Annotated in this window: 88 protein-coding genes and 2 pseudogenes (1 of these 90 only partly in view); 28 read left to right on the top strand and 62 right to left on the bottom strand. The window is 55.7% G+C overall.

Annotated elements, in window-relative coordinates; all coding sequences use genetic code 11:
- The 5 genes from AC6T8Q_RS04255 to AC6T8Q_RS04235 all read right to left on the bottom strand — a co-directional run.
- Window positions 1-1,730, bottom strand: partial view of a DUF4340 domain-containing protein gene (locus AC6T8Q_RS04255; RefSeq protein WP_500677897.1) — the 5' portion only. 49 nt of this gene lie to the left of the window's left edge; the window shows 1,730 of its 1,779 coding nt (coding positions 1-1,730); its start codon is at window positions 1,728-1,730; its stop codon lies off the left edge, out of view.
- 95 nt (window positions 1,731-1,825) lie between these two features.
- Window positions 1,826-4,654: a Gldg family protein gene (locus tag AC6T8Q_RS04250; protein ID WP_500677896.1), complete on the bottom strand. Its 2,829-nt coding sequence runs from the start codon at window positions 4,652-4,654 to the stop codon at window positions 1,826-1,828.
- Window positions 4,655-4,718: 64 nt separating this feature from the next.
- Entirely contained in the window at window positions 4,719-5,486 is a 768-nt protein-coding gene (locus AC6T8Q_RS04245; protein ID WP_500677895.1) for an ABC transporter ATP-binding protein, read from the bottom strand.
- Between the two features lie 334 nt (window positions 5,487-5,820).
- Window positions 5,821-7,434 (bottom strand): L-aspartate oxidase, encoded by a 1,614-nt coding sequence (gene nadB, locus AC6T8Q_RS04240; protein ID WP_500677894.1) that lies wholly within the window; start codon window positions 7,432-7,434, stop codon window positions 5,821-5,823.
- A 42-nt stretch (window positions 7,435-7,476) separates the two neighbouring features.
- Entirely contained in the window at window positions 7,477-11,022 is a 3,546-nt protein-coding gene (locus tag AC6T8Q_RS04235) for a hypothetical protein (protein WP_500677893.1), read from the bottom strand.
- A 126-nt stretch (window positions 11,023-11,148) separates the two neighbouring features.
- Here AC6T8Q_RS04235 and lpxK point away from each other — a divergent pair, with 126 nt between their 5' ends.
- Complete coding sequence (gene lpxK, locus AC6T8Q_RS04230; RefSeq protein WP_500677892.1) at window positions 11,149-12,213, top strand: tetraacyldisaccharide 4'-kinase; 1,065 nt, start codon at window positions 11,149-11,151, stop codon at window positions 12,211-12,213.
- On the opposite strand, the gene AC6T8Q_RS04225 is transcribed toward lpxK, so the two are convergent.
- From AC6T8Q_RS04225 to glgP, 6 genes are all read right to left on the bottom strand, one after another.
- A complete protein-coding gene (locus AC6T8Q_RS04225) occupies window positions 12,210-15,731 on the bottom strand; it encodes a CotH kinase family protein (RefSeq protein ID WP_500677891.1) in 3,522 nt (1,173 codons plus the stop codon). The two genes, lpxK and AC6T8Q_RS04225, sit on opposite strands and share 4 nt — an antisense overlap.
- A gap of 155 nt (window positions 15,732-15,886) precedes the next feature.
- Entirely contained in the window at window positions 15,887-16,234 is a 348-nt protein-coding gene (locus AC6T8Q_RS04220; protein WP_500677890.1) for a BON domain-containing protein, read from the bottom strand.
- A gap of 144 nt (window positions 16,235-16,378) precedes the next feature.
- Window positions 16,379-17,035, bottom strand: coding sequence for an adenylyl-sulfate kinase (gene cysC, locus AC6T8Q_RS04215; protein WP_500677889.1), 657 nt, complete (start codon window positions 17,033-17,035; stop codon window positions 16,379-16,381).
- 22 nt (window positions 17,036-17,057) lie between these two features.
- The gene (locus AC6T8Q_RS04210) at window positions 17,058-18,149 is read right to left on the bottom strand and encodes an acyl-CoA dehydrogenase family protein (RefSeq protein ID WP_500677888.1); all 1,092 of its coding nucleotides are present in this window, start codon (window positions 18,147-18,149) and stop codon (window positions 17,058-17,060) included.
- Window positions 18,150-18,246: 97 nt separating this feature from the next.
- Window positions 18,247-18,489: a hypothetical protein gene (locus AC6T8Q_RS04205; protein WP_500677887.1), complete on the bottom strand. Its 243-nt coding sequence runs from the start codon at window positions 18,487-18,489 to the stop codon at window positions 18,247-18,249.
- Between the two features lie 101 nt (window positions 18,490-18,590).
- On the bottom strand, window positions 18,591-20,798 hold the full coding sequence (gene glgP / locus AC6T8Q_RS04200) for an alpha-glucan family phosphorylase (protein ID WP_500677886.1): 2,208 nt from the start codon (window positions 20,796-20,798) through the stop codon (window positions 18,591-18,593).
- 597 nt (window positions 20,799-21,395) lie between these two features.
- Here glgP and metF point away from each other — a divergent pair.
- From metF to AC6T8Q_RS04180, 4 genes are all read left to right on the top strand, one after another.
- Window positions 21,396-22,271 (top strand): methylenetetrahydrofolate reductase [NAD(P)H], encoded by an 876-nt coding sequence (gene metF, locus AC6T8Q_RS04195; RefSeq protein WP_500677885.1) that lies wholly within the window; start codon window positions 21,396-21,398, stop codon window positions 22,269-22,271.
- 50 nt (window positions 22,272-22,321) lie between these two features.
- A complete protein-coding gene (locus AC6T8Q_RS04190) occupies window positions 22,322-23,824 on the top strand; it encodes a serine/threonine-protein kinase (RefSeq protein WP_500677884.1) in 1,503 nt (500 codons plus the stop codon).
- Window positions 23,825-23,996: 172 nt separating this feature from the next.
- Window positions 23,997-24,185, top strand: coding sequence for a hypothetical protein (locus AC6T8Q_RS04185; RefSeq protein WP_500677883.1), 189 nt, complete (start codon window positions 23,997-23,999; stop codon window positions 24,183-24,185).
- Window positions 24,173-24,478, top strand: coding sequence for a hypothetical protein (locus AC6T8Q_RS04180; RefSeq protein ID WP_500677882.1), 306 nt, complete (start codon window positions 24,173-24,175; stop codon window positions 24,476-24,478). The genes AC6T8Q_RS04185 and AC6T8Q_RS04180 overlap by 13 nt, the downstream gene beginning before the upstream one ends.
- Before the next feature lie 6 nt (window positions 24,479-24,484).
- Here AC6T8Q_RS04180 and AC6T8Q_RS04175 read toward each other — a convergent pair whose 3' ends face one another.
- The gene (locus AC6T8Q_RS04175; RefSeq protein ID WP_496921564.1) at window positions 24,485-25,219 is read right to left on the bottom strand and encodes a hypothetical protein; all 735 of its coding nucleotides are present in this window, start codon (window positions 25,217-25,219) and stop codon (window positions 24,485-24,487) included.
- Window positions 25,220-25,394: 175 nt separating this feature from the next.
- Between AC6T8Q_RS04175 and AC6T8Q_RS04170 the strand changes: the two genes are divergently transcribed.
- Complete coding sequence (locus AC6T8Q_RS04170; RefSeq protein WP_500677881.1) at window positions 25,395-26,645, top strand: glycosyltransferase; 1,251 nt, start codon at window positions 25,395-25,397, stop codon at window positions 26,643-26,645.
- A 70-nt stretch (window positions 26,646-26,715) separates the two neighbouring features.
- Here AC6T8Q_RS04170 and AC6T8Q_RS04165 read toward each other — a convergent pair whose 3' ends face one another.
- Window positions 26,716-27,630 (bottom strand): tetratricopeptide repeat protein, encoded by a 915-nt coding sequence (locus AC6T8Q_RS04165; RefSeq protein WP_500677880.1) that lies wholly within the window; start codon window positions 27,628-27,630, stop codon window positions 26,716-26,718.
- Between the two features lie 183 nt (window positions 27,631-27,813).
- Between AC6T8Q_RS04165 and AC6T8Q_RS04160 the strand changes: the two genes are divergently transcribed.
- The gene (locus AC6T8Q_RS04160; RefSeq protein WP_500677879.1) at window positions 27,814-28,314 is read left to right on the top strand and encodes a hypothetical protein; all 501 of its coding nucleotides are present in this window, start codon (window positions 27,814-27,816) and stop codon (window positions 28,312-28,314) included.
- Between the two features lie 146 nt (window positions 28,315-28,460).
- Here the strand turns inward: AC6T8Q_RS04160 and AC6T8Q_RS04155 are convergent, their stop codons facing one another.
- The 9 genes from AC6T8Q_RS04155 to AC6T8Q_RS04115 form a co-directional block, all read right to left on the bottom strand.
- A complete protein-coding gene (locus AC6T8Q_RS04155; RefSeq protein WP_500677878.1) occupies window positions 28,461-28,739 on the bottom strand; it encodes a hypothetical protein in 279 nt (92 codons plus the stop codon).
- Between the two features lie 142 nt (window positions 28,740-28,881).
- Complete coding sequence (locus AC6T8Q_RS04150) at window positions 28,882-29,577, bottom strand: FHA domain-containing protein (RefSeq protein ID WP_500677877.1); 696 nt, start codon at window positions 29,575-29,577, stop codon at window positions 28,882-28,884.
- A 369-nt stretch (window positions 29,578-29,946) separates the two neighbouring features.
- On the bottom strand, window positions 29,947-30,675 hold the full coding sequence (locus AC6T8Q_RS04145) for a lipoyl protein ligase domain-containing protein (RefSeq protein ID WP_500677876.1): 729 nt from the start codon (window positions 30,673-30,675) through the stop codon (window positions 29,947-29,949).
- Between the two features lie 166 nt (window positions 30,676-30,841).
- Window positions 30,842-32,302 carry an aminomethyl-transferring glycine dehydrogenase subunit GcvPB gene (gene gcvPB / locus AC6T8Q_RS04140; RefSeq protein ID WP_500677875.1) on the bottom strand — a complete coding sequence of 487 codons (1,461 nt, stop codon included), beginning with the start codon at window positions 32,300-32,302 and terminating at the stop codon, window positions 30,842-30,844.
- 76 nt (window positions 32,303-32,378) lie between these two features.
- Window positions 32,379-33,758, bottom strand: a complete 1,380-nt coding sequence (gcvPA, locus tag AC6T8Q_RS04135) for an aminomethyl-transferring glycine dehydrogenase subunit GcvPA (RefSeq protein ID WP_500677874.1) — start codon at window positions 33,756-33,758, stop codon at window positions 32,379-32,381.
- A gap of 106 nt (window positions 33,759-33,864) precedes the next feature.
- Entirely contained in the window at window positions 33,865-34,275 is a 411-nt protein-coding gene (gene gcvH / locus AC6T8Q_RS04130) for a glycine cleavage system protein GcvH (protein WP_500677873.1), read from the bottom strand.
- Between the two features lie 45 nt (window positions 34,276-34,320).
- Window positions 34,321-35,442, bottom strand: coding sequence for a glycine cleavage system aminomethyltransferase GcvT (gene gcvT / locus AC6T8Q_RS04125; RefSeq protein WP_500677872.1), 1,122 nt, complete (start codon window positions 35,440-35,442; stop codon window positions 34,321-34,323).
- A gap of 123 nt (window positions 35,443-35,565) precedes the next feature.
- Complete coding sequence (gene rnr / locus AC6T8Q_RS04120; RefSeq protein WP_500677871.1) at window positions 35,566-37,851, bottom strand: ribonuclease R; 2,286 nt, start codon at window positions 37,849-37,851, stop codon at window positions 35,566-35,568.
- A gap of 130 nt (window positions 37,852-37,981) precedes the next feature.
- Window positions 37,982-39,025: a 3'-5' exoribonuclease YhaM family protein gene (locus AC6T8Q_RS04115; RefSeq protein ID WP_500677870.1), complete on the bottom strand. Its 1,044-nt coding sequence runs from the start codon at window positions 39,023-39,025 to the stop codon at window positions 37,982-37,984.
- A 141-nt stretch (window positions 39,026-39,166) separates the two neighbouring features.
- Here AC6T8Q_RS04115 and proS point away from each other — a divergent pair, with 141 nt between their 5' ends.
- The 4 genes from proS to AC6T8Q_RS04095 all read left to right on the top strand — a co-directional run bounded on the left by proS (window position 39,167) and on the right by AC6T8Q_RS04095 (window position 44,254).
- Complete coding sequence (gene proS / locus AC6T8Q_RS04110) at window positions 39,167-40,666, top strand: proline--tRNA ligase (RefSeq protein ID WP_500677869.1); 1,500 nt, start codon at window positions 39,167-39,169, stop codon at window positions 40,664-40,666.
- 52 nt (window positions 40,667-40,718) lie between these two features.
- Window positions 40,719-41,243 carry a DUF4416 family protein gene (locus tag AC6T8Q_RS04105; RefSeq protein WP_500677868.1) on the top strand — a complete coding sequence of 175 codons (525 nt, stop codon included), beginning with the start codon at window positions 40,719-40,721 and terminating at the stop codon, window positions 41,241-41,243.
- Between the two features lie 151 nt (window positions 41,244-41,394).
- Window positions 41,395-42,561 (top strand): DUF1573 domain-containing protein, encoded by a 1,167-nt coding sequence (locus AC6T8Q_RS04100; RefSeq protein ID WP_500677867.1) that lies wholly within the window; start codon window positions 41,395-41,397, stop codon window positions 42,559-42,561.
- Between the two features lie 196 nt (window positions 42,562-42,757).
- Window positions 42,758-44,254 carry a multiheme c-type cytochrome gene (locus tag AC6T8Q_RS04095; RefSeq protein ID WP_500677866.1) on the top strand — a complete coding sequence of 499 codons (1,497 nt, stop codon included), beginning with the start codon at window positions 42,758-42,760 and terminating at the stop codon, window positions 44,252-44,254.
- Between the two features lie 29 nt (window positions 44,255-44,283).
- On the opposite strand, the gene AC6T8Q_RS04090 is transcribed toward AC6T8Q_RS04095, so the two are convergent.
- The 10 genes and pseudogenes from AC6T8Q_RS04090 to AC6T8Q_RS04045 form a co-directional block, all read right to left on the bottom strand.
- Window positions 44,284-45,033, bottom strand: a complete 750-nt coding sequence (locus AC6T8Q_RS04090; RefSeq protein WP_500677865.1) for a YebC/PmpR family DNA-binding transcriptional regulator — start codon at window positions 45,031-45,033, stop codon at window positions 44,284-44,286.
- 168 nt (window positions 45,034-45,201) lie between these two features.
- A complete protein-coding gene (locus AC6T8Q_RS04085) occupies window positions 45,202-46,164 on the bottom strand; it encodes a hypothetical protein (RefSeq protein ID WP_500677864.1) in 963 nt (320 codons plus the stop codon).
- Window positions 46,165-46,237: 73 nt separating this feature from the next.
- The gene (gene rbfA / locus AC6T8Q_RS04080) at window positions 46,238-46,720 is read right to left on the bottom strand and encodes a 30S ribosome-binding factor RbfA (protein WP_500677863.1); all 483 of its coding nucleotides are present in this window, start codon (window positions 46,718-46,720) and stop codon (window positions 46,238-46,240) included.
- 8 nt (window positions 46,721-46,728) lie between these two features.
- Window positions 46,729-49,518: a translation initiation factor IF-2 gene (gene infB, locus AC6T8Q_RS04075; protein WP_500677862.1), complete on the bottom strand. Its 2,790-nt coding sequence runs from the start codon at window positions 49,516-49,518 to the stop codon at window positions 46,729-46,731.
- Between the two features lie 128 nt (window positions 49,519-49,646).
- Window positions 49,647-50,948 (bottom strand): transcription termination factor NusA, encoded by a 1,302-nt coding sequence (gene nusA, locus AC6T8Q_RS04070; RefSeq protein ID WP_500677861.1) that lies wholly within the window; start codon window positions 50,946-50,948, stop codon window positions 49,647-49,649.
- A 340-nt stretch (window positions 50,949-51,288) separates the two neighbouring features.
- Window positions 51,289-51,855 carry a CARDB domain-containing protein gene (locus tag AC6T8Q_RS04065; protein WP_500677860.1) on the bottom strand — a complete coding sequence of 189 codons (567 nt, stop codon included), beginning with the start codon at window positions 51,853-51,855 and terminating at the stop codon, window positions 51,289-51,291.
- A 186-nt stretch (window positions 51,856-52,041) separates the two neighbouring features.
- Entirely contained in the window at window positions 52,042-53,358 is a 1,317-nt protein-coding gene (locus tag AC6T8Q_RS04060; RefSeq protein ID WP_500677859.1) for a beta-ketoacyl-[acyl-carrier-protein] synthase family protein, read from the bottom strand.
- Between the two features lie 153 nt (window positions 53,359-53,511).
- Window positions 53,512-54,747 carry a hypothetical protein gene (locus tag AC6T8Q_RS04055; protein ID WP_500677858.1) on the bottom strand — a complete coding sequence of 412 codons (1,236 nt, stop codon included), beginning with the start codon at window positions 54,745-54,747 and terminating at the stop codon, window positions 53,512-53,514.
- 104 nt (window positions 54,748-54,851) lie between these two features.
- Window positions 54,852-55,622 (bottom strand): annotated as a pseudogene (locus AC6T8Q_RS04050) (SGNH hydrolase domain-containing protein); the annotation flags it as partial.
- A 17-nt stretch (window positions 55,623-55,639) separates the two neighbouring features.
- Window positions 55,640-56,854, bottom strand: coding sequence for an acyltransferase family protein (locus AC6T8Q_RS04045; RefSeq protein WP_500677857.1), 1,215 nt, complete (start codon window positions 56,852-56,854; stop codon window positions 55,640-55,642).
- 433 nt (window positions 56,855-57,287) lie between these two features.
- Here AC6T8Q_RS04045 and AC6T8Q_RS04040 point away from each other — a divergent pair.
- Window positions 57,288-57,455 (top strand): annotated as a pseudogene (locus AC6T8Q_RS04040) (type II secretion system protein); the annotation flags it as partial.
- 1 nt (window position 57,456) lies between these two features.
- On the opposite strand, the gene AC6T8Q_RS04035 reads toward AC6T8Q_RS04040, so the two are convergent.
- From AC6T8Q_RS04035 to AC6T8Q_RS04025, 3 genes are all read right to left on the bottom strand, one after another.
- Window positions 57,457-60,030 (bottom strand): choice-of-anchor Q domain-containing protein, encoded by a 2,574-nt coding sequence (locus tag AC6T8Q_RS04035; RefSeq protein ID WP_500677856.1) that lies wholly within the window; start codon window positions 60,028-60,030, stop codon window positions 57,457-57,459.
- A gap of 287 nt (window positions 60,031-60,317) precedes the next feature.
- Window positions 60,318-64,655, bottom strand: coding sequence for a beta strand repeat-containing protein (locus tag AC6T8Q_RS04030; RefSeq protein WP_500677855.1), 4,338 nt, complete (start codon window positions 64,653-64,655; stop codon window positions 60,318-60,320).
- 122 nt (window positions 64,656-64,777) lie between these two features.
- A complete protein-coding gene (locus AC6T8Q_RS04025) occupies window positions 64,778-68,290 on the bottom strand; it encodes a choice-of-anchor Q domain-containing protein (RefSeq protein WP_500677854.1) in 3,513 nt (1,170 codons plus the stop codon).
- Window positions 68,291-69,062: 772 nt separating this feature from the next.
- Between AC6T8Q_RS04025 and AC6T8Q_RS04020 the strand changes: the two genes are divergently transcribed.
- Entirely contained in the window at window positions 69,063-70,283 is a 1,221-nt protein-coding gene (locus AC6T8Q_RS04020; RefSeq protein ID WP_500677853.1) for a GNAT family N-acetyltransferase, read from the top strand.
- Here AC6T8Q_RS04020 and fabF read toward each other — a convergent pair.
- The 8 genes from fabF to AC6T8Q_RS03980 all read right to left on the bottom strand — a co-directional run bounded on the left by fabF (window position 70,272) and on the right by AC6T8Q_RS03980 (window position 78,917).
- On the bottom strand, window positions 70,272-71,513 hold the full coding sequence (fabF, locus tag AC6T8Q_RS04015) for a beta-ketoacyl-ACP synthase II (RefSeq protein ID WP_500677852.1): 1,242 nt from the start codon (window positions 71,511-71,513) through the stop codon (window positions 70,272-70,274). The genes AC6T8Q_RS04020 and fabF overlap by 12 nt on opposite strands.
- Before the next feature lie 140 nt (window positions 71,514-71,653).
- Window positions 71,654-71,887, bottom strand: coding sequence for an acyl carrier protein (locus AC6T8Q_RS04010; RefSeq protein WP_496921595.1), 234 nt, complete (start codon window positions 71,885-71,887; stop codon window positions 71,654-71,656).
- A 288-nt stretch (window positions 71,888-72,175) separates the two neighbouring features.
- Entirely contained in the window at window positions 72,176-72,967 is a 792-nt protein-coding gene (gene fabG / locus AC6T8Q_RS04005) for a 3-oxoacyl-[acyl-carrier-protein] reductase (protein WP_500677851.1), read from the bottom strand.
- A gap of 121 nt (window positions 72,968-73,088) precedes the next feature.
- Complete coding sequence (gene fabD / locus AC6T8Q_RS04000) at window positions 73,089-74,000, bottom strand: ACP S-malonyltransferase (protein ID WP_500677850.1); 912 nt, start codon at window positions 73,998-74,000, stop codon at window positions 73,089-73,091.
- Window positions 74,001-74,065: 65 nt separating this feature from the next.
- Window positions 74,066-74,245: a 50S ribosomal protein L32 gene (gene rpmF / locus AC6T8Q_RS03995; RefSeq protein WP_500677849.1), complete on the bottom strand. Its 180-nt coding sequence runs from the start codon at window positions 74,243-74,245 to the stop codon at window positions 74,066-74,068.
- 180 nt (window positions 74,246-74,425) lie between these two features.
- Window positions 74,426-77,560: a hypothetical protein gene (locus AC6T8Q_RS03990; protein ID WP_500677848.1), complete on the bottom strand. Its 3,135-nt coding sequence runs from the start codon at window positions 77,558-77,560 to the stop codon at window positions 74,426-74,428.
- Window positions 77,557-78,525 carry an ABC transporter ATP-binding protein gene (locus AC6T8Q_RS03985; RefSeq protein WP_500677847.1) on the bottom strand — a complete coding sequence of 323 codons (969 nt, stop codon included), beginning with the start codon at window positions 78,523-78,525 and terminating at the stop codon, window positions 77,557-77,559. Before AC6T8Q_RS03985 ends, AC6T8Q_RS03990 begins: the two co-directional genes overlap by 4 nt.
- On the bottom strand, window positions 78,522-78,917 hold the full coding sequence (locus AC6T8Q_RS03980; RefSeq protein ID WP_496921601.1) for a GntR family transcriptional regulator: 396 nt from the start codon (window positions 78,915-78,917) through the stop codon (window positions 78,522-78,524). Before AC6T8Q_RS03980 ends, AC6T8Q_RS03985 begins: the two co-directional genes overlap by 4 nt.
- Window positions 78,918-79,312: 395 nt before the next feature.
- Here AC6T8Q_RS03980 and AC6T8Q_RS03975 point away from each other — a divergent pair, with 395 nt between their 5' ends.
- Both AC6T8Q_RS03975 and AC6T8Q_RS03970 read left to right on the top strand, forming a co-directional pair.
- Window positions 79,313-80,284: a DUF1559 family PulG-like putative transporter gene (locus tag AC6T8Q_RS03975; RefSeq protein ID WP_500677846.1), complete on the top strand. Its 972-nt coding sequence runs from the start codon at window positions 79,313-79,315 to the stop codon at window positions 80,282-80,284.
- Window positions 80,285-80,613: 329 nt separating this feature from the next.
- Window positions 80,614-81,609 (top strand): DUF1559 family PulG-like putative transporter, encoded by a 996-nt coding sequence (locus tag AC6T8Q_RS03970; protein WP_500677845.1) that lies wholly within the window; start codon window positions 80,614-80,616, stop codon window positions 81,607-81,609.
- A 71-nt stretch (window positions 81,610-81,680) separates the two neighbouring features.
- Here AC6T8Q_RS03970 and ruvB read toward each other — a convergent pair whose 3' ends face one another.
- Window positions 81,681-82,763: a Holliday junction branch migration DNA helicase RuvB gene (ruvB, locus tag AC6T8Q_RS03965; RefSeq protein ID WP_500677844.1), complete on the bottom strand. Its 1,083-nt coding sequence runs from the start codon at window positions 82,761-82,763 to the stop codon at window positions 81,681-81,683.
- A 153-nt stretch (window positions 82,764-82,916) separates the two neighbouring features.
- Here ruvB and AC6T8Q_RS03960 point away from each other — a divergent pair, with 153 nt between their 5' ends.
- Complete coding sequence (locus AC6T8Q_RS03960) at window positions 82,917-84,026, top strand: PrsW family glutamic-type intramembrane protease (protein ID WP_500677843.1); 1,110 nt, start codon at window positions 82,917-82,919, stop codon at window positions 84,024-84,026.
- A gap of 75 nt (window positions 84,027-84,101) precedes the next feature.
- On the opposite strand, the gene AC6T8Q_RS03955 is transcribed toward AC6T8Q_RS03960, so the two are convergent.
- Window positions 84,102-84,965: an alpha/beta hydrolase gene (locus tag AC6T8Q_RS03955; RefSeq protein WP_500677842.1), complete on the bottom strand. Its 864-nt coding sequence runs from the start codon at window positions 84,963-84,965 to the stop codon at window positions 84,102-84,104.
- A 16-nt stretch (window positions 84,966-84,981) separates the two neighbouring features.
- The gene (locus tag AC6T8Q_RS03950; protein ID WP_500677841.1) at window positions 84,982-85,758 is read right to left on the bottom strand and encodes an alpha/beta hydrolase; all 777 of its coding nucleotides are present in this window, start codon (window positions 85,756-85,758) and stop codon (window positions 84,982-84,984) included.
- A 271-nt stretch (window positions 85,759-86,029) separates the two neighbouring features.
- On the opposite strand from AC6T8Q_RS03950, the gene AC6T8Q_RS03945 reads away from it, so the two are divergent.
- Window positions 86,030-86,602 (top strand): hypothetical protein, encoded by a 573-nt coding sequence (locus tag AC6T8Q_RS03945; RefSeq protein WP_500677840.1) that lies wholly within the window; start codon window positions 86,030-86,032, stop codon window positions 86,600-86,602.
- Between the two features lie 3 nt (window positions 86,603-86,605).
- Here AC6T8Q_RS03945 and ruvA read toward each other — a convergent pair whose 3' ends face one another.
- From ruvA to metK, 8 genes are all read right to left on the bottom strand, one after another.
- Entirely contained in the window at window positions 86,606-87,229 is a 624-nt protein-coding gene (gene ruvA, locus AC6T8Q_RS03940) for a Holliday junction branch migration protein RuvA (protein ID WP_500677839.1), read from the bottom strand.
- A gap of 79 nt (window positions 87,230-87,308) precedes the next feature.
- Window positions 87,309-87,806, bottom strand: a complete 498-nt coding sequence (gene ruvC / locus AC6T8Q_RS03935) for a crossover junction endodeoxyribonuclease RuvC (RefSeq protein ID WP_500677838.1) — start codon at window positions 87,804-87,806, stop codon at window positions 87,309-87,311.
- 4 nt (window positions 87,807-87,810) lie between these two features.
- Entirely contained in the window at window positions 87,811-88,080 is a 270-nt protein-coding gene (locus tag AC6T8Q_RS03930) for a ParE family toxin-like protein (protein ID WP_500677837.1), read from the bottom strand.
- Window positions 88,077-88,295 (bottom strand): hypothetical protein, encoded by a 219-nt coding sequence (locus AC6T8Q_RS03925; protein WP_500677836.1) that lies wholly within the window; start codon window positions 88,293-88,295, stop codon window positions 88,077-88,079. The genes AC6T8Q_RS03930 and AC6T8Q_RS03925 overlap by 4 nt, the downstream gene beginning before the upstream one ends.
- Before the next feature lie 43 nt (window positions 88,296-88,338).
- On the bottom strand, window positions 88,339-90,117 hold the full coding sequence (cysS, locus tag AC6T8Q_RS03920; protein ID WP_500677835.1) for a cysteine--tRNA ligase: 1,779 nt from the start codon (window positions 90,115-90,117) through the stop codon (window positions 88,339-88,341).
- A 1-nt stretch (window position 90,118) separates the two neighbouring features.
- Window positions 90,119-90,607 carry a 2-C-methyl-D-erythritol 2,4-cyclodiphosphate synthase gene (ispF, locus tag AC6T8Q_RS03915; protein WP_500677834.1) on the bottom strand — a complete coding sequence of 163 codons (489 nt, stop codon included), beginning with the start codon at window positions 90,605-90,607 and terminating at the stop codon, window positions 90,119-90,121.
- 99 nt (window positions 90,608-90,706) lie between these two features.
- Window positions 90,707-91,441, bottom strand: coding sequence for a hypothetical protein (locus AC6T8Q_RS03910; protein WP_500677833.1), 735 nt, complete (start codon window positions 91,439-91,441; stop codon window positions 90,707-90,709).
- A 121-nt stretch (window positions 91,442-91,562) separates the two neighbouring features.
- Complete coding sequence (gene metK, locus AC6T8Q_RS03905; protein WP_500677832.1) at window positions 91,563-92,747, bottom strand: methionine adenosyltransferase; 1,185 nt, start codon at window positions 92,745-92,747, stop codon at window positions 91,563-91,565.
- A gap of 331 nt (window positions 92,748-93,078) precedes the next feature.
- Here metK and AC6T8Q_RS03900 point away from each other — a divergent pair, with 331 nt between their 5' ends.
- The gene (locus AC6T8Q_RS03900; RefSeq protein ID WP_500677831.1) at window positions 93,079-94,491 is read left to right on the top strand and encodes a UTP--glucose-1-phosphate uridylyltransferase; all 1,413 of its coding nucleotides are present in this window, start codon (window positions 93,079-93,081) and stop codon (window positions 94,489-94,491) included.
- Window positions 94,492-94,534: 43 nt separating this feature from the next.
- Window positions 94,535-95,092, top strand: coding sequence for a class IV adenylate cyclase (gene cyaB / locus AC6T8Q_RS03895; RefSeq protein WP_500677830.1), 558 nt, complete (start codon window positions 94,535-94,537; stop codon window positions 95,090-95,092).
- 115 nt (window positions 95,093-95,207) lie between these two features.
- Here cyaB and AC6T8Q_RS03890 read toward each other — a convergent pair whose 3' ends face one another.
- Entirely contained in the window at window positions 95,208-96,335 is a 1,128-nt protein-coding gene (locus tag AC6T8Q_RS03890) for a tetratricopeptide repeat protein (RefSeq protein WP_500677829.1), read from the bottom strand.
- A 500-nt stretch (window positions 96,336-96,835) separates the two neighbouring features.
- Between AC6T8Q_RS03890 and lpxB the strand changes: the two genes are divergently transcribed.
- From lpxB to AC6T8Q_RS03870, 4 genes are all read left to right on the top strand, one after another.
- Window positions 96,836-98,059 carry a lipid-A-disaccharide synthase gene (gene lpxB, locus AC6T8Q_RS03885; RefSeq protein WP_500677828.1) on the top strand — a complete coding sequence of 408 codons (1,224 nt, stop codon included), beginning with the start codon at window positions 96,836-96,838 and terminating at the stop codon, window positions 98,057-98,059.
- An 11-nt stretch (window positions 98,060-98,070) separates the two neighbouring features.
- On the top strand, window positions 98,071-98,853 hold the full coding sequence (locus AC6T8Q_RS03880; protein WP_500677827.1) for a site-2 protease family protein: 783 nt from the start codon (window positions 98,071-98,073) through the stop codon (window positions 98,851-98,853).
- Between the two features lie 66 nt (window positions 98,854-98,919).
- Window positions 98,920-99,738 carry a CBS domain-containing protein gene (locus AC6T8Q_RS03875; protein WP_500677826.1) on the top strand — a complete coding sequence of 273 codons (819 nt, stop codon included), beginning with the start codon at window positions 98,920-98,922 and terminating at the stop codon, window positions 99,736-99,738.
- Window positions 99,739-100,157: 419 nt separating this feature from the next.
- Window positions 100,158-100,292, top strand: a complete 135-nt coding sequence (locus AC6T8Q_RS03870; RefSeq protein ID WP_500677913.1) for a hypothetical protein — start codon at window positions 100,158-100,160, stop codon at window positions 100,290-100,292.
- Window positions 100,293-100,534: 242 nt separating this feature from the next.
- On the opposite strand, the gene AC6T8Q_RS03865 is transcribed toward AC6T8Q_RS03870, so the two are convergent.
- Window positions 100,535-101,608 carry an Mrp/NBP35 family ATP-binding protein gene (locus tag AC6T8Q_RS03865; RefSeq protein ID WP_500677825.1) on the bottom strand — a complete coding sequence of 358 codons (1,074 nt, stop codon included), beginning with the start codon at window positions 101,606-101,608 and terminating at the stop codon, window positions 100,535-100,537.
- Window positions 101,609-102,115: 507 nt separating this feature from the next.
- Here AC6T8Q_RS03865 and AC6T8Q_RS03860 point away from each other — a divergent pair.
- From AC6T8Q_RS03860 to AC6T8Q_RS03850, 3 genes are all read left to right on the top strand, one after another.
- Window positions 102,116-103,348 (top strand): M20/M25/M40 family metallo-hydrolase, encoded by a 1,233-nt coding sequence (locus AC6T8Q_RS03860; protein WP_500677824.1) that lies wholly within the window; start codon window positions 102,116-102,118, stop codon window positions 103,346-103,348.
- Between the two features lie 167 nt (window positions 103,349-103,515).
- Window positions 103,516-104,676 (top strand): hypothetical protein, encoded by a 1,161-nt coding sequence (locus AC6T8Q_RS03855; protein WP_500677823.1) that lies wholly within the window; start codon window positions 103,516-103,518, stop codon window positions 104,674-104,676.
- Complete coding sequence (locus AC6T8Q_RS03850) at window positions 104,673-106,184, top strand: M14-type cytosolic carboxypeptidase (protein ID WP_500677822.1); 1,512 nt, start codon at window positions 104,673-104,675, stop codon at window positions 106,182-106,184. The genes AC6T8Q_RS03855 and AC6T8Q_RS03850 overlap by 4 nt, the downstream gene beginning before the upstream one ends.
- 67 nt (window positions 106,185-106,251) lie before the next feature.
- On the opposite strand, the gene AC6T8Q_RS03845 is transcribed toward AC6T8Q_RS03850, so the two are convergent.
- The 6 genes from AC6T8Q_RS03845 to AC6T8Q_RS03820 form a co-directional block, all read right to left on the bottom strand.
- The gene (locus tag AC6T8Q_RS03845) at window positions 106,252-106,581 is read right to left on the bottom strand and encodes a calmodulin-binding protein (RefSeq protein WP_500677821.1); all 330 of its coding nucleotides are present in this window, start codon (window positions 106,579-106,581) and stop codon (window positions 106,252-106,254) included.
- A 183-nt stretch (window positions 106,582-106,764) separates the two neighbouring features.
- Window positions 106,765-107,547 (bottom strand): MBL fold metallo-hydrolase, encoded by a 783-nt coding sequence (locus AC6T8Q_RS03840; RefSeq protein WP_500677820.1) that lies wholly within the window; start codon window positions 107,545-107,547, stop codon window positions 106,765-106,767.
- A 183-nt stretch (window positions 107,548-107,730) separates the two neighbouring features.
- Window positions 107,731-108,642 (bottom strand): NAD-dependent epimerase/dehydratase family protein, encoded by a 912-nt coding sequence (locus AC6T8Q_RS03835; RefSeq protein ID WP_500677819.1) that lies wholly within the window; start codon window positions 108,640-108,642, stop codon window positions 107,731-107,733.
- 30 nt (window positions 108,643-108,672) lie between these two features.
- On the bottom strand, window positions 108,673-109,125 hold the full coding sequence (gene ruvX, locus AC6T8Q_RS03830; protein WP_496921626.1) for a Holliday junction resolvase RuvX: 453 nt from the start codon (window positions 109,123-109,125) through the stop codon (window positions 108,673-108,675).
- Window positions 109,126-109,278: 153 nt separating this feature from the next.
- The gene (locus tag AC6T8Q_RS03825) at window positions 109,279-110,361 is read right to left on the bottom strand and encodes a mannose-1-phosphate guanylyltransferase (protein ID WP_500677818.1); all 1,083 of its coding nucleotides are present in this window, start codon (window positions 110,359-110,361) and stop codon (window positions 109,279-109,281) included.
- A 198-nt stretch (window positions 110,362-110,559) separates the two neighbouring features.
- Window positions 110,560-111,600: a thiamine phosphate synthase gene (locus tag AC6T8Q_RS03820; RefSeq protein WP_500677817.1), complete on the bottom strand. Its 1,041-nt coding sequence runs from the start codon at window positions 111,598-111,600 to the stop codon at window positions 110,560-110,562.
- Window positions 111,601-111,946: 346 nt separating this feature from the next.
- On the opposite strand from AC6T8Q_RS03820, the gene AC6T8Q_RS03815 reads away from it, so the two are divergent.
- A complete protein-coding gene (locus AC6T8Q_RS03815) occupies window positions 111,947-112,645 on the top strand; it encodes a tetratricopeptide repeat protein (RefSeq protein WP_500677816.1) in 699 nt (232 codons plus the stop codon).
- Between the two features lie 60 nt (window positions 112,646-112,705).
- Complete coding sequence (locus AC6T8Q_RS03810; RefSeq protein ID WP_496921631.1) at window positions 112,706-115,267, top strand: ATP-dependent Clp protease ATP-binding subunit; 2,562 nt, start codon at window positions 112,706-112,708, stop codon at window positions 115,265-115,267.
- Window positions 115,268-115,343 lie beyond the last annotated feature (76 nt).

Below are 115,343 nucleotides of genomic sequence, written 5' to 3'. Positions count from 1 at the left end.
CCCGTCGCGGCGGCTTCACCGGCGGGCTTCTCGCCCTTCTTGTGCAGAATCTTCTCGAGCCCTAAGTGAACCTGCTGATACACGTCGTTGGAAATGACGTAATACCAATCGCCAAAGCGTTCGTTCAGCTCGGCGACCTTTTCCTTACCCGCCTTGATCTTGGCGTTGTATTCGTCCATGCGGCGTTGGTTTTCTTGTTCGATTTCCTTGCGCGCGGCGATGATGTCTTCCAGCTCTTTTTGCTTGGCTTGCTCTTCGGCATCATCAGGCTTGGCTTCTTCGCCCTCAACGGCATCAGCCACAGCCTCGGGAGATTCGGCTTCACCAGTAGTTGACTCGCTGTTCTCCTTGGTTTCAGCTTCCGGCTTCTCCGCGTCCGCGGTTGCCTCGGCAGGTGCAGCTTCATCGGTGGTTTCAGCACTCTCGGCCGGAGTTTCTTCACTCGCCTCGGCGGGTGTTTCTTCTGCAGGGGCGTCGGCTGGCAGTGCCGGCAACTCTTCTAGCTCTGGCTTTTCGATCATGTTTTCATTGAAACGGGCCATCACAAACATATAGCGATTGACGCTATCGTTGGATTTCTTATCGGCGGTTTCAGGTTGACCTTCCACTTCCTCCGACGGCTTGTCGGTGCCTTGGCTATCGACCTGCAAATTGCCAAACCGCAGCACGTATTCCACACCATCCTTGAGCGAGCAAATCACTTCGCCTTCAGAAGACAGGATATCTTCCTGCTTGGTTTCTTCATTCGTCATGGGAGCAAAACCGCGATTCATCAAGTCTTCGGCGGCTTCGGCGTCTTTGGCAAAGTCGGAGCCCGCCTTAAGGTCGGCGCTCAAACCGGCTGGCTTGCGCTCGACGTCGACAATCTTCAAATCATCCAGACCGTCGCGCAAGGCGTTAAGAACTTCTTCGTTGAGTTCTTCGCCATCGGGGATTGGGAAATCGACATACTTCTTCGAGGCCTTGTCGAACTTTTTAAGCGATTTTGCGCTCCACTTAGCATCGACCTCGTCATAAGTGACAGCCATTTCGCCGCGGGGTTCCCAACGCGCTTGAATATTGGCAGTCAACGGATTGAAAACCAACTCAGCGGAGTAGTCCTTGATATCCACTTGCTTGACGTCGAAGGGATTAATCGTGAGTAAATCCCCTTCGATCCAATCTTCGAATTTGGTGGTTAGAGCCTTGGGATCCATGTTCACGACGTAGACCACGTCTTTATCAGCGTCACGGACATAGCGTTGCCCATCGGCATCTTTCACTTTCTTGCCGATGATCATGTCGGTCAGCACCGAATTGTCGATATCGTGCAGCGTGACCCGCGTACCGACTCCTTGGGCTTTCGAGTCGAGCTTGCCAGTTGGGTCCACCACGCCAAGTTTTTCATGCTCGGTGGGGCTCGTCGCGGCGATGCGCAGGATTTCACGATCGATCAACGATGTCGCTGCCTCAGCCATTTGCTTAGTCGCGTCGGCAGGATAACCCTCTTTGGAAGGGATTCGCCAGAGCCCGTTTTCTTCGGCAACTTCAAACTCGCGCGTCGATGCCGTATCCGAGTCGAACTTGACGATCTTCATCCGCTTGGCATCACCCGCGTCGAAATCGTTCAGGTGCTGTCCGATCAATTCGGTGGTATCAACAGTTTTATCCGTCGGCACGACGAAAAAAGCGGCGATGAGCGCAAGGGCCCCAGCGGCCATGAAGGTCAAAGTTTTCGCCATTTCACTCATAATCAAAATCCCATCACAAGCTTATGTAAGCAATTGGAGATGCCAGAGCATTCAGCAAATCTCCGTGAACTCTGTGCTCTCTGTGGCAATATTTCCTAACGCAACCGAGTCTTGGCAATGCCTTCTTGTTCGGCCCCACGTCGACGGAAGAACACGTACAACGCCAACAACAACGGCGGAATCGGCGGGATCAGAATCGCATAAAGTTTGTAGCGATCCTGCACACCGCGAATTTCCTGGTCCGTGGCGTAGCTGATTTGTTTAACCCGGCGGTTGCGGTTGGCTTCGATCGACTCCATTTGTGCTTTCAAGCGTTCCGTCTCGCGCAGACGCACGACCTCTCGTTGCTGTTCGCGAGCCGTGCGGCTGAGGCCAGGAATCTTGTCGACTTCGGCGAGTTTTTCTTCAAAACGCTTTTGAGCTTGCTCAATTTCCGCCTGAATCTCGGCCACAAATTCTTTCTGTTGTTCCAAAGCATCGTCGCGATACTTTTTGGTCGCTTCGTCAATCTTGGCCAGCGTGCGATGCTCGCGGGTCCGTTTGCGAATGCCGATAAAGCGATCGTCACCTGCCAGCGAGTCGATGATATTCAGAATGAACGTCACATTCTGCGTGGCGGTGAGCAATTCCCCGTCGCCGCTTTGTCGAATCGAGAAGAAGTCAGGAATGATCCAGTCGATGTCGTTGACAATCACCGCGCTGATCTTACGTTCCTTGATTTCGCTCGTATCGATGTCGTCCTCTTCGGCCTTGGGTTTGGCGGCGTCATCATCTTTTGCGTCAGCAGCCTTTTCCTCTGTGGCTGGTTTGGCTTCGTCGGCCGGATCCTTCTTTTCGTCCGCTTTCTCCTTGGGCGAAGTAACACCCGCCAGCAAAAGATCGTCGTCGGTGACCGTGCCGTTCACTTGAGCCCCCAGAATATAGGAAGTCTTGGTGAGCTGACGGCTAAAGATTTCATTGTTGGGCCGACCCCGCTGCAATGCGGCTGTGTCGACCGTTCCCGCATTGCCGCTGCCCGTGACGATCAATTGATCGAAATCGAGCTTCGAGCCTTCGGCTTTGGTGACCGAACCAGGATAAATCAGCAGCAACTGATTGAGACCCGAAGTGATGGGGTTCTCGATGTTGAAGGGTTCCTTCGCGCCATTGCCGGCATCGATAAAGACCCATTGGGGATCGACATAGGGCGTAAGGTTCTTCTCGGGCAGATAATCCTGCCAAATAACTTGCGTGGGGTCGATCGTCACACCTAGCACACGCCACAGTTGATTGATATCACCCTTAGGAATCGTGCCCCCGCCGCCGAACATCCCCATCATTCCCATGTTGGGTTGCATGCGTGGCTCGGCCGTTCCTGGCACGTCCTGCGGATAGAAGTAGGGGAAGGGATCTTCCAAAACCGCGATTGGTGTGCCTTCGCGCACCGCATCCACGAGGTGATCCATCTGCTCGGGCCCCAACATCGACGGTTGAATCGCTAGCAGGACGTCGTACTTACCTTTGAGCGGTTGAGTCAAATCGATGCCGCGATCGTCGACGTCGTATTGCTTCCGCAATTCGGTAATCAACGGCCACTCGCGCCCGCGGTCTGCCGACGGATTCAAGAAGGGAATGCCCGTGTCGATGATGCCCAACTTGAGCATTTTTTCTTGGGTGACGGTCGAAATCGAACGCACCAATTCATATTCAACGGGAATGCCTTTGTCGAAAAACGGAATCACCACTTTCCCCAGGCCGGAGGTGATCGCCGCACCCAGAAAGATCGATTCCTGAGTCCGTTCCCGGCCGTTGGTTACAATCACGTCGCGGGGCGTGATGCCGTAGGTTTGCTCGGCATGCACCGCTTCGGGGCCGTAGTTTTCGACCACATGCTCAGTAACGCGAATCTTGTTGTTGCTCAAAGCTTGCAATTCGGCCAGCGTGGAGAGCAAGTTGATTTTGTAGGGGGCGTATTCAGTGGGGACCTGTGGGCTCACATATGTGTCGATGTAAATCGTCTTCGCATCGGGATCATCACGCAGCTTTTCAAGGAGCGTCAACGTATCGTCCGAAAGCGAACTCAATTGAGCGCTACTGATATCGGCGCGTACCGAATTGCGATTGTTCGCGATTTGCGTCACCCCAATCGCCACGGCCAGCAGGGCAATCGCGCGGACGATGTAGTGACTGACCTGAGAATTGCCTTCTTCCTGCGAACTCCAGTGCCGGCGACCGATCAACACCATGCAAATATAAAGCATCACCACGGTGAGCATCACAAAGTACGTGATGCCGCCGAGGCTGATGACGCCGCGCTCGAAGTCGCGGAAACGCTCGAGCGCGCTCCATTGCCGCACGGTTTGGGCAACTGCCGGATTCTTGATGAACCAATCGGCCACACCGAACATCGCGAGCGGCATGTTGAACAAAGTGCCCAGGATAAAACCAACCGTCAAATTGTGCGTCAAAAACGAAGCTACCATGCCGATGGCAATCATCGCCAAGCCAATGAACCAGTAGCCGATATAGGTGCTAATAAACAAGCCGCCGTCGGGGTCGCCCAGTCCCCACTTGAACACCAAAAAGATTGAGAATGCCGAGAACAGCAGCGACACCGTGAAGATTGCCACACCGGCTAGATATTTACCGAGCACGACGTCCAAATCGCTCGCCGGTGAGGTGAGCAGCAATTCATCGGTCCCTTGCCGACGTTCTTCCGCCCAGATGCTCATCGTGATCGCCGGAATGAATACCAGCATGATGAATGGCAGCCAACGGCTCAGCTGATCGAGGTTCGCCAAGTTGCCCGAGAAGAACTCTGGCGGCCAGAACGTGGCCAGCGAGCTGAGCACGACGAACACGCAAATAAACGCATAGCCCGTGGGATTGGAAAAGTAGCTCACAAAATCGCGTTTGAAAATCGATTTAAGAACGTGCCATTGCATAACGGTCGGTTTCCTGTTCACTCACTTAAAAGCTGTTGGTTTGACAATTCATAAACGAGTGGTCTTATACGGCGCTCGTGAGAGCGTGGAATTTTTCGTCGAGGTTGCGCTCTTCGCGAGCTAAATCGTGCGGCGTGCCATCGAACACCAGGCGGCCTTCGTTGATGAAGACCACGCGATTGCACATCGCTTCGACTTCTTGCAGGATGTGCGTCGAAAGCAAAATCGTTTTGGTTTGGCCCAACTCGCGGATCATCTTGCGTACTTCGCGAATCTGATTGGGATCGAGGCCCGCAGTTGGTTCGTCGAGAATCAACACGTCGGGATCGTGCAGGATTGCCTGGGCCATGCCGACGCGCTGGCGATAACCTTTCGACAACTTGTCGATCGGTTTGCCGATCACAGCTTCGAGTCGGCAGGTCTTGATCACCGTCGCAATGCGTTGTTCCAGCAAGCTGGGGCTCATGCCGCGAATCTCACCAAAAAACGTGAGCAAACTGCGGGGCGTCATGTCGGGATAAAGCGGACCATTTTCCGGGAGATAACCCAAATGCTGGGCTCCCTTCAGCCGGTCGGTGGCCATGTTGTAGCCGGCAATCTTGGCAACCCCTTCCGAGGGTGCCAAATATCCGGTGAGCAGCTTCATGGTCGTGCTTTTGCCCGCACCGTTGGGTCCGAGGAACGCGGCGACTTCACCCTTGTTGATCGCGAATGTCACGTCGCGCGACGCGGCAAAGCTGCCATAGAATTTTGATAGGCCCAGGGCCTCGATCATCGGCTCGGCCGCCAGGGCCGCACCGGAGGAAGCGGGCGTTGCTAATGTATCTGTCATCGAGATCTCACGATTCGTGGTGACGCTTACAGTGTTAGGAAAGCAAATCGTAACGCGTGTTGTCTAAGGAAGGCATCAGCCGGACGAGTGTCCAGCGCCCAGGTTACAGGAATGAAACGTTCAGGTGGCTAGTCGAGCTAGGCCCGCCAACACCAAGTCTCATCAGGACAGGCACTTGCGGCACGAGCCGCGTTGGCCCGTAGGGAGTCCCGCCTCGCCGCAAGAAACGTAGAAGTTAACCCGTCAGCAGGCGATCTGTCCATACCGAACCCCTCTACCGACGCTACGGGCGGAGCAGACTGAGGGTTCGTCGCGCTCAGAAAAAAGCGAGAAATCAGGCCTTTGTACTTATGACGGCAAGATGACGCCGCCAAGCCGCGCCGCCAGATTCCGGAAAATCGCTCCGCAAATGCACACCCCGCGATTCCTCGCGTGCGAGCGCCGATTGGATCATCACCCGGGCCACGGTGAGCATGTTTTGGAGTTCCCACCCCTCCGGCTCAGCGAACTGCCGTGAAAGCGCGTAGTGACACCACTGATCGACTGTCTTGGCCGCCTCGGTCAGTTGCTTGCCGTCGCGAATTACGCCTACGGCCCGCCACATAAGACTTTTGAGCGAGTTGCGAATGTCCAAGAGATCTAGCGGTTCACCGCTTGGTTCGAGACTCAAATTTTCCAGTGGAAGTGCTTGATAGGAATCGGCCATTTCGAGTGCTGCCGTTGACGCGGCATTGCCGGCGCGGGCTCCATAGACCAAACCTTCGAGCAAACTGTTGGACGCCAATCGATTCGCGCCGTGTAGTCCGCTGCTGGTAACTTCGCCAGAAGCCAGCAACCCGGGAAGCGTCGTCTGGCCATTGCTGTCCACCGTCACGCCGCCGATCATGTAATGCGCGCCAGGCCGAACGGGAATGCGATCGCGCGTGATATCGATGCCGAATTCCGCGCAGCTTTTGGCGATGCCGGGGAACCGCTTGAGCGCATGCGCCGGGTCGAGCGGACTCAAATCCAGATAAACACACGGGTGGTGTGTCTCGCTCATGCGGTCGGCAATGGACTGACTCACAATGTCGCGGGGAGCTAATTCCGCGCGGGGGTCATAGCTCGGCATGAAGCGCTCGCCGTTCGCATCGACGAGGATGGCTCCTTCGCCACGGATCGCTTCTGTGATCAAAGTTCGACTGCTGCCTGCGATGTACAGCACGGTCGGATGGAACTGCATGAATTCCATATCGCGTAGTTCCGCACCCGCACGATAAGCAATCGCGTGACCATCACCCGTGGCGACGGGTGGGTTCGTGGTTTCACGGTAAATCTGCCCCACACCCCCTGTGCAAAGAATCGTTTGCTTAGCCCAGACAAACGTGCGGCCATGATCTTTATTCCAAACAAGCGCTCCGCGACAACGGCCTTCGTGTGTTAGCAAATCAATTGTGAAGGTATCGGGCCAGATTTGCGCTTTGAGGACATCGCGCGCGCGGGTGATCATCGCCCGCATGATTTCCTTACCAGTGGCGTCGCCCAGGGCATGCACGATACGGTGATGGCTATGCCCTCCTTCGCGGCCGAGCAACAGATCGCCATCCTCTTCTTGATCGAATACGGTGCCCCATTCTATGAGTTCGCGAATGTGCCCCGGCGCTTCACGGACCACCATTTCGACAATCTCGCGATCGCATAGATCGGCACCCGCTGTGAGCGTGTCGGCAACGTGATCTTCGAAGCGATCCTCGGGGGCCAGTACACCCGCAATGCCCCCTTGAGCATACGTGCTGTTGGATTCGCTCAAGCGATCTTTGGTAACGACCAACGTCGATAGCCGCGGATCGATGGCCATGGTGGCCCGCATCCCGGCAATCCCCCCGCCGATCACTAAAACATCGACGAAATGATGCGGAATCCGCTTGGGATTGAAAGCAACAAGATAGCGAGGAATAAGCGGTGTCATCGACTCATTGTGATCGAACGATGGTTTGAACGCCAGCAGGCGTCAGTCTTGCTTTTCCTCGGGGACGGTTGCCGTCCCTTTCATATAAGCCCGTACCTGATCGGCATATTCTATGGGTGTACGTCCCCGATAGGAGTCTTGCAGTTCACGCAACTTTTCTTTGATTGCCTGCGATTTAAAACCGGTCCGGCGATCGGGATTCAATCCCAAGCTGCGCAGGGCCTTATCGAGTTCCTGCTGCGTTTCTTCGTTGGGATTGGCCTCGGCTCCGGCCTTGAGGTTTTTCCAGCGTTCGACAAACTCGCGCAATTCTTCTTCGGTCCAACCAAGCTTGTCGAGCAGGTCTTTGTCGACCTCTTTTTTCTTGAGTTGATCATCCAAACGATCCAGCACCAAATCGGTTTGCTTTTTCGCGTAATCGAGATTCGCCGCGTCGCCTGGTTCCGTGTCGCTATTCGGGGGTGGAGCCATTTCGTTGCTACCTGTGCCGCCGCCGCTGGGGATTCCACCACCAGGGGCACCCGTCGTTTGTGAATTGTTCTGGCCCTCTTGAGGGTTTTGATTATTAGTGGGTTCACCTTCAGGAGGCTGCTCGCCATCTTGGCCGGGACCGCTTTGACTTTGCTCGCCGCCGGGCTGGTTGCCCCCTTGCTCGTTCGACTCCTTGCTTCCTTGGCCCGGTTTGTTTTCTTCACTCGATTCGCCCGTGGGGCTATCCGCCTCGGACTGCTGGCCGGGATTTGATGACGTCTCACCTGCGCCTTGTTCGGCGGCTTGTCCACCACCGTCATCCGCCGCAGTATTCTCGCCGGCCGTACCAGTTCCTTCCGCATCGGCCTGCTGGCCAGCTCCCTCTTGACCGCCGCCCGATTGGTCTCCACCATTCGCACCAGAAGAATCCGATTCCTGTTGGCTGTTGGCTTGGCCGGGGGCTTCTTGATCGTTCATTTCCGCATCGGGCTTGCCTTCGTCACTCTTGTCGCGTGACTTCCGCCCGTTGTCGGTGTCCATCGAGCCTTCGTTGTCACCAGGATTGTTCCCTGCTCCTTGCTCACCTTGCTCTGTCGACATTTTCCCGCCGGGGGCTTCTTGCTTCTCGCCTTCGTCTCCTTGTTCGGCATCGCTGCGTTGCTGTTCACGTTGTTCGCTGGGCTGTCCTTCAGCGCCCGAACCTTCTGATTTTTCACCTTCTTGGTTACCGTCGATTCCCTGATCTTGGTTTTGACCTTCCTTGCCGCCGCTTTGCTGCTGTTCTTCGGGTGAACCTTGACCGTCACCTTCGCGGGATTGCGTCTCGTTGCCCGCGTCATTCTGTTCGGATTTGTTTTGGTTTTCACTCGCTTGGGCTGGATCGGTCGAACCGCTTTCCTCGGGAGATTCGCCGTCGGAGGATTGTCCCTCGCCTTGAGACTTTTGATTCTGCTCGGCAAAGTGTTCGCTCATGCGCTCAAAAGCTTCACCATCACTATCTCCTTCGGCAGAAACTTTTCCTTGTTCGCCACTTTGGCCTTGAGATTGATCGCCCCCTTGGCCGTTAGGATCACCTTGTTGCTCACCGCCTTGGTTTTCGCCGCCACTTTCTCCCTCGGAGGATTGCGAGTCACCTTGTTGCTGGCCTTCTTGTTGATCAGAGCCTTGGTTCTCACCGCCCGATGAAGACGAATTGCCACCGGCACCTTGAGATTCTTGCGAATCGGAGTTTTCACCTTCGTTCGATCCGCCTCCTTGTCCGGCTTGGCCTTCTTGTTCGCCCTGGGATTCTCCTTCACCCCCTTGTTGGCCGGCCTCACCTTCGCCTTCTTGCTCTTCACCCCCTTCACCGGCGCCACCGCCCGCTTGGCCTTCCCCTTGTTCGCCGCTTTCTCCTTCGCCACTCTCGCCCGCTTCACCTTGCTCGCCGGATTGGCCTTCGCCCTGTTGCTCGCCTTGTCCTTGTTGCCCGAAGTCGGGCCGACCCAGCACGCGAATTTTTAATTTATCCGTCTTCGCGATGTTGGGCTCGGGTTGCCGATTGTCGATCGCCGTCGCCCAATACTCCACGATGTCGCCCGGCTTGAGATTGAATTCTTGCGGAGTGGCGGTCATGCGACCGACAAACTTGCCCGAGTGTTCTTGCTTGAGCAGATCACGGCTCATAACTTGTTGCCCCTCAACTTCGCCCAAAATGACGACGTTGGACAGCATGAAGTCGGGATCGCGGGCTTCGACCTCCACCGTGAAGGGCATATCCACCGGCACGTCGAGTTGCTCGACGAGTTGACCTTCATCATTCGCGGGAGCCAGGATGCGAACTTCCGGTGAGTGATCGGGCGTGACGGCGATATTGTATTTCGGCGGCAGCGTGCTCGTGCGGCCTTTTGTTGTCTTGTATTGCAACGTGTAGCTGTCGTATTCCGGAGTGCGGCGGTCTTCTTTTAGCGAAAGCGTGAACTGTGCGTTCGCCTTATCTCCTTTAGACGACATCGGCAGATCGTTTCGCCCATCGGCGTTGAAATCGACGTTGGCCGTGGCGATGTCCTGATTGGCGAGCGCGTAGACCGTCACCTTCGTCCCTTCGAGCGCGCTCACGTCGCCCGTTCCTTCCACTTCCCGAGGAGATAGGTCGGTGTAGGAGGGATACTGATAGCGGATTTTCTCAACCACCAACGTCGGTCGCGCAAAGACCGTGACCTTATACTTTTGCGATTTGGCGTCACCCGCTTCGATCCAATACTCAAGATCTTGTTGCACGCCGCTGTTTTCGCCGGTCGAGAACCGATCGGGAATCAAGCCACGAAATTGCGACCCCCCCTCCGACGCACTGAGTAGCACATTGCGATCCACGGCCTGCTTATCGAGGGTGGAGTAATAAACCCGAACAGCTTCATCATGGCGGAGCCCTTGCAGCTTGGCAGTAATTTCCAAATGCTCGCCGCGTGCGATTTCTGTGTTGCCCGGCGTGACTTCGAGAATCTCCACCCGGCTAGGGGCTGCGGTGTTCGACCACGGCATCAAAACCCGTTCCATCGACGAAGTAAGATTCTTCGGCGAGAACACGCGATAGAGCGCACAAATCGCTACTACTGCCACGAGCACATAACCGAGCCGCAACAGCGCCGTGCGGTCGACGACCGTGTCGAGCGAAACTTCTGACAGACGTTGAGCCGCTTGCTGTTCGATGGCTTGATAAACTTTTTGAGAAAGCTGTTGCCGACGACTCCGCAGCAGCAAGAAATTCAGCAAACTGTTTTTGAGCGAGGGCGTGTTCCGCTCAATGAGCTGCGCGGCGTAGGCGGGATTGATGGGCCGTGAAAACAACGGCCAAAAGGTTCGCCAACTGTACCACCCGATCCCGGCGACCATCACACAAAACAGGATCAAACGGGTCGGACCGTTCCAGCCGCCGGGGATCACCCAATGTTCAAGCACCGACATGACGAGCAGATACAACATCACGCCGATGACGAGCGTGAGCATCCCCGAGCAGAAGTCGACAAACTTGAGTGTCCGGCGTGTTTGCCGGATTTGCTCGTCGACCAACAACTCTTCGGCCCGTGGACCGGTGACGAATGGGGGAGGAGAGGGCGGTGGTTGAATGACGCTGGCCATGCCTCCATTATAGAAGTCCCGCCGCGTTGGTCAGGTCACCGGCCGAGTTTTTCAGGGAAGCTGGGGTAGTGAACCAGCCCAATTTTCCGGAAAATGCGGCCTAACTCAATTTTTAGAGAAGGATGCATGCTCTCTCCCACTGAATTTCGCGAGCTTGTGAGCGGTCGACGCACGGGTGCCAAGGCCATTGCCATGCGGACTGCCCTGCGCATCGCCGAAGTGCCGTACACGTTGGCGATGCGTTACCGCAACCGTCGCTACGCCAGCGGTAAGGCGGAAACTCACAATGCGGGCGTGCCAGTAGTGAGCGTCGGGAATCTCACACTGGGGGGAACGGGCAAGACACCGTTTGTCGAGTGGATCGCCCGTCACTTACGTGCCGACGACATTCGTGTGGCCATCGTCAGCCGTGGGTATGGCGCTGAGGCAGGGGGTTACAACGATGAAGCGTTGGAATTGGAACTCGCGCTGCCGGATGTGCCCCACGTGCAGAACCCCGACCGAGTGGCCGCGGCCCAAGTGGCGGTTGAAGAACTCGAGATGCAAATCATCTTGCTCGACGACGGCTTTCAGCATCGTCGGTTGCAACGGGACTTGGACATTGTGCTGCTCGACGCCACGGAACCGTTCGGGTTCGAGCACGTATTCCCCCGCGGAACATTGCGCGAGCCGCTTGCCGGCTTAGCGAGAGCCGACGCTGTTGTTCTCAGTCGAGCCGACATGCTCGCTCCCAGCGAACGGGAAAAGATCCGACAGCGTGTGGCGAAACTTGCCCCTCAAGCCACTTGGTGCGAAGTGGAACATCGCGTGGCCGCACTCCTAAATAGCGCAGGTCAACAGGTCGACACCAATATTTTGTCCGGCAAGCGAGTTGCGGCGTTCTGTGGAATCGGCAATCCCACCGGTTTTCGGCACACGGTCGGGACGTTGGGTTGTGAAGTCGTGGCCTGGCTTGAGTTCCCCGATCACCACAACTACACCCGCGACGACGTCACCTCCTTGAGCCAATGGAGCCAACAAGCCGACATCGTGGTTTGCACGCGCAAAGATCTCGTCAAGCTACGCGTGCCGACGGTGGGAAGCATTCCGCTCTGGGCCGTGGGGATTGAGATTGGGTTTCTGGCTGGCCAAGAGATTCTCGAACAACGTCTGCGCCAGACTTCCGAACAAATTCTGCGGGATGCAATTTAAGTAGCGGTGAGAATGGATGTTTCCATAAGACTTTCCCATTCATCAAAAACCAAGTCGAACTCGGTTAGCTCGTAATTAACATCCTCAGCCGAAGATAGGAATGAAAAATCTTCTGCATTGGAACGATTGAAGAGAGTCCCATTCCACTCAAAATCTCTGCGGGATTGAGTCGATTGTATCGCCGAAGAATCTTCTGCGAGTGCTTGGACTCGATTCTCGTCTTGCTTAGGATACGCGAGTGGGAGCGAAAAGGTCTCCCAAGTCTGGTCGCTAAAAGTCAGGGTTTCAGCACTTTCTGCAGCCGTGAATAGGCCAATTCCATAACTGGATTGCCATTCGGTAAGATCACTGCTGCTATGGGGAGTTGTTGAATCGCCACGTTGCCACCTCAGGAAGTCACGACCGTCGACGTCTCCATCGGAATCAAAATCTCCTGGCAAGCTGGCGACACTGAAAGTTGCCTCGACTAATCCCGACCATGCGCCGGTTGACGTGCGCAAGCGAGCTTTGACGGTGACTTCGCCGCTAAGCGATACTGCCCCGGTATAAATCGAAGCCGCAGGATTGGGCGCTCCTCCAATGAGTCGTGGGTCAGTCACCCCATCGGTGGTGAAGTAGATCGTTCCCGCCGATGCGGTCATCGTCAAACTATATCCCATAGGAACTTCGCCGCCATGTTGGCTGTAACTGGGGGCATTGAACGACGTAAACAAACCATCGGTACGAAGTTGATTAAGAACGACGTTGTTTCTATAGGGAAAGTAGGTATTAGTAAGCCAATTAATCTCGTTTTGCCAGTCAGCCTTCTTGAGTGGAGTCGACACTTGGGCATCACCCCAACGCGCGGACTCAGCTATGATTGCTGGATCGACCTGATTCTTACGGTCCAATAGTCGTGCGATGTTATTCTCGACCGTCAATGCACCGCCGTTGAAATACTCTTTCTGGGCATGGTCGATAAATTTCTGTTTGTATTCAGGATGCTGTAATAAATCTTGGTGGAGATATTGCGGATTAAACTGCGAATAATTGCTCTGGTTGCCGTTGTTGAACGGACCCGTGCGGTCCATGTTGGCCGTTGAATGGAGGGGACTGCCGGCTCCCAGCGAATGTTCATTGTCATGAACATAGAACTGAAAACCTCGGTCGGCTGTTTCGCGGTTGTAGATCCCAAACCAGTTGTTGGCCAAGTTATTGCCCAAAAACTGCGAGATGCCCGAGTCATATCCGCCTGTGAAGATGACGATCGACATAAAGGTGATCAGGTTATCGACGTCTAAGAGTACTGGCAGGCTGGGATTGCGAGTCCCGTCGGGGTTTAGACCTTGCATCGTCCAATACAAGTTTGCGTTGGTATTGATATTGGCGGCGATTGCTTCACCATAGTTGAACAGCTGCTGCCAAGCCTGATCGTTACCGGCTGAAAGTTCGGTCCCTCCCACGTCTCCAAGGCCAGCTTTCACGACGTCGTAATCGAGCTCGTTACCTCCAAAATAGGTCTCTCCATAGTACTCCTCAACGCGCTCCTGAGTTTGATAGATTCCCCAGTAAACGCCGTCCAAATACAGGTGATAGTACCGACTTCGGGTATACTCCTGACCCAAGTCTCGCATCAGATCACGGGCAAATACTTCGCGAACGAATGAATTTTGAGTGTTTCCTTCCGACGACCAGGAGTAGTTTTGCTCGGTTCGCAAATCGATGACGTCAAATTCTTCAGCGCCTTCATCACCGAACAGCGGATACTCAAGATGCCCCGCCCCATATTCACCCCGAAAATACAAACGGAATCCATGCTTCGGATTGAAGTCGTTTCGACTATAGCCACCTCGAATACGAAGTCCGGCGTTGACCATAAAGCCCGCTTCCGAACCGTCGGGATCGATCAATTCCACCGATGCGGGTCGTTCCCAGGGACGGCCCCGATTGAGTGCGTTAACATAGATACCCGTAGTCGCATCGAACAAATTCGCCACGTCGGTCGAGATCGAAATCGAAGGGATGGATGTGAGCGCATCTTTCACGGCTTGCGCGCCGTAGAAAGAAATAACTTCTGGGTCGATCCCATAATTCATTTCCTGACCGTTTAAGCCATTGTTGGCCCACCCGCCTGGCGGTGTCTGTCCGCTCGGAGATTGATTGATGATGTCGTTGACGAACAGATAACTGTTGGCCGTAACGAATGAAGGTCGGTAATCGAGCTTGAAGGCGCTGGCACGCAGGACTGTGGTGCCGGAGACGTTGATCGGTCCCGTATAAAGCGTGCCGTTGGTGATTCCCAGATTCGCATTCACCGTGGGAGCTGACCCATTCGTGGTGTAGACGATGATCGCACCAGGCGTCGCCGTCGTGATAGTTACCGACTGTGGCGAACTATAAAACCCGCGGGGGATGCTCATTACCGGATCCGCGGCGTATCCCGCGAAGTTGGTGTCGCCATTACCGTAGCCAGGAGTCGAAATCTCAAAATAACCAGCGTCGGTTGGCGTTGTGATTTGAGCAGCCGAAGCCACGAGTATCGGCGAAATCAGCATGTCGGAAGATGAGCTTGCCGTGTTCATCCCGTGGATCGCAAGGACGTTTTGACCCGTGACTAGATAGGGTATTACTGTGCTGACGTCAAAATCCACAAACTGCTCTGCGAGTGAATCATCTCGTTGTCCCGTGGCCACCGAATTCCATTGGGCCACTTCAGGAGCAAATCCTTCAGCAATGCGCACGCCGTTGATATACGCGACGAACCCGTCATCGTAACGCATACGTAATGTGAGTTGATCGATTCCGGCGAGTGTCGAAGGGTTGAAGTTGACGCGGGTATAGACCGACGTTGTTCCAGTAGGGATCGTACGGCCAATCTCGGCCGTGAAGTTCACGGCATCGCCCGGATTTTGTTCATAACCCACACCAGTGGGGCCTACGATCGTAAACGTCGAGTCATTGAATGTTCGGCTTGTCCAAGTCGCATCGTAAATGCTGCTATTCGGCACCCAGGATTTTGATTGAGCACCAGTAGCCAGGATGGTCGTTGTCATGCCCGTCGGCACCATCGCCACGCCGTAGGAGATATCTTCGTACTGTTGCGGAAACTCAGGCGAAAACTGATCAATCACCGTCGTACCATTGGCTGCGATTATCCCGAGATACTCGCCGTCGGCACTGAGACTGAAACTTGTATGCACTTCGCCATTAGGTTTGATGGTGTTCTTGCTGGAAGCAAAAACGATCTTGTAACCTCCGGAAGCGATTGAGCCGCTGCCTGCAGGAAACTGCCATTTCGTTTTGTTGTTGCTATTGTCCGTGAGATAGAGGCCCGCGAGGTCAACGGATGTAGTCCCACTGTTGTATATTTCAACCCAATCGGATGACGAGCCGTCATAGTCTTGCAGGCCGTTGTCATTCGACGCAACGAGCTCCGTAAGCCGAAGGTCCGAGGCATCCAGCGGAAGTCGCTCTTCGAGAGTTTCGAAAGTAAGGGCACGGCCATTGCCGCTGGAAATACGTGGTAAGTGATGTCGCATAGAAATAGGGAAAAAGACTGATCGAACTGACAAGCGTGCTGGATATTGCAGCAGTTTTCAGGACATTATAGCGACAGGTTTCGCAGGAATCTCGAAGAGAGTCTTAGATTCCGCCAAATTTTGGCCTGCGAGAATGCTTTGCCAGGGCGAGTCGTTCACTTTGCCGGCAAGACTACGATGTTGTTGACCAGCCGTTCGTCGTCAAGCAATTCCATCGCCACGTGCTGTGCGAGTTGTTTCGTGTAATACGAACCGCACGAGCCAGCAAGAATCACGAATTTGTCGGTCGCTGACACGCGGAGTTGGCGTACTCGTCCCGGTAATTGCGATTCGAGTTCCTCGCGCACGCGTTGGGCCGTTTCTTGCCCGATCAACTCCGACCGCAGATGTTCGTGCGAATTCTGGAGCGAAGAGATTCCCGCCGCGTAGCTGGCCTCGACTTCCAACAGGGTGAGTCGGTTCGCCAATTCGCTTGCTGGGCCGCGACGGACTAAAGCTTTCATCCTCGTCCCTCCGTGAAAAGTGTGTGGGCGAGCGCCTCCCACGCATGCGCAATCTAATCCTCCTGGCATTGCGCGGTCAACATGAACAACAGCGCTAGCGTGAAAGTTTGCCGCAATTGAGTGATTCAAATCACTAGCAGGACGCTAGCTGATCTTGCCGAGTTCAACCAAGCGATCGATGACCTGCTGAGCAAGTTCGGGTGGTGCGAGCGTGTTGGAATCAAGCACTACCTCAGGTTTTTCAGGGGCTTCGTAAGGAGAGCTGATACCGGTGAAGTTAGCGATTTCCCCCGCGCGAGCTTTCTTATAAAGTCCTTTGGGATCGCGAGCTTCGCACGTTTCCAGCGAAGCATCGACAAATACTTCAATGAAATCTCCTGCAGGCAAACTGGCTCGCACCGAATCGCGATCGCCACGAAAGGGGCTCACGAACGCAGTGAGCGTGATGAGACCAGCGTTGGCGAGCAGCCCAGCCACGGCACCCACGCGGCGGATATTCTCTTCGCGGTCTTGTTGCGAAAAGCCCAAGCCAAACCGTTTGCCGAATTCTTCGCCGTAGCGCTTTGCTAGCATATCGGGCGTGGCATTCAGGCCGTGACGCACGTTATCGCCATCGAGCAAATAACTGCGCACCTTGCGGTCCCACAGCAGCTTATCAACGACGTTGGCGATCGTGCTTTTGCCGCAGCCGCTCAGCCCGGTGAACCACACCACGCAGCCGCGATGGCCATTGAGTGCTTCGCGATCCGCGCGGGAAACGCTTTGTTCGTGCCAAACAACAATCGGGTCTTCTGCCGCCATAAAAATTGATCCGCCGAGAAAATTAGTTCGCAATGCCTGCCAATTCACACAGATTGGCGGAAACCACCGGTTGAGGGCAACTCCAGACCAAAAAGAATAACGCCTCGCGGCACCAACGGCCAACGGGATGGCCTTGCACGTAGCCCGCCCCTTTGGCTGTAACGAGCGCGGCTTGAGTCGACCGCAGCACCAAGCTATTGGCCCGTTGACGCAACGTTTCCGGCGAGCAACTTGTTTCGCCCCGCACGACCGACATCAGCATGTCATGTGCTTCTTGATAATCGTCTTCAAGTGCGTCCAGTGGCTCGGCCAGCCCCGTCCGTTTACTCGATTCTGTGGCTATGTAATCAAGCGCAGCCCGCGAAAGTCCCAACGCTAGGGTCGAGGTTTGATGGCCGCCGGTGCCAGCTCCCGAGCCAAGCGACATCACGTTCTCCACGGGCCCGGCAATCAGCCAGCGATCTTCGACAAAAACTTGCCCGCAGCGAACTTCGCCCGTGTCACTCGCCGAGACCCCAATCAATTGCGCGGGACACGGCACTGAGACGCCCTGCAACTCCGTCGGGAGCGCGACCAAAACTTGTTCGGCCGTGGCGGCACCGTTTTCCATCATCGTGGCTCCCGTCACGACATGCGCGGCGTGCGGCGCGCCGGTCACCCAAGGGCTATAGCCGTCGAAGACAAATCCGCCGTCGACACGTTCCGCTCGCAACACAGGAGTCTTCACATGTTGTCGGCTGGTGGTGAGATGCGAGATACCCACCGTGGCAAAGCTCTTACCTGAAGCCAGATCGGGAAGCAAAAGTTCTTTGAGTGCTTCGTTGTCGCAGGTAGCGATCCGCCGGCAGGCCCCCGAGCGCTGCGTGATAATGAACGTCGTGGTGAGACATGCCCGACTCAATTCCAAATAGCCGCGGACGATGTCTTCTTGATCCCAGCGCTGGCCACCCCACTCCGGTTCGAGAAACCATTCGAACACGCCGTACTCACCACAGAGCCGCAATTGCTCGGCAGGCCAATCCCCCGTGAGATCGGTTTCGCGCGCATGGGTCGCCAGCTGCTCGCACAACTCGGCGAGGGCAGGGTGGTCCGGTGAGGTGATCTTGGCGGGCATGGTTGGCAATCGTTTACGGATTCATAGCAGAAGTTCTTGGCTACGAACCTTCATTCTATCCGATTGACCACGAACTAGCCACGCAGGGCGGTTACCGTTACTGTGCTATGAATGGGTTGGAGTTTAAGAAATTGGCGGCGATATCGGTAAGTGCAAAGATGAAAAAGCCGATAACGGCAAGCAACTCCGGCTCACCCCATTTGGGCTGCGATGGGTAAGCTTTTTTGTTGGCAGTGCGATAGATTTTCAGGCACACCCCTGCAATTAGAATCAGTCCGCCCAAGAGTGTAAGCGGACCATAAAGATATCTTATGAACGCGATTGTGGCATAGGGCGACATGGTGTCAGTTTACCACCAATCAAAAATATCAACCACTGCCTGACAGCACGCTGCAGGCAGTGGTTGATATCAAAAATTAAGCTTTTCGAAAGGGTTGCCAACTACCGCATGTTCATGTCGGAGCTCAACCCACCTGCGGCCACCAAATAGGCGTGCTTCACGTAGTCCATCACCATGCGATGGGCGCTGAACCGTGCGGCCAGGGTCGCGATCGAATTGGTCATCCGGTGAATCCACGCCTTGGGCAAGCCGTCGGTATCGCGGTCGTAGAAGAGCGGAATCACTTCTTCTTTGAGCACGCGCATCAAGTCTTCGGCATCGCGTTGATCGGCAATCGCCGTATCGCGGTGCTGCATGCCGTGGCCGATGGCAAAGCCATTCATACCGTTGAAGGCTTCCGCCCACCAACCATCGAGAATCGAGCAATTCAAGCCGCCGTTGAGCACGACCTTCTGACCGCTTGTACCCGAGGCTTCCAAAGGACGCCGAGGATTGTTCAGCCACACGTCGACCCCTTGGGTCAGATGCCGACCGACGTTGATATCGTAATCTTCCACGAAGACGATCTTGCCTGCAAAGCGCGGATCGAGGCGCAAGTTGGCAATTCCTTGAATCAACTTTTTACCCGGCTCGTCGGCGGGGTGGGCCTTGCCGGCGAACACGAATTGAATCGGATGATTCACGTCGTCGAGCAACTCCATGAAAAAATCGAGGTTTCTCAGAAACAAATCGGCACGCTTGTAAGTGGCAAATCGCCGCGCGAAGCCAATCGTTAGCGCGCTCGGGTCGAGCACCATGCGAGCCGCTTCGACGGACGCTTCATCTTCGTTGCGACGGCGGCATTGACGGCTCACACGACGACGGACGAATTCCAGCAAGCGACTCTTGAGCGCGTTGTGCGTTTCCCACAACTCGCCCGGGTCGATTGAGTAAACTTTCTGCCAGGTCTTGGCATCGCCCATCCGTTGTTGCCAATCGGAGTCGAGATACTTGTCGTAAAGCATCTGCATCGGATGTGCGAGCCAACTCGGCACGTGGACACCGTTGGTGATATGGCCGATCGGAATTTCTTCCTCGACCCGCCAGGGCCACAGGTGCGACCACATCCGCCGCGACACATAACCATGCAGCGAGCTCACGGCATTGGCACGCCGAGAAAGCTTCAGACCGATGACCGTCATGCAGAACAATTCGTTTTCGTTCTGCGGCTCGACGCGGCCGAGGCCCATCAGTTGTTCATAGGAAATGCCAAGTTGCTGGCGAAGTGGGCCCAAATGCTCTTCGACCAGTTTGCCTTCAAAGCGGTCGTGACCCGCGGGGACCGGCGTGTGGGTGGTGAACACCGTGTGCTGGGCCACGTCGCGCAGGGCATCGTCGAACGACAGGCCGTCGTCGCTCATCCGCTCGCGAATGACTTCCAGCGGAGCGAACGCGCTGTGGCCTTCGTTCAAGTGATACACGCCTGGGAAAATATCAAGCGCTCGTAAGGCTTTAACACCTCCGACCCCGAGGACCAATTCTTGGCGAATGCGGGTGCGCACGTCGCCACCATAGAGCCGGCTCGTCAGTTCGCGATCTTCCGGGCGATTGCCTTCGACGTCGCAGTCGAGAAGATACAGCGGCACGCGGCCTACGCGCATCAACCACACCTTAGCGAGCAATTGCCCGTCCAATGTGTCGATCGAAATGGTGATCGGCTTGCCGCTCTTATCGCGGGCTGGCTCCATCGCGAGGTTCTCAACTTTGGTGTCGAGGTATTCTTCCTGTTGCCAGCCCTCGGCATCGAGATGTTGCTTGAAATAGCCTTGGTCGTAAAACAAACCAATAGCCACCAGGGGCACGCCCAGGCCGCTCGCGCTTTTGATATGGTCGCCGGAAAGCACACCCAAGCCGCCGGAGTAAATCGGCACGGATTCGTGAATGCCGAACTCTGCCGAAAAGTAGGCAACCGGCATCGAACCCAACACGCCCGCCTCGCGAGCGCCCCAAGTGCTTTGAGTATTTCCGAGATAATCCTTCATGCGGCGGTGCGCTTGATTAATGCGCGTGTAGAGCACCATTTCGCTCGCGCGTTGGGCCACTTGCTCGGGAGTCATCTCCGACAAAAGGGCCACCGGATTGTGATCCAATTGCCGCCAACGGACGGGATCCAAATCGCGGAACAACGCGACCACCTCAGGATGCCAGCTCCACCACAAGTTGCGCGACAGCGTCACCAACTTGTCGTAAAGAGCTTGAGGTGTGATTTCGGTCCAACTGTCGCGTGGGGGCTTGGCTACACTGCTGCCGGGGATCTCGGTTTGGCTCATAAGGGTCGCTTTCTCTAAGGGTCCCCAAAAAGTTGCCGCTAAAATCTTGGGATCGGACGTGCGAAAAATCCAATCGGCGTGACGCTTGCCTGCGCCCCGCGTAATCGTTCTGTTTGGCTTATCTTAGCAAATGCCCATCAAGCGTGAACAACCGGCAAAAAATGCCTGTTTCAAGTCTGCTGGATTATAACGGATCGGTGGGAGGGTTAGGCTCAAATTTCACCGCGGCAATCAATCACCGCAAGAGAAAGGCAAATTTCTGTGTGTTCAAGCGGAAGAAACTACGGTTGCTTGCAAGGTGGGAATGGCAAAGAATGCTAGTTTATCGGATGCCGCAGGTATGCCAATTAGCCTATATTATTCTCGCACGGATTGCCAGCAGGAAACGTTCGTTCCGGAGAACTGACAACACCCGGATGTTTGGCGAAGTCCCTGTGGAGCTGGGAGAAACAGTCAAGCTGTAAGTCCTGTGCGTGAGATTATTTGCGAGTAACCGACGGAAGGATTCCCGCAGAGGAAGTCATTCATTGCGAATCACCGCCGCACAATTTACAGTAACAACCGCTCTATATTACCACCGATTGGGAGATAACACTGTTGACGACGATTGCCCAGGCTTACGGTCCCGACAAGTTCGGCCTCTCCTTTGAATTGTTCCCCCCTAAGACCGAGGCGGGGGTGCTGGGGCTACAGGTTCATCTCGATCGCCTTGCCACGTTCAAGCCGAGCTACATGACCTGCACCTATGGGGCGGGGGGCTCGACCCAGAATCGCACGTTGGAAGTCATCTCTTCCGTGCGCAAGCAATACGATATCCCCGTGGCCACACATCTTACCTGTGTCGGCAGTACGGTCGATCAATTGCACTCCTATCTCGAACGCGCGCGGATCCTTGGTGTGAACAATGTCGTGGCTTTGCGTGGTGACCCCCCCAAAGGGGAAACCGCCTTTACGGCGGTGGACGGTGGCTTTTCCTATGCGAACCAGCTTGTGGAATTTATTCGCAAAGAATTTTCCGACATGGGAATCGCCGTGGCTGGCTATCCCGAAACACACGTGGAAGCCCCCAGCCCAGAACAAGATCTCGCAAACTTGATGAACAAGGTCGACGCGGGGGCCGACGTTGTGATCACGCAGTTGTTCTACGACAACGCCGACTTTTTTAGTTTTCGCGATCGCTGCGTCTCCTTGGGGATCAAAATTCCCATCGTTCCCGGTCTGCTTCCCGTGACCAATGGCGCGCAAATTCAACGCATCACGTCGCTCTGCGGAGCGAAACTTCCGGCAAAGTTCCTGGCCGATCTGTCGAAACACGAAGATGGCTCGGAAGGGCAGTTTGAAGTCGGCGTAGAATTCGCCATGAGACAAACCGCCGAGCTCGTCGCCGCGGACGTGCCGGGAATCCATTATTATGTGCTCAACAAATCCGAGGCCACCGAGCGCGTGCTCAAAGGTGTTGGCATCCCTCGATAGATGCAGTTTAGAATCCAGAGCAACTTAACCGTGAGCGGCCAGAGAACGCGATGAGTGGAGTTGCCGTTCCCAGCGAGAATCTCACCGGCCGCCAAGTCGGCGGCTATTTGGTTCTCCGGCGGCTCGGTTCGGGGGGGATGGCCGACGTCTATCTGGCCGAGCAAAGATCGCTAGGCCGGCAAGTCGCGCTCAAAGTGCTGCATGCTCAACTTGCACACGATCCCAGCTACATCGAGCGCTTCCACAATGAAGCCCGCGCCGCGGCTTCGCTCGTGCATCCCAACATCGTGCAGATTTACGAAGTGGGGCACGCCGACGGAATCCATTTTATCGCGCAGGAATTTGTGGCCGGCAAAAGTCTCGACGAAATCCTCGCTCACAAAGGGGCCCTCGACCAGGGCGTGGTGCTCGACATTCTTCGGCAAGTCGCGTTAGCCCTCTGCAAAGCGGCGGAAGTCGGCATCGTTCACCGCGACATCAAGCCCGCCAACATCCTGTTCAGCACCACCGGCTCGGTGAAAGTAGCCGACTTCGGACTCGCGCGGGTCCTTTCCGTCGACAACAAAACGCTCACGCAGGTGGGCGTCGCGATGGGGACCCCGCTTTACATGAGTCCCGAGCAAATCGAAGGCCGCCCCGTCGATGCACGGAGCGATATCTATTCGCTCGGCGTGACAAGCTACCACCTACTGGCTGGCGAACCGCCGCACACGGGCGAAACGGCCCTGGCGATTGCCGTGCAGCATCTCAATAAAGCGCCGCGTGCGCTTGGCAGCGTGCGTGAAGGGTTGTCCGAGCGATTAATCGACATCGTGCATCGCATGATGGCCAAGCAACCGACCGATCGCTACGCCTCTCCGTCGCAGTTGCTCACCGAACTCAAAGAACTAGCCGTTCAGGCTTCTCAATCTGGCTGGGCCGTGGGGCCTGAGGAATGGTCGCTCGTCGAATGGATTGCCACCAGCGATTCGCGCAGCGAAGCCAGCGCGGAGCTCGGGAAGCTGATGCGGGAAGAATCTCGCTTGCAATCCGCCGGTTGGAGTCGTCTCAAAACGATTGGGCTCTTGCTCGCGGCCATCGTGTTCGGCGGCTTATTGGGTTTAGTCACTCAGCGGCAGCAATTTCTGCTCCGTGGTTCACGCACCTCGCCGATTCCCAAGCGCGAAACCGTCGGCGCGCAATTGTTCCACGCCAAGATGGTCGACAGCGAACCGGCGTGGCGAGCCGTGTGGGAAAATTTTCCCAACGAAGACCCATTCTACAAGCAACTGGCCCAGCAAGGCTTGGTCCGGCACTTCTTGCTCGTCTCTCAGGAGCAAGCCGGTTACGACCGTGCTATACCCATTTTGCTACAACTCAAAGAGCAAGCGGGCGAAAACGATTCGCTCAAAGCGTTCACGCTCGCAGCGGAATATCTCTGTCTCAAACAGCTCGGCCACGAACGCGAAGCCGCGGAAGTCTATTCGCAACTCACCCCACCACTGCTCGACGAGCTGAACCGCAGCGAAAACCAGCTCTACGAATTGCTCGAATCCGCCGAAGCAAATCGCTAAGCGGCGGTTTCGCATAACCTCTTCTGGTGGCCAAATCCAGGCAAAAATGGCCAAAATCCTTGCGCAAAAACCATACATAAAATTAGTGTACAAATGTATATTTTTGGCCACCAATTTATGCTAGTTTTTTGTTCGTCCGCTAACACTCCTTTTCGTTCGAGGACGAACACCCATGCGCCACACTTTTTGCTTTGCCGAAGAGCCTGAACCTTGGTTGGAAGATCCCTGGGATGCCTTCCTGGCTGATGACGACGAACGCGATCCGCAGCCCGAGTATGGCGATTTCTGGCCCGAGGAGGATGTCGATGCCTTGTCGCCCGCAACCTGGAAATACCGGGAGGTGCCGCCATGTTGCCACTAGCCGTGGTCGACGAAATCCGGCAGTTGCTCGCGTTAGGAGAATTGTCGCAGCGACAGATCGCCGCGCAGCTTCAAGTAAGCCGCGGCACGGTGCACAACATTGCCTCGGGTAAGCGGGGGCACCATGGCCGCGAATTGCAAGAAGGATCAGCTAAAGGCTTTTCGCATCCCCAGCGCTGTCCAGGTTGCGGAGCGATGGTTGCGATGCCGTGCGTGTTGTGCCGGGCGCGCGAGTTTCGGAACAACCGGGTTGTGCATCGCTGCATAAAACGAAGCTACAAGCGTGTGGCATAAAAAGCGTTATGGCCCGCCGGTGGAGTTAAAGATGGCCCAGAGACTCATGGCCACGTACATGAGCATCAATATCCACCAACCGAACACGAGAATGCCCGGCAGTTCAATGCCGATCACTTGAATTGCCAGTCCCAACACAGCGACGACACCCAGAATCAACGAAGCAGTGTTCGGACCAAACAAGGTGGCAATCGTCAACACAACCGCAGCGACGGCGAACGTGCCCATGATCTGCTTGAGCGAGAACGAAAAACTCAATGCCGGCTTTGTAGGAACCAACTCTTCTTCGTCGGGTTCCAAACCGGCCATCCGCTCAGTCACGACAGTTTCTTTTTTGCGAGATTGTTCCAGACGGGCTTCAATTTCCAGTCGCCGCCGTTCGCGTGCTAAACGCTCGCTGCGTTCTTTACGCAAGACGTACCACCAACCCGCCGCCAAGGTCATCAATCCGGCGATGAAAATGCCGTTGCAGCCACCCCCCAATTTGATGACCGACATGAATACGGCGACCAAAGCCGTCGCGACCAACAGATGCCAGGTCGTGAATCGAAAGCTCTTGAGGTCGTCGAGCCCAATTGCCTCGGCTTCGGTGGGAACGTCGAAGGTTTCCAGCCGCGCGGCTCGGGCTTCGGTTTCTTCCACTTGCCGCGTGGCACGCACCCGGGCATGCTCCAACACTTCCTCGTCGACGTCTTCGAGTTCCAACTCGTAGTCATCGTCTTCGTCGTCAGGATCGGCCATGGGGGTTATCTCGCGTTCCGGCGGGCAGGCTGCTTTTCCTTATTGTTGACTCCACGATGGCGAGCCGCAACGCTGATTTGCCCCCTTGTGAGCAGGTGTCCGCATTGCGACGATGCTTTAAACCATGCCGCTCGCGGCTTAGCGTTCTTGCTTAATCACGGAATTGAATACCAACATGAAGTTCCTCATCACCGCCCTCGGAAGTTACGGCGACGTCCATCCGATGGTTGGATTGGGCGCGACACTCCAAGCGCGGGGGCATCGCGCGGTCATTATCACCAATCCCCATTTCCAGCAGCTTGTCGAATCGATGGGGATGGAATGCTTGCCCCTGGGGACGGCCGAGGAATATCACAAACTGGCCCACCATCCCGATTTGTGGAATCCGACGCGCGGGCCGCGGCTCATTATGGGTTTGATGGCGCGCACACTTCGCAATTTGTATAACCTCATCGAAGTGAACGTCGAACCAGGGAACACGGTGCTCGCAGCGCACTGCCTCGATTTCGCCAGCCGCATCTATCACGAGAAGCACGGCACGCCGATGGCGAGCATCCACTTCGCGCCGGTGGCCCTACGAAGTTTTCACGAGTCGCCGCAGATGTTTTTTATGCTGATGTATCCGTGGCTGCCGAAATGGTTTCGCCGATTGCAATTTTGGCTCGCCGATAAAGTCGTCGATTACTTATTGGCAGGTGAGATTAACTCGCTCCGCCGAGATTTGGATTTGCCACTCGTGAGTCGTGTTATGCACGAGTGGTATTTCTCCCCGCAAATGGTGCTCGGCTTATTTCCCGCGTGGTTCGGCCCGCCGCAACCCGATTGGCCTCCCAACACCCGCGTCACGGGCTTCCCGCTCTGGGATGAAGCGGTGGTCGAACTTCCCGCGCCCGTCACCGAATTCTTGCAAGCCGGAACGCCTCCCATTGTGTTCACCCCCGGCTCGGCCAAGACCGATGCCGATTGGTTCTTCGCCGCCGCCGTGGAAGCTTGCCAAAATTTGAATCAGCGCGGGATTTTGCTTTCACGCTATGCGAACCAGATACCCCAGCAACTGCCGCCGGGCGTTGTTCACTTTTCGTTCGTGCCATTCAGCCAACTCTTGCCCCACGCGTCGGCGTTCGTGCATCACGGCGGCATCGGCTCCTGCGGGCAAGGTCTGGCCGGCGGCGTGCCGCAGATCATCATGCCGATGGCCTACGACCAACTCGACAACGCTGCGCGATTACAGCGCCTGGGCGTAGCCGATGTGCTACCCCCCAAAAAATTCACAGGGCCAAATCTCACCCGTGTGCTCAGCAAGTTGCTCTCAACTCCTAGCGTGGCAGAACGCGCTCAGCATTGGGCAGCGGAAATGAAACAGCATGATGCGCTGGTTGAAACATCCGCGGAGTTGGAACGGCTCGGAAGTAGGAATGATGGCTGACTAAGGACGAATGACGAAATACCCAATGACGAAAGAATTAGTTCTGTCATTCGTCATTCTGTCATTTCCCTTAATACCGCACTGTCGATTTCGACTGCTGCACCGTCCGCGTGCCATCGGGCGGCGTCACCACCGGCGGAGCCCCCGTCACCCCTTGGCTCGCCTGGAGCGAGGCGACGCGGGTTTCGATTGCGGGCTGAAAGCGATTGATCGCCAGCGAGCGTTGATAATTAGCGAGCGCTTGTTGCGTGTCGCCGGTCGATTCTCGCAGCCGGCCCAGAGCCGTCAAAGCGCGGCTGTTGTGGGGATCGATCGTGATCGCCTGCTCCAAACTGACGGCGGCTTGCTGTGTGTTGTTCGACTCTTCATACAACCGCGCCAGCTCGATGCGTGGTTCCGGACTCTGTGGATTGCGCGAGGCCCAGCCTTCGAGCAAGCGGTACGACGCATCCTGCCGACCCGTTTCAGCCAACAGTACCGCGAGCCCCCGATAACATTCCGTGCAGTTGGGATCGTAATCGAGGCACTGGTTGTACAACTGCTCGGCTTGTTGCAAATCGGCGGGCCGATTGTAGAGCTTGCCGTTCTTGTGCATCGCCGAAGCCAGATTGTAGTAAGCACTCGCCGAGCTAGGGTTGCTCGCGATCGCTTTCTGGAACGTCTCAGCGGCTTGTTGATAGTTGCCGTTTTGATAGAGCCGCACACCCTCGGCGTTGAGCGATTGCGACGTAAAGCCGTTACAACCAACTTGCACTCCGAGCGCGAACGCACAAAGCCCGGTGAACAGAACTTTGGTGGAAAAGGATGGGTGCATGGTGGCTGCCGCACGTCTTGCGCGTTCCTGGGGAACTTCGAGCGATAAGGTTTTGCCGGAAGAAACGGCTGCACGAATCGGCCGTTCTGGGCGGGAAAAATAGCAATACTGGCCGTCGAACGCAACCCAAATGGCGGCTGGCGCGACTTTGCGGCCACCCGAGCGAGCCATTTGCTGGCACAGCCAAAAACTCTCGCTAAACCGGACAATCCGCACCAACCGGAATCTTTACTGAAATCGGTTATTTTTCGTGGCCCATCCATTTTGCCCAGTCGCTATTCCGAAGATTGCTAGCATCTCACCACGAGATCGCCGTATTCCACCTGCAATCTGTCCAACCAAGGAGCCCTCCCCATGGCGGTTAAGAAAGCCACAGCGACCACCACTTCCAGCAAGAAGAACAATGCCACCAAGACCGGTAAGCAAGTTCCTTCGCCCAAGGGACGTTTGGCCAAGACCGGCAAGACCACCAGCGAAGAAGTCGCCGGTGACGAGGAAGTGATCATCGACCGCCGCCGGAATGGACGCCGTGAAGAGAGCGAGAATCCCGCCGCCCCCAAGCTCGAACGCCGCACCAAGGTTCAACGCCGTCGGCAGATTGATCCCACGACGTGCGAACGCGATTACTCCGACGAAGAGGTGGGCTTCATGAACGCCATGGACGAATACAAACGCACAAGCGGCCGGATGTTCCCCACGTGCAGCGAAGTCTTGGAAGTCATCCGCGGCCTGGGCTATGTGAAGCTCACCCCCGCCGAGATCGCCACGATTCGCCCTGAAGTGACCGACAGCGTGGTGGAGATGACCGAAGAGACGATCGACGAAGAAGCCGAATTCAGCTTCGACGAAGAATAAGAAATTACGACCTCAGGTCGATTAAGATATCCGCAATCGAATGAAGCGGGGTACGCAAGTGCCCCGCTTTATTATTTGAAGCCGTTGTTTTATTGAAAATAGACAACTCAATAGCTGCGACGCAACGAGTCGCAGGGTCTACATTTTTACTTCACCACGTCCGCAACGATGTCGCGCAGCTCTTTGACCGACACCTCGGCGAGATCCTTCCCCTTGCGAGCCAAGTGCTCGTTGATCTTGATGGCAGTCTCTTGCATTTGGCCGTGCGTCTCTTGTGAGCCACCAGCCAAAAAGAAGTTCGGCCCGCGTGTGATCCGCTTGTGGCCATCTTCGGCGTCGAACGCCAAGCCCAAAAGTCCCGCGCGGGGCTTTTCTTGCGCCTGTTGCTTATCGGGGAATTGTTCCGGTGGAATCCGTGAAGCCATGATCAATTCATCGGTGGGGTGAGTTGGCAGGAACGGGCCACTAAGCCGCTAAAATATTCTATCGCAGAGGCACGACCAAGGAAAACAGCGGTTCTCCAGCCGGATCGCAACGCGATCCAGGAAGCCACAGAGATCAAGCGGCCTACCGCCGCCGATTCCAAGTACGCAGCGCCTCAACGGCCGCTTCGCGGCTATCCTTGGTGGCGGGCTGCTTAAGCTGCGGCGGAAGCTTACCAGGCTCTTTTTTGATCTTGGACTTATCAGCGGCACCGTCATCTTCAAGTTCGTCCTCATGGACATCCACGGTGGCTGCCTCTTCGAGCTTCTTCACCGCTTCGCGCAGTTCGCTCGCCTTCGTGTCATCAAGCTTGATCGTTTGCGTATCGGAGAAGGAACCTCTCGGTTTATCGGTGTCGATGAGCCAACCAGAAATGTCTTCTACCCCAATGGGCCCACTGCTCTTGGCCGCGGTCCGTTCCACCGCTTCTGCGACGGTTTTCACTTCTGGCTTCTTTTCGTTGGCGAGTCCCGTGGAGATCGTCAGCATGAAGCCGAGCGAACCGATGACAATATCGTCGCCAGAATGGAGTTCGGTCACCCCGCTGATTTTCTCGCCGTTGACGACGGTGCCGTTGCGGCTGCCAAGATCTTCGATCGTCACTTTCGTGCCGTCGCGCCGGATTGCGCAATGCTTACGGCTAATCGATGTGCTCCCGGCGCAGAGGTGGCACTCGGGGCTGCGACCGATCAAGAATTCTTCTTTCTTGACGGCGATCTTGGCTCCAATTTTGGACCCTTTTGTGACTTTGAGAATTACATCCATGGCGCTGCCAGCCATTGTCAAAAAATAGCGCGTGCTCTGAGAAGGTCGCCTCGACTACGTTGATCCAATCGAAATCAACCCAGCCAGGGCAGGGCCCCGTAAGTTCAGGGCATGGTGGCACCATGGCACGAATTCGCACCGCAACTACGGCGTGATTCGCGGACAAGGCGACATCCCCCCCGGGACCTCCTCATAACCGCAGAATATCACGAACTTGGGAACAAGCCTAATTTCCTCGACTTGTTCTTTTGGAATTCTAGTAAGTGCAAGATGCTGTATAACCCCTCCGTGGAGGGGTGGTGGGCATCCGCTAACGCAACTCAGTCTCAGTGAGAAGCTTTAGGATGACCTACCGCTTTCATCGGTCTCGAAGCTGGACAGCGTTCACCGCTTTTCAGTCCAAAGCCGATTTCCATACTTTTCATCGTGCAGAGTGACGGCCCACGCGCGACATTGACCGGAGAGGTTTCGCTCACCGAATTCAACACCGATGGCTTGTGGAAGCTGCGTGATCAGTTCACTCGCTAGATAAGCTGTAACTAACCTAGTATCGCACACATCATTCAGACCTGCAAGTTCGGGACCATGCTCCGAGCGTGAAAGCAAAATGCTTCCATGCTGCAGCACGGCTCCACGACTGCGGCGTTGGGCACTCCCTACGATTTTGTAATCACCCGTTGCATTTGTCGGTTGAGCGATCAAATCTCCTGGGGAACGCCGTAAAAAGCACAGAAATGGTTCTGGCAGATTTTTACTAATCCCCGTTTTCTCGACCTTGCGCAGGGTTGAAGCGGGACAGCTTTTTGGAAGCGAATTGCGCAATACCGCAAAGAGCAGCTCATGCACAGCGTTGTACAGACTTTGTGCATCGGCCGAGAGCGGATGCGTCGCTGGCAGTGCCAAGCTGTATGTCAATTCGTGATCGTGCAGAATTGCCCCGCCGCCACTTTGCCGCCTGACAACGGCCACATTCATGCTCGCGGGATGCTGCTCTCGATCTGCGTATTTCTGGAAATAACCGAGCGATAGGGTCGGTTCATTCCACTCGTAGAAACGCAAGCTTGCGGTGCCGTCAGTCGCCGCTTCTTTTAACAGCGCTTCATCGACCGCCATATTCCACGCGCCGCTTTGCGGCGGGTCAACAATGAGGCGGCACGGAAATGGAAACTTGGAATTGTTCAAAATTGGAATTAACCACAAAGCCACTAAGTACACAAAGAAAGACAGATAAGACTTTTCTTAGTGCCCTTTGTGCCTTAGTGATTCAATAATTCTGAAACTACTGAGCAAGCGCCGCCCAAGTCAGCACCGGTTGGCGTGCCGCGCGAACTTCGTCGGGACGACTCACCGCCGTCGTGTGCGGCGCATCGTGTAGCAATTGAGGGTCCTCGCCCGTGATGCGGAACAGCACTTCCGCGAAGGCGTCGAGCGTTTCCTTGCTCTCCGATTCGGTCGGTTCGCACATCATCGCCTCGGGGACGGTGAGCGGGAAGTAAACCGTCGGTGCGTGGAAGCCGTAATCCAACAACCGCTTGGCCACGTCCATCGCCGTGATCCCTTTTTCCTTTTTCAAGTTCGTGGCCGACGCGACGAACTCGTGCATGCAGCGGTTCCCCTGTGGCACGGGCACGATATGCTTCACGCGGCTCAGCAAGTAGTTGGCGTTGAGCACAGCGTTTTCAGAGACGGAACGCAACCCATCGGGGCCGTGTGTGCGGATGTAGCAGTAAGCCCGCACCAACACCCCCACGTTGCCAAAGAAGGAGCGGACCTGGCCAATCGACTTGGGCATATCGAAATCCAACCAGTAGCGCTCGCCATCTTTGCGCACGATCGGTGCGGGTAGATAGGGGCCCAATTTCTTCGTCACACAAATCGGTCCAGCGCCAGGGCCACCGCCGCCGTGGGGACCGCTAAAGGTCTTGTGCGGATTGTAGTGCTGCATGTCGGCGCCAAAATCGCCAGGACGCGAGATCCCGAGGATCGCGTTCATGTTCGCACCGTCGAGATAAATCAGCCCACCGACTTTGTGAACCGCGTCGGCAATCGCCTTCATGTTTGGTTCGAACAAGCCGAGCGTACTCGGATTGGTGATCATCATCACGGCCACTTCATCGTCAAGCTTCGTCGCGAGATCCGCCATGTCGACAAAGCCATCGGAAGTGGTCTTGACCGTAATCGACTGGTAGCCCGCCATCGCGGCACTCGCGGGATTTGTGCCATGGGCGTTGTCGGGCGCGAGCACTTTCGTGCGATGCTGATTCTGATCACGGAAATACGCCGCCGCCACCAGAAGGGCTGTGTACTCACCGTGGGCCCCCGCGGCCGGCTGCAGGCTGCACGCTTCCAGCCCCGAAATTTCTTGCAGATATTCTTGCATCTCGTACAGCAGCGCAAGCATCCCCTGCAAAGTTTCCTCGGGCTGATAGGGATGCAGATCGGCAATGCCGCTCATCGCCGCGGCCCGTTCGTTGCGCTTGGGGTTGTACTTCATCGTGCAACTTCCCAGCGGATAGAAATGCGTATCGACCGACATGTTGAGCGTCGACAGATTCACAAAATGCCGCACAATCTGCGGCTCGGAAAGCTCTGGAAGTGCCGGAGGCTTGGCTGCGACCGCTTCAGCGGGCAGCAGATCATGAATCTCTTGCTCAGGCACATCGCACGCCGGCAACCGCGCCGCACGACGGCCCGACTTCGAGAGTTCGCACAACAATTTCGTATCGCGGGTATTTCGCATAGTTAGAACTTTTTACCACGAAGGCACAAAGGACACGAAGAAGCGGGGCTTAGTGTTCTTGGTGTCTTTGTGGTGATTAATTCGTTGACATCGCCGTCGATGCTTGTTTTGTAGGAGCTTGAACCAATGTCTTCACCAATCCATCAATTTCCGCCTTCGTTCGCTTCTCGGTCACTGCCACAAGGAAACAGTCCGCGAGTTCGGGATACCAACGGCCCAACGGCACGCCGGCCATGTAGCCGCAGTCCAAGGCGAACTTCAATAATTCATCGACGCGATTATCGGCGTCACGGATCACAAACTCTTTGAACGTAGGTTCGTTAAACGCGAGCGAGAACCGTTCATTCTGACAAAGTTGTTCCGCAGCATAGCGGGTCTTTTGCAAGCAAAGATTGGCCGTCTCGCGCAGGCCTTGGGGGCCCATTTGCGCGAGATACACCGTTGCCCGTAGCGCGAACAAACCTTGATTCGTGCAAACATTGCTCGTGGCCTTCTCACGGCGGATATGTTGCTCTCGAGTTTGCATCGTGAGGACGTAGCACGTGTTGCCCCGGCGGTCGACCGTCTGCCCCGCGATGCGGCCCGGCATGCGGCGCACCAAGCTCTTTTCACATGCCAGGATTCCCAAATAGGGCCCGCCATACGACATCGGCGTGCCGAGCGTGTGACCTTCGGCGACCGCGATGCTGGCTCCATAGTCCCCTGGACGCTTGAGAATCCCAAGGCTGATCGGATCAAACGCCGCGATCAACAACGCTCCGGCTTCTTTCACGATCTTGCTCACGGCGTCGGCATCTTCCACGCAGCCGAAGAAGTTGGGCTGCTGCAAAACCACCGCCGCCACGTTTTCGTCGAGCGCTTCAGCCAAGATTTCGGGATCGATTACACCACCCGGAGTTTTGATCGTCACGACTTCCGTCGGGAGGTTCTCGAGATACGTGGCAATCGTCGCGCGATATTCGGGATGCAGGCTCTCGGGAACGATTACTTTTCCATGTCGGCCCGTGTGCGAGATCGACATCAACACGGCGTCCGCCGCTGAGCTGGCCCCGTCGTAGAGACTGGCGTTGGAGATATCCATGCCGGTCAACTCGGTGATGAGCGATTGATACTCGAACATGACCTGCAAGTTGCCTTGGCTCGCCTCGGCTTGGTAGGGTGTGTAGGACGTGTAAAACTCGCTGCGCGAGCCGATTACGTCGACCACGGCGGGCACGAAATGGTCGTAGCTGCCACCCCCCAAGAAGCAAACTTTGTTGCCAGGCGAGGCATTCTTGCCCGCTAGCTCGCGCATGTGCTGATCGAGTTCCATTTCCGACAGGGCAGGGGGGATCTGGAGCGCGCCCTCGAATTTCAATTCCGCGGGAATCGTGTCGAAGAGCTCCTCGATCGAGCTCGCCCCAATCGCGGCCAGCATCGCTTGTTGATCTTCAGGCGTGTTATAAAGATATGGCATTTATGAAAATGACAGTCACATGTCATTCCGAAAGGAGTTCTACGACTCGAGGAATCTGGTTTCCTCGCGTGTTCGTATTCTATGCGGGTCGGTGGTACTGTCGCTTTTAATTCTCTTCCTTGCACTGCTTCTCATACGCAGCGAAGTCGAGCAGCTTAGACAGTCCTGCTTCGTCACTGATCTTAATCTTAGCAATCCAGCCCGCGTTGTACGGATCGCGGCTGAGCGTTTCCAGCGAATCGGGCAGCGAGGTGTTCACGGACACCACTTCGCCGTCGACAGGCGAGTAGATGTCGCTCACGGCCTTCACCGATTCCACTTCACAGAACGGCTGCTCGGCTTCAACCTGCTTGCCAACCTTGGGGAGATCAATGAACACCAAGTCGGTGAGCGCCTCAACGGCAAAGGCCGAGATCCCCAACGTGGCGAATTTCGCGCCGCCTTCCTCTGCGATCGAGACCCATTCATGGGTTTTCGCGTAAAGCAAATCTTCCGGTTTCACTTTTGAATTCTCCATCTACTCAATAAGCCTCTTGCGGCTTAGCGTTTATAAATCGTTTATTTATCTTCCCCGCTCATAGAACGGCAGCGGCACCACAGTCGCCGGATGCTCCTGGCCACGCACGTCGACTGCCAAGTGGGTTCCCGCCGCTGCGGCGGGCGGTGCGACATACGCCATCGCAATCGGATGGTTAAACGTCGGCGAAAACGTGCCGCTCGTGACGTGACCCGCTTCTTGGTTGCCAAGCAAAATGGTGGCCCCTTCGCGAGCCACTCGCCGGCCTTCCATCTGGATGCCGACCCGCACGGGCTGAGTCGAGTTACGTTGCAGACCTCTCAAGGCCTCCGCCCCGATAAAGTCGCGCTCGCGCAAGTTGATTGCAAAATCAAGCCGCGCTTGGATCGGATTGATCTCTTCGCTCAGCTCATGTCCATACAGAGGCATGCCCGCTTCAAGTCGCAGCGTATCACGGGCACCCAACCCAACCGCACGACCACCGACAGGTTCGCTCGCGGCCATGACCTGTTCCCAGATTTCGACAACCTTATCGCTGGGGCAGACAATCTCGCAGCCATCCTCCCCCGTGTAACCGGTGCGGCTGACGAACGATTCCACGCCGCAGACGTCGGTCACCTGGCCCGTGTAGTAGCGGAGCGAAGTCAACTCGCAACTGCATAGCGGATCGAGAACTTCAATCGCCCGCGGGCCTTGCACGGCAATCATGCCGTAGGTGGTCGTGATGTCTTCAAGCGTTACATCGAAGCCCGACTTGTGTGCTTCAAGCCAGTCGAGCATCTTGGGCCGATTGCTGGCGTTGACCACCAAGCCGTAACCCGACGACTTGCCGCTGGCGAGCGTCACTTGATAACAGAGCACGTCATCGAGAATTCCGCCCGACTCGTTACACACGAGCGAGTAGCGAATCTGATGCGGCCGCATGTCAAGCACGGCGCGGGTCATTAGCTTGTCGAGATACTTCGCCGCGTCGGGGCCGTCGATCAACACGCGGCCCATGTGCGAGATGTCGAACATCCCGACCGCAGTGCGAGTGGCTTGGTGCTCTTCGACGATGCCGGTGTATTGGACGGGCATCGACCAGCCACCGAATTCGACCATCCGCCCCCCATGCGCAGAGTGCCAATCAAACAGGGGAGTGTGAGTCAGTTGGTCGTTGTTACTCATGACAAATCCGTTCAAACCGATGCACGCCGAGAAGCCGTATTCTAACGGTTTGCCCGCGCGGTGCCAGGGGCCAGAGATTTAGCCGCAGAGTAAGCTGAGAGTTAACTTCGGCCGAGAAAAATGCTACCGCTTCTTGCGCTTGCGGCCGACCTTGCCATCGGTTTTTCGGTCCCCCTTGCGAGGCTTTTGCTGCCGTGCTTGGGGATTAAATTTACGCTTGCCTTGCCGCCCTCCCTCCGCGCCGCCGATCTTTTCGAGCAGTCGCAGATCGAGCTCTCGCCGTTCGACGTCGACTGCCGCCACCGCCACGCGCACGGGGTCGCCGAGCCGATAAGTATTCCCCGAGCGGAAGCCGCTGATGACGTGTCCCGCTTTGTCAAATTTGTAGTAATCGTCGGTGAGCGAAGTAATGTGCACAAAGCCTTCCGCGGGAAGATGCGTCCCCATGACGAACAAGCCGAAATTTTCGACCCCGGTGATGATGCCATCCATCTGCATGCCGACTTTGTCTTGCAGATACAACAGCAGCTTCACCTTGTTGAGTTCGCGTTCCGCTTCGGTCGCGCGTTGTTCGCGGTCGCTGCAATGATCGCCCAGTGCCAAGAGTTCCATCAAATGTTGATCGGGAGTTTTGCCTTGGCTCACCTGTTCGATCAGGCGGTGGATCGTGAGATCAGGGTAGCGACGAATGGGAGACGTGAAGTGGCAATAACATTTGCTCGCCAGAGCATAGTGGCCCTCTTCTTCGGGGCTGTAGACGGCCCGTTGCATCGCCCGCAGCACTGCGTAGTTCACGGCATGCTCGCGTGAATCTTCCTTCACATTGTTGAGCAAATCTTGCAAAGCAAAGCGGTCTTCTAAGCTATCAGTCTTAAAGCCCAGCTCGCTGACAAAATCGGTGAGCGATTTCAATTTGCGCGGTTCGGGCGAACCATGCACACGCCGCAAGAACAGTACACCCTTATCCGCGAGCATCTCGGCGACCGCTTCGTTGGCCGCGAGCATGAATTCTTCGATGATTTGGTGGCTCTCGGTGTTGATCTCCAGATGCGCCCCTGCCACGTTGCCGTGCGTGTCGAGGTCGATTTCCAACTCGGGCATGTTGAGTTCCAACGAACCCCGCTTCATGCGGCGATCGCGCAAGATCATCGCCAGTTCGTGCATCCACGACAGCAAGCCATGGACTTCCGGGGTGAGATTTTTCTTCCAACCCGCCCGATCGGCCAGGAACTCATCCACTTCTTCGTAGGTGAACCGCCGGCAGCTTTTGATCGCACTTTTGAACACGTCGGTGTGGATGCGTTGCCCTTCGGGACTGAATTCAATCCGCGCCGTGATCGCATACCGCACACGATCAGGCTGCAAGCTCGCCAAATTATTCGAGATAATTTCCGGGATCATCGGAATCACACGATCGGGCAAATACACGCTCGTCGCGCGTTCCTTGGCTTCTTGATCCAGCGGCGACTTCGTCCGCACGAAGTGCGACACGTCGGCGATATGCACCCCCAACAGCCAGTGGCCGTTGGGTTGTTGGACCAATGAGATCGCGTCGTCAAAATCGCGGGCCGTCACGGGATCGATCGTGATCACTGTTTCGCCCGTGATGTCTTGCCGATTCTTGAGGTTCGTTTCGTCAAACAACGCCGCCTGTTCGCGGGCATCTTCGAGCGTGGCGTCGCTAAACTCGCCAGGAAGATTGAATTCGCGAATGATCGAAAGCGTATCGACCCCCGGCTCGCCACGCTTGCCGAGGATTTCAATGATGACCCCTTCGCCGTCGCGCAAATGCGAAGGAAAGCGGACCATCTCGACCACAACCTTGTCGTCGGGCTGAGCCCCCTTCGCGCCGGGATCTCCAACGAAAACGGGGCTCGAAAAAATCTTGCCATCGATCTGCACGACCCCCATGCCGGCCGTCACGGCATACGTGCCAACGAAACGGTTGGTCGCTCGCTCGACGATGTCGATGATGCGCCCTTCGCTTTTCCCCATCCGCCCGACGCGGCTGCTCAAGCGAATCCGCACAATGTCGCCGTTGGCCGCATCACCCGTCGCATTGGCAGGGATAAAAATATCGGCATCGCGTCCCGACCCCGCGGGAGTTCCTTCGGGCCGCAAAAAACCAAACCCAGCATCCGCGCGGCGGAATGTGCCTACTACGTGTTTGGCGGGCTTTGTTTCGTCGTCATTGGGGACTTCAGTGGCTTGGCCTTTCTCGGCGGTGTAAACGAGATGACTTGGCCCCCAGGAGAGCTTCCCTGCCTTGACCATCTTCTTCACGACGCGGCGAAACCGCGAAACATCATCCCCTTCGAGCCCCAGCTTCTTAGCCATCACCGCCGGCTTCACAGGCCGATATTTCGGGTCGTTCACGTAACGGAGAATGGCGGTTTCGTATTCTTGCATGAGATACAGAGGTCAGAGTTCGGTGGCCAGAGGTCAAAAAATTGCCGCGATGCAACGCATCGCAGGGACATTTACAAAGCAAAACTCGTGCCCGGAACGACGAAATCCTATTCGTTCGATTCGTGGTTAATCACTTCTCCGGCTTGAACAACTTCCGCCCGATTTGGCTGAAATACTGTGTCCAATTGCTATCCGCGTTGGGGCAGTCGGCCATCAACTGCGAAAAGCTCGCCACCTTGGCATCAAGATTATCAAGCATGTGCAGCGCGATCGCTTCGAGCGTCATGGGTAATTTCGAGCTACCATATTCGTATTCGCCATGGTGGCTGATAATCATGTGCTTCAGCTCAATCAACAAACGCTCCGGAAACGGCTGGCCATCTTGCTGCACGATAGTGCGCACCTTGTCGTCGAGCATTGTCACGCCGATGACCATGTGGCCCAGCAGTTGGCCCTCGTCGGTGTAGGAGATGTCGCGTTCGTAGGCGAGTTCTTCGACCTTGGCCGAGTCGTGCAGAAACGCCCCCATGATGAGTTTGTCTTGCGAGAGTTGCGGATACTTCGGCGCGACAACCAGAATCAATTCCATCAAGCTAAGGACATGCTCGAGCAAGCCCCCTTTGTAGGCGTGATGGTTCTTCATCCCCGCGGGGGCTTGGCAGAACTTGGCCATGAAGGCTTCGTCTTTGAGATAACCTTTCACCAACCGCGCGAGTGGCGGCGATTGCACGCCATTGAGGATTTCAATCAGCCGCTTGCGCATCTTGTCGATGTCGGCCGATTGCAGGGTGATGAAATCCCCTTCATAAACTTCATCCGGCCGCGCGACGCGGATCCGATTGGCGATCAACTGCATGTTGCCTTGAAAGAGCTGCGTCGCACCTTCGACGTGAACAAAGTCGCCATTCTCGAACGCCTTATAATCCGATTCGGTTGCATTCCATAACCGAGCATTCACCGCGCCGCTGCGGTCAGACAAATCGACCTGCAAATACAGATTTCCGTTGCGATTGGGCCGGAGCTGCTTCTCCGACGCGAGAAACACTTGGCTGATAGATTCATTGTGCCCAAGCTGGCTGACAAAACGACGTTCGACCGAAGGCATGATTGTCCGTGATAAGTGGTTGGTGTTAGTAGCCGCGCAGCAACGATTCGCGCCTCTCAAGTTTGCCATCCTACCAGATTCCGGAGGGGTTCGCTGGGGGCCAAAACGGTGCGATTTTCGCGGGCCACCCATTACCGTAGAATGACGGCCCCTTAGAATGCGAAATCACATTCTAGCCACTGACCACTGACAACGAACCACTGACACATCATGCCAGCCAAAACCGCCATTACGCCCACCCGCAGCGAAAACTATCCCGAATGGTATCAACAGGTCGTCAAAGCCGCCGATCTGGCCGAGAACTCCGACGTGCGGGGCTGCATGGTCATCAAACCGTGGGGCTACGCGATTTGGGAAAACATCCAACGCCGCCTCGACGCGATGTTCAAAGCCACCGGCCACGAGAACGCCTACTTCCCGCTCTTCATTCCGATGAGCTTTTTGGAAAAGGAAGCCGAGCACGTTGAAGGCTTCGCCAAGGAATGCGCGGTCGTCACACATCATCGCCTCGAACCAGATGGCAAGGGGGGCTTGCAACCCGCCCCCAGTGCCAAGCTCGAAGAGCCGCTGATCGTGCGGCCCACGAGCGAAACAATCATCGGAGCGACTTTCGCCCGCTGGGTGCAGTCGTATCGCGACTTGCCGATTCTCATCAACCAATGGGCCAACGTGGTCCGTTGGGAACTCCGCACGCGGATGTTCCTGCGGACGACCGAATTCCTTTGGCAAGAAGGTCACACCGTGCACGCCACGGCCGAAGAAGCACAGGCCGAAACGCGGCAGATGCTCGACGTCTATGCCACGTTCGCCGAGAGCGTGATGGCGATGCCCGTGATCAAAGGCGAGAAGACCGCCGGCGAGCGTTTCCCTGGAGCCGTGTCGACTTACAGCATCGAAGCCCTCATGCAAGATCGCAAAGCGTTACAGGCCGGGACGAGCCACTTCCTCGGCCAGAATTTTGCCAAGGCCCAGGAGATCAAATTCCAAAGCGAGGCGGGCGAACTCGAATACGCCTGGACCACGAGCTGGGGCGTGTCGACCCGTTTGATCGGTGGGTTAATCATGACCCACTCCGACGACGATGGGTTGGTTTTGCCTCCCAAGCTGGCACCGGCACAGGTCGTGATCCTGCCCTTATATCGCAACGATGAAGAGCGCGCGGTTGTGTTGCCATATTGTGAAGAACTAAAAACCGAACTCACCGCTCAAAGTTACGACAACGAGCCCGTGCGCGTCCGCATCGACAACCGCGACTTACGCGGCGGCGACAAGAAATGGCAATGGATCAAAAAGGGGGTGCCACTGATTGTCGAAGTCGGCCCGCGCGATATTGCCGACAATAAAGTGATGGTGAAACGCCGCGACACCGAAGGCAAAGGCGAGCCGATTCCGAGAGCCGAATTCATATCATCCGCGGCTCACCGCTTAGCGGAAATTCAAACCAATCTCTTCGACCGCGCGGCCAAGCTCCGTGCCGATGTAACGACTAAGATTGATTCGCTCCCCGAGTTCGAAGAATACTTCGCTGAAACCGCCCCCGGCGGGCTCGCGTATTGTCACTTTGTCGACGGCGAGACGATGGAGGCGAAACTCAAGGAACTGAAAGTAACAGTCCGTTGCGTTCCACTCGATGCCCCCGAAGAATCGGGCAAGTGCATTTTCACCGGCGCACCAAGCACCAAACGCGGCGTATTCGCCAAAGCGTATTAGGACCCGATTATTTTTTTTCTAGCCGGAGGCACACCTGCCTCCGGGTTTTCCCATGGGCTCCATCTCCCCCCCTCATCCCGGGCTCCTCCTCATCGCCGTCAGCTCGCGTTATGACGCCGCGCTTCAGTGGGCCCAGGAAAAAATCTCCGCCGAGTTCGGTGCCCTCGGTGCCGTCAGCCCCGCCTTTGATTTCACCGAAACCGACTATTACAGCGCCACGATGGGCACCGACTTGAAGAAGCAGTTTGTCATCCCCGCGCAGCCGATCGATCCCGGCCAGCTTGCGACGATCAAGCGGCTCACCAATGATTGGGAAGTCGAATATGCTGCCGGTGCGTGTCATCCCGAACCGCGCCCGCTCAATCTCGATCCCGGTTATTTGACGCTTGCCAAACTGGTGCTGGCCTCGACCAAGGACCACGCCCATCGAATCTATTTGGCCGAGGGCATCTACGCCGAAGTGACGCTCAGCTACCGCGCAAAACAGTGGCAGCCGTTCGACTGGACCTATCCCGATTACCGCCGCGCCGATTTTCAGGAATTCTTCACAAGCAGCCGACGCTTACTTAAATCATAAAGCAATTAACCACAAAGGCTACCAAGAACACAAAGGGCCCTTTCAAGAACTTCTTTGTGCCCTTTGTGGCTTCGTGGTCAATTATTGACGCTTTTGTTTTGATCGCGCTACAATAGAGTAATTCAACTTACACCGAATTCGCGGCATCTCCATGAAACCTTTTCTTAGCATCGTGCTCTTCTCCGCCATCGTGGGCGTCGGCTTGGGGTCGGCCTTGGGCTACATCGAAGCGCGACTCCCCGCGAAGATTGTCACGGAAGCCGACAAACCTGCTCCTGCCAGTGAAGCAAAATTGGGGCCGGTAGCCCACGTTCCCGAAACGACATTCAACTTCGACCGTATCGAGCGTGGCACCTCGATGAAGCACAAGTTCAAGATTCGCAACGCGGGCGATCTGCCGCTCAAGGTGGAAGTCCTCACGACCACTTGCAAATGCACCGTCGGAGATTTGCAGAAGAACGAGATTGGTCCCGGCGAAGAGACCGACGTCGAACTTGAGTGGACTGCCAAAACCCCGCCGGGGCCGTTCCGCCACGGTGCGACGCTCAGTACTAACGATCCCAATCAATCGCGAATTGAGTTGGTCGTGGAAGGCGACGTCGTGGAATCGAACACCCTCATGCCTCCCGACCTGTTGTTCAACACTGTCAAAACAAATAGCACCAAGGAAGCCGTTAGCTATCTTGTTTCCAACCTCGAAGACGAAGTGCAGGTGACGAAGTACGAATTCAGCGATCCCGCTGTCGCCAAACAAATCCAATTGACCGTCACGCCGCTGGAAGCCAAAGAGCTCCCCAAATCCGCCCGCAGTGGTGTGAAGATTACCGCCGTTTATACGGCCAGCAAATCGATCGGCCCGTTCTTCACGTGGCTTACGCTCGAAACGAATCTCAAGAATGCGTCGAAGTTGACTTTGCCCGTGACCGGCAATGTGGTGGGGGATATTTCCATCTTCCATCCCGGTTGGTCTCCGCAGCAGGGAGTTTTGCGCGTCGGTCCTGTGTCGAGCAAGGAAGGGAAGAAGCTGCAGCTCAACGTTGCGATTCGTGGCGAGCATGCCCCTGAGACCAAGCTGGATGTTGCTAGCGTCGACCCCGAGGAACTCAAAGTCTCGCTGGGCGAGCCCAAGAAAATGGGCGATCAACTCGTTCACTATCCGCTGACTATCGAGATTCCCGTCGGCACCAAACCAATGGTTCGCATGGCCCGCCCGGGCGAAGAGGCTGACTCGCCCCACGGCGACGGCGTGATCGTGTTGAAATCGACCCATCCCGATACGACCGAAGTTCGCCTGCTGGTACGGTTTTCCGTAGAATAAGCAGAGTTCTTTTCGGGCTTGAATCATTGCTAAGTTCTAGCGGTGACAGCAATTGCGCTGGCCGTTTGGGGGCCAAAAGGCTACGATTCGGCCTTAAACCGGAACATTCGACTTACTGTCAACTGAGTGACCAACCATGCGGTTCAAGGCGGAACAATCTCGATCGAGGCGGCCCTTCGGCGTCGCATTTCTCTTCATGTTTGCGCTTTCGGGCGTTCTTTGGTCGGCCGACACGGGCGGGTACAAGACGCCTGCGGAACGCGAAGCCGAGATCGCCGATGCCATCCAGAAGAACGGCGAGATCCTAGTCGATTGGCCCAAGCCGCAACTCACGCTCGTCTTTTCCGGCGACATGGATGGCTACATCGAACCCTGCGGTTGCGCGGGACTGGAAAACCAACTCGGCGGGCTGAAACGCCGGCACACGTTGCTCAAGAAACTGGAAGCCGATGGTTGGAATCCCGTGCCGCTCGACATGGGCGGACTCGTCAAGCGCACCGGGCCGCAGCAAAACATCAAATACGGTTACGCGCTCAAGGCATTGATCGACTTGGGCTACGATGCTGCTACTTTGGGTGCTAAAGACTTGCAGCTTTCCAGCGATCCGATTTTGTATGCGCTGGCCAACATCGATCAAAAGGACAATCCGCTCGTCTCGGCGAACATCGATTTCTATGGCATGACCAAACCGTTCACAATAGTGGAAGCCGGCGGCAAGAAAGTGGGCGTTACGGCGGTGATGGGCGAGAAGTATCGCAAAGAGCTTGCTGCTTCAGGCGAGTTCGATATTTCCGATCCCGTCGCGGCAATCGAAACAGTCTTGCCCGAGCTTGAGGGAACCGATCTCAAAGTTTTGTTGGTGCATGGCACGCCTGAGGAAGCGGCCGCACTGGCCAAGCAGTTCCCAATTTTCAATTTCGTGGGGACCACTGGCGGCGCCGAAACGCCCCCCAATCGCGCAAAGGCGATTCCCGGCATCGAGCCCTACATCATTGAGACGGGCAGAAAAGGACAGTACGTCACGGTCATCGGCGTCTACGACAATCCCCAAGAACCGTTCAAGTATCAGCGCGTGCCGCTCGATCATCGGTTTGAGGATTCCCCCGAGATGCAGCAACTTCTGATCGATTATCAAAAGGAATTGGAAACGACCACACTCGCCGGTCTAGGACTCATGGGCGTGAAGCATCCCGACGATTCCTTCGCCGGTAGCCAGGTCTGCGGCGACTGCCACACTGAAGCGATGGCCGTGTTCGAGAAAACTCCGCATGCCCACGCGACTGAAACGTTGGTGAAGCTCGATCCGCCACGGCAGTACGATCCCGAATGCTTGAGCTGCCACGTGACGGGCTGGAACCCACAGGAATACTTTCCCTATGTGTCGGGCTTCATGGGAATGAAGGAATCGCCGCTAATGGTGGGCAACGGCTGCGAAAATTGTCACGGCCCTGCCGCTTCGCACGTCGCCGCCGAGAGTGGGGATGAAGAAGTGACAGACGCCGAGAAAGAATCGCTGCGAGCTGCCTTGCGGCTTAAGATTCAACCCAACGAAGGCAACGTCAACGGCGCGACGCCGCCCCAAGTCACCGGCAAGGTCGTCGAGATGTGCATGCAATGCCACGATCTCGACAACAGCCCCGAGTTCGACTTCCAGAAATACTGGCCCCAGGTCGAACACCACGGTAAAGAATAGCGGACTAGTCGCTTAAGCGACCAATGTAGTTAACCTTCCAACTCCGCCATCGCTTCGTCGGGGATATTGAAATTCGCGGAAACAGTTTGCACGTCGTCGTGCTCGTCGAGGCCTTCCATCAGCTTCAGGACCGCGCGAGCCGTGTCGACGTCGAGGTCGACCGTGTCCTTGGGGATCCGCGTGATTTCGCGTGAGGTGGTGGCGATTCCCGCGGTGTCGAGAGCTTCGCAGACCGCGCCAAACACGTCGGGTTCGGCGATCACTTCGTAGCTATCGTCGTAGGTTTTTACGTCGTCGGCGCCGGCTTCGAGGGCGAGCTCCATGAGCTTTTCTTCATCAGACTGCGCCTTATCGATGATGACCAAACCTTTACGGTCGAACATCCAGGCCACGCAGCCAGTTGCACCTAATTTACCGCCAGCATATTCGAAGATCTTGCGCACCTCGGGAGCGGTGCGGTTGCGGTTGTCGGTGAGAATTTCACACAGCACAGCCACGCCACCTGGCCCGTAACCTTCGTACAGAATTTCGTCGAGGTTGCCACCTTCCAATTCGCCCGTGCCTTTTTTGATGGCCCGTTCGATATTGTCCTTAGGCATGCTGATCGCTTTGGCGTCGTTGATCGCGTAGCGCAAGCGTAAGTTTGTGGCCGGGTCGCCGCCCCCCATTTTGGCAGCCAAGATGATGGCCTTGGAGAGCTTGCTCCAAACCTTGCCACGCTTTTTGTCGATTACTGATTTCTTTTGGGCGATGTTCGCCCAATGGGAATGGCCAGCCATAGCAGAATTTATTCAGGATGTTGCGGGAGGTTTCAGATGGATGTCATCCCGAGGGGAGTTGTACGACCCGAGGGATCTGGTTTGCAGTATCAACTCGCATCGAAACCGTGTGAGTTTGCTAGCCAGATTCCTGTGTCGCCTAGGCTCCTTCGGAATGACTAGGTAAGACTACTTCGGCTTCTTCTTCGCCAATTTCTTGGTCGGCGATTTCTTCGTGGCCGCGGGCGCCGCCTTGGCGGGGACTTTCTTCACGGCCTTTTTCACGGGAGCCGCTTTGGCTTCGGTTTTCTTTTTCACCGGTGCAGGAGCAGCAGCTTTCTTGGCATCGGCCTTTTTGGGTTCGGCTTTCGCTTCGACCTTTTTGCCGTCGGTGGCTGCTGTTTTCTTTGCGTCCGCTTTCTTCGCGGCTTCAGGAGCCGGTGCGGGGGCTTCTTCCGCGGCCGGTTTCACGTGACGCTTCGGCAAGCGATCTTTGCAGCCCGGATCGATCTCGAGCAAGATCTTGCGAATCGTCGGGCCCAACGGGCTGCGATGCAGTTCAACGCCCAGCTGGTGGAGCAGCGAACCGATCTCGGCACCCTTGGTTTTGGGCACGGCTCGTTCCAAGCCCGGCACACCCCCCTTGGCAGCTTCGGCGTCGGTGACAACCCCCACCACCCGCATCGCTTCAAGCAAACCTTGGTTGATGGGAATCGAATGCCCCCCCAAACCGTGCTGCGTCACATAAGCAATGCTGAACGGTGTCGTGCCGTGGAACTTTTCAAACTGCTTGATTGTCGCCCCAAGATTCTGTTTTTTAAGCGGCTCAAGATCAAACGTGTATTGTGTTTCAAACACGCTCTGCAACACGCGCTTCACCCGCGTGGCGGCATCTTCGGAATCGTTGAGCGGCTTCATAACTTCGGCCAGCTCGCGAATCGACGACACCCGCACTTCATTCCAATCGAAGTAATCCGTCTGGAGCGCCGCGACCACCTTGTCGGCGTCTTCGTACAGCGAATTCTCCACGCAACTAGCAAAGATAAGATGTTCGAGCACGTTGCGCTCGCGCGGAGCTTCCACGGGCTTGTAATACTTCTTAGCGACCTTAATGACCTTGTTGATCAGAGCTGCGCGATTATTGCTTGCCATCGAAAGAATTTCTCAAATCAAAAATTGAAATCAAATAGACCAATGCCCCTGGCGGCTTAGCTCGCGTGATCTGTTAGCGCGATTCCTCATCCTCAGCGGACGCCTCATCTTCTCCGGAAGATTGTTGATCATCCTCCTCGCCGGCCCACTGCTCGGCCAATTCGTCGAACTCCGACGATTCCGAGTCATCCTCCTCGTTCTGGGGTGCCTCATCATCCGGCAGCATCTCGTTGAGCATCTTGGCGATGGCGATCGATTTCTTGACCCCCATGTCCAGCTCGAAACGAATCACCGGCGTGTAACGGGTGTCGATCCGCTTGGCGATCTTTTGCTGGAGGAACCCGGCCGAGCTTTGCAGGCCTTTTAAGCATAGCTTTTGGGTCGAGTCGCTCCCCATGATCGATACGTGGACCTTGGCAACCCGCATATCCGGAGAAACTTCGACAAACGTTACCGTCACACCCTGAATCCGCGGATCCCGCAGATCGGTGAGAATCGCCATGCTGACCACCTCGCGAATCGCTTCGGCGGCTTTGAGAACGCGTCTGGATGTCATGGTCGTCCTTAGGAATCAACAGACTCGTCGAAGGTCCGTCCCACTTCTTCCACTTTGTAAACTTCGAACAAATCCCCTTCGCGGATATCGTTGTAACCAGCCAGCTTGATGCCGCACTCGAGGCCTTCGCGAACTTCCTTAGCGTCGTCCTTCTCGCGCCTGAGCGTGTCGATGGCATAATCGCCGATGATCGTGCTGTCGCGAATAATTCGCGCCCGGGCGTTGCGAGCAATCGTTCCCGAAAGCACGCGACAACCAGCGATCGCACCGATGCGGCTGATCTTGTACACCTGCTGCACCAAAGCGCGACCCAAATCGACTTCGCGTTCCTCGGGCTTGAGCATCCCTTCCAAGGCCGCTTTGATATCTTCGGCGATCTTGTAAATGATGTCATAACGACGGATCTGTACGCCCCGCTGATCGGCCATCGAACGGGCCCGGTCGTCGGCAACGACATTAAAGCCCACGACGATCGCATCCGAAGCATCGGCCAGCGTGATGTCGGCTTCGCTAATGCCACCGACCGCCGCTTGCAGCAGCCGCAACTTCACTTCGGGATGCTCGAGCTTGGTCAGTTCTTTTTTAATCGCTTCAATCGAGCCGCGAACGTCGGCCCGCAAAATAATGTTGAGCGTTTGAACTTCGTTGTCATTATCCAATCGATCAAACAAGGTTTCGAGCGTCACATGCTGTGCGACGTCGCCCAATTCAATGGTCCGTTGTTCTTCGGCGCGAGCCGCCGCGATCGTGCGGGCATCGGCGATATCGTCGAGCACGTAGAAATGGTCGCCCGCCCCGGGGGCGTCATCAAAGCCGGTGACGTTCACGGGAACGCTCGGGCCGGCTTCTTCATAACGCTTGTGGGGATCGAGTGTGTCGTACATCGCTTTGACGCGGCCAAAAGTCTGACCGCACACCAGCACGTCGCCCACGCGGAGCGTACCGTTCTGCACGATCAACTTGGCCACGATACCGCGACCCGTTTCCTGTTGAGCTTCCAAACAGGTTCCCAGGGCAGGGCGGTTGGGATTGGCTTTGTATTCATGCAGTTCTGCGACCGTCAGCAAGGTGTCGAGCAAATCGTCGATCCCCGCGCCGGTCGTCGCACTGGTTTTCACAACTTCGACGTCGCCGCCCCATTCACTCGGCAGCAGGCCATTGGTCGAAAGCCCTTGCATGGCCCGGTTAATGTCCACGCCGGGAAGGTCGGTCTTATTCAAAGCGACGACAATCGGCACTTCCGCCGCGCGGATATGGCTGATCGCTTCTTCGGTTTGTGGCATCACGCCGTCGTCGGCAGCCACAACCAATACGGCAATGTCGGTGACGTTCGCACCACGAGCACGCATCGCGGTAAAGGCTTCGTGGCCCGGCGTATCGACGAACGAAATCTGCCGACCACCCTTATCAATTGTGTAAGCGCGAATGTGCTGCGTAATACCACCACTTTCGCCGCTCACCACGTTGATGCCGATAATGCGATCCAACAACGAAGTCTTGCCGTGGTCGACGTGACCCAGGAAGGTAATCACCGGAGGACGTGGCTGCAATTCTGCAGGATCGTCTTCGCGATCACGAACGTCCGCGAGCAATTCATCTTCGACGCTGACCGCATCCTTGAGCTCGATGTCGACCCCCATTTCCGCGGCAATCAACTGGGTCATGTCGGCATCGATGACAGCGTTGATTTTTGCCATGATCCCTTCTTGCATCAGGATGCGCAAGATTTGGCTCGCGGGCACGCCCGCGGCTTCCGAAAACTCACGCACCGTGCAAGGGAGCTGCAACGAAACTTTTTCCTTACGAGGGGCTGCGGTGCTGACGCCGGCGCGGCGCGGGCGTCGCAACAACTTGCGCGGACGGTATTCGTCGCTCGCACCTTCGCGCTCCTTTTGCGTTTGACGCTGACGGCTTAGTTGCCGTTGCTCGCGTCCCCCCAAAATCGGAGCATCGCCTTCGCCGGCAGCTTTACCCTTACCAGGACCTTTTTTGGCTTTATTCAGGGCCGAGGCGTCGTCGGGAGCAGGCACACCCAAGGCCTTCGCCCGTTTCTTCGCTTCGAGCGTTTCTTCATGACGACGCAGATGAGCCGCGAGAGGTTTGCCACTACTTTTGCCTGCCCGCAAAGCGTCGGCGGGCAATTTCAGGTCAGGCTTTTGTGTGGGGACTTCGGGAGCCGCTGAAGGAGGCGGCGAATCGGACATCGGAATGGGCGCAAGTTTGATCGTTGGCCGAACACGCGGTGTGTTGCCAGCAGGGCGGTTTTCGCGATCACCGCGGTCTTTTTCCTTCGTGCCACCGGGGCCAATCGTGGGAAGTTTGCCACCTCGGTGGGCACCGGGGCCAATGTACTCGTCACGACGCATGACGCCCGAGAGCGGTCCGCGCGCGGCAGCTTCCCGCTTGGGAGGAGCAGCAGCCGGGGGAGGAGTGGGAGGGGCTTCCGCAGCGGGAGGAGCTTCTTGTTCTTGCTCCTCCTCGGGGCCTTCTTCTTCGGGACGCTTTTTGCGCAGACCCGCCAACGGAGAGTGCGGACGCGGTGCGGCAAGCACCGGCATCTTGCCCGTCTTCACCGTCACGTCTTTGGGCCGCTCGACCGGCGGAGCGGCTTGTTTGGACTTGGGAGCCGCCTGGGCACCTGGGTTTTTGAAATGCTCGCGGAGCTTGACTTCTTCTTCGTCCGTCAGACTTGCAAGCGCAGAGCCTTTACCGCGGATACCTAGCTTTGCGCAGATATCCACCAGCTCTTTGCTGTCTAACTTGAGTTCTTTCGCCAATGAGTAAATACGGGACGCCAAATCAAATTCTCCGTGAGAGCCGCAGCTACAAAACTTTGTTGATCTGTGGGGCTCTCTGTTAGTGTCTAAAAACCTAGGAAACCATAACGATCATCCTCCTCATAACACGACGGTTAACATTCAAGAAACTACTCAGGTCCGCCCCCTGAGTTTTCCGGGCCCGCGGAAGGTTCTTCCGGGGGAGCAACTTTTTCATAATCGGGGGGAACTTCTTCGGCTGCCGTTGCCGCCGCGATCCGATCCTCTTCACGTTTTGCCCGGCGAGCCGCAGCTGCCGCGGCTTCGGCTTCTTCAGCCCGTGCTTCCGCTTGCTCGACGATCAAGTTGACTTGATCTTCACTGAGGCCACCCATCTCCATCAGATCATCAGGCTCGATGATCGACAGGTCGTCGTAGCTCAGGAAGCCTTCTTCCACCAATTTTTCGGCCAATTCCTGGGCCACGCCGTCAATCGCACTGAAGCCTTGCACGGCGCGATCGATCGATTCGGCCAACTCGTCCTGGGTCATGATTTCGATGTCCCAGCCCGACAGCTTGCTGGCAAGCCGCACGTTCTGACCCCGTCGGCCAATGGCCAGCGACAGTTGGTCCTCACGAACCAACACGATGGCCCGGCCCAGCATGCGGCACAAAATCACTTGCTCGACTTCCGCCGGTTGCAGGGCGTTGGGGATCAGCACTTCGAGATTGTCGTCCCAGCGGACGATATCGATACGCTCACCACCCAATTCGTCGACGATGTTCTTGATCCGGTTGCCACGCACGCCCACGCAGGCACCAACGCAATCGACGCGCTGATCGCTGCTGCTCACGGCCACCTTGGAACGGTAACCCGGCTCGCGGGCGATCGCGCGAATTTCAATCACGCTATCGATGATTTCGGGAATTTCTTGCTCGAACAGCCGCTGAACCAGCTGCGGACGAGCCCGGCTGAGGATCACCTTGATGCGGCTGCCGCTTTTGCGAACTTCAAACACCGTGGCCCGCACGCGTTCGTTCACGTGGTGCGTTTCGCCAGGAATCTGCTCGCTGCGGGGCAAGATGGCTTCGACGTTGGGAAGCGTGACCGTCGCCGCGCCACCTTCGTAACGCTGCACGACACCGCTCACCATTTCGCCCACCAAATCGGTGTACTCGTCGTACAGGGCATCGCGCTCCGCTTCGCGGATCTTTTGGATCATCACCTGCTTGGCGGTTTGGGCCCCGATGCGGCCCACGGTTTCTTCGGAGTCGAGCAACTCACCGTTGCAGGTGGCCGTGATTGCGCCGTTTCCACGGTCGATCGTAACGGTGATTTCCGACTCTTCGCCGTAATATTTTTTGGCTGCCGAGACGAGCGCGGCTTCGATGCCCTCGAACACAATTTCTTTGTCGATATTTTTGTCGCGATGGATCGCGTCGACGATTCGTAGGACTTCGCTCGCATTCATCTTGTTTGTTCTCCGCGGCGTATTCGCCCGCCGCGCGGCAACCAGGTTGTTCGGATTGTGACAGGGTGTGTGCAACGTCTGGAAACGCCACAAGCGGCAGCCCATCAGAGTCTGTACTCCGACCGGCCCCGCTCGCCAACATAAGCGCGCAGATCACGAAACCCCTTTTACGAACGGTACTTAGCAGTTCGTAATCCCGTAATGATACCCCACCCATTGCGGGTGTCAACCGGCTGAAACAGGATGAAAGTCGGGCTAAAGCAGCTACCGGGCACAAAAACAGCACCGCCCACTCATCCGAGTGTCGGTGCCCCGAAGAGCTGATTCTATCGGTGGGATTTCAGCCGCCCGTCTGCGACCAATTGTGCTCCTCGGCCAGGGTTGGCGGTTCGCTGGCGATGCTTTTCTTGGCGAGCGTCACATTCAAGTCGTTATTCTGCTCGTTTGCTTCCGCCACCAAGTGGTCGGGGTCGACGAGGGCCTGGGCGTGAATATTCTCGACAGGTGCCGAATTGATCCGAATTCGCACCGACTGATTCGGCTGCAGCGGCAAGACGCGTACGTTCTGAGCTTCCAAGTGGTTGGTCTGCGGCTCGCCTAGCGCGACTTCCAAGCGGGTCTCGGGAGAAGCCGTTTGCCCGATGTTTTTGACCGTGAAGGTCAGCACGTTGCCCACCGTCGCGATTTCGGCGATGGTCAAATCGGGGGCCGCAGTGATAACCGGTTTGTAGTGGCTAGCGGCCACAACGGGGTAGCTGCTCGTCGACTTTCGTTGGTAAGCACCGGCATACACCCCGCCGCCACCCTTTTTGGCAGCCTTGCGATCCTTGCGGCGCCCCGCCTCGGCGGAACTCTCAACGGCCAGTAAGGTCACAATCGCCAGGCAAATGATCAGAGCGCGTTTCATTTCGATTTCTCCTGCACTTGGGTGGGTGAGCGAGAAAAAGTTTCGCTCGGTACAGAAAGAAGCGTGAAGGGCGCAGGGGTGTTACAAGAAATTATTTCAGTAGCCGGATCGCAACGTGATCCAGGGAGACTTGCAAAAGACTCCACAATCCCGGGCCGCGTTGCGGCCCGGCTATGCAGAAAGACGCTATACCTTCTTCACAACCACCGCCGTCGCTTGTGCCTGCGGTGTGATGCTCAGCTTCAAGAAGCTGCCGCCGGGCGAGGTGGCTTCTTTGGTCACATTAAGCGGGCAACCCGGATCGGGCGTTTCAAAATTCAGCGTTTGAAACAGTTTGTCGTTCGTAAGCGAGAGCACGCTGGCCACGAGCTCCACAATGCCGCTGCCAGCGCCCAAATTGCCGAAATAACTTTTGGCCGCGGCTACCGGCACCGTCTGCGACGCATCGCCAAAAACTTCAGTGATTGCGGCGGCTTCTTCCGCATCGCCATCTTTGGTTCCCAAGCCATGGGCGTTGATGTGCCCACATTCTGCCGGAGTGATTCCCGCTTCAGACATGGCCGCCTTCGCCACGTTGACGAATGCTTTGGTGCGATTTCCCTGCAAGTGAGAATTCGTCACAACGCTGCTCCCCGAACCGACGAGCTCGGCGTAGATCGTGGCACCGCGCTTTTTGGCCGATTCATATTCTTCCAGAACAATCGCGCCAGCCCCTTCGCCGACGACCATGCCCGTCCGGTTCGCATCAAATGGCCGCGAGGCTTGGCTCGGTTCGCAACCGGCGTTGGCCATTTGCTCAGTTTGTGTGGCGTGTACGGTCTTGAAGGAATGAATCCGAGTGCCGGTGGATCCCGCCACCATCAAATCGGCGTGGCCCCGTTCGATCGTTTGCATCGCTTCGCGCACCGCCATGATGCTCGAAATTTCACGCAACGTGAGTGAATTGTTGGGTCCGCGTAAATCGTTGAGAATCGCGATATGACTTGCCGGCATGTTGGGCAGGAACTTGAGCATCCACAGCGGGCTCATGTCCCCCAGGCCCGTTTGGCCCCAATCGGCGTAAGAAAACTTACCGTTCTTCGCGCCACACTTGATCATGGCCGACGCAAAATCGTCGGGCGGGCTCAGCATGTAGTCGCTGCCATAGACAATGCCACTTCGTTCGGGCGAGACTTCCTCGCTCGTGACCTTGGCATCGACCATCGCTTGTTGCGCCGAAGCCACGGCCATCATCGTTTCGCGGCACATCACTTTTAGCGCCTTCCGAATCGATTTCTTGAGGTCTTTATCTAGCTTGCCGAAGTCTTCAATCTCGCCAGTAAAGCTCGCGCATTCACCGCCGAAAGGAACCAAGTCGGGCAGGGGGGGAATGACGGTCAGCGGAGTTACGCCACTGCGGCCCGCGCTGAGAGCGTCCCACAGTGCAGACACGGAATTTCCCAGCGGACTAATCACGCCCAGGCCGGTGATCACGACGCGGCGTTTTGAAGCAGACGAATTCATCGAAGAACACACGGGTCAAAAGGCAGGAATTTAAGCACTCCAGCATATCCCTCTTGGCGTTGCGCGGCTACCCACGCGAGCCGGGTTGTCCCGACCCCGGTCGTTAATCGCCGTAGCTCGGTTCGCAACGCGATCCTGAAATTGGCCGATTTCTTAATAGCGCCCGTGGTAGGTCTGATTGGGCCGCGACGCCGTTTGTGGGGCGGCCGCCGCGTCGACGGCCAGCGCCGAATTCGCGCCACGGCTTTCCACAAACAGCAAGGCATCCGCCCGCGGCGGCGATTTGAGCATCGGAATGTTGTCGGTGATGATATTCGGCTTCGCGGGGCCCGGTTGAGCCACCACTCCCATGCTTAACAACAACACCTGATCAGTCGGCCAGCGGAATCGTTCGTGCAGTTGCACCATCGTCATCTGCGGCACCTGGCACTCGGTCCGTTGATTCTGTGCCACCGGGCTCGGCACGTCGATTTGCACAGGATAAAACTTTTCCACTTGCGTGAGTTTTAATTTTAGCACCGCATCCACGGTCTTCGTGTCGAGCGACAGCAACGGACTGAATTCCATGCTGAATCCTTCATCGAACTGGCCCATCTCGGGCTGGAACCCCGGCCATGTTTGCTGCGTGCGAAAGACGCCCTTCGTGTAAGTGATCGGTCGCATCGTCGAGATAACCAGCGATGACCCATTCTGCACCAACTGATGCGGCGCATTATGCTCGCGATAATCGCTGCGACGCTTCAACTCGGAAACCAACAAGGCCGCGTCTTCCTTGGCCATGATCCAACCTTGCACCCCCGGAGATTGCACGGGTACCGATTGCATCAACGGCAAAGCCTTGGTGCGCCAGTTCGGACTGTCGATGGTCACCACTCGCAGACCAAAACCCTGATTCCCAGCCACATTGTTGACGAACCGATCGACAATATCCGCCACGATGGCTTGCATGTCGGGCGTGTGATACACCCGCAATGTCTTCTTGTCGGCGCTCAACAAACCGACAGGCGTTGAATGCCACGCTTCGTAGCCCGTTTCGCGCAAAATCCAATCGACGATCGCCTGCTCGGGTGCGGTCGTGTTTTGCACTCGCATCGTGTAAGGCGTAATGTCATATTCGCGCCACACCTGACCATGATCGCTAGGTAGCGCACCGCTCCCGTTGGTGACCTGCGCATGCGTGACCTGCGGCATATTCGGAGTCGGCGTCACCGGCGAACTACCAGCACCCGAGCCTCCTACAGGCGAGCCTCCCGCGTAAGCGGAAGGAGTTCCCCCACCCGGCGGCGATTGCCAACTACTCGCGCCGGCTGGGCCCACGTCGAAGCCTTGCGCGACGACAAACGAACTATTAATTATTAGTATGGCAAACAGTGCGAGGCGAAGCGGCATCGCTGATTCCTCATAGAAGGAAAAGAAGATTGGGCGGGAAGTATAGAAACCGAGTCTCGGCATCACAAGAGCCACGCAATGCTAGCGGTGCCAGCGAATTTGCCTCAGCGGCTTGTTTCTACAGTGGCGAGTTGGGATTTGGACGTGATATCGACAAAGAATTGTCGAAATGTGTCCGTCAGCAAGTATCTTGCCCCGGCTGACGAAAGATGGTCGTCATCGTTGTAGAGGCTATTGCCTTGTGCGGCAATCAGCGATCGTCGATTTGATCCAAAACAATGGCTCGTTGAGTCGAGCAAAGTAATGTGGTCAATTTTGGCAAGGAGTTCATCGAATCGCTGATGACGGGACTGATGTTGTTCAAGAGTGACACCGTACCATACGTCTGAAATACTTCTTGGCTCGCCTATTTTCCACTCGGCATGCACGGCGACTGCTCGGGGCACGTCGCAATCTTGAAGTGGCACTTCTTGGGCAACCCACACGCGTACATTGCGCTTCCGCAACTCTTCAACAGTTCGTTTTAGTCCCCGCTCCAGAACCAAAGTGGCATTTTCGACTGACGGTATGGGCGATTCCAAGTCGATTAATCCTCTTCGTTCTCCGCCGTCTCGATTTGGTTCAAGATAGGATGTCCATCGTGCGGCCAGTATTACGTTCTTAATGTTATGGCGTTCGATGAATTCTAAGACGCATTCATTCCAACGGGTGGCGTGAGGCTCGGTTGCTTCAGTCCAAGCTCCCAGAATCGGAGCTGTCGCGCTTCGAGCGGCAATATATCCGTATACTCCGAACTCCTCTGCGAGATCCTCAAGTACAGGACCTACGAACAAAGCGTGACTATCTCCCCAGAGCAAGAAATCAGGTTCCGTACTTGTCGAAGCAGGTTTTCCTAGTCGTGGAAGTTTAAAAAATCTTCTATTCGTTCATGATTCGTCTGCAAATTGGTTGGTATGTCCGAGCTGGCAATAAATTGTCTCGTGGGTTCTGAAAATCGATTCGGAAGCCCATTCATATAGATAATGATGCCCGTACTCAGCAACAGAAGAAACGATGACAAAGCCGCCACCATGAACACCTGCCGCGGTTTTTGTGCAGGTGAAGAATGTCTAAACGGGGTTTCGATAAACTTCCACGACAAAACGGCCGCGATAAAGCTGACAACAATCGCAATTGTGCCAGCGGTATGATCGAAGCCAAAAAGGGCGTTCCTCATGAATGCCATAATTGGCCAATGCCATAAATACCATGAGTATGAAATCAGACCGACAAATACGACGGGCTTAAGAGCCAACACGCGACCGATGCTCGTCAAGCCGTGGGTGTTTCCGAGAATGATGAGAACGGTGCCTAACACGGGCACCATCGCGCTGATGCCTGGAAATACCGTATCGCTATTAAAAAAGTAGACGGAATAGAAGATAAGACCGATGCCAATCCAAGAGAACAATTCCTTGGACGTGAACGACAGCTTTATTTTTGTGGGCCATGTTGCTAGTATTCCGCCCGCCAAGAGTTCCCAAGCTCGAGAGGGCAACAGGTAAAATGCAGCGTCAGGATAGCGGGCTGTGGTGAAGACACAAAGAGCGAACGACCCTATGCCAAGTACTAGCAGGCACACGAATAGCTTCCTTGGCCCCAAGCTCGCAAGCAGCATTAATAGCAGGGGGTAAACAAAATAAAACTGTTCCTCGACTGCCAAAGACCACGTGTGCAACAAGGGAAGATATTCAGACGCAACCGCAAAGTAATCTGTATTTCGGTAGAAAAAGATGTTGCCGGAAAAAAGGCATTGCGCAACGGCCGATTTGGCCAGCCCCTTATACTCCTGCGGAAGCATGATGGCGGCACCCACAACCAGCACCATACCCAACATGAACAGCGAGGCAGGGAAAATTCGCCGTATTCGTCTGACCCAAAAGTCTGTCAGAGAAAAACTCTCCTTACCCATCGCCCTTAGAATCAAACTTGTAATGAGAAAACCAGAAATAACAAAAAAAACATCCACTCCCACATAGCCGCCATAAACGGGAAACCCAGCGTGAAAAAACACAACGCTCGTTACCGCGACCGCACGAAGTCCGTCTATTTCAGGTCGATATTCCATAGGTCTCTTGGCGTAAGTTCAGAGTCTTAATGCGAGAGTTGTCGCGAAGAATTGCTTGACAGGCTGAATCGAGAAGGTACACATCGTCCAATGAAATGAGCTGTCAACGAAGTTTCTAGGACATTGGTAGAAATCAATGGGATTCAAGCAAGATACGCCTTCTCAACGGCATAAGCGATACATGAGATTGATTGTACTCAATCAAAAGTTTTAGGCAAAAACTTGGCATTTTGGGGGTGGGTCTTTTTTCAACGCTGGTCAGAAGATTCGGATTGTATGGCTTCAGAGGTTAACCACAAACGTCCGAATTAATGCCGGTTTACCGAAGAAATTGCCGTATGACGGCGAACCCAGTAAAATCCACTTCAGCCTAGATTCCCAGCCATCGTGCGCGTGCTGCGTGCATGTTCATTTCCTAGCCAGCCCGCACGCGATGACGCTCGAAGTCTGCCATCGTTCAACCAACACCATTCGCCCCTCGCGCGGGTTCACGCTTGTCGAGTTGTTGGTCGTGGTCGCCATCATCGGCGTGCTCGTGGCGTTATTGCTCCCCGCGATCCAAGCGGCCAGTGAAGCCACACGGCGGTCTTCCTGCGTGAATCTCAGTGAACCGCAAATCGCGGGCTCACTTTCCGCCTAACAACAAAATCGCCAAACTCGCGCATACCGTAGTGCGTCACTGTGTTCAACTGCTCAATCGCAAGGTCCACGCTTTCAACAAACAATTCATTCTCATCGAATCCGCCCTGCGAGCCCGCTTCAGCGGGCGGTGCAGCGAATGATACGTAAGAATTTCCAAGCATCAACGACACAGACGTTTCCTGATCGTCCTCGACACCCTCATCTTCAATAATCGCAGTCAGCGCCGATAACGTCCCGCCACCATACTCTTCCTGCCAAGTCTCCAGATCATCACTGCTGAACGGATCAGGCGATTCTCCACGCTGCCAGGTGAGAAAATCACGCCCCGTCACCGCGCCGTCGTCGTTGAAGTCACCCGGCAACGAAACCGAAGCCTGTGTCTCAAACGCTCCCATATCGATTCGCCCATTTGCAACGCGGTCATATCCTGTACCCCGTTGATCGTAATCCGGCGGCGAAGTAAATGCTGGATTACCGGCATGAATCGCCGGGCTGCCGGGAAGGAGTGCATGCGTCAACGTTGGTCCGCCATTGTCAGCCAGAGTGCCGAGGAGTGGATCGACCGGTGTTCCGGACGTGCCGATTTGATTGCCAGTGCCTGGCGTGATCGTGGCCCCCGTGTCGACGCCGATCAAGCTGTAAGTTGGAGCAAACGATCCGGCCCCCTTGAGGTCATCGTCATCGGTATTGCCTCGCGTGTTGCGGGCGACGATCGTGTTGTTCAGATTCACCGCGGCCGTCGAAGCAAAAATTCCACCGCCGTTGCCGAGCGAACCGCCACCATATCCAAGGTAGCCATAGCTCTCGGGGCCGTTGAGACCCGTGGTATTTCCCGTGATTGTGCTGTGCGAAAGTGTGAGAACTCCGGCGCCTGTGATAAAAATGCCGCCTCCATCGCCGCCATTGCCGGCATAGCTCCGTCGTCCATCGGCGCCCCCTCGCCCCGTCGTGTTGCCCGAGACCGTGCTGTTGGTAATTTGTTTTGGCGAGCTTCCGCTCAGCCATATCCCTCCGCCCGCACCCCCGTCCGCTTCACCACCAGCGCCTCCCTGTCCCGTGGTATTACCAGAAATTGTCGAACCATGGATTGTCACGGCACCGAGCACGGCGATGCCACCCCCTTCGCCGCCAGGTGAGGCGCCATAGCTGACACCCCTGCCATTGCCGGTCGAGTTGCCAACAACCGAGCTTTCGTGCATGACCAAGTTTCCACCGGCGAAAATTCCGCCGCCAGCGCCGCCCCGACCACCCTTGCCATAAGCAAAGGTGCCTCCTCCTTCACCTGAACGATTACCACTAATCGTACTGGCGAGAATCGTCAGTGTGCCCGAGGAACGAATTCCCCCCCCCGCGCCACCGTGGCCTGACGTCGTTCCTTGGGTTCGGCCACCGTCACCCGCGTTGTTGCCGGCGATTGTGGAATTGATGATCGTGGCAGCGCTTCCCAAAAAGAGCCCGCCACCGTCGCCCCCGTTGCCACCTATCTCATACGGGCTCGAAGCTGCACTATCACCAGCGCTGTTGCCGCTGATCGAGCTATTGCTGATCTCGATTTCTCCGGCCGCCCACATTCCACCCCCGGAGCCGCCTGCATAACGCATACTTGCCGTGCCGACTTGATTGTCTTGAAGCAACACATCATCGAGCGACACGCTACCCTCGGCATAGATGCCTCCCCCATGGCCACTCTCGCCGCCGAAGGTTCCTCCGCCATCTCCGGAAGTATTGCCCGAGATCGTCGAATCAGTAATTGTTAGCGAGCTGCCATCAAACCAGATTGCTCCGCCATGCCCCCCTCGGCCGTTGACTCCTCCTCCCTGACCTGCGGAATTGGTCGCCAGCAGACTACCTGAAATGGTGAGCGTCCCCAGAGCAGCAATGCCGCCTCCGTCACCGCCCCGGCTTCTATCGGAATAGAGGGACTCCCCACTTTGCGAGGCAGCGTTGGTGGTAATCTGACTATCAACAACAGTTAAAACTCCATCCGACCAAATGCCGCCCCCTGAAAACCCAAACGCATCATTACCATACGGTTCGTTACGAAAACCGCCCGTCGCATTACCGGTGATGACGCTTTGGCTGAGGGTCAAACTTTCAACATTCGAAATCGCTCCCCCGTCGCCAGCGACGTCACCTCCCGTTAAAGTGAGACCGCTGATTGCCACGTTGATTGCATTTTCAGCATCACCATCGTCAACCCTGAAGAGACGACTCCCATCGCCGTCGTTTGTTTCTGGTGTCGGATCGTTGCCGCTGGCGTCGATTGTTAATAGAGCATTACCGGGCCCTTCGATCGTCACGTCATCGCTAATCACCAGTTCGCCAGCGGTCAGCGAAATGCTCCCCGACACTCCCGCGAACTCAATCTCATCCGTGCCAACCAAGGCGTTCGCATCAAAGATCGCTTGCCGCAGACTCCCCGGCAATTGCCCCGCGGCTGTCACAGGAGCATCGAGCAGATTCGTGACCGTAAACGTCGCCAGCATCCGGCGATCTTCCAAGGACTCAACCTGCATCTGACGACGAAGTGACATAACTTGTTCCTTGCGCTAAGTCCATAAATTCAGAGAACAGCTGTCCAGCTGTGGCGGCCAAGAAAAGACATCTGTTCCAGATCGGTAGCGGCTAAAAAGAGTACCCGCGTTCCTGCCGGTTAGCCGCATCCTACCCCAACCAGGGGGTGATTTCAACAAAATTGTCTGGATTCTTTGATCCCAGGGTGTTCCACTGGTAGACGCAAAATGCTCGGGGCAAGATTTTGAAAATCTTTAGCAGATTTTCATGATTGCATAGGCACATGAAAGCGCAGTGCATCGGCTTTTTAAGCTCGAGACTTATTCCATGTCATCGATTTCACTGGTCGTCGTGTGGTCCGGTGCCTAATAACCATCTCCCCAAACTCCCGCACGCCGCTCTGCGTTACATCGCTCAGCTCTTCGATCGCAAGGTCCACGCTTTCAACAAACAATTCATTCGCCTCTGGCGAGCCCCCAAGCAAAGAAGAATCAGCAGTGGGCGGTGTGTAAGAATTTCCGAATATCAACGACACAGATGTTTCCTGATCGTCCTCATAAGTTCCGTATTCATCCTCAATACTTGCACTCAGCGCCGATAACGCCCCACCATAATATTCTTGCCAATCCGTCAAACTTCCCAAATTTGGATTACGCTGCCATGCCAGAAAATCGCGGCCCGTGATCACGCCGTCACCGTTGAAGTCACCAACAACGGGCGCGACTTGCATCTCCACGGCACCCATGTCGATACGGCCATTCACAACACGACCAAAGCCTGTGCCACGTTGGTCGAAAAAGGGTACCGGCGCCATATAGTAGCCAGCGTAGCCTCCCGCTTGAGATAAGGGATCTCCGGCATCAAGTGCCAGACTTCCCGACAATAAAGAATGAGTCAATGTGGGGCCACCATTGTCTCGCAAGGGGCCAAGTCGTGGATCAATTGGCGCGAGTGAGGTGCCGACCAAGCTCCCGGTCGATTGGAGGACATTTGATCCGTCTCCATTGCCAATCAGTGAGTAGTAAAGGAATGGTCGTGCCCCGATGTCGTCAGTGATTTCGTTGATGCTGGTATTGCCCGCGACAATGGTGTGAATCAGCTTGACCGATTGAGAGGTCGATTGCATGCCAATTCCACCACCCTCACCACCAGCGACGTTGTTGGCGATCGTGCTGGAGTAGACGAACAGCTCGTCGGTTCCCGAATAAACCCCTCCTCCCTCACCTCCCGCGGTATTTCCACTAATCGTGCTGGAGTTAATGACGAATTGCGCGGGTCCCGTTGCTGACAAGTGAAAGAAAATCCCGCCTCCACGCATGACGTCAAAGGGATCGGCTGAAAGGGCGTGATTGTCGAAAATTGTGCTTCCTTCCACAATGATCGCGCTAGAGGACGCGATGCCGTATATCCCGCCACCATTTCGCGCTTGATTATGAGCAATAGTGCTTGCAACGATATTCAGTTGTTTGCGGAATCCGTAATGAGAAATGCCACCTCCGCCTTCTTGAGAGGTGTTTCCCGTGATCGTGGAATTTGCAACCGTCAAAATCTCGCTCGAGAGGATTGCTCCCCCTTTGCCTTGAGTATCACCTCCCGTTAAGGTCAATTGTGCGATGGTTACCTCGACGCTCGTCGTAAATTTTTCGTCATCGATGTTGAAAACACGGTGGCCGTCGCCATTCTTGACTTCCGGAGTGGGGTCGCTCGAAGAGACATCCAGCGTTAACAAATCCTGACCCGGGCCAGTGATGATTGTTGAGTCGATGATCTGAATTTCACCGCGATAAAATGAAATCACTGCGGGGCCTGCGCTGACGAGCGCCGGTGCGAAGCTGATCGTGTCGAGCGTGCCAATGTTGCCGTTGGCAATTCCCACGGCTTCACGTAGCGACAAATGTCCCGCGCTCACGTTGCCATCAACAACGTCGGTCAAGGTATCGACAACCAGCGCCTGCTGCCCGAACGATTGACGTTCGTAAGCACCGATATCGATTCGGCCACCGGCAATCCGCGCAAACGGTCCTCCCCGACCATCAAAGAGCGGCACCGTGCCGACACCGGCAACCGCCCCGGTGTTACCCGCGTTGATCGCGGGACTACCCACCAGCAATTCGTAAGTCAGTCCGGCCCCTCCGTTGTTGCTTGACTCGGCAAGCAGGGCATCGATCACGCCGTGAGTGACGCCGCCGATCAAGTTTTTCTTGGCGTCCGGCGCGCCGACCGGTGCTTCCGCGAGTCCACTCTGCGCGTTGTTGCCAATCAGACTCGACTTCGCATCGAACACCACGCCGATCAAGCCCGTCAGATCAGGCCCCAGCGTTGCTTGGTTTTGCGCGACGATCGTGTGACTCAAGTCCACGGTGCTGGCCGCGGCAATAAACATGCCTCCGGCCGCCTGGTCGGTTTTATTACGCGCGATCGTGCTGTGCCGAATCGCAAGCGGCACCTGCGGAGTTCGCGACCAGAGATAAAGCCCCGCGCCATTTCCTTGGGCCTCATTGTCGCCAAGCGTGCTGGAAGTCACCGTCAGCGACGACTGCACGCGGGCAAACGCGCCACCTCCATCGCCATAAGAAGTATTGCCAGTGATCGAACTGGTCGTCATGGCGAGGTTGGCACCATAGAAATAAATCCCTCCGCCGTTGGTCTCAGAAAAATTGCCACTGATCGTGCTCATACTGATGGTCGCTTCATAAGCGCTCGCGTAAATCCCTCCAGCTCGTTGGCCCGAGTGGTTGTCGAGGAATGCGCTCCCGCCAATCGTCAAAAAGGTTCCTGACGTCCATAGGCCGCCACCATCCTCTTGAGCGCTATTGTTCCGAAACGTTGTGCCCGTAACCGAGAGTTGTCCATCGACACGGAAAATCCCTCCGCCGTCGGTGCCCGCTTCATTGCCCGAGATCAGGCTATCGACGATCGTCAGCGTATACAGACCAAAGTAGATACCGCCCCCCCGCGTGTTCGCAAGATTGTCAACGATCTTGCTCCCAGTGATCGTAAATTCCCCCCCTCCAAAAATTCCGCCCCCATAGCCGTTGTACGGATGCGTCGCGACGGCAAGATTGCCTTTGATAGTGCTGCCGGTGATTGTCGCGGTTCCATCTTTCATATTGATGGCGCCGCCGCGAATGTAGCCGACGTTCTCGCTCAGGGTGCTATCAACAATCGTGAGTGTGCTTTCGAACGTCACGGTCGATTCAGGGGAAAACACGCCACCTCCACCAGCCAGGGCCACATTGCGGCTCACCGTCGAACCGACAATCGTCAATTTGCTGGACGAAATTCCACCTCCGGTGCCGGCCGTCGTGTTGCTGTCCACGATACTGTCGACCAACAGGATGGGCCCCCCCTGAAGCCCCCCGCCGTTTTGAATAGAGCTGTTGCCTACGATGTTCGAGTTCGTAATTTCCTGATACGAACCTAGGATGCCGCCGCCATTCAATTCACTGTGATTGCCCGAGATTGTGCTGTTCAAAACGACGAGCGGACCCCATTCGTTCTCGCGTACCCGGATCACCCCACCGCCACGTCCCAGGGCCGTGTTGCCACTCAGCGTGGTTTCGTCGATCTCGAAGTTAGTTTCGCTGCTGTAGATTCCACCGCCATGCGAGTGAGAGTAATTCCCCTCCAGCATGCTCGCCGTGATCTTCAGTGCACCCCGGCTCGCATAAATGCCGCCTCCTTTGAGTATCGAACTGTTGCCGCTCACTTGGCTGTTGGTAATTGTCAGATTGCCCCACAGTTGGAAAATTCCACCGCCTCCCCGTTCGTTGCCGTTAAGGAGTGTGCCCGTGTTGCCATTCACGGTCGAGCCTGTGATCGTTAGCTGGGATTGATTATTCCTGATTCCACCCCCATATCCGCCTGTGTTGTTGTCGATCTTACTGTCGATCACGGTGAGACTGCCACGGTAGTTGCGGATTCCTCCGCCCCCGGTTGAAGCGGTGTTGCCTGTAATGTTGCTGCCGTTCACCTGAGTAAACGTGTTTTGGCTATGAAAACCTCCTCCACCGAACGCACTATTTCCACTCAACGTAGAATTGGTAATCGTGAGCGACCCGCTGGTAGTTGCGACTCCGCCTCCACGATTAGTCGCCGTATTCGAGTTGACAGTACTAGTAGTCAGCGTCAGCGAGACGTTGCTGAAAATTCCGCCGCCATAGCCGGTCGCCGCATTCTGACGGGTCACCACGTTCGTCAAAGCGAGTTGCTCGGCGTTGCGAATCGCGCCGCCATCTCCGCTCACATCGCCCCCCGTCAGAGTGAGATTGCGAATTGAAACGATGCGAGAAGTGTGCGTGCCATCGTCGATATTGAAAACCCGGCTGCCATCGCCGTTATCATTTGCGGATGTCGGATCGCTGCCGCTCGCGTCAATGATCATTCCACCCGCGGCCGGTCCTTGGATCGTGAGATTGTTAGTAATTCTCAATTCACCATGAGTCAGCGAGATCGTTCCGGCGAGCACCGAGAAGACAATTTCATCCGCCGCCGCAGTCGCGTTCGCATCGAAAATTGCTTGCCGCAAACTTCCCGGCAGTTGTCCCGCAGCTGTCACGGGCCCATCAAGCAGATTCGCGACCGTAAACGTCGCCAGCATCCGGCGATCTTCAAGCGGCTCGAGTTTGAGTTTGCGTGGCGTCATGCTCATGGTTTAGTCGACGAGAGAAGGTGCTACGATAGTTTCACTCTATTGTAGCTATAAGTGTGAAGAATACACCTTACCTGTGGTGCCATGCACAAAGCATTTTTGCAGGGGTTTTTTGCTTATCGAGCAAAAATCTTGGATTTTATGGAACGTCTCGCCACAAAATCGCCAAACTCCCGCACGCCGTAAGTCGAGATCGTGCTCAGTTCCTCAATCGCAAGGTCCAAGCTCTCCACAAACAATTCATTCGCCTCTGGCGAGCCCGCTTCAGCGGGCGGTGCGTAAGAATTTCCAAACATCAACGACACAGAGGTTTCCTCATCGTCCTCATAAGTTCCATATTGATCCTCAATACTCGCACTCAGCGCCGACAACTCCCCGCCACCATACTCTTCCTGCCAAGTTTCAAGATCATCACTGCTAAACGGATCGGGCGACTCTCCGCGCTGCCACGCCAGAAAATCACGCCCCGTCACCACGCCGTCGTCATTGTAATCCCCAGGCAACGAAACCTCGGCCTGCACTTCAAACGCACCCATATCGATCCGTCCATTCGCAACGCGGTCGAAACCCGCGCCGCGTTGATCGAAGTTCGGTGGTGAAGTGAACTCAGGATCACCCGCATCAATCGCCGGACTGTCGGGAAGTAGTGCATGGGTAAAGGTCGGCCCGCCGTTGTCCTGAAGCGGTTCAAGCAGCGGATCGACGTTCAAGAGATTGCCGCCACCTGTCATTGCGATAAGGTTAGTTGTATTTCCGATCAAGCTATTATCCACACTCAAGCTACCATCAGCGTCGTGACTAATATCATGCCCCGCTTCTGCGTGGACGGCCCTATTTCCGGCAACGATAGTATTGCGGATTACAAAAGGTGCTCCACCGGGTGAATAAAAATTGTATTGATAGATTCCACCCCCACGACCATCCACGGATCGATTGCCGGTAACTGTGCTGTTGCTGATCGTTACATCTTCATAAGCAAAAATTCCTCCGCCATCGGAATAATAGTCAGAGCATCTATTGCCACTTATCGTACTTTGAGTGATTGCCACGTTTCGTGCAAATGCACCTCCTCCAGAACCAGCTGACGAATTGCCGCTAAGCGTGCTGCTCACCAACTCTAAATCGTCGCAATAAATTCCTCCTCCTGAAGCACCACCCACACTAGCCTCAGTGCTATTGGCACTAACGGTGCTTTCGACAACGGTTAGATCAGCGGCAAAAATTCCTCCACCTTCCGCACTATATCCACTGGTACTATTGCCCGTTACCCTGCTTCGTGTGATCGTGGCGATAAAACCAGCCGATATTCCGCCGCCATCGGCCAGCCAGCCGGTCGTGCTGTTGTTGGCGACCAAGCTATCTGAAAGTGTCAAAGATCCTGCTGTTAAGAAGCCTGTAGAAATGGCTCCTCCGCGGGCATTTCTGCCAATTGTTCTATTGTCGATAAAGTTGCATCTCTCGACGACAACGTTGCCAGTCGCAGACAATGCACCCCCACGCGCGTCACGTCCACTTGTTGTACTGCCCTCGAATGTGCAACCCACAATCATAAGCGTGCCTAAAGTTGTCGAATTGACGGCACCCCCGGTTTGAGTCGCTCCTGTTGTCATGCCATTGACGAATGTTAATCCTTCGATTTCAAAATTCCCAGAAGCGGCAGTGATATTGAAGATTCGTGACTCATGCTGCGCGTCCAGAGTCAGCAACTCTCTGCCAGTTCCAACGATTGTTAGCGTCTCGGTGATTTGATACTCCCCTAATAGCAAAGTAATGGTCGTTGCGTTTCCATATACAGAAGCATCAAACGTTATGACATCTACGCCTACCAGGGAATTGGCATATTGAATTGCCTCGCGGAGTGATGTGAGATTATCGAACTGATCGACTACATCATTCTCCGTGGTGACCACTAAAGAAGGTTGCTCGACGAGACTTGCATATTCAAATGCACCCATATCGATCCGGCCATCCGCCACGCGAAAGAACTCCCTTTGATCCAGTTGTGGCACATTAAAGACGCCTGCTTGCGCGCTAGGATCGCCGCTATTGATAGCTGGACTTGTTGCGGCTAAGGCATGTGTTTTTGTGACTCCGCCATTGAACTGCAGCGGAGTCAAGCCAGCCGCAACATTCAATAAATTGCCCGACCCGGTGCTCGGAGTAATGCCACTGTCGGTGGGATTTTCGATCAAACTGTAATTGACATCTAATGCTCCCCCGGCATGGAATAATTCGGGATTGCTCAACAAAGCGGAATTGTCCGCGATAATTGTGTTGCTAATCGTGAGCGCGCCCGATGGGTGATTGATCGCTCCACCTCGAGAACTTGCCCCCGACGCTTGATTGTTAACTAGCGTGCTGTGATGGATGGTTGTCGCTCCTTCAACGCTCACGCCCGCGCCATGAGAGCTGTTGCCGGTTGTTCGATTCCCGCTAATCGTGCTATTGAAAACCGCGAGTGGGCCTCCATGGACTCCGCCGCCGAAGGCATTGGCCCCGGTGGTTTGATTGCTATCAATCGTGCTGCGGACGATGCTGATAGATCCAGCAAGGTTGTTTGCTATACCCCCGCCAACTGACGACTGCCCGGCGGTGGAGTTGCCGCTCATCGTGGATTCAAAGAGCCTTACCGAGCCTGACAGGTTAACAATACCTCCCCCGCGCGAGCTGACCCCTGTGGTTGCGTTGCCGTTGACAGCACTGCGAACGAGCGTCACTCCCGAGGCCGCATGAATTCCACCACCAGGTGCTTGCGACGCATCCGTTCGGTTGTAACTCACCGCACTGTCTTCAATCGTCACGGTGCCACCAGAGATGATACCCCCACCTCCGCCGCCAATACTCACTGAATTTGTTGCCGCCTGATTGCCAGACACGATGCTGTTCACAACTGTCGTCGATAGGCCGCTCGAGAGACCGCCGCCACTGTGTGTAGCGAAGTTGGCGATTACCCGACTATTGATGACAGTCAAGTCTTCAGTAGCGCTCAGCCCTCCGCCGGTTCTCGACGAGTTGTTCTCAACGATGCAATCAATAACGGTGAGTGATTTCGTCGTTGCGATTCCTCCGCCTCGCGCGGAGCTATTGTTATTGGCATTGTTCGTTATTGTACAGTCAATCGCTACGACCGATCCTTTGGCATAGACTCCACCACCACCATCTCGGGCATAGTTCCCATTGATATTGGTGTTAAATAACGTCAGAGTACCGGAACTTAGCGATTGAATTGCGCCCCCTTTCCCTGAAAACTGAAGTTGCCCATTAATCAAGCTCAGATTGTTGATGGAAACAGGGAAACTTTCACTGGACGTGTTGGGAACATCGATATTAAAGATGCGAGAACGATCATAGGGATTAATTGTCAATAAATCTCGGCCAGGGCCATTGATTGCCAACTCATTGGTGATTCGCAATTCACCGTACAATAAAGCAATTTGCCCCGAGACACCCGAGAACTCAATCTCATCAGCCCCGGACGCGGCATTGGCATCGAAGATCGCCTGGCGCAAACTCCCAGGCAGTTGACCCGCGGCGGTGACGGCGCCATCAAGCAGATTCGTCACAGTAAATGTCGCCAGCATCCGGCGATCTTCCAAAGACTCGACTCGTAGACGGCGACTCCGTGTCATGCTGAGAATCCTGTGAAATCAAATCTTGAAGGGAATAGAGAAGTCCGTTCATGATAGCGGCGAGACAACCCGGGTGCAAACAATTAGTGGCCACTCAGAATATTGGCTTTCTGATAGTCTGGAAGGAAATGTTTAACTTCGATTAAGAAAGATTAATAAATACGTGGCCAAATTTTTCACGCGATTTTGGCCGCGCGATATGGTATCAAGGGGGTGAAATCTCTCAGCGATCAGCCAGAGTAAATGCTGGATTCCCGCTTTCACGGGAATGACCGAACAGCCGCGAACACACTGTTGGGCAAGCCAACAGTGGCACCCCAAGCTGCGCGTTGAAACGTCGAGACCCGCTGAAGGTTGTAATGACGACGAGTACACATCAACTTGATCAATCCCGGGTCGTGACTAAGTTGACGAAGTTGAACAAGATGACAAAGTTCGCAGAAAGGGGTCAGGGGCCAGTGTTGAGAAGTCGTTCGTTCCCTCATCCCAAGCTCCCAGTCCCCCCAAACAGCTTGGCAACAGTTAAGAGACCCGCAAACCACGCAAACCTGGCCAACCTTGCAAAGCAGAACGAGAGGGGCCAGGGGCTGGAAGTCAGAGATCAGAAATTTCACATTGCGAAAATCAAAAACCACCACATCAAGGAGCAGGCATTTCAACAACCACAACACCTAGCCCCCAACCCCTAGACCCCAGCCCCTCATGTAACAACTCCCGCCGATTCACGCTTGGATATTCAGCCCTGAATTTTCGCCCTTCAAAGGAGTTCGCCATGAGCCTCGCATCCGCCCTCTATTCCCCGTTTCTGCCCGTTGCCGCTCCCCGCTGTGCTTGGGCCGAGTTGAGCACCGCCGCCGCGCCGGTCAGCGTGCATGCCATTGCTTCCCGCCGCGATGTTGCAGAATTTATCGAACTTCCCAAACGCATTCACCAACGCGATGCCAACTGGGTGGCCCCGCTCGACATGCAGGTTCGCGAGTTTCTCGATCCGAAGAAGCACCCGTTTTACAAGCACGGTGCCGCCCAAGCGTTTCTGGCTCGGCGCGACGGCCAGGTCGTTGGCCGCATCGTGGTCAGCGATGATCCCGCGTACAACAAAGTCCACGGCACGAATCTCGGATGCTTCGGCATGTTTGAAGTGATCGACGATGTCCGCACGGCGCGGGCATTGTTGGATCGCGCGTGTGCCTGGCTCCGCGCACGTGGCCGCACACAGATCATGGGCCCGGTCGATTATTCCACCAACTATCCCTGCGGTTTGTTGGTGGATGGTTTCGATACACCTCCCGTGGTGATGATGAACCATCAGCCCGCCTATTACGAACGGCTGTTCAAGCGATACGGTTTGGAGAAAGCCAAGGATTTGTATGCCTGGTGGTTCAGTCGAGAGCACAACATGGATGCCGCGTGGAGCGATCGCGTGACCCGATTGACCGAGCGCTATCAGGTGAAAGTTCGTCCGCTCGACATGAACGACTTCGACGCCGAGATCGCCCGTTGCAAACAGATTTATCATCAATCGTTGGAACAGAACTGGGGCTTCGTGAAAATGAGCGATGCCGAGTTCGATCATTTGGCTCGCGATCTCAAGCGACTCGCGGTTCCTGAATTGGTTCAATTCGCCGAAGTCGACGGCAAGCAAGTAGGCGTCTCGATCACGCTGCCGAATATCAACGAAGCGATTCAGCCGCTGGGTGGTCGTTTGATGAACGGCGGTTTGCCAATTGGACTCATTCGACTTGCCATGCGGTTGAAGAAGATTCGCACGGGGCGTTTGGCGGTGTTGGGAGTCGTTCCCGGCTATCGCAAACGGGGTGTGGCCGAGTCGCTAATCTGGCAAACCCTGCGTACGAGTATCGATAAGTTCGATTACCAAGGTGCCGAATGCAGTTGGACGCTCGAAGACAACACGCTCGTGAACCGAATGATCGAACGGGTGGGGGGCAAGAAGTACAAAACCTATCGCATCTTTAGCAAGTCGTTAGTTTGCTAATTTGCCGATAATGATCGAGGCATTATGCCCGCCGAAGCCGAAGCTGTTGCTCATCGCCCGGCGAATGGGTCGCTCCTGCGGAGCATTGGGCGTGTAGTTGAGATCGCAATCGGGGTCGGGCGTGTCGAGGTTGATCGTTGGCGGGGCGATCTGATCGCGAAGCGCCAGGGCACACATCACAAGTTCGATGCCGCCACTCGCTCCGAGCGAATGACCCAGTTGGCTCTTAGTGCTCGAGACATTCAGCTTGAACGCTTGGTCTTCAAACACGCGCTTGACGGCGATTGTTTCCGCCTTATCGCCGAGCGGTGTGCTCGTGCCGTGGGCGTTGATGTAGTCGATGTCGGTCGGATTGAGTTGGCCATCGATCAGCGCGTTGACCATCGCCCGCGCGGCACCGGTCCCTTCGGCGTCGGGTTGGGTGATGTGACCCGCGTCGGCGCTGGCACCATAGCCGAGGACTTCAGCGTAAATCCGTGCACCGCGAGCTTTGGCGAATTCCAATTCTTCAAAAACCAGGATGCCGGCCCCTTCAGAAAGTACGAAGCCGTCGCGGTCGATATCGAACGGCCGGCTGGCCTTCGTGGGACTGTCATTTCGCGTGGAGAGCGCCTTCATATTCGAGAAGCCAGCCAGGCTAATTGGCTGCATTGCCGATTCGGTCCCGCCGGTGAGCATCACATCGGCTTCGCCGTAGCGAATCGCCTTGAACGCTTCACCCATCGCGTTGGTGGCACTCGCACAGGCGGTCGCGACGGCATAATTCGGACCACGAATCCCAAAGTGAATCGAAAGTTGACCGCTCGCCGCGTTGAGCATCATCTTAGGAACAGTAAAGGGCGAGACTTTGTCATGGCCTCTGGCGAGCAGACGATCGTGCTGGGAAATAATTTCGCCCAATCCCCCGATCCCCGAGCCAATGATGGCTCCCGATCGAAAGCGATCAGATTTCTCGAAGTCGATTCCCGCATCTTTGACCGCATCGATACCGGCGACCAACGCAAATTGCGTGAAGCGGTCAATCCGCTTTTCTTCCTTGGTGTCGATGTAGCCTTCGACGGTCCAGTCATACACTTCGCCGCCGAAGCGCACCTTGTAGTCGCTGGCGTCGAAATGGCGGATCTCATGAATGCCGCTTTGGCACTCAAGAATCTTCTGCCAGAGGTCAGGGATCTGGCATGACAGCGGGGTGACGACCCCCATTCCGGTAATGACAACGCGGCGATTCATCTGGAAATTCTTCGACTATCAAGAGCAAAGAGGCAAGCAACAGCAAACCGCGGCGTGGTTGTCCACGTCGCGGATCTGTCGGGCTGAATCCCGCAAAGCATCTCGTGAATCGCTTTGCCGGGAATTGGCAAAGCAGAGACTTACTTGTTCTGTTCGATGAAATCCACGGCCTGACCGACGGTTTGGATTTTTTCCGCGGCGTCGTCGGGGATGTTGATGTCGAATTCTTCTTCGAGTTCCATGACCAACTCGACCGTGTCGAGAGAGTCGGCACCCAAGTCGTTCACAAACGAGGTTTCCGGCGAGATCTTGTCTTTATCGACGCCCAATTGCTCCGCCACGATGTCAGTAACGCGTTCCAGTGTTGAGGCCACTTGGATGGTCTCCTTTAACCCAGTAAATGAAATATGACAATGAAGCCGTTGCTTGCGAGAAGGTCACCGCCCAAAACCCGCCAACGACTTCAACCCTGTGTACTGTTCAACAATCCCTAGTTATTCCAAGCGGAAAAACCTGCTCGCTGTCACAACATCTCAGTTGAGGCAAGCTTTGCAAGCGATTTAAAATAGATCGTTCCCGCGAAGGTGGTCAAGATATACAGTTTCTTCCGATTGGTGTCTAGGTCGCCTCGGCTACGCCGGTCGTCGGCAACCCGTGAACTGCTAAGCAGTTAGGCCGCCGTCGATCACCAAAGTTTGTCCCGTCACGTAGGCCCCCGAATCGCTGGATAGGTAAAGCACCGCGTCGGCGATTTCCTCGGGTTCTCCCTGACGTTGCAGCGGTACGGCCGCCTTGATTCGTTCCATCACCAGGTCCTCGCCGGCCGCTTTCATCAGGGCCGCCGTCATGTCGGTGGCGATAAACCCGGGGCAAATCGCGTTGACGGTGATCTGACGACGCTTGCTGGCCAGTTCGCGGGCCAGCGTTTGCGTAAACCCGATGACGCCCGCCTTCGAGGCCGAGTAGTTGCACTGAGCCGGATTTCCCATGATGCCCGACGTGCTGGAAATGTTGATGATCCGACCTGTTTTGGTTCGCATCATCGCCCCGGCCGCCGCTCGCGAGAACAGGAACACGCTGCGCAAATTGGTGGCAATTACGTCGTCCCATTCTTCGTCAGTCATGCGGGGGAGGAGCGTATCCCGCGTGATCCCGGCGTTGTTCACCAAAATATCAAGCCGTCCCCAGTCAGCGACAACTGTGTCGACCACGTTCGTGGCTGCTGCCGAATCAGCGACGTCGCAGGCAAAAACGGCAGCGGTTCCTCCCGCAGCGGTGATCTCGGCGGCGGTTTCGGCGAGCTTGTCGGCGCTGCGGGCCACGAGAGCCACCTTGGCTCCCGCTCGGGCGAGCGTGACGGCGATCGACTTACCAATACCCCGCGAGGCACCGGTCACAACGGCCGTCTTGCCGGTGAGATCAACTTGAATTCTGCGTGATGGATTGTCTGACATTTCACTACCTTTATTTTAATTAACCACTAAGGCGCAAAGCACACGAATAAGCTTTGAGGAGCAATCTCTCAAATCAAAACGAATAAACTTTGTGCCCTTTGAGTCTTTGTGGTTCAAATTTTTACGCCTCGACGCTTTCACAGGGGAACTTGCGATCGATGCGTTTCAATAATCCTTTGAGCACCTTGCCGGGTCCGATTTCGTAGCACTGCTCGATGCCAAAATCCTTGAGCAGCCACTGGAGCGAATCTTCCCACAGCACGGGTGCGACAACTTGTTTTTGTAGTAAGGCGCGAATCTCCGCCGGATCGTCGTGCGGACGGGCGTCGACGTTAGAAACCACGGGAATTCGCGGCTTTTTGATGTCGACTTCGGCCAGAGCCCCGGCCAAGCGTGCCACGGCCGACTGCATCAGCGGCGTGTGAAAGGCCCCCGCCACGGCGAGCGGAATCACCTTCATCGCCCCGGCGGCTTCAGCCAGCGGCGTGATTCGTTCGCAGGCCGCCTTGCTCCCCGAGACAACAATATTGCCCGGGCACAGGTAATTGGCGAGCTGCAAAACGTCGTCGCCGCGAGCTTCGTCCACGAGCTTTTGCAATTGTTCGCGTTCCATCCCCAACACGCTCACCATACCGCTGGGCGAAGCATTGGCGGCGTCTTGCATCGCTTGGCCACGGACCTGAACGACGCGCAGGCCGGAATCGAAATCCAGCGCGCCGGCGAAGACCAAGGCCGTGTATTCGCCGAGGCTCAATCCGGCCGTGGCGGCACACGCTTCGACGACCGCGGGATTGTCTTGTTTCAATTGCTCAAGCGCTGCCAAGCTGCACACGAACAACGCGGGCTGGCTGTAAACGGTCGAGTTGAGCTTTTCAGCGGGACCGTTGGTGCAGAGTTCCAACAGGTCATAGCCCAGAATGTCGGCCGCACGGGCAAAGAGTTCTTGGGCGCGTGGCAACGACGCAGCGAGTGCGGCCCCCATGCCGACGGCTTGAGCCCCCTGACCAGGAAAGAGAAAGGCAGTTTTGGTCACGGCAGCCTGGCCTCACTAAGATGCAGTCCCCCTCGCCAGCACTCTGAGAGGGGGGAGGGGAGGGTCTACTCCTCGATTTCGACCATCGCGCGGCCTTGATAGTGGCCACAGTTGGGGCAGACAACGTGCGAGGGGCTCGGCGTGCTGCACTTCGGGCAAGCCTGCAATTGGCGAGGCTTCAAAAAGTCGTGCGAACGACGCTTGCCGGAACGGGAGTTCGAATGTTTGCGTTTGGGGACAGCCATGGCTCGCGCCTTCCAACTTACTAATGTCTGTGAGCAATTGGTAAACCACCCAGAATACTGGCTTTTTGGGCTAAGTGTCAATGCCCGGTTTTGAGCGAAACACCGACAAAAAGCAGCGATTTGGAGCCCCTAGCCGGAGAGCCACGCCCTCCGGGATTCCCGGATCGCGTTGCGACCCGGCTAGGGGGCGTTGGGATCTTTGGTTTTGGTTTCCTCTACATCATCAATTTTGGGAAGAGGAAAGACCAAACTATTGGCACTCCCGTAACCTTCCTGTGTTTGAAACTTGTAAACCATTAGGTGAGGTTGCTCCACAATCGGTGCGGGTGATATCCCTTCACCGCCATAAACGCCGGCCGTGACATTCACATCATCTCCTAGATCGCCTGGAAAATGAGCGAACTCCATGAGTTTGTAATTCTCGACGCCTACGCTCCAGAACAGTGGTGTCTCCGCGGGAATCTCGGGTGGCGGTGCATTGGCATCGTTGTAACGACCAAGAACCAGCGGAAGATCCAGTCCTCCAGGGTGATAAGCAAACGGCTTGCCCGAGTATGGGTCGTTGATCATCTGTGGCAGATAATCAGGAACTAGTGCCGCCAGTTCATCAGGATACTGACCGTGATCGATTCGATAGGCCAGCAACGCTAACTGCACGAGGAGCGCGCGGCGATTTGTTTCAAAATTCGTGTAGACTTGAAGCAGATGACGCAAATCTCCTGAGCGACGAAACTCTTCCGCGACCAAAAAACTGGTGGCACAAGCCTCGGCAAGCTGATTGGCGCCTCGATATCCTTCGGGATGAAGATCATCCATAATAGGATGAATTGCGAACATGCCTGTCCAAGGGGCGCTTCTCAGATCGTTACGGAGTTGTGTTGCTGCTTCCACATTGCCAATTGAGTTCTCTGTCGCATTGATGAGACGTTGAGTTTGAAAGATGTACTCTCTTGTCAGCGCGGCGGAGATATCGAGGGCTTGAAGGGCTCGTGCCTGCTCCCCAGGCAAGCGGTTGAGAATCGTGGGCAATTGATTGAGCTGATTGCTTGGCGGTTGTATCTCAAGAATGATCTGCCGTACGCGTTCACGGTCAGCGTAAACAACGCTCGTAAGTGGTGGCAGCTGTTTAAAGAATTTTTCCAGTGTGGGAATCGCGGCCTTGAGTCGTTCGCTGGTTTGATCGGGGGCTTGGGCCCATTCCAATATCGCGGCGAATGTTTGTGTGAAGCTGCCTGAGTCGTTGGCTTGAAGTTCGTGGGCAAATTGCGAGCTAGTTTGATAGCGCAGCTTGTATCCCAGGAGTCTCAAGTTCGCGCATAATCGCTCGAAGGCAACATCGAGCAGACCTCGAGCTCTTAGTTGTATAGCATCTTGTAGAAGGAGCTGATGAAGTATTTGAAGATAGCGTCCGCTGCGCGAGCCACGCAGCACATGTTCCGCCGGAAAGACGCAATCTTTTTGATCGATAAGCACGGTCAACTTCCGAGCGAGTACTTGTAAGTGTTCAAAAGTGGTAGCCAGGTGAGAATTGGGACCTAGAAGGAATCTTTCTTCGTGGTCGTCAATTTCCGCCGCGAGACGTTCATACGCGAGTGCGGTTTGCGAGAATTCATTCTTGTGGGATTGGTAGCCAAACTCTTCTGCTGCAAACGGTTTCTCGAGCCATGATTTACCATGGGTGAGTACTTTTGATTGCGCAGTTTGCTTTGAAACTTCAAGCTGCATCATACGCCCTGCCGGCACCATGCCGAGCATCACAGCCAGCGGTGCGAACAGTGCCAACGCTGGAACAATCCAGTGGCGCCAGTGGTTCTTGCCGAGGATCCAGTTCGGCGTCCGCAGCCATGTGGCGAGCAGCGCGGCGCTGCCAATTGGCAGAATGAACCACAGGGAATTCATCTCCCACAGGTACATCAGCACCGACCAGACCGCGAGAATAACAGCGAACAGAATGGCCAGGAAACCAGAGAGCAGCGATTGCTTAAGCAGCATCGAACAAAGTTGGCCGACGCCATAGGCCGCGATGAAGGCAGTCCACGCGGCGATAACCCCACGCACGTAAGTCGACTGCATATATTCGAACCGCCACGCTTGCGCGAGTTTCGGGTCGCCGGTCGAAAACTCTCGTCCGAGCCATTCTGTGTGATAGCTCCAACGTCCTTCGAAATAGTTCTTTACTTCGTTGTGGAGAACATTTTGCATCAGCCACGAACCGGCGAGATGAATCACAATTCCAAGCAACAACACAACCCCGAACCAGACAACGTGCCGCGCCAGCCATACGTAGCGCGGCTTTGCAGCGTGGGTCGCGAGAAACAGCCGATGATCGCGCTGCTGATCGGCGCGGAAGGCGAGGGCACCCAACAGGGCCGGGGGAATCAACGCCACAAACGGCAGAGATTTGAGAAAGTCACGGGGTGAACTGATATAAGCTGGCAGCATGAGGGCTGTCATTAGCACAGCCGAGATCGCAATCGCGGCCAGCATCATCTTCCAGGATTCTCGCCACGTTTGCCATAAAAGCCGCGTGAACATCTTGGTTCTTGGCCACGCGGCGGTGTGAACACGAGCATGTGTGTTGCTTGCTGGTAGGTCGATGGTCATCGCACGATGCGAAACTCGTTCGTGCTTACGGCGAGGATAAAGCCATTGGCTGGCGAGGACAGAATCGAGGATCAACACGGCCAGACAGATCAGCAGTCGACCCGGCACGGCGGCCCGATAGCCCTCCAGCGAAAAGGCATCATAAGCATCGGTCGTGCCCAGGATCGCCACCTGTGCGCCGAGTGAGGCACAAGCCATCGCGGCCACGGCGGCAAGCAAGGGTTGCTTCCACCAGAGTGAGAACAAAAGTCCCCAGGCGAGTCCTTCGAGTATACCCACGCCACCGAGTGCAAAGGCGAGTTCAGCGTGACGTGAATTCGCCCATGTGTAGTTGGCGAGAAACCAACTTGTGAGCGAAAGCACACAACCAAGTGCCACGGCTGTAGCAAAAGCCATGACAAGCTTGGTGGCGATGATGGGCGTTGCATTTCCAGGGAGGAGTCGCAAATAGTCGCGTGTGCGTTCTTCCGTTTCGGCGCAGAACATCGTGATCGCGGCGCCAACGGAATAAAGTGCCGCGGCAATCCAGGCGACGAGAAATCCTCCTTCCGGATAAGTCCGCATCGTGCTAGACGTGAGGACGTAGGGAAGGATTTGAAGGAATAAGCCAATCAGAAACGATGCCACCCACAGCCCGCGGAGCATGCGGTACTCTTTCCAGGCAAACCGCGTGACGAGTGGTCGCGACGAGTTGATGCTGAGGGTGTTCATGAGTCACCTGCAATTCCCCCGCCAACGCCCAGGGATTGCAATCCCTGGGCGTTGGACAAGTCTTGTGCGGTACTTGGTCTTTCACTTCCCATATACGCCACGAAGATTTCTTCCAGCGACGGCGTTCGCGATTCCACGGCTAGCACGTCCGCTTGTGCTGTGAGCGTGTTAAAATCGATGTCTTCATCGCTGCGTACGACAAGCTGCCATTGCTTGCCCCGTTGCCGACGGGCGATCACTTGGCCAGGAATCTCCGGTTCGCGCGTGCCGTTCATCGTGAACGTGAGCTCATGAATCTGGCACTTGAGCCGATCCAGCGACTCGACGACCAATAACTCACCTTCACGAACAATTGCCACGATGTCGGCCACCCGTTCGACTTCACCAATTTGATGGCTGGAAAGAAATACCGTACGTCCCGCGGCGGCGATATCGACCATGCTTTCCAAGAATTCGCGCCGCACGAGCGTGTCGAGCCCTGAGGTGGGTTCGTCGAGAATCAAAAGTTCAGGCTGAGGCGAAAGCGACAGGGAGAGCGAAACTTTGGCGCGCATTCCTTTCGACATTTGCGAGATCTTGCGGTCGGTCGGCACGCGAAATTGTTCGAGCAGCTTGCGGTATTCGTGTTCGTACGGTTCGGGATAAAAGCCAGCGGTGAACCAGCCGATTTCCGCGGCAGTCATCCATTCATACAGGGCAGGGCGTTCGGGGACGTAACCCACGCGGCGGCGGATTTCATCGCCCGCGCGTTGGCAATCGAGGCCCAGCATTTCGAGTTTGCCGGTGGTGGGTTCTTCCAATCCCAGCAAGAGTTTGATTGTGGTCGTCTTGCCGGCGCCGTTTTCCCCCAGCAGTGCGAAGACCGTCCCCGAGGGAACGCTGAACGACACGTCGTTGAGCGCGACATGATTGCCGAAGCGCTTTGATACGCGCGTTACAACAATGGCAGGCTTTGGATCGCTCATGATTTTCCTCGCTGCCGCTTGGCGGCTTCCAATTCGGCGGTGAAAAGTTCTTGAAGCTCTTTGTCTTCGAGGCCGCTCAGATGGGCCTCGGTGAGCACGTCGTTGAGTCGTTGGCGAATCAACCGTTTGCGGTCGGCCTGGCAACCGCGCCGCGCGCCACTTTCCACGGCGAGGCCCGTGCCACGCACCGCGGCGATGACCCCTTCGTCTTGCAATTGGCGATAAGCGCGGGCGACCGTGTTGGGATTGATCGCCAGTTCCTTGGCGAGCTCGCGCACGCTGGGAACAAGCTCGCCGGCAGTGAGTGTGCCATCGGCGACGGCAAACTTCACTTGCCGGACGATTTGATCGTAAACCGCCAAACCGTTATGTGCGTCGATGTGAAGAAACATAAGCGGCACAATCAAGAAGAGAGATGTGTACTACTGTGATAGTACGGTAGGCGATGCTGGCGGCGATGTCAACACAAGGGCAGCAAAAAAATTTGCGCAAGCTAGAGAATATAAAAATCGTACCAAACATTTCTTAGATGCTAGAATCACTAACTTATGCGACGGTTTGCCGAAAGTTTGCTCATTTGCGCATTTTCCAAGATTTTATAGCGCAATGTTCGGTTTGACACGGTTTTCAAACTCGGCCTAAAATCAGGACAACACTGTCGGGGATCGCATCGGATCGGTTCTCGTTCTCTCCCACCACCTAATCCTGCCTGTTTGCCGTCTGTGTGATTGCTTTCTTGTCGAGGCTGTCGGCGGTCAAACCATCATTAGCACAAAGGAGAAGCACTATGCGCGTCAAGACGACACGTGGCTTTACTCTAGTTGAACTCTTGGTTGTGATTGCGATTATCGGTCTGTTAGTTGCTTTGCTGTTACCCGCGATTCAAGCGGCGCGCGAATCGGCCCGCCGAAATCAATGCACCAATAACCTCAAGCAAATTGGCATCGCGCTCCAGTCGCGACACGATTCCAAGAAAGTGTTCCCCTCGGGCCGCACGGGCCGACCGTCCACGGGAAATTCAGGCGTGACACAATATGGCGTTTCCTGGGCATTTGAGTTATTGCCCTACGTCGAGCAAACGGCCCTTTATCAGGCACTGATCAAATCGTTGCCTTGCTCCGATCCGCAGAACCAATTGGCCATGCGTTCGCCAGTGAGCACATTCGTCTGCCCCAGTCGGCGCGAACCCGTGGCGGATCGCAACTTTGACAACAACGACCAACCCGCCGCGGAAGAAAATCGTGGTGTGGCTGCTGGCGGCGACTACAAAGGAAGCACTGGTTTGGATATCGACTTTGGCATCGACAATCTCAATGGCGAACCGGCCGGCGCGGTGGGCGGAGCGCTTTACACATTTTCGCGTAACAGCATTCGCAACGTGACCGACGGCACGTCACAAACGATTGCCGTGGGTGAGAAGTATATTCCTACTGAAGACGAAGTGATACAGGCTCACCCCAACACCGACCCAGCGATGATGCACTACCGTCAGGGTGACACCGCTTACTTTGCGGGGGATCACCGGTTTGCGATTCTGGCTGATACGAAGTGCGGCATGGCGCACGGCGAAATTCCCGCGGGAGCGACCTGTGGAGCTGCAAATCTCTGGGAACAATTCGGCAGCGAGCATCCGGGCCTGAGCAACTTCGTGTTTCTCGATGGCCACGTGCAGTTGATTCAGCAATCGGTGGATCCCATCGTCTTGCAGCGTGTGTCGACGATCTCGGATGATCAGATCATCGATATGAACAGCCTGTAAGCGGTTTCACGATTCACCGCAAATCCTATTTCGTTGTCATCCCGAAGGAGCAAGTCTCTTTCGGGATGACAATTTTTTATGCGCTGTGGGAATTCCTCGAACGAACAAATTGACAAGCGCGAGCTAGCATATCTACAATCATCTCACTCGCACGTGGCCGGAACACCACGTGCTCGGGTCAACAATGGTCTGCTCAACAATGGTCAGGCGGCGATTGACTCGATCCTTCCCTCTCTACCTTCCTTTCCGCCTCGCGGCAATCAAAACCTCATCACGAGGAAGATATTGTCGTTGGGCAAACCAGACATCCGCCGAGAAAGAGGTTCTCTATGCGCGCTCGGAAATTGCGTGGCTTCACGCTGGTCGAATTGTTGGTCGTGATTGCGATTATCGGTGTGTTAGTGGCATTGTTATTGCCCGCGATTCAAGCCGCCCGCGAAGCGGCTCGACGTAACCAATGTGTGAACAATCTCAAGCAAATGGGCTTGACGATGCAAATGCATCACGATGCCAAGGAGTTTTTCCCACAAGGCCGCAATGCCACGTCGCCTGGCCCCGCCGTGACGAATCCCCCAGTTGGCACCGCGGCAACTCCGCTGGGTGTTTCGTGGGCGTTCGAATTGCTGCCCTACACCGAACAGGGGCAAATTTATAACACGCTGGTTCCCACCGCGCGGGTCGATGATCAGCAGAACGCCAGCGCGATGCGTTCCCCTGTGAACATTTTCTATTGCCCCAGCCGTCGGCAACCGGCCCCTGATCGCGATTTTGATAACGACGATGCCGCGCCGACGGAAGCGAGCAAAGGGGTGGCCGCGGGCGGCGATTACGCTGGGAATGCCGGCCTCCGCGACGATTACGGCAGCAGCAATACTGGTGGCGAAGCTCCCGGCAACGAAGGGGGCGTGGTCTACACGTATTCGCGCAACAGCATTCGCAACATCAGCGACGGCACCGCTTCGTCGTTAGGCGTTGGCGAAAAGTATTTACCCACCGAAGACGAAGCCCGCCAAATGGAAGGCTTCAACGAAGGTCAGTTGCACTATTACCAGGGCGACACGGCTTTCTTCTCGGGTGATAACACCGAATCGATCCTGGCGTGTACCGAGTGTGGCATGGCCAAGGGGGAAGCTCCGACCACCGGCACGGTCGTTTGTGATGTCAACGATCTGCGTCAGCAATTCGGCAGCGATCATCCGGCGATTGCCAATTTCGTCTTCCTCGACGGGCACGTGTCGGCGATTCAGCAATCGATCGACTTGCTCACGTTGCAAAGATTGTCGACGGTGGCCGACGACAATGTTGTTGATACGAGCAGTTTGTAACTTGACGCAACTAGCCCTCGGCGCGAGCCGAGGGTTTTTTTGTTGCCATCACCATCAGCTTGCTCTGACGGCTACTCTTCTTCAAATAATGGCAACGGTCCGTCATTGCGAAAGCGGGCCGATTCGTCTGGCGGTGTCGCGCCGAGATGTGTGTAGCCCGCCGCGGTGAGTTTGCGTCCGCGCGGTGTGCGGACGACGAGCTCCGCTCGTAAGAGAAACGGTTCGACTTCGTCGGTGAGCGTATCAGTGGCCGTGTTCATGGTGTGGGCGACGGCCTCGACGCCGACGGGCCCGCCGTGGAAGACTCGCAAGATTGTATCGAGATATTTGCGGTCTTGCGGATCGAGACCCAGGTGATCGACCCCGAGCATCTTGAGCGCGGTTTGCGACACTTCCTTGGTGATCTCACCATCGGCGCGGCTCGTAGCGTAATCGCGGACCCAGCGAAGGCGATTGTTCGCCACGCGGGGCGTGCCACGGCTGCATGAGGCAATTTGTATGGCGGCATCTTCGGCGATGGGAATCCGCAGCTTGCCCGCATTGCGGCGGACGATCTCGGTGAGTTCTTCTAAGCTGTAGAACTCCAAATGTTCGCGCACTTGGAACCGATCGCGAAGTGGTGCCGAAAGCAATCCGCTCCGCGTGGTGGCGCCGATGATCGTGAACGGTCGGAGCGACATATTCACCGTACGGGCCGACACCCCTTCGCCAAGCGTGATGTCGATGCGAAAGTCTTCCATCGCCGGATACATGAACTCTTCGACCGCCTTGGGGAGGCGGTGAATTTCGTCGATGAACAGGATCGAACCTTCCTCGGCGTTGCTCAAGTAGGGAAGCAAATCCTTGGGGGCCGTCAGCGCGGCGCCGCTAGCAATTTGCAGTGGCACATTGAGTGCGCGGGGGATACACATGGCGAACGTCGTTTTGCCCAAGCCGGGTGGACCATCCAGCAAGATATGGCCCAGTGGCTCGCCGCGAATCAGCGCGGCATCGACCGCGATCCGCAGCCGCTCATAAACTTCCCGCTGGCCAACCATATCCTCCATCCGCGTAGGACGGAGCGCGACATCTTCTTCGCGCGCAGGCCGCTCGGTTTGGAAGGCCTCGGCGGGGGGCACGGCATCGGCGGCAGATAGGATAGGTTCGCGAGGCATCGTGTCTCACCAGGAATCTGAACACTTGTACGCTAAGTGTCGATAATATATCAAATCGGCACGTGATGAGGAAACCGTGAATCTGGAGATCGCTAAGCCGCAAGCGGCTGCTTTTGGCTTAGCGATCCCTGTTCAACCTGCAATAATCACCGCATGAATTGGTCCAATTATCTCCGCGTGAAGACTCGCGACCCCGGCTTTCTGTGGCGGATGGTGATCACCATTATCGGTGTGGGCATCGTGCTGGGGTGGCTCGCTGACCGCTGGGCGGTCGGGCCCCTCGATGGACTTTTGGGTGGGGACGAGTCGGGCTGGAAGCAATTGGAAGCTCTGGCAGCCAACGGCCAGTGGTGGGAAGTTTGGTGGGGCGTGCCACGCGAAATCTTTAGCGATTTATCCTATCCCGGCGCGGTCGCGTTGGCAGCTTTCGGCGGTTGCTGTTGGTTGATCTTTTTATGGCAAGCCCTGCGCGTGGAGCCTCCTTGGGATTGGCGGTTGGCATTCACGTTGCTCGCCGTCGCTTTAGGAGTGCTAAGTATTTGGCCCACCGGTTTCTTGATTCTCTATCAGGAAGAGGGCTGGGGTCTGCGCGAAGAGTTGGAACTCGTGCCCGGGCTGCGGTTTTTTATCTTGGGCGTGGGCTTACGCGAAGAGTTGGCCAAATTTATCTGCTTTCTGCCGTTGATGCCGCTACTGTTGCGCAAGCGTGACGAGATGCTCGCGCTAATCACCGCCGCGTGCGTCGGCTTGGGATTTGCCATCGAAGAGAACATCGGTTATCTCACGGGGAGCCGCGGCACCGACACTTTGGGGAGATTTCTCACGGCTAATCCTTTGCACATCGCGCTCACCGGACTGATCGGCTTGAACGCCTACCGTGCCTTCCGTGATCCCAAAAACTGGGGACCACAAGCCTTGGCCATGTTTGGCTTGATGGTGTTTGCTCACGGCCTGTACGACGCCGCGATTTCGCTGCCGGCACTGAGTGATATCTCGTTCACGAGTTCGATTATTTTCGCGTTCGTGCTCTATCAGTTTTTTCACGAACTGCGTGGATTACGTCCCAAGGGGCACGACACGATCAGCCTGAGCGCGACATTTTTATGTGGTGTCTCGCTACTCTCCGCGGCGACGTTCATCTACATCAGCTCCATCGTGGGGGCCCAGACCGCGGCCGACACGTTGATGACCGACGTCGTGAGCCTTGGCGTGATGGTCTATCTGTTCCTACGCGAAATGCCCGAGACGATGGTCAGCGTGTAAAAATTCTCATAGCCGTAGACGGTAGCCCGCGGTTGAATTGATGACAGCCACTCGCTTCCGCCTGCGGCTAGCAATTTAAGATGTGCTTTTGACCGGAGGCAGCGAATCGAGAAATTCTATAAGAGTTTTCCAGCAATTCTCCGGCAAATTGTCGTTATGTCCGAAGCCTGGAATTTCTACAAACTGCTTATTCTTCGCGGGTGCGGCATCGCAGAGAGGACGAGCAAACTCGATGGGGACTACGACGTCCTCAGTCCCGTGGAATTGAAGAAATGGCGCATCGCAGCTTTTGACTCGATCCTGAGAAAGAAAGTTATTGCGCATCAAACGCCGGACCGGTATGAAAGGATAGCGCGACGCGGCGACGTCGACCATGTTCGCAAAAGTGCTTTCAACGATAATCGCTTGGGCCCCAAGTTGCTCGGCTGCAGCGATGGCAACCCCACCACCTAACGAGCGGCCGTAAAGAATAATATCGGTCGGCTTAAGCTGCAGGTGATTCGCCAACCACTGTTGGGCAGCGATTCCATCACTCACGACCCCTTGCTCAAACGGCTCGCCTTCGCTGTGACCGTATCCGCGATAATCAAATGTGAAAACGGCGGCTTTCAGACGGTCACGAAGCTCGGCAGCCCATTCCAAGTTGTGTTCCGCGTCTTCGCCGTTGCCGTGAAAAGTGACGATGGCGTGCTTGGCATTTGGATTAGGAAAATACCAACCGTGAAGCTTGGTCTGGTCTCCAGAAGCGAACCAGACTTCTTCGCCCTTTAGCGCGAGAGCTTGCTCAACGGCTTCTCGCGGGCGAGGCGGGTGATAGACGAGTCGGCTTTCCATCGCCATCAGGAAACCACAAATCCCCAGGTATCCTATGCAGGCGATAATCAGAATTCGTCTAAACGTATGCTGACGACCTAGTGGCTCTGATGGTGGTGATGTCATGCTTTCCGAGATCACACTACGAAGCTTTTTGCGCCTTCACTGGCTGCAACGAATCCAGAAATTCAACCAGCGCATCATAACAAAATTCCGGGAGCGGGCCGCTATGGTCGCCATCTTCCACGGTCAGAAATTTCTTGTGCGTGCTGGGGGCCGCATCAAAGAGCTTTTTGCCCAGCGCATACGGCACGATCGAGTCGTTGGTTCCGTGGGCTTGCAGCAACGGACCATGATAATTCTTAATCCGCTCGACGGACGAAAACCGGTTCTTCATCACCAATCGCACTGGTAGCCATGGATAGTTGTGCGCCGCCGCGTCGGTCAGTTCCGAGAACGTGCGGTCGAGCACCAAACCACGGACCTCGAATTCCGCGGCCAGTGCGACCGCCACGGCGCCCCCCAATGAGCGACCGAGAAGCACGATGTCGCTGTGGTCGAGACCCGTCTTGTTGGCGAGCCAGTGGAGTGCCTCGCGGCCATCGGCAATCAGATTGACTTCATGCGGCTTGCCGGCGCTGCGTCCATAGCCCCGATAGTCCCAAGCAAAGACTGTGATGCCGATCCGGTCGTGCAAAATCTTGAGCCGATTGGCCAAGTGGGCCACGTATTCGCCGTTGCCATGGCAATACAACACTACGGCCCGGGGATTGGGGTGAGGCACATACCAGCCATGCAACTTCGTGCCGTCGGCGGCATCGAAGTACACATCCTCGAACGGGAGGTCGGGAGCTTCCCAGTCACGCTCATTGAGCCTTGGCCTGGGAAAGACGAGCCATTGTTCAAGAAGGCTAAGCATGGCGACTTGCCCAAAGGAAAGGGATGAAAACTAGGGGAATAAGAAAAGCAGCACTCGGCCGGTTGAGCCGCACTTCCATTGTAATGGGCTGCCATCACAGGTCGACTGTTTTGCCCTGCCAGCCAGCCGTGGCCCGAAAAATCATGGACTTTGGTAACAATTCGAGAGAGTTGGACGATTATGGCGGTGGAAATGCTTGGCGCTCGGCTTGCCGCAGAATTACAATGTGGACGCAAGGCGGAACCATTCTTTTTGTAGTAAGGGCATTACCATGCGAGTTCTGTTGGGGGGATTGATCGGTGCGGCAGCCAGCGCGGCGGCTTGGTTTTTTCTGGAATATACGACCCAACACGAACTGAGTTGGCTGGCGATTGCCGTCGGGCTCGTCACGGGGATGTGCGTCAATGCAGGGGCTCCCGCGGGGGCACCACAAAGCTATGGCCGCGCGACGCTGGCCGTTGCTTTAACCCTGCTGGCAATCGTGGGAGGGCGTTACGTTTACGCGCAGGTCATGCAGAATATGAGCCAGGTCACCACCGTCATGCCGGCCAATCCGACGGCTCCCCCGGGAGAGGTTGCCACTCAAGAAGCCCAAGACCAAGTGGCCAGCGATGAAGCTGCGGATGATGCTGAAACTGCTGGGGACCAACAACGGCAGGCCACCGGCACGGTGTCCGGAGCTGGTCGCATCCCCAAGCCCACGGTCAATAGTTACAAAGAAGCCGAGGTCGTGTGGATGGCCCTGGCGGCACTCGCGGCTTATCTCACTGGCAAGGGCAGTGGCAAGGCAGGGCCTGTCACAGCGGATGCCCCGACAGCCCCCGAAGGTTCTGCTCCCGCGTAATTGCTAAGCGTTCCGCTGTTCGTAAACAGCGTGGAGTAGCTCTTCGACGTCTTTGAATTTCTTCTTGCGCGAGAGGGCGTCGTCCAGCAATCTGCGCGCGTCGGATTCGCTATGACCGAGCGCGCGGAGCACCTCAAAGGCTTCGCTGACGACGTCGCGTTCCACGACGGCCGCATGCGGTGCGTCACGCGCGACAAGCAATGCAAACTTTGGCACTTTGCGACGCAGCTTGGCGATGATTCGTTCTGAGGTGGCGGCACCAACGCCGGGCAGGGTACTCAGTCCCTTTGTGTCTTGGTTCTCGATCATCTCGGCCACGTCTTGCACGGGCCGGATCATCGCGCGCAGCGCTTTGCGCACCCCCACGCCATCCACCTGACAAAAGAGCTCAAAGAACTCGCGTTCGATGCTGTTGAGAAATCCAATCAGCCGCGGCGTCATGCGGCCCTGCATCGGATTGCCTTCGAGATATTCAATCGTGTGCAGGCTGATTTCTTGGCCGATCTTGTCTTGCAAGTGCCGGCGGGCGAATTCGGGGATCAACACTTCGTATTCAAACGCCCCCACGGCCAAGGTGAGTGTTTCACCAGAGACGGCCAGCGGACGACCTGTAATTTTAGTAATCATGCAGGGATGATAGCCGCCGGGAGCACAAGACGAAAGCCACGTTAGCCGGCATCGTCCCGATGCCGTGTGGAGTAGTTACTTAATCCGCGTTCATCTGCGTGCCATGTCTCGCCGTGCAAAAATGGCAAAACGCAATCGCCAAAGCATCGGCAACGTCAGGTGGTTCTGGGAGCGTAGCCAAACTCAACTCGCGTTGAATCGCCAATTGCATTTGCGACTTTGGCGCCCGGCCATTGCCTGTGAGCGTTTTTTTGACCTGCGTGGCGGCATAGTCGACCACTTCGATGCCCGCTTCACTCGCCGCGAGACAGATCACGCCCCGGGCGTGACCCATGAGAATCGCCGTCGTGGGTCGATCGTAATGAGAATAAAGTTTTTCAAGCGCCAATACATCAGGCTTAAGGCTTGTGAGCACCTCGGTCAGCCCGTCATAGATCTCACGAATCCGCTCGGGCATCGAACCACGGGGGGTACTGCGGACCACCCCCGCTTCAATCAGCCGCGGCTTACGGCCAGAAATTTCCAGCACACCGTAGCCGGTGGTGTTGAGTCCAGGATCGATGCCGAGAATACGCATGCCCTTATAACCGCTTCAGTAAATTTTCGTACTCACCATGACCACCGATCCAATACCAGACAATGACGTCTGCGTCTAACATTCCAAGCACCCGATAGCTATTATTGACGCGTGCTGAATAAACAGGAAGGCGAGTATGAACTCGCTTGAACTGAAGACTGCGGTGCTGCGGGTCGTGCCGAAAGAGACGATACTGTGAACGGGCTTGCCGTTGTACTTGCTCAGGAAGCTTAGCGAAAAGCTCTCGGAACTGCCGAGTTGTAAATGAAGTCATAGATTGTCGGGATCGAGAGGCTCGGTTAACCCGCGTCGATGCTCTGCTAAGGCTTCATTGGCCATTTTCTCAAGTAAGTCTTGAGACCGCGAGAAGAGGTCATCCCATTTGCATTCCGACTCGATCTCGTCGATCAAGCGGGTTGCGATTGCATCTTGCTCCTCTGGAGGTAAGGTAGCAGCACGGTCAAATGCTTTTTGGAGTAGTTCAGTCATGTTAAGGTCTCCGGCGAGTTTAACCTCATTATACTCACAATGCTCACACCTTGTTCCATTCGGTGCCGCCGGCGCGGTCTTCGAGCGTCACCCCCAACGCGGCCAGGCGGTCGCGGATCGCATCGGAGGTTGCGAAATCTTTAGTCGCCCGGGCCGTTTGGCGTAACTCGATCAAGAGCTTCATGATGCCGTCGAGCGTGTCAGCGTCGCCGCCGGACCATTCGGTGCCGCCGGCGCGATCTTCGAGCGTGATCCCCAGCGGGCCAATGCCGTCGCGGATCGCGTCCGCCGTGGCGAACTTTTTGCTCGCCCGCGCTTCGGTTCGCAGATCGATCACCAGCTGCATGACTTGGTTCAACAGCTCGTCTGATCCAGTGCTCGTTGAAGTAGGTGCGCCGAATAAACCTAAGATCGCCGAAAGTTCGCGAAGCGTGGCACAGCCGTGTTCAAAATCTTTCAACTTGGCGGTGTCTTTGTTGGGCGATTCCAGATCGTTGGCATCGCAGTAGCGGTTAAGTGCGCGAGCTAATTCAAACAATTCGCCGATCGCGCCGCCCGTGTTAAAGTCGTCATCCATGGCGGTGATAAATTTCTTACGCAGCGCAGCGACTTCGCCCAGCAATTCGCTCGAACTGGCTTCAACCTCCCCGACTTCGCGTGTGGTGGGATACTTCAAATCGTAAAAGCTTTTGCCGGTCACGCGGTCGTAGCGCTTGAAGAACCGATAAAAAGTTTCGAGGCCCGTGCCGGCTTCTTCGATCGCAGGTTCGTTGAACAACACGGTGCTGCGATAATGGGTGCGCAGGAGGAAAAAGCGAATTCGCTCGCCGCCCTGGCGTTCGATGAGTTGCGCGAGTCCTCCTGCACCCTTCGAGCGGCTCATCTTGCCGGAGACTTGTTCGGCTTCACCAGTTGTACCGCCCGCTGAAGTGGGCTCGCCGGACTCGCGTTCGGCGCGTCCACCGACTTTACCCGCGGCGTTTGAGGCGCGCAACAAACCATTGTGGGCCCAATACGTGACCATCGGTTTCCCGTGGCAGCATTCGCTTTGGGCGATTTCGTTTTCGTGATGGGGGAACACAAGATCCAGTCCGCCGCCGTGAATGTCGAATGTTTCGCCCAGCAGTTTGAGGCTCATCGCCGAGCATTCAATATGCCAACCCGGTCGGCCTTTGCCCCACGGGCTTTCCCACGATGGCTCCTCGGGCTTGGCTGTTTTCCACAACGCGAAATCGGCGAGGCCCTTCTTGCGTGCCGCCGTGCCACCCCCTTCGCCTTGCATTTCTTCGACGTTGCGATTGCTTAGCTTGCCGTACTCGCGATCTTTGCCGACTTCAAAATACACGTCGCCTGCCGACTCGTAGGCGTAACCTTGCTCGACCAATGACTCGATGAGAGAGATGATCTCGTCCATACAATCGGTGGCGCGGGGAAAGTGATCGATCTGGTCGACGCCCAGGGCGTTGAGATTGAAGTTGTAATCAGCGATGTTCTCCTCGGCGACGTCGAGCATCGAAATGCCGCGTTCGTTGGCCTTCTTGATGAGCTTGTCGTCGACGTCGGTGATATTCACGACCCAAGTGACGTGGTAGCCGCAGTAGACCAAGTAGCGCTTGATACAATCGAAGATCACGGGTCCGACCATGTGCCCAATGTGGGCCTTGTCGTAAACCGTGGGGCCGCACAGATAGATGCCGACTTTGCCCGGCTCGACGGTTTTAAATTCCGTCTTGGTTTTGTTCAGCGTGCTGTAAATCTTCAGCGACGGATGGGGATTGGGAACGGTCGTCTTGTTCATCTTTGTTTGTGTCGCGGTGCTCATGTTACATTAGTTCCAACAGGGCCACGCAATGGGCCTGAATGAGAGTTTGTTCGCCGACGGGGCCAACCCCTTCGCCGGTTTTGGCTTTGATATTCACTTGTGACGTGGCCACCGACAGCACCGCCGCCAGTTGCGAGCGGATCGCTTCCTTGTACGGTACGAGCTTCGGTTGCTGGGCGGAAATCACACAGTCGAGGTTCACCAATTGGTAGCCCGCCTGCTGCACGCGGTCGTAAGCGATCCGCAGCATGTCTGCCGAATCACGGCCACGATTCTTCTCCGCGGTGTCGGGGAACAGTTCGCCGATGTCGGGTAGTCCCACCGCGCCGAGCAAGGCATCGGTCACCGCGTGCAACAGCACGTCGGCATCGCTATGCCCCACCGCATGTCGGTCGTGGGGAATCTCCACGCCACCTAGCCGTAGGGGCCCACCCGGCGCAAGCCGATGGCTGTCTTCGCCTAAACCGATACGTTGGGGGCTCGTGGCCATTCTCCTTATCGCAAGCACCTGATCGCAAGCGCGCGTGATTATACGAGGATTGAGAATAACGGACAACGCGAGTTGGCAGGCGTGGCAATTTGGGCAGTATTACGTTGCCTGCGACGTAGCCGTGAGATAAACAGTGACCCTCGTTTCTTCCCAGGCCAGGCTCGAGAGCCGCAGATCGATTCGCGCCCCGTGGGGAAATGCTTGCACGATTTTGCATTCGGAAATATTTTCGTCAGACGCCTCGACTGTGATTTTTGGCACGGTGGCGAGTGGTGGGCAGAAGCCGACATAGACCGTGGCGTGCCGCTGGCCCATTTGAAAGTCAGCCCGCAGGGTAGCGTGAATCGTTTCGTGACCAGCCGCGTCGCGAGTCCGGGTGATCTGCTGGATTTGATCGCCGGCCAATTGGGCGGGCGTGGCTACTTTCTCTGACGAGCCAACTAGGAAGTATTTCCGAGACAAAATCTGATCGGCAGCGATCAGTGGCAACCACACCAGCCAATCTCGAGGAGTTGTACTCAAGCCGAGTGCGAGCAGTGGTAATGTCAGCCAGGAACCCCAACCGATCCACCATTCGTAAGGAGTCGTCCCAAGCAAATTGTGCCGCCAGAGGGTGCGTAAGCCCGTGATGATCACAAACGTAACGAGCCCCGTCACGACGAGCATCAGAAAAGGAAGTTCGACCGTAAAAGCGCCCATCATCCTGCGGACGACGAGAAACAGCGCGAGCCCATTGAGCGTGGCGAGGGCACCGCTGACAAATCCTGCAATCGCGCGCGGTGAAAGGAATTCCTTCGATTCATCCTGCCAAGTGATGAGTGGGCTGGTCGTCATGCCGCGACGATACCGTAGTTTGCCAGCCAGTGCCACAAGGATTCATGGCCAGGGCGCATAAAAAAACCGCGAAGTGCTGGGTCGGCACTTCGCGGTTCGATAAATTTAAGTTGCGATCAACTTACCGAGCAGCAGCGGTTTGCTTGGCTGCGGCGGCGAGCTTCGGCGCCAAATCGGTCTTCTCCCACGAGAATTCCGGTTCGCTACGGCCAAAGTGGCCACCCGCGGCGGTCTTTTGGTAAATCGGCCGACGCAGATCCAAGTGCTTGATGATCCCCGCGGGGGTCAGCGAGACAAATTCCTTGAGCAGTTCGCAAATCCGCGAATCATCGATCGTGCCAGTTTCTTCGGTATCGACGTACACGCTGACAGGTTCCGACACGCCAATCGCGTAGGCCAGTTGCACTTCGCAGCGCTCGGCCAAACCGGCGGCGACGATGTTCTTGGCCAAGTAGCGGGCCATGTAAGCCGCACTGCGGTCGACCTTAGTGGGGTCCTTGCCGCTGAACGCGCCACCACCGTGACGACCCCAGCCGCCGTAGGTATCGACGATAATCTTGCGACCGGTCAAACCCGAGTCGCCGTGAGGTCCACCGACCACGAACCGACCCGTCGGGTTGATGTGGTAGATAATGTCATCGTCGACCAATTCCTGAGGAAGTTCGGGCTTGATGATCTTTTCGATGATGAACTTGTTGATTTCTTCGTTCGTCACTTCAGGGCTGTGTTGAGTCGAAACCACAACCGTGTCGATCCGCACGGGGGTGTTGCCGTCGAACTCGACCGTGACTTGGCTCTTGCTGTCGGGACGCAGCCAGTTGACTTCACCCTTTTGACGGGCCTCGGTGAGCCGGTTCAGAATGCGATGCGACAAAGCAATCGGCAGCGGCATCAATTCGGGGGTGTCGTTGCAGGCGTAACCAAACATCAAACCTTGGTCACCAGCGCCAACGTCTTTGCCCTTCTCGGCGTTGTCATCGACGCCCATGGCAATGTCAGGCGATTGGCTGTGCAGACGTACCAGCACTTCGCAGGTTTTGTCGTTGAAGCCGATGTCGTCGTGGGTGTACCCAACTTCGCGAATGACCCGGCGGGCAACTTTCTCGAAGTCGACTTTGGCGTTGCTCGTGATCTCACCAGCCAGCGCACAGAAGTCGGTTGTGACCAGCGTTTCGCAAGCGACCCGGCTCATTGGATCTTCTGCCAATAGGGCATCCAAGATTCCATCGGAAATCTGATCGGCCAACTTGTCAGGGTGACCCATGCTGACCGCTTCGCTGGTGAACAAATACTTGCCTGATGACACGAGGTAACTCCTGAAGTAAAAGCCGAGCTTTGTGTGGGGAATTGGAGGGTAATATGACGAGTTCAAGGGGCAGAACCCGAACTTCACAGTATATTCGCCGGGAGGGCCCCTGAGCAACACCCTGCGCAAGCGTTTACCACCAGGGGTAGGCGCACCTGCCGCAAGGCCTTGATAATCATTGTTTTCATGCCACCGTAATCGGTACATCGTCATCATGGCTCGCTGGCCCCGCCACGTTTGGACATCCCTTTTAACGTACGGAATTATCTTCCTCTTATTCCCGGCACTCTGCCTGTTGGCTTATGCCTGGGTTCAACAATGGATTTTCTGAATGCCCCCCGTCGCTGTCAGTAAAGAATATCTGGTCGCGCGGCTATCACCGTTCGGCCAGGAACATCTCGTCGAGTTCTGGGACGAACTCAACGACGCCCAGCGTCAACATTTGGCCGCGCAGATTGAGAAGATCGATCTCGAACTGATCGATTCGTTGTCTCAGGGCAAAGTCGATCAGCCAGATTGGGTCGAACTTTCGCGACGTGCCGCCCCCCCTCCAGCCGTGCGGTTGGGCGAAGCCTCGGAAGCCGAAATGCTGCAAGCCCTCGAATGCGGCCATGCCGCGCTGCATGCCGGCAAGGTCGGGGTGCTCGTCGTCGCGGGAGGGCAGGGGAGCCGGCTCGGTTTCGATTTGCCTAAGAGCATGTATCCGATCGGGCCGATTTCCGGCGCGACTCTCATGCAGATTCACGTCGAGAAGGTGATTGCGAACGCCAAGCGATATGGCGCTTCGATTCCTCTGTATATTATGACGAGCCCCGCCACGCACGCCGACACGGTGAAGTTCCTGGCAGAGAACAAGAATTTTGGATTGGCCGACGAGGACATCGTCGTATTTTGTCAGGGGACAATGCCTGCGATCTCCATCGAGGGTGGCAAGCTCCTGCTCGCCGAGAAGGGGGAATTGTTTTTAAGCCCCGACGGTCACGGTGGTACGGTGGCGGCTTTGGGGGCGAGCGGCGCGCTCGACCAGATGCGCGCCCGTGGCATCGAGCAGTTGTTCTATTTCCAAGTCGACAACCCGCTCGTGCCGATTTGCGATCCGCAATTGATCGGGCATCACTTGCTCACCAAGTCGGAGCTGACCTCGATTGCCGTGCAGAAAAAGCATCCCCACGAAAAGTGGGGCAACTTTGCGATGATCGACGATCGAATGCATGTGATCGAGTACAGCGATATTCCCGACGATGTGGCGGAACGGCGCAACCCCGACGGCGGGCTGAAGTTTTGGGCTGGCAGTTTGGCGATTCATATTTTCGAGCGCGAATTGCTGGAACGAGCGATCAAGCTCAAAGACATGATGCCCTTCCACATCGCCAAGAAAAAAGTGCCCTACGTCAACACGGCGGGCGAGAGGGTCAATCCTAGCGAACCGAACGCACTCAAGTTCGAGCGGTTCATTTTCGATCTGTTGCCCCAAGCCGCGCGGCCGTTGGTGGTGGAATACCGCGAAGAAGAATGCCTGGCCCCGCTCAAGAATGCGTCGGGGGCCGCGGTCGACACGCCCGAATATGTTCGAGAAATGCTGCTCAAGCAGTATCGCCGCTGGTTACTGGCGGCGGGGGCCGTCGTGCCCGAGGGGGTTGATGTGGAAATCAGCCCACTCTTCGCGCTCGATGCCGCGCAAGTGGCCGAACGCGTGAAGCCTGGCCAAAAGTTCGACAAATCACAATACCTAACAACAAGCTAACGCCCAGGGATTGCAATCCCTGGGCGTTATTGGAACGCCACTCATGCCGCTCGAGATTGAACAAAAGTACCGCGTTGCCGATTTGACGGTAATCGAGGCAGCGCTCACCGCGCAGGGAGCAACACTCTCCGATGCGGTGACCCAAGTCGATTGCTATTACGCCCATCCGCAGCGCGATTTCGGCCAGACAGACGAAGCCTTTCGGATGCGAGCCGTCGGGCCGCAGAATTTTTTGACGTACAAAGGGCCCAAACTCGACCAAACCACCAAGTCACGGGTCGAACATGAAGTCCGTCTGGCCGATGGCCCCGACGCCGTTGGAGCGATCGGCGAGATCTTGCGGGCCCTGAGTTTCACCCCGGCATCGATCGTCCGCAAGAATCGGCGAACCTGCCAATTGGAACGCGCAGGTTTTGCCATCGAAGTGGCGCTCGACGACGTTCGCAAGGTGGGAACATTCGTCGAACTCGAAATCGGCGTCAAGGATGAAGCACAAGCCGACGCCGCGAAAGCAGCGATCGCCGCTCTGGCCAAGGAACTTGACCTCAGCGAGGTCGAACGCCGGAGTTATCTGGAACTTGTGATTGCGAATCGGCAGTAATGCTTTAGCTCGTCGCGATCTTTTCTTATTTAGCCGCGGTACTTGCACCTCGCTTTAAAAGATTTGTGGGAACGCTAATCTTAATTCGTGATTCAGTCATCACATCATTGTCGATTTAACCCACACCCACAGCATCGTTAAGCTGTTTCAATAATCGTACGGAGTTTCTTGCCTGCAAACGGACTCGTGGTGCTCTAGCTTCTTCCATAGCACGCTGTGTTTGTCCAGATTTGGCGAGAGCTATTGCCATATAAGCTTGAATTGTATCAACCATAAGGGCTGTTAGAGGTTCACCTGCAGCTAAAGGCAAGATATTCTTGCGTGCAGACTCGAATAGCTCGACGGCAAGATCGTACTTACGGCTATTAAGCGCAACCAACCCGTCGATATACGGCAAAAACATGGAAAGCAAGTCGCTCAAGTACTGCTGTTTGGCTTCGTCAATCAATCGCTGAGCAAGTTCCAAATCACGCTCTGCGGTGAGAAGAGCCATCGCGTAATCCAATTTCATCGTAGGGTTATCTTTATCTTCGTCGTAAGCTTCGGCATGACATTTAAGCGACTCGTCGTACAGGCCAGCGGTTTGGAAAATATCGCCAAGTTGTGTAAGGAACATCCAGCGCGGAAGCTCAGGGTGATTTTCGAACTTGGACCATTCCGTTCGTGCTTCGTCTAGCTTTCCCATTCCGGCTAAGGCACAGGCTTGTCTAATAGACAACTCTGATTCTGGAACCTTACCGCGAAGTGAAATGATGCGGTCAAGCACCTCTTGCCATCGTCCCCAGGCATATGCCTCAACCAGCCGATTGAATTTACGGGCGGTTCCGAAGAGCGTGATACACGCCGCGAAAATTAACGGCATCGATAGACCAAGCGCAGCCCCGATGTAAATGATTGAATTATGAAAACCAAAAGCAATATTCATGACTAGCAGTATGATTAAGGCGACGGCAAACCATGGTGCTTTTATGTAGAAGTTTTTTGTAACGAATAAGAAAAATTGGAAGTCAGAAAGTCCACGCGATTCAAGTCGGTGCGATGGTGTAATTTTCTCGGTTAGCTCAGGATACATTTTGGCAACTGCGCTCGATGCGATGGCGCCAGCGTCGTCCGTGTGCAGAACAATGCTTGTCCAACCACGGGATTCAAGTTCTGTCTGCGCTGCTTGAGAATTGGCTGCCAAAATAGTTTGTGTTTTACGTTTGCCAGTGGGACTATCAGCGGTAAATAAAAAGTCGGGCATAGTCATTTTTTCGTAAAAGAAATTGATTAAGACCCTCTGATGGTAAAATGTATTGAACGAGAATCAATCTAATTTTTACATGCTAAGTTTTCGGTAGCTTATTTTCTTCTACCACCTGGCCAAAAATCATTGCTGAATTTGGCCGCGCGAGGTGCTATGGTGAACCGTTTGCGGCAGGCATGTTCGCCCTGCTATGACAGTTTTGATTTCAAGCGAGCAAATGATTTCGACCAAAACTCGGTGGGTTTTGTCACGTGAGAAAATTGTTAACACCTGACGGTAAACGACTTGCAACATCGGCGTGTTCCAAAACCCAGGAGTTTCGTCACCAAAGTTGGGACCCCGGCAGAAGTGACAAAAGCCGTGGTGACAAAAGTCCCACTGGCACTAGCAGGAAATTGAACTTTCCCTCAATTACCCAATCTGCCATACTCCCGCCCCGAATTTGTATCGCGAAACATCGTCTTAGCCGGACCGCAACGCCGGTCCGGGAGAATCCTATGCGCATCTTTTTCTCAGTGGGCGAACCCAGCGGCGACCTGCATGGATCGAATCTCATTCGCGCGCTCCGTGCGCGGCACCCCGAGTGGGAGTTCGTGGGCTATGGCGGGCCAAAGATGGCGGACACTGGTTGCCAACTCAATTTTGATCTCACACAACTGGCCGTGATGTGGCTGGGCCAGGCGTTGGCAAACTACTCCAAGTTTCGACGCTTGGTCAACCAAGCCGATGAGTACTTTCAAAAGCATCGGCCCGACGCGGTCGTGCTGATCGACTATCCGGGCTTCAATTGGCACATCGCCAAGGCGGCGAAGGCTCAGGGGATCCCCGTGATTTACTATGGCACGCCACAACTGTGGGCGTGGGCGAGTTGGCGGGTCAAAAAGATGCAGCGTTACGTCGACCACGTGCTCTGCAAGTTGCCATTTGAAGAGCCATGGTTCCGTGAGCGTGGTTGCCAGGCGACCTTCGTAGGCCATCCCTATTTCGACGAGCTCGAAGTTCAGCAGTTGGATCAAACCTTCATTAACCGGCTGCAGACCGATGATCGGCCATTGGTGACGATTCTGCCGGGCTCGCGAACTCAGGAAGTGAAGAGCAACCTGTTGCCCTTCTTGAAGACAGCCAAGCTGATCCGCGCGGCCGTACCCAATGTGCGGTTTGCGGTGGCTGGGTTCAAGGAAAGCCAGCGAGCCCTGGCTCAAGAGATCATCGACGACTCGGGAATCTATGCCGAGCTATACATCGCCAAGACGCCGGAGCTGATTCATGCGGCCAAATGCTGTCTGGCGTGTTCGGGATCGGTTTCACTAGAACTCCTGTATCGCACGAAACCGACGGCGATTCTCTATCAGATTTCACGGCTGGCATTTGCCGTGCAGAAGTGGCTCCGCACCGTGCGGTACATCACGCTCGTGAATTTGCTGACCGCCCAGGAGCCGTTTGCCACCACCGAAGCAGGCCATTACGACCCTGCCGACCCACGCGACGAGCATGTGCTGATGCCCGAGTATCTCACGTGCGAAGATCGCTCAGCCGACTTGGCACGGCATATTATTGATTGGTTGAAGTTTGAACCGGCACTACAGAAGAACGTCCAAGGACTCACTGCGCTCAAAGCACGCGTGGGCCACGGGGGAGCTTCGGTCCGTGCCGCTGAGTATATTGAGAAGTTGTTCGTGGAGCCCGCTATTCGACCCGTCGCGAAGCCGCAGGCGGCTTAAGGGAGACCTGCATGTTGTTGGTGGAACCACCACCGAGCCAAGGTGACCTTCACTTTAGGTTGTTTGACATTCCGATTCGCATCCACCCCTATTTTTGGTTGGTGACGCTGATCATGGGTTTGGGGGGGAGTGATACTCCACCGCAAGATGTATTGGTTTGGATTGCGGCGGTCGTGATCTCGATTGTGATCCATGAATTGGGCCACGCCCTCACGCAGCGTCACTTCGGTGGTGAACCACGTATCGTGCTTTACGGTATGGGGGGCTTGGCAATCTGCGAAGACTGTGACCGCAGCACGCGAGCACAGATTCTAATTTCACTCGCCGGACCATGCGCGGGGTTTGCGTTTGCATTGGTGTTGATGGCGCTCATGCAAATCATGGGTCAGGGGCTCGCGATTATGATTGGCGATCGCGTGATCTACGAGTCAGGCGCCGTGCAAGGTGCGCGGGGGATTTCGCTGTTGGGAGTGGGCATTTATTGGCATGGAATGACCAATCAGTATGCCCAGAATTTCGTCTTTAACTTGTTATTTATCAACGTCTTATGGGGACTTGTGAATCTGCTCCCCATTTACCCGCTCGATGGGGGGAGGATCTCACGCGAAGTCTGTCAGATCGGCAATCCGCGCGGTGGAATTATCTTGTCGCTACAGATATCCCTGTTCGCCGCCGCTGCGATGGCGATCTTCGGCCTCGTCGTGTGGCAATCGATCTTCACGACGATCATGTTCGGTTACCTTGCTTATTCGAGTTATCAAACGCTGGAAGCGTATCGTCAAAACCTATGGTAAGAGGAATGCTGACTCGAACGGTCAAATTTATGAAGAACGCTATACAACATCTAGCGTTGAACTGCCTTGAATACGAGTGACAATCAACATGTATGGTCTCAGATTGAGACTTCGCTTCAGCCCACTCAGGTCGTTTTGTTGGGTGCGAGTAACTTATCGCGCTCGTTTCCAAGTGCGGTTGAAGTCGCTTATCGATCAAGCGCGAATCCTCTTTCGATTCATGTCGCGATGGGCTTTGGACGTTCGTATGGACGAGAATCGGGCTTCTTAGGAAAAAAATTTTCAGGAATTTCTTGCGCGCGAATTTGGGAAGCTTTGGATAACAATTCGGCTTCATCAACCATCGCGTTCGTGACCGATGTTGGCAACGATTTAGGCTATGAACAACCAGTCGATGAGATCATCGCGTGGGTGGAAACGTGCGTTGCGCGACTCAAGCAGCACGGCGCGGATGTCGTGCTCACGGACCTGCCACTCGGCGTCTTGACCGCGATGAGCGAAGCCAAATTTTATCTCTTGCGATCGGTTTTATTTCCGAGTTGTAAGCTCAGTTGGCGAGAAATGCTGGACCGTGCCACGGGGCTCAGCGGACGGCTGAAGGAATTAGCAAAAACGCAAAATGTATCTATTTTTACCGTGCCAAATGCATGGTATGGATTTGATCCCATTCATCCCCGTTCACGGTTTATGCGTAACTATTGGCGTGAGTTGTTCGCAGTTATGGCGTCCGACAATTCAATTACGCCCGGACGACAACTTTCTCTGCGCAGCTATTGGCGATTGCGAACTTTGACCACTCCTGGGCTTGGTCGAAAAGTACCCGAAGGGCAATTTTCATCAAGGCAATTGTTGCTTGCCGATGGGTCGAGCATTGCTCTCTACTAATCGCGCGGTTATGAGTCGTGGATGACATGCGCGCGAGACAAAAAAGATGTCCCGTGGACCGCGCGTGAAGAAAAATTTTCTTCAAGAATTCATTTTTTTATAAAAAATGTGTTGCACAAATTCGATGAATTCGTACAAATACGACCTATGAAGCATGACGCTAGCAACTTTTATAATGCATTGCCCTATTCATTTCATTTTTCATTCTGATTAATCGAGGGGCCTAAAGACAACGAAGTCAAACCGTGACGAAGAAGTCAACACACAACGCAAGACAACGAAGTCGTAAATTAATGATCTGTCGTGACGCCCTGGAAGGGTGACATGTTTTTCTTTCGGGGTGACCGCTGTTCTGTGTTCAATTGAAATTGAATAGAACAAGTTACCATTTACCTTTTTTTGTTACGGAGGATTCTGTAATGGCTAAGAAAAAGAAAGCTGCTAAAAAGGCAGCTCCCAAGAAGGCAGCTAAGAAAAAGACTGCAAAGAAGACCGCCAAGAAGAAGACGGCCAAGAAGAAGACTGCTAAGAAGAAGACCGCTAAGAAGAAGTAATTGGATTACTTCGCTTTCACGAAAGCTCATCGCTCGCGGTGAGCTTTCGTGTGTTAGGTCGAGACGGACCGCTCTCCTTTTCCCAGGGGGCGGTCTTTTTTTGCGCGCTAAGAGTTTGACCTGATAGCAAAATTGCTAAGCCAAGGACAGCTTGGAGTTAGGAAAGGGCTGGTTGCAAAACGACCAGGAGTAGCCGACAGCTTGTCCACGCGGGCATACGCCCTGCTTGGACAATCGAGGCGTCACAGGATCGAAAGTGTCGGCAGCGGCGGATGGGCCGCCCGTTGCATCGCGATGTTCTTCACGAGGCTGTAGCAGATGCGCTCGAAATGGGGCGCAGATTCTTGATCGACGAAGTTGTTTGTGGTCTCACCAGCATCGCCACGTTCGCGAATCGCAATTTGAATTGGCACTTCGCCTAGGAAGGGAACGTTAAGCTCTTCGGCTTTACGACGCGCACCGCCCGTGCCGAAGATGTCGTAGCGTTTGCCGTTGTCAGGGCAGAGGAAGTAGCTCATGTTTTCGACGACGCCGAGAATCGGAATGTTCACTTTGTTGAACATGGCGATCGCTTTCACCGCATCAAGCAACGCCACGTCTTGCGGAGTGCAGACGACGACAGCTCCCGTGAGTGGCATCAACTGCGAGAGAGTCAGCGCGATATCGCCCGTGCCTGGCGGCATGTCGATGATCAGATAATCGAGATCTCCCCAATTCGTATCGCGCAAGAATTGCGTGAGTGCTCCGTGAAGCATAGGGCCACGCCACACAACGGCTTCTCCCGGCGGTACGAGAAAACCCATGCTCATGACGCGCATCCCGTCGACGACGATAGGTTGCAGTTGGCGTTCTATCGCTTGCGGACGCTCATCTACGCCCAGCAAATGCGGCACGCTGGGGCCATAAACATCGGCATCAAGCAGTCCAACTTTGCATCCCGCGCGTTGCAAGCCACAAGCAATCGACACCGCGACCGTGCTTTTGCCGACGCCCCCCTTGCCCGAGCCAACAGCGATGACGCTCTTGGCAGTGAGGCCCAACGTGCCGATAGGTTCTGCTGGCCGATTGAGTGGAACGATTTCCACATGCACCGTGGGATTGCTGGGGAGTTTTGATCGCATTTGTTCGGCAAGCTGATCGCGCGTGTCCTGCCAGAGCAGCGCGGAATAGCTGGTGAGCGCGAGCGTGACCTTGATTTCGTTGCCGTCGATTGCCAGATCACGAATCTGATCGAGCTGCCATAGTTTGCGGCCTGTCTCGGGATCGGGGATAGTCTTGAGGATTTCTTCAACCTGTTGGCGATCGATGGCAGACATTGTGATTGGAACTCGAACAAAAGCGGGCAAAAATGAGGTAAGAAAGAACAGCCTTCCTCTGGGCCTCCCATTCAACCATATCGCCCCGAATCGACTTGCCAAGGCGTGAAAGTACTAAGGATGATTGGCGAGCCTAGAATCGCGCTAGGACGCCAGACGTAACCCCAGGAATGCGCAGTTCGCTTGACCACTACGTGGAGGAGAAAAATCTCGCAAATACGGCAGCAGGCCCATAAATGCGACAAAAGGAAAGCGGGGGACAGCGTTGCAGAGTTTTGCAGTTGATATTGCGCAAATCGGAAGAAAAAATGAGCGCATAAAAAATCCCCCTGTGGGTGGGGCAGCAACCCACAGAGGGCGAACGACGTAGGAAGCCTACGTAAGCCCGATTCTAGCGTCCCCTTACCGTTTAATCAAACACTTTTGCAGAATCTTCTGAAAATTTCGAGAAACGGGGTGGAGATCGGCTACCATAGTGGCCAAGCCCGGAAGGCAAGCCATAGATTTATGTCCATGAATGTAAAAGACTTACTGCAAATTCTGCTGGCGATTCCCACCGTCAACCCGGTGTTTGGAGCCAAGGACCCGAGCTGGGTGGGCGAGGGGCGGCTGACCGATTTCTTGGAAAAATGGGTAGCCGAGCAAGGTTGGCGATGGCTGCGGCAGGAAGTTCATTCGGGGCGTGAGAACCTTATTGTCCTCATACCCGCTCCGTCCGGAAGCCCGGAACTGCCAGTTACGCTGTGGGAAGTTCATCAGGATACCGTGGGTGTGGCGGGGATGACCGTAGATCCCTGCGGTAGCACAGAGCGTGAGGGCCGTATTTATGGCCGTGGTGCGTGCGACGTGAAAGGGGGCATGGCAGCCATGCTGACGGCCCTAGCAACAGCTGAAGCTCGCAGTGGCACAATTCTGCTCGCATTAACAGTCAATGAGGAGTGCGGCTTCACAGGCGCGAAGGCCTTGGCACGACTCTGGACGCGACCCGGTGACGCGGAAGTTTTCCCACGAGTTGATCAGGAGAAAGTCCGGGGCACATTGTCGCTGGAAGAACTGCGCGAATTGCGTCCTGAGCGCGCCATCGTTGCCGAGCCTACGGAGTTCGCGGTCGTGGTCACGCACAAAGGAATTGTGCGCTGGCGGTGCCATACCCGTGGACGTGCCGCGCATTCGTCTCAGCCCCAACAAGGCAAGAATGCCATCTATGCGATGACGGATGTGATCGCGGCGATTCGTGGCTTTGATCGTGAAGTATTAACGCATCGCGGAGCCGATTGTTTGTGCGGTCGACCGACGGTGTCGGTGAATACGATTCATGGCGGCACGGGTGCCAATGTAGTGCCCGATCATGCAGTGATTGACATTGATCGCCGGCTCATGCCTGGCGAAGTTCCCAGTGACGCGCAACAAGAACTCGTTGAATATATTTCCGATCACGTTAATGCTGACGTCGTTGTCGAACACGAAGCCCCTTGGAATCAAAGCCGCGGGATGCAGGCAGGCGAGAATCAACAGTGGGCGAAGCAAGTCGCTCACTTGGCAAGCTTTGATGGCCGTGCAAGTGATATTGTTGGTGTTCCCTATGGGACCGATGCGTGGGTCTTTGCGGCAGTTGGAATTCCCACGGTGGTAATCGGCCCGGGGAGCATCGCTCAAGCTCACACCGAGGACGAGTGGATTTCCGTGGCGGAACTCGAACGCGGTGTGGAAGTTTACCGACGATTGGCAATCAATCCTTAAGTTAGTCCTCGCTCTCGCGCAGGGCATTCTTTCGCAAACGCAAATCCTAGTGGATTGGCGTAGTTTCGTTGTGATTCGCTCGCAAGTTTCCCAGAGCGCGATTAGGCTGGTAATTGGCTGCCTGTTGGGCTTTTGGAATCGGAAACAGAGTTAAATTGCGACTTGCCATGAGCCGATTGTTTGCATGTTCATTGCGATTGCTGGCCGGTCTTGTGGCGGCGAGTTGGTTGGGAGTCGCAGCCCATGCGCAGGCGCTTCTTTTCTCGGATGACCTGTCGACTGGCACGGGGTGGAAGTATTCACATTTCGGCGGTATCGCGAAACCGAGTCCGAATGATATCAGCGAAGCCGACTTCGGATTCAATTACGCCGCCTTCGGTATCCCCGAAGCTCCTCACAGCCAGCCAGGGGACGCGGTACGGCGAGGCCTGCGATTGGCGGATAACATTGTGGGTGAGTTTGCCGGCGATCAAGTCGCGGCCGTTTATGAGAGCCCTCTCTTTGTGAGCCAATACACGGTGCAGGTCGATGTCTGGTTGAATTGGGCCCCCAACGCTTCGGAAACGGGAACGACGGAGCATGTCGGCGTTCTTGCCGGTTTCATTGTGGCGGATGCTCAGCGGACATTTTCGCCGGGCCAGAATGGCGCAGGCGTGTTGTATTCGAGCGACGGTGGTGGCGGTTGTAGCAGCACGGGGAGTGCCTGCGACTACATGCTCGTGAAGAATGGGTCCGAACTCGACCTCACAAGTGGCCAATACGGCCAAACGTCGTTTGGGCAAAGCAACCAAGCCGGATACGACAACACCGACTCGAATGCCAATCTGAATCTGCAAACGCTTTTTCCTGCTTTCAACCTCGCGACGGCTACCAGCGGTTCGAACGCGACGGGAACTCAGCCAGCAGGGGCTTTGGGCTTTCAGTGGGTCACGGTCACGTTGGAAGTTGATGCCAATGCCGTCGGCAACGGCACGAACGGCCATTTAGGAACCGTGAAGGTAACCTTAGAAAGCCATCGTTCGGGTAACTCGTTGGTGTTGGGGACAATCGACAACAGCATCGAGCAGAATCCTGCGGACGGCATCAATACCTACGAACGGCCTGTCAATCTTGAAGGTGGTATCGGATTGATGATGACCGATTTGTTTGCCTCAGGTCCGACGAATCCCAACTTTGCCTTCGGTTTGTTCGACAACGTCCGGGTTTACCAAGGATTGCTCAGCGAGAGTTTGACGAGCAATTATCACGCCGTTCCAGAGCCTGCGTCATTTGTACTCCTGACAACTTTGGTGGTTGGGTTGTGTGTTGGAAGGGGCCAACGATCATGATGCGATACCAAGTTTCTTTGATCATGTGCCTGCTTTCCGCTTGTTGGTCCACAACAAGTCATGCAGCGCTCAATATCTATAGTGATTTTGATCACGCATCGCTCGCAAGTTGGAGCGGTAATCTCAGCAACATTCAATTGACTGGCCGAACTAACTATCTCACCAGCACGGGCTGGCGGTGGATGTATTTTGAAGCGGAAGGCGTTGCCGGGGCACAGCCTGTATTTTCGGTCAATCAGGCCTTCGCGGGTGGAAACTCTGCCCTCACCAACCACAAGATGGTTTATTCTTACGACAACGAGAACTGGTTCTTCTTCGACAACAACCAACGCTCGGGTAATCTCTACACATTTTCCAATAGCATGCCGTTTGCTAGTAACAATGTGTTTGTGGCGTATGCGCAACCGTACTCTTATGGCCGTTCGGTCGATCATACCGCTGAAGTGCTCACTTCACCTTGGGCCGCGCCGACGGCATCGGCCGATGAGAATGGCATACTGGGCCAATCCTCAGTTGCCGTGGACGACATTGGCCGACTGGTCCCTACACGCAACGTGTTCGGCTATCGAATCACCGACCCCGCGACGGATTCACTACTTGAAGCCAAGCGAAAAGTCATGCTTTCGAGCGGACTTCACGCCGGCGAGTCACTTGGCACTTATACCTACGAAGGCTTAATCAACTGGTTGATCTCCGATGATCCCCGCGCGGCGCGGCTTCGTCAGGATGCGGAATTCCTTTGCTATCCGGTTTTGAATCCTGGGGGACGATTCGCTGGATCGAGCCGAGCCACCGTGGATCACATTACCATCGATCCCAACGGTCGCTGGAATCCCAGTCTTTGGCAAGACTATCAGGAAGTTAAAGCGACAGGCGAGGCAATGCTGGCCGACGTTGTGGCCACGCCGGGGAACTTGGACGTGTTCATCGACTTTCATTCGACGATCCCGTCATCACCCGGTGATGATTTCGGTTTCATCGAATACGAGCAGGGCGATAACTTGGCCGACTTTTGGGTCGAGCTCAAAAGTATTCAGCCCAACATCTTGGACACCGATTCGACGGGTAGTAGTTGGACGACCGCCAACTTTGCAGACTTGCTGTTAGGCGCTGAGGTCGATATCACGTTCGAAACACAGTTCGGCAAGAACCGTCCCATTTCGTACTATCGCGACATGGGGGCGAATTTTGGTATCGCCTTCTACAACGCATGGATTCGTGTTGATAACCCCGCTGCAGCTGACTTCGACGAAGATGGAGACGTCGACGACGCGGACTTAGTCGCTTGGCAGAATGGCTACGGTTTGGGGAGTACCGTCGAGCATTGGGACGGCGATGCCGATGGTGATGGCGACGTCGATGGCCGCGACTTTCTGACTTGGCAGCGGCAGTACACGGGGAGTCTTGATTCCCTCGCCGCGATTCGTGCCGTGCCGGAGCCAAGTGGGCTCATGCTTATAGCAATTGGCCTAACGACGCTAAGCCGCAAGCGATCGCTTGCGGCTTAACATGTAACCTGTGGGTCTTGTGCGAATCGGCTGCTGCCGACTACACCCTATCAAACACGTCACCCGATCAAAACACGTCGAGAATGAAGTGATGACCGCTGTGATAGAGGCGGCGATTGGGGTAGTAGTTGTGCCACCGCTTGTTGTAGACCGGGATTCGCATTTCGGGCGGATAGCGGTAATACAAGCTGTCGGCACTCCGATAGTACTCGTTGCCCCAGAAATTTTGGGGGTAGTACACGTACGGATAGTGATAAAAGCGTTCCCAATCTTGGGTCGTGTAGGTTTGGCCCCAAGAGCGGCCGTAAGCTTGCTGGGCCGATGCTTGGTTGGAGTCGGCGACGCAGCAGGCAAGAGCCCCGGCGCAGCAAATAGCGAATAGGATCCGGCGGACCATCGAATTCCCCCCTCGAAGGTATGCGGGTAGCGGGCGCGTCAGGGCAAGCGGGCCGTGACGAAGTTGTGTTCACAGTTAGAATCGGCTGGCGGCGAAGAGCGGGTTGAGGGAATATCCGGCACAACCGGCAGAATTGGTACATGTGGACCGCTGTACGCGCTGCTAGCGAATATAGCTGGCCACTCAGCTTGGCGATTTGCCCGCCACCAACTCACTTTCCCACTCATCCATCAGCGGCCAATCGAGCGCGCAGGTACCGAAGTCGGCCATGTGCAGATAGCCGTCCAGGCGCTTGATCGTTTTGTCGATCAGGGCATTGTCTTTGCGGAAAGCGGGGCCATGGCTGGGGAGCAGCCATTCGACGTCGCTATCGCGAATGCGGGTTAAGGACTTGATGAAATCGGGGATGCTGCTGCCATGATGGGCGTCAATCGCTCCCACGCAGCCATCCCGGAATAGGTTGTCGCCGGAGAACAGCAGGTTCCCCAGTCGCAACGACAATTGGCCATCGGTATGCCCAGGGGTGTGCCAGACTTCCAGCTGTTGGTTGCCGACTTGGATGATGTCGCCGTCGTTGACCTTGTGCTCCACCACAACGGCGGGCATCTCCATGTGGATATTTTGAGCGGAAATCTCGGCGAACGTCGCCACCTTGTCGCCCACTTCCAGATGCGGGGCCGACAAAGGATGAGCCGTCACGGTTGTTTTGAGGATCTGCTTGGCTTTGGAAAGCCCTTGAATGTGGTCGACGTCGGCGTGCGAGGCGATCAGCGTTTTGCACTTGCTGAACGGAAAGTCGAGTTCGCGAATCAGATCGATACAATCGTCGACCGCGTCTTCGTAGCCGATGTCGAAGAGCACCCACTCATTTTCATCGTAAATCAGGTAGACGCAGCAGCTTATGCGGCGGCGGGCCTGATGGTTAAGCTCGATGACGTTGGGGAACAGCGGGGTCCGTTCAAGCATGGTCGACAGCCAGATCAAGGAAAATCGCAGGGGCCAAGCGGGGTCTCTGCGCACAGAAACAAACCGAGCGATCACCGCTAATCGCCACTGGGATTCTAAAGGCCGCCCCACAGAGTATGCAACCGCCCAAGAATTGCGGAATTAACCATCGCTAAACGATAATCATTCTCAATAAACGAGTTTCTAAGTGGACTTCCCGAGAATCGCCGCCAGACCTGCCCGCGAGTTGGGATAACGCAATTTGATGGGGATAGTGCTCAGCAATTTGCGATTAGAAATTCGCTTGTCGGCGAGGGCACGTTGAGCCGCCGGAGTATTGGAATCAGGCGCGACAAAGTGTGGCTCGCTGACGCCGATCAGCCGCGCGATTTCGCGGTAATGGTCGCCACGCACAACAGGTTGGCCGTCGCTCACACAAAAGATTTCCGGGCCGCTGGTAATCGGATTTGCAGTCGCCCATTCACCGAGGGCCACGGCAATCGCTGCCGCATCGTCGACGTGAATCAGATTAAGCCAACCTTCGCTCGGCACGTCGAGCGATTCACCCGCGCGGAGTTTGTCGAGATAGGGAACTCTTCCCGGCCCATAAATTCCGGCGAGTCGCAAGATGAGCGATCGCTTGCCAATCGGATGCGCGGCCAAGACTTGTTCTGCGGCGAGTGAGGCCTTGCCGCCATCACGTTGAGGGTTGGAAGGAGTTGTTTCGTCGACCCATTCGCCATCGGCCGGGCCATAGACGCCGGTGGTGCTGATGTAGATCACGCGCTGCACATTGCTTGGCAATGCGTCGAGAACATTCTGCAACCCTTGGGCATAGACGGTGTGGATGTCGGCTTCGCCGCTGCGATCGTAACCGACGGAATAAACCAGTGTGTCCAATGAGTTGCTCGTTAATGCCGATGCAACGGGCAACCACTTCAGAGTTTCGGGATCAATGACATCAGCACGAGCTGGAAACACGCCCGCGTCGAACATTTCCAGTGGCAATTTTCCGCTTCGCGAAGTGGCGATCACATCGTCACCTGCAGCACGCCAAAGTTTTGCGATGCGCGACCCCAGGTAACCACAGCCGATGAGAATACGAGTTTGGTTCATTTTCGGGAGCTGCGATACTTAGCATCGCAGCTAATCAAGTCCTTCGAGAGAAATTTGCCCACGAGCGCCGGCTTCCAAATAGGCCGTGAGCATGATCTGCGCGGCGAGTTGATCGATTCGCGCCTTGCGGCGTTTCTTGGTGAAGTTGGCCTGGCTGAGAATCTGTTCGGCTTCCAGCGATGTATAGCGCTCGTCGAAGTATTCCACGGGGAGTTGCGTAAGCTCGGCGAGCCAATTGCCGAACTGCCGTGCCTCCTGCGATTTCTGGCTGTCGTGGCCGCTGGTATGGACTGGTAAGCCCACCACGAACTTCAGAAGCCGTTCTTCTCTAGCGAGCGTACGAAAGTATTCGGCATCGAGCGCGGGGCTACGGCGATTGTAGGTTTCGTACGGCGAGGCGATTCCGACGTCGAGGTCGGCGGTAGCAATGCCGATCCGCACGGTGCCATAGTCGATCCCTGCGATGCGTCCAGAAAGTGCCATGAATTGATTTTACAGGAGGAAGCAGAGTTAGCAGAGAATTTCTAAACGCAAAGGTGCAGAGTTTCGCAAATGTAAGAAGTAAATTATTTAGAAATTCTTACTTTTGCATTTTTCATTATTGCTCTGCTCCCTCTCCTTCCTCCTGTAAAACTCTTACAAGTATTCCGTCATGCCACGCATTTCGAGTTGCTTCACAATATTGCGGATCGACTCCTCATCGTTTTTATTGGCCACCAGCGTCGCATCGGGTGTGTGGACAATGAGCATGTCCTTCAGCCCAAGCGTCACGACCAAGTGGTCGTCGGTCGTGCGAATGATTGTGCCCTTGGTGTTCATGCCGAGGTGCTTGCCGACGATGGTGTTCTCATCCTTGTCGGTTCCCAACAGTCGTGCGAGCGACAGCCAACTCCCCAGGTCGTCCCAGTCGTAGGGGGCAACGATCACGGCCACGTCTTGAGCATGCTCCATGACGGCGTAATCGATGGAAATCCCTTCGATGGCCGAAAACTCTTCGTTGAAGACTTGCTGCTGCTTGTCGGTGCCCCAAGCGGCCACGATCTTTTTTAGGTGCTCAAGGATCAGCGGCTGCCGTTCGGCCAAAGCGTCGAGAATCGTTTTTGCCTTCCAGATAAAGATGCCGGAGTTCCAAAAGAAATCGCCCGAGCCGACATACTCGGCGGCAGTGGCGGCGTTGGGCTTTTCACGGAATCGCTTCACAATGTAAGTGGGAGCGGCGTCGCCCCGCATGTCGATGGCCGCGCCCCGTTGGATGTAGCCAAAAATTTCCGCCGCGTAGGTGGGTTGAATTCCGAACGTGACGATGCGGCCCGGCTTCTTTTCAACGAGCTCAATAGCCTGACGCACGGCGGCCTGAAAGCGATCGCCGGAGCGTATCACGTGATCCGCCGGCATGACGACCATCGTGGCATCGGGATCGTTGCGGCTCACCAGCAAGGCGGCCAGCCCAATGCACGGAGCCGTATCGCGCTTGCAGGGTTCGCCGACGATCTGCTCGGCGGGGAGTTCGGGGAGCTGCTGTTTGATCGGATCGACGAGTTGCCGATTGGTGACGATCATCGCCTGCTCGGGCGCAACCAAACCATCAAGGCGGTCATAGGTTTGGCGGATCATCGTCGCCTTGCCTACGAGCGAAAGCAATTGCTTGGGACTCGCGGCACGGCTGGCGGGCCAAAAACGGGTGCCGGTACCACCGGCCATAATGATGGCGTGAAGCATAAGGGAGAGGTCAGGGGCGAGAGTTCAGGGATCAGATGATTAAGCAATTCATGATACCGCACGAACACTTGAGCTGGCGAGCCTGCTTCAGCAGGCGGTGGGGGGATTAAACGCAGAGATCGCCAAGACACAGAGGATCGCTGAGAAAAGTCCTCTGCGATCATTGCGTAAACTTTGCGAACTTTGCGTTTAAAATCTTTATAAACACGAGCTGAATCGATTGGCGACTTCACTCGGCTTCGCAGCTTTCGCGATCGCTCCACTCACCGCCACGCGCTTGATGCCCGTGGCGAGCACCTCTGGGAGATTCTCAAGCGTGATCCCGCCAATCGCGAACGCGGGTAGTGAAATCCCTTCGGCAACTTGTTTTAGCAAAGCTGTGCCTGGGAAGACATCAAACGATTTTGTGGTCGACGGAAAAGTCGGACCGACGCCGATGTAGTTGGCACCGTCGATAGCGGCTTGGCGTGCTTGTTCGATGCTGTGCGTCGATACGCCGATGAATTTGCGTGGCCCCAAGATTTCACGAGCTGCCTTCACGGGCAGATCGTCTTGGCCCAGATGGACCCCATCAGACTGCACTGCCGCGGCGATGTCGGGCCGGTCGTTGATGATAAGCAGGCAACCCTCGGCTTCCGCCGTCGGGCTATGACAGAGATCCCGCAGCTTCAACGCACGGGCCAGCAACGCCCGATCATCGAGATTTTTATCCCGGAATTGGATCATTCCCACGCCGGCGGCGTTTAATTCCGGAATTTTTTCTAGTTCGAACGAGCCATCGATGAGCACGCACAGTTTGGCTTGTTCGAGTGGAGTGCCGCTAAGCCGCGAGCGGCTGGTGATGGCTTTTTCGAGGGTGTAGAACCGATAACGCAAACTCTCGAACTTAGATGCAGCTTCTGGCGACGTGACTTTGCTGAATTCTTCCAGACTTCGCAACGATTGCTTCAGTCGCTCGCAGCTCGCTTCGCACACGGCTGTGGCATCGACTCGTTGATTCTCAGCCGAAGTGGAAATCGAAGTTCCAACATCGGCCTGCGTCTCACGCATGGCGTGGCGATCTACTCGGGGCAGGGTGGTCAGCGTGGCCGCCAATTCGTGCCGTATCTCTTTTACCAGCGTCGTGAGATGGCGGTCGTCGAGGGCGAAACGGCAGAAATCTTCAACCACGCGCAAACCCTCAGCAGCCCGGTTGGCCGAGGCGTCGAGGATGCGAAGGATCTGATGTTCGGAATTCACTGTTTGTTCTCGCCGCTTGCGGCTTAGTGATGAAAAAGTAGCTAGCAACCCATTATGGCCGGATTCAACGGGGAACCCCAGGTGTCCGGTTGCCCGCAAACCGCCCTCGTCGGTGGCCGTCATTATCGTTATCTTCCCACCGGACGAATTGTCTGTCGGCGGAGTCTGCTGCGCACGTGGTAGGTTCGCCACAGTTGGTGGATACACAAACCCATTTCCAGGCTGTAAAGCGGTTGCGGGCCTAGAGTTGCCTTGCTTCCGCACTGTCGCGGGCTAAACTTGCGAAGTCACTATTCTAGGCACACGATTGTCTAAGATGTGACCGTGAGGCTCGGCGAGGTCACGCATGATGCCGACGCGAAAACTGCCGAAGATCGCCTACTTTTGGCCCGGACTTCCCCAGCTCTGGTTGCGGGGGTCTTGGGCAGGTTTGGTGATAGCTGTAGGATTTACCGCGTTGGTCAACGTGCTGATCCTCGCGACCTGCGTGTTTCACGAGTGGATACCTCATGAATATCTGCTCGGTGGATATGGTGTGGTCGCGGCGAGTTGGTTGGTCGGTTGGTGGCAATGTCGTGTGCAAATGTCGCACGAAGTAGCCGCCACGGGAAACAGCGACGAATCGGCCAGCGAAACGCCAAGCGTTGGCCTTGTGGCCGAACCCAGGGAACAATTGTATCGTGATGCTCAGCGAGTTTACTTGCAGGGCGATTGGGTAGCTGCGGAGCAATTGCTCCTGAAGCTACTGAAGTTGGATGACCGCGACGCGGAAGCCCGGCTGATGCTTGCCACACTTTGGCGGCATCAAGGTCGGCATCGCGAAGCGATTCGCCAACTCGATAAGTTAAGCCGGTTGGAAGCAGCCGACCCTTGGCAAAACGAAATCACGGTCGAGCGACGGGAAAACGCCGCCGTGTTGGAACAGAGTGAACTGGAACAAAAAACGACAAATACACACGAAGACGAGACCCAGACGATTAAAATTACCGACGCTCAGCCGTCGGCCACCGAGATCAACGAAACCAATCGGCGGCATGCTGCGTAAAGACGGCAAGTCGTTTTACGACGCACAGCCGAAAGGCGAATCAAGAAGGGGAGTATGGCCATGTACGAACGTTTCACCGACCGCGCTCGCAAAGTGATGCAGTTGGCCAATCAAGAGGCACAGCGGTTCAATCACGAATATATTGGTACCGAGCACGTTTTGCTCGGCTTGATCAAAGAGGGGAGCGGCGTTGCCGCCAACGTCCTGAAGAATCTGGACGTGGACCTTCGCAAAATCCGACTCGAAGTTGAAAAGCTTGTCCAAAGCGGCCCCGATATGGTCACGATGGGCAAGCTCCCGCAGACGCCACGGGCTAAGAAAGTCATCGAATACTCGATGGAAGAAGCCCGTCATCTGAACCACAACTACGTGGGCACCGAGCACATTTTGCTAGGCCTGTTGCGTGAGCAAGAAGGCGTCGCTGCTCAAGTGCTCATGAATTTGGGCCTCAAGCTCGAAGAAGTTCGCGAGGAAGTTCTCAATCTTTTGGGCCATGGCCTAGAAGGCGAAGATTCCCCGCGCGGTGGTCGCGTTGGCGAAGCCGGTGGGGAAGAAGGAGAACGCGAAGGTCGCAAGAGCAGCAAGAGCAAGACTCCGGCCCTCGACAGTTTTGGCCGCGATCTGACCGAACTGGCCCGTCAAGGCAAGCTCGATCCGGTGATTGGCCGCGAGAAAGAAATCGAACGGGCGATCCAGGTGCTCTGCCGCCGCACGAAGAACAATCCCGTGTTGTTGGGTGAAGCCGGCGTTGGCAAGACGGCCATCGTCGAAGGTTTCGCCCAACGAGTGGTCGACGGCAACGTGCCGGAATTGTTGCTTGATCGTCGGATCGTGGTCTTGGACCTCGCGATGATGGTGGCTGGTACCAAGTACCGCGGCCAATTCGAAGAGCGTATTAAGGCCGTGATGAACGAAGTGCGTCGTGCGAAGAACACGATTCTGTTCATCGACGAATTGCACACCTTGGTGGGTGCCGGTGGTGCCGAAGGGGCCATCGACGCGTCCAACGTGCTCAAGCCCGCCTTGGCTCGAGGCGAAATCCAATGCATCGGGGCCACCACGCTTGATGAGTATCGCAAGTACATCGAAAAGGATTCGGCGCTCGCTCGCCGTTTCCAGGAAGTGCTTGTCGAACCCACGACCGCCGAGGACACCATAAAAATCCTCGAAGGCTTGCGGGATCGCTACGAAGAGCATCATCGCGTGCAAATCACCGACGACGCGATCAAGTCCGCCGTGGAGCTTTCGGATCGCTACATCACGGGCCGTTGCTTGCCGGACAAGGCGATCGACGTGATCGACGAATCGGGCGCGCGGGTGCGGCTCAAGACGATGTCGAAGCCGCCCAATCTGAAGGAAATCGACGACGACGTCGAGCAGCTTAACCGCGAGAAGGAAGAAGCCGTCGCGAATCAAGATTTCGAGAAGGCCGCTTCGCTCCGCGATCAAGCCGATAAGCTCAAGAAAAAGAAGCAGACCATCACCAAGGAATGGCGTGAGAAATCGCGTGAGAATGGTGGCGTGGTCGACGAAGAAGTGATCGCCGAAGTGGTCTCCAAGATGACGGGCATTCCGCTCACCCGGATGACCACCGAAGACACGCTACGCTTGATGAAGATGGAAGAAGAACTGCACGGTCGCGTGATCAGCCAGGACGAGGCCATCAAGGCCATCGCCAAGGCGGTGCGTCGCAGTCGCAGCGGTTTGCAAGATCCCAAGCGGCCTACCGGTTGCTTCGTGTTCGCGGGACCCACCGGTGTCGGTAAGACGTTGCTTGCCAAAGCCTTGGCCGAGTTCATGTTCGGTGATGAGGAAGCCCTCATCCAGATCGACATGAGCGAGTACATGGAAAAGCACAACGTGAGCCGCTTGATCGGTGCCCCTCCGGGCTACGTCGGCTACGAAGAAGGTGGTCAGCTCACCGAGCAGATTCGCCGTCGTCCGTATGCCGTGGTGCTCTTGGACGAAATCGAAAAGGCCCACCCTGAAGTCTTCAACATGCTGTTGCAGTTGATGGAAGAAGGACGCCTGACTGACAGTTTTGGCCGGAACGTCGACTTCCGCAACGTGATCTTGATCATGACCACCAACGCCGGTGCCGATGCGATCAAGAACGAAGCGGCCTTTGGTTTCCAAAAACCCGACGAAGATGCTTCGTACGACAGCATGAAGAAGCGGGTGGTCGAGGAAATCGAAAAGGTGTTCCGTCCCGAGTTTATCAACCGCGTGAACGACATCATTGTGTTCCGCCATTTGACGACGACCGACTTGAAGGACGTGGTCGAATTGGAACTCAGCAAGATTCGCGGCCGATTGAAAGAGCGTGGACTTGCCCTGGAACTCAGCGACGAGTCGAAGGAATTCCTCATCAAAAAGGGTTCCAACACCGATTACGGGGCTCGGCCTTTGCGGCGAGCGATCGAGTCGTTCATCGAAGATCCGTTAGCCGAGGAGTTGCTTAAGGGTGAATTCAACGGCAAGCAGGTGATCCGTGTGAGCGTCAAGAAGGTGGCTGGCAAAAAGCAGCTGACCTTCGATGGCCGCATGGAAGGCGAACCGGAGCCCGAGCCAGTCGGCGCACTTGCCGATGGCGGAGACGACGACGAATCGACCGAAGGTTGATTTTTGTAATGAGTTAACGACAATCGCCGTCGAGCACGCGCTCGGCGGCGATTTTTTTGTTTCATGGCAAGCGGCG

The organism is Bythopirellula sp. (genome assembly GCF_041737835.1).
Classification (GTDB): Bacteria; Planctomycetota; Planctomycetia; order Pirellulales; family Lacipirellulaceae; genus Bythopirellula.
The sequence above is the reverse complement of the archived record's forward strand: the minus strand, read 5'-3'. Positions and strand labels throughout refer to the sequence as shown.

Bases quoted from the DNA above. Each gene is read 5' to 3' on its own strand.
- AC6T8Q_RS04250 (WP_500677896.1), bottom strand. From the start codon at position 4,654: ATGCAATGGCACGTTCTTAAATCGATTTTCAAACGCGATTTTGTGAGC.
- AC6T8Q_RS04245 (WP_500677895.1), bottom strand. From the start codon at position 5,486: ATGACAGATACATTAGCAACGCCCGCTTCCTCCGGTGCGGCCCTGGCG.
- nadB (WP_500677894.1), bottom strand. From the start codon at position 7,434: ATGACACCGCTTATTCCTCGCTATCTTGTTGCTTTCAATCCCAAGCGG.
- AC6T8Q_RS04235 (WP_500677893.1), bottom strand. From the start codon at position 11,022: ATGGCCAGCGTCATTCAACCACCGCCCTCTCCTCCCCCATTCGTCACC.
- lpxK (WP_500677892.1), top strand. From the start codon at position 11,149: ATGCTCTCTCCCACTGAATTTCGCGAGCTTGTGAGCGGTCGACGCACG.
- AC6T8Q_RS04225 (WP_500677891.1), bottom strand. From the start codon at position 15,731: ATGCGACATCACTTACCACGTATTTCCAGCGGCAATGGCCGTGCCCTT.
- AC6T8Q_RS04220 (WP_500677890.1), bottom strand. From the start codon at position 16,234: ATGAAAGCTTTAGTCCGTCGCGGCCCAGCAAGCGAATTGGCGAACCGA.
- cysC (WP_500677889.1), bottom strand. From the start codon at position 17,035: ATGGCGGCAGAAGACCCGATTGTTGTTTGGCACGAACAAAGCGTTTCC.
- AC6T8Q_RS04210 (WP_500677888.1), bottom strand. From the start codon at position 18,149: ATGCCCGCCAAGATCACCTCACCGGACCACCCTGCCCTCGCCGAGTTG.
- AC6T8Q_RS04205 (WP_500677887.1), bottom strand. From the start codon at position 18,489: ATGTCGCCCTATGCCACAATCGCGTTCATAAGATATCTTTATGGTCCG.
- glgP (WP_500677886.1), bottom strand. From the start codon at position 20,798: ATGAGCCAAACCGAGATCCCCGGCAGCAGTGTAGCCAAGCCCCCACGC.
- AC6T8Q_RS04190 (WP_500677884.1), top strand. From the start codon at position 22,322: ATGAGTGGAGTTGCCGTTCCCAGCGAGAATCTCACCGGCCGCCAAGTC.
- AC6T8Q_RS04185 (WP_500677883.1), top strand. From the start codon at position 23,997: ATGCGCCACACTTTTTGCTTTGCCGAAGAGCCTGAACCTTGGTTGGAA.
- AC6T8Q_RS04180 (WP_500677882.1), top strand. From the start codon at position 24,173: ATGTTGCCACTAGCCGTGGTCGACGAAATCCGGCAGTTGCTCGCGTTA.
- AC6T8Q_RS04175 (WP_496921564.1), bottom strand. From the start codon at position 25,219: ATGGCCGATCCTGACGACGAAGACGATGACTACGAGTTGGAACTCGAA.
- AC6T8Q_RS04170 (WP_500677881.1), top strand. From the start codon at position 25,395: ATGAAGTTCCTCATCACCGCCCTCGGAAGTTACGGCGACGTCCATCCG.
- AC6T8Q_RS04165 (WP_500677880.1), bottom strand. From the start codon at position 27,630: ATGGCTCGCTCGGGTGGCCGCAAAGTCGCGCCAGCCGCCATTTGGGTT.
- AC6T8Q_RS04160 (WP_500677879.1), top strand. From the start codon at position 27,814: ATGGCGGTTAAGAAAGCCACAGCGACCACCACTTCCAGCAAGAAGAAC.
- AC6T8Q_RS04155 (WP_500677878.1), bottom strand. From the start codon at position 28,739: ATGGCTTCACGGATTCCACCGGAACAATTCCCCGATAAGCAACAGGCG.
- AC6T8Q_RS04150 (WP_500677877.1), bottom strand. From the start codon at position 29,577: ATGGCTGGCAGCGCCATGGATGTAATTCTCAAAGTCACAAAAGGGTCC.
- AC6T8Q_RS04145 (WP_500677876.1), bottom strand. From the start codon at position 30,675: ATGGCGGTCGATGAAGCGCTGTTAAAAGAAGCGGCGACTGACGGCACC.
- gcvPB (WP_500677875.1), bottom strand. From the start codon at position 32,302: ATGCGAAATACCCGCGATACGAAATTGTTGTGCGAACTCTCGAAGTCG.
- gcvPA (WP_500677874.1), bottom strand. From the start codon at position 33,758: ATGCCATATCTTTATAACACGCCTGAAGATCAACAAGCGATGCTGGCC.
- gcvH (WP_500677873.1), bottom strand. From the start codon at position 34,275: ATGGAGAATTCAAAAGTGAAACCGGAAGATTTGCTTTACGCGAAAACC.
- gcvT (WP_500677872.1), bottom strand. From the start codon at position 35,442: ATGAGTAACAACGACCAACTGACTCACACTCCCCTGTTTGATTGGCAC.
- rnr (WP_500677871.1), bottom strand. From the start codon at position 37,851: ATGCAAGAATACGAAACCGCCATTCTCCGTTACGTGAACGACCCGAAA.
- AC6T8Q_RS04115 (WP_500677870.1), bottom strand. From the start codon at position 39,025: ATGGCAAACTTGAGAGGCGCGAATCGTTGCTGCGCGGCTACTAACACC.
- proS (WP_500677869.1), top strand. From the start codon at position 39,167: ATGCCAGCCAAAACCGCCATTACGCCCACCCGCAGCGAAAACTATCCC.
- AC6T8Q_RS04105 (WP_500677868.1), top strand. From the start codon at position 40,719: ATGGGCTCCATCTCCCCCCCTCATCCCGGGCTCCTCCTCATCGCCGTC.
- AC6T8Q_RS04100 (WP_500677867.1), top strand. From the start codon at position 41,395: ATGAAACCTTTTCTTAGCATCGTGCTCTTCTCCGCCATCGTGGGCGTC.
- AC6T8Q_RS04095 (WP_500677866.1), top strand. From the start codon at position 42,758: ATGTTTGCGCTTTCGGGCGTTCTTTGGTCGGCCGACACGGGCGGGTAC.
- AC6T8Q_RS04090 (WP_500677865.1), bottom strand. From the start codon at position 45,033: ATGGCTGGCCATTCCCATTGGGCGAACATCGCCCAAAAGAAATCAGTA.
- AC6T8Q_RS04085 (WP_500677864.1), bottom strand. From the start codon at position 46,164: ATGGCAAGCAATAATCGCGCAGCTCTGATCAACAAGGTCATTAAGGTC.
- rbfA (WP_500677863.1), bottom strand. From the start codon at position 46,720: ATGACATCCAGACGCGTTCTCAAAGCCGCCGAAGCGATTCGCGAGGTG.
- nusA (WP_500677861.1), bottom strand. From the start codon at position 50,948: ATGAATGCGAGCGAAGTCCTACGAATCGTCGACGCGATCCATCGCGAC.
- AC6T8Q_RS04065 (WP_500677860.1), bottom strand. From the start codon at position 51,855: ATGAAACGCGCTCTGATCATTTGCCTGGCGATTGTGACCTTACTGGCC.
- AC6T8Q_RS04060 (WP_500677859.1), bottom strand. From the start codon at position 53,358: ATGAATTCGTCTGCTTCAAAACGCCGCGTCGTGATCACCGGCCTGGGC.
- AC6T8Q_RS04055 (WP_500677858.1), bottom strand. From the start codon at position 54,747: ATGCCGCTTCGCCTCGCACTGTTTGCCATACTAATAATTAATAGTTCG.
- AC6T8Q_RS04045 (WP_500677857.1), bottom strand. From the start codon at position 56,854: ATGGAATATCGACCTGAAATAGACGGACTTCGTGCGGTCGCGGTAACG.
- AC6T8Q_RS04035 (WP_500677856.1), bottom strand. From the start codon at position 60,030: ATGTCACTTCGTCGTCAGATGCAGGTTGAGTCCTTGGAAGATCGCCGG.
- AC6T8Q_RS04030 (WP_500677855.1), bottom strand. From the start codon at position 64,655: ATGACGCCACGCAAACTCAAACTCGAGCCGCTTGAAGATCGCCGGATG.
- AC6T8Q_RS04025 (WP_500677854.1), bottom strand. From the start codon at position 68,290: ATGACACGGAGTCGCCGTCTACGAGTCGAGTCTTTGGAAGATCGCCGG.
- AC6T8Q_RS04020 (WP_500677853.1), top strand. From the start codon at position 69,063: ATGAGCCTCGCATCCGCCCTCTATTCCCCGTTTCTGCCCGTTGCCGCT.
- fabF (WP_500677852.1), bottom strand. From the start codon at position 71,513: ATGAATCGCCGCGTTGTCATTACCGGAATGGGGGTCGTCACCCCGCTG.
- fabG (WP_500677851.1), bottom strand. From the start codon at position 72,967: ATGTCAGACAATCCATCACGCAGAATTCAAGTTGATCTCACCGGCAAG.
- rpmF (WP_500677849.1), bottom strand. From the start codon at position 74,245: ATGGCTGTCCCCAAACGCAAACATTCGAACTCCCGTTCCGGCAAGCGT.
- AC6T8Q_RS03990 (WP_500677848.1), bottom strand. From the start codon at position 77,560: ATGAACACCCTCAGCATCAACTCGTCGCGACCACTCGTCACGCGGTTT.
- AC6T8Q_RS03985 (WP_500677847.1), bottom strand. From the start codon at position 78,525: ATGAGCGATCCAAAGCCTGCCATTGTTGTAACGCGCGTATCAAAGCGC.
- AC6T8Q_RS03980 (WP_496921601.1), bottom strand. From the start codon at position 78,917: ATGTTTCTTCACATCGACGCACATAACGGTTTGGCGGTTTACGATCAA.
- AC6T8Q_RS03975 (WP_500677846.1), top strand. From the start codon at position 79,313: ATGCGCGTCAAGACGACACGTGGCTTTACTCTAGTTGAACTCTTGGTT.
- AC6T8Q_RS03970 (WP_500677845.1), top strand. From the start codon at position 80,614: ATGCGCGCTCGGAAATTGCGTGGCTTCACGCTGGTCGAATTGTTGGTC.
- ruvB (WP_500677844.1), bottom strand. From the start codon at position 82,763: ATGCCTCGCGAACCTATCCTATCTGCCGCCGATGCCGTGCCCCCCGCC.
- AC6T8Q_RS03960 (WP_500677843.1), top strand. From the start codon at position 82,917: ATGAATTGGTCCAATTATCTCCGCGTGAAGACTCGCGACCCCGGCTTT.
- AC6T8Q_RS03955 (WP_500677842.1), bottom strand. From the start codon at position 84,965: ATGACATCACCACCATCAGAGCCACTAGGTCGTCAGCATACGTTTAGA.
- AC6T8Q_RS03950 (WP_500677841.1), bottom strand. From the start codon at position 85,758: ATGCTTAGCCTTCTTGAACAATGGCTCGTCTTTCCCAGGCCAAGGCTC.
- AC6T8Q_RS03945 (WP_500677840.1), top strand. From the start codon at position 86,030: ATGCGAGTTCTGTTGGGGGGATTGATCGGTGCGGCAGCCAGCGCGGCG.
- ruvA (WP_500677839.1), bottom strand. From the start codon at position 87,229: ATGATTACTAAAATTACAGGTCGTCCGCTGGCCGTCTCTGGTGAAACA.
- ruvC (WP_500677838.1), bottom strand. From the start codon at position 87,806: ATGCGTATTCTCGGCATCGATCCTGGACTCAACACCACCGGCTACGGT.
- AC6T8Q_RS03930 (WP_500677837.1), bottom strand. From the start codon at position 88,080: ATGACTTCATTTACAACTCGGCAGTTCCGAGAGCTTTTCGCTAAGCTT.
- AC6T8Q_RS03925 (WP_500677836.1), bottom strand. From the start codon at position 88,295: ATGACTGAACTACTCCAAAAAGCATTTGACCGTGCTGCTACCTTACCT.
- cysS (WP_500677835.1), bottom strand. From the start codon at position 90,117: ATGAGCACCGCGACACAAACAAAGATGAACAAGACGACCGTTCCCAAT.
- ispF (WP_500677834.1), bottom strand. From the start codon at position 90,607: ATGGCCACGAGCCCCCAACGTATCGGTTTAGGCGAAGACAGCCATCGG.
- AC6T8Q_RS03910 (WP_500677833.1), bottom strand. From the start codon at position 91,441: ATGACGACCAGCCCACTCATCACTTGGCAGGATGAATCGAAGGAATTC.
- AC6T8Q_RS03900 (WP_500677831.1), top strand. From the start codon at position 93,079: ATGCCCCCCGTCGCTGTCAGTAAAGAATATCTGGTCGCGCGGCTATCA.
- cyaB (WP_500677830.1), top strand. From the start codon at position 94,535: ATGCCGCTCGAGATTGAACAAAAGTACCGCGTTGCCGATTTGACGGTA.
- AC6T8Q_RS03890 (WP_500677829.1), bottom strand. From the start codon at position 96,335: ATGCCCGACTTTTTATTTACCGCTGATAGTCCCACTGGCAAACGTAAA.
- lpxB (WP_500677828.1), top strand. From the start codon at position 96,836: ATGCGCATCTTTTTCTCAGTGGGCGAACCCAGCGGCGACCTGCATGGA.
- AC6T8Q_RS03880 (WP_500677827.1), top strand. From the start codon at position 98,071: ATGTTGTTGGTGGAACCACCACCGAGCCAAGGTGACCTTCACTTTAGG.
- AC6T8Q_RS03870 (WP_500677913.1), top strand. From the start codon at position 100,158: ATGGCTAAGAAAAAGAAAGCTGCTAAAAAGGCAGCTCCCAAGAAGGCA.
- AC6T8Q_RS03865 (WP_500677825.1), bottom strand. From the start codon at position 101,608: ATGTCTGCCATCGATCGCCAACAGGTTGAAGAAATCCTCAAGACTATC.
- AC6T8Q_RS03860 (WP_500677824.1), top strand. From the start codon at position 102,116: ATGTCCATGAATGTAAAAGACTTACTGCAAATTCTGCTGGCGATTCCC.
- AC6T8Q_RS03855 (WP_500677823.1), top strand. From the start codon at position 103,516: ATGAGCCGATTGTTTGCATGTTCATTGCGATTGCTGGCCGGTCTTGTG.
- AC6T8Q_RS03850 (WP_500677822.1), top strand. From the start codon at position 104,673: ATGATGCGATACCAAGTTTCTTTGATCATGTGCCTGCTTTCCGCTTGT.
- AC6T8Q_RS03845 (WP_500677821.1), bottom strand. From the start codon at position 106,581: ATGGTCCGCCGGATCCTATTCGCTATTTGCTGCGCCGGGGCTCTTGCC.
- AC6T8Q_RS03840 (WP_500677820.1), bottom strand. From the start codon at position 107,547: ATGCTTGAACGGACCCCGCTGTTCCCCAACGTCATCGAGCTTAACCAT.
- AC6T8Q_RS03835 (WP_500677819.1), bottom strand. From the start codon at position 108,642: ATGAACCAAACTCGTATTCTCATCGGCTGTGGTTACCTGGGGTCGCGC.
- ruvX (WP_496921626.1), bottom strand. From the start codon at position 109,125: ATGGCACTTTCTGGACGCATCGCAGGGATCGACTATGGCACCGTGCGG.
- AC6T8Q_RS03825 (WP_500677818.1), bottom strand. From the start codon at position 110,361: ATGCTTCACGCCATCATTATGGCCGGTGGTACCGGCACCCGTTTTTGG.
- AC6T8Q_RS03815 (WP_500677816.1), top strand. From the start codon at position 111,947: ATGATGCCGACGCGAAAACTGCCGAAGATCGCCTACTTTTGGCCCGGA.
- AC6T8Q_RS03810 (WP_496921631.1), top strand. From the start codon at position 112,706: ATGTACGAACGTTTCACCGACCGCGCTCGCAAAGTGATGCAGTTGGCC.